Below are 115,343 nucleotides of genomic sequence, written 5' to 3'. Positions count from 1 at the left end.
ATTGATACTGCACCGCCAAAGGGAATTTTTAGTTTTAAATGGAGTTTTATAAAAGCAAATCTACCAACCATAAATCCCATCAAAGGAAATTCAGTTTGTTTTCCAACAGTAAAATGGTTCCACTACGCTTTTTGTAATACAATGACAATGGAACAAACAGAAATTGAATACAATAATTTTGTAGTTCCAGAAAGCAGAAACATACCGCGAAGCAGCATAATGAATGACGGTAAAATTAATTTCAAAAAACCGCATAATCCGTTATTGTTTATTGCGGGCGAGAAAGACAATATCATTCCTTCTTCTCTCAATAAGAAAAACTTTGAAGCATACCAAGACAAGAAGAGTAAAATTGATTTCAAGGAGTTTGCAGGTAGGACACATTATATATGCGGACAGAAAAATTGGGAAGAAGTTGCGTCTTTTATAAACGATTGGATTGCAAGTTTAAAATGAAATTTTAATTTGCTACTGGCGGGAATAAATTGGAATTTCTGCCAACGCAAGACACTCGCCGGTTAAAAAAACAGCATTATTTCCGCGGATAAATGTTGACTTTCCATCGAGTGAATCGGCTTCAGATATAAAATTTAATTTTTCGATCTTTGTGATTTTTGCAGCAAGAAAAACATGATTTGATTTTATACTGTTGTAACGTTCAATAACTTCTTCGGAACAAGTTAATGTTGTGTAAATATTTTTACCGCAAGAATTATTGATCAATGCTTTTAAAAAATAATTTCCTCTTCTTTTAAATGTACCGATGATTGTTGAATCGGCAATTACACTTTTATTCAAAATAAAATCTATTTGCTTGCAATCAAAAAGTTCTGCGTTGTTTTGTTGAATTAACTGCTGTGCGGTCTCTTGATTTCTCTGAACAAATTGATCGTAGGATATATTGTCGTTATTGTGTTGTTTGATACAATTAGTTAGTGTAAGCAATGAAAATATTACATAACTAAGAACGAAAATTTTAGGAATGAATTTTAATGTCTTTTCGGATAACGGTTGAATCAATTTAAGCTTTGCCTTTCTTTTCATATTCCTCTTTGCTTACAACTCTCTTCTCGCAAATTCTGAATTGGTGAACATCAAAATATTTTTTTAGACCATTGGAATATTTTTCAACATTGGGAACGTGAATATATCCGTCTTTTAATTCACCGGTTTTACGGTTCTTGAATTTAATATTAACGTAAAGTTCTTCGGGCATGAATAACTCCAAAAATTGAACAGGCAAAATTATATCTTAAAAATGATTTTTCAAATAATTGATAGAATAAATTTTGAGAAGTAGTGATAGACTTACGATGAATGATCGGTTGTGATTAGCCATTTATCATTAATTTTCTTCCAAATCAAAGTAAAATGGCCGCTAACGGAATCTCTTTTACGTTCCAGTCCCCATTTACCAATCATAAAGGCAGTTGTGGCGTTAATTGCTTCAAGCGTAATAACTTCAAATTTCAAAGTGCCCATTGCTTCTTTATCGGGATAAGTTTTTTTATATCTCTCAAGTGTTGCTTTCCATCCGTAAGTAATTCCACTCTTGCCGATGAACCGCAGATAATCGGATTTCCAGTAACCTTCCATGTACGCATTAATGTTTCCTTCATTCCAATTTATGCGCTGTTTTTCTAGAATTTGTAATATTGCAGAGCGGTTTTTTTCAGAAAGCGGTTGAGCATTAATTATAATCGAAGAGACAAAGAGAACGATTAGAAAAATTATTCTCATGCTGTCCCCTGTAATTTAAATCTTACCCGAAGAATTCCGTTTTCAAAATTTGTTGAAATGATTTTGAATATTCCGATTTCTTTTGTTGATGTTACATGCGGCCCGCTGCATAAACAATTATCATACTCTCCAATACTGATAACGCGAAGATTCTCTCCTGCTTCATCCGGCAAACGTGAAAGATTAAATCTACCCACAGCTTCATCACGACTAATGAAACTTTCTTTGACCGGAAGATCTAATGCAATTTGTTTGTTGATTATTTCTTCAATCGTTTGGATTTCCTGTGCAGTTAAATCACGGTCAAAATGGTAATCACATTTAGATTTTTTCTTTTCGATGTGCGCACTAAATGCCCTTCCTCTTTGAAACATTTTATCCATTGTTCCATTAAGAAGATGTTCTGCGCTGTGCATCCGCGGATGATAATCTTTAGGATTAGTATTATACTCGTTCATTATTCTCTTTCAAACTCTTGCTCATGCCCTTGATCTGGTTAAAAAAAATGAGCATGATCAAGAAAATTTTATTAATCTTTATTCACATCTAATTCTCTTCCAAGTAAATATCTAAACCAGAACTTAACACGTTCACGAGTAGCGTGAGGCATTCCTACACCGTGTCTGAAATTTGGGTAAAGCATCATTTCAAAATCTTTATTTTGTTTCTGTAATTCGGTAATAAATTGAATTGAGTTTTGCATGTGGACGTTATCATCCATCGTGCCGTGTGTAATAAGCATCTTACCTTTAAATTTATCAACATAGCTCAAAACAGAACCGGCTTTATATCCATCGGGATTTTCAGCAGGAGTGTCCATATAACGTTCAGTGTAAACATTGTCATAAAGTTTCCAGTCCATTACGCCATACTCAGCAATTCCATGAGTGAAATAATCAGCATCTTTTGTTAAAGCAAGTGCAGCAACATAACCGCCGTAACTACCGCCAGTAATTCCAATCCTTGTACTATCAATAAAAGATTTTGTCTTCAACCATTTAACGGCTGCGGCATAATCATTCATTTCCCACTTGCCGAGATTACGGTGCATTAATGCAACACCCTTCTTACCAAAATGCCCGCTGCCGCGGTGATCAACAGAAATAGAGATAATACCATTTTGCGCCATATAACTTTGTGATAAACCAAATGCAAACGAGTTTCTAACTGAAGCAGAGTTCGGTCCTCCGTATTCGTTAAATATAACCGCATATTTTTTATTCAGATCAAAATCCGCGGGCAAATACCACATAGCCGGTAAATTGTAACCATCGCCAGATGGAATTGTAAACAGTTCAGCTTTTGCAAGATCATAATCATCATACTGAGTATTCTTTGAATCGTTAATAGTGCGGATTAATTTTCCATCCATCTTGTAAAGTTCTGTTTTGGAAGGAGTAGTAATATTGCTGTAAGAATCTATATAGTATTTTCCTTTGGGGGAAACAGAACAGGTATGCGTTCCCGGGAAAGTTGTTAATTGTTTCAATCCAGTTCCATCCAATCCTACAACACAAAGATATTTATCTGTACTATTTTTCATCGGGCTATGGAAGTAAACTTTTTTATTTGATTCATCAACGAATAAGATATCGTTCACCTGCCAGTCCCCTTGAGTTAATCTCTTAATTAACTTTCCTTTTAGATCATAATAATAAAGGTGATCCCAGCCATCTATATTAGAACGTAATAAGAACCCGCTACCGTTTTCAAAAAAGTAAAGATCTTCAAACCATTCAACCCACTCTTTTTGTTTTTCATTGTAGAGTTCTGTTTTCTTGCCTGTGTTTGTATCAATCCAGTAAAGAATTATGTTGTCTTGTGCGCGATTCATCCATTGAACTGTTAGCTTATTGTCTTTTGTCCACGTAGGCCACGCAATGTACTGGTCTGCTTTCTCATCAAAATCTGCCCATGTAACTTTTCCATCAGCAACGCCTGCCTGTCCGGTAGGCAGGTTTACTATTCCAAACTTTACATAGGGATTCGGATCACCTGCTTTTGGATAGCGCTGTTTTTCGAGATCGCCATGTTGCCCGTCTGAACGAAAGATCGGAAATTCCGGAACAGGATTATCGTCGAATCGCAAGAATGCGATCTTATCACTTTTCGGCGACCACCAGAATGCCAAGTATTGAGTAGCTCGTCCTAAAATTTCTTCCATATAAACCCATGATGCCCAGCCGTTGTAAATCAATCCGCCGCCATCATTAGTTAATTGTATTTCTTTATCGTTCTCAACATCAAATACATAAAGATTATAATTTTTTACATAAGCCACTTTTTTACCATCGGGAGAAAGTTTTGCGACTTTTTCTTCTGCATCATCTTTAGTTAATTGTTTGAATGTATTATCCGGGCGAGAGTAGTAGTAAAGATTGTTTTTTTGATTGATTAGATAATAGTTATAATCTTTTGTCACTCCAAGAGGACGATCCAGTGAAAATCCTTCCGGCAATTGAACACCGCTGTTATCAATGTAGATTTCCGATTTACCGTCTTCAACATTAGTCTTCATCAGCATTGGTCGGGAACCGGATTTTGCCGGATCGGCTTTCATCTCAAGATAATTATTTTCATCAACCCAGCCGAGAGAACCGCCGCGCATCATACCCATTCCACGCATTCCACTGCTTTCATAAACTTGTTTGTAGGTAAGTTTTTTCTTTTGTGCATCTATGTTGGAAAAGTTAAACACAAATCCAACTACTGCAAGAAGTAGAATCAGAATTACCTTTTGATATTTCATTTATTCTCCAAATTCATTTGTGAGACTCTTGACTAAAAATTAAAAAAATAATTTACTCCAACCAATTTAATAAATGTTAAAAAGTGAAAGCCGACAGCTGACTGCCGATAGCTGCTTTACCACGCATATGCTTCCGGTGCTTGATTGCCGGGACCCGGCCAAATCTCATCTAATTTTTTTAGAGTTTCATCGGTTAATTTTAATTCCAACACATTTATGTTTTCTTCTAATTGCTGAATCGTTCTTGGTCCAACTATTGGTGAAGTTACAACCGGATTATTAAGAACCCATGCAAGAGCAACATCAGCCGGTTTTTGTCCGATCTCTTTGCATAAATTTTCATAAGCTTGAATTTGCGGACGAAGTTTCTCGGCTGATTTTTGTAACGGTTCCCCTGTTCTTCTGCCTTCTTTTACTTTTTCAAGTACGCCGCATAAGATTCCGCCGCCCATTGGACTCCATGGAATTAATCCAACGCCAAAATGTTTACAAGCAGGAATAACTTCTAATTCGATATGGCGATTCCGTAAACTGTAGATACTTTGCTCGGAAACAATTCCTAAAAAATTTCTTTGATCTGCAATCATCCGAGCTTCTGCAATATTCCAAGCGGCAAAGTTACTGCTTCCCATATAAGTGATCTTTCCTTCTCGCACAAGTTGTTCCATCGCTTGATAGATTTCCGTCCACGGTGTGTCGCGGTCAATGTGATGCATTTGATAAAGATCAATGTGGTCGGTTTGCAATCGTTTTAAGCTGTCTTCACATGCTTTACGAATATGATACGCAGAAAGTTTTGATTCATTGGACGCCTTACCCATACTACCGTAAACTTTTGTTGCTAGCACAATTTTATTTCGGCGGGATTTATCCTCCGCCAACCACCGCCCGATTATTTTTTCCGTGTTGCCGACTCCGTTTGGATCCCACATTGCACCGTAAACATTTGCAGTATCGAAAAAATTAATTCCCAGTTCCAACGCTTTGTTCATAATACTAAAACTATCATTCTCGTTTGTGTAAGGACCAAAGTTCATTGTGCCAAGACAAATTTTGCTAACCTTTAATCCGGTTCTACCAAGAAATGTGTATTCCATTTTTAATTCCTTTCTTTTTGATTTTCTTTATTTAATCTAATAAAGAATGCGGTGATCGGTCAAATGATATATGGAGATTTATTGAAAAGAAAAAGGAAACAATTCTAAGATGGTGGGTCTGTATTCAAACAAAAATTTTTTTAAGTAAAGGATTTTATCTTTGCTGATGAGCAATAAATCCCCTCAAGTTTTGAAATCTCTGCCGATCAGATAACAAATAATTCAAAACACTTATCTCAACCCAAAAGGTAAATCAAATTAAATAGCATCGCACTGCCTAGTTGCAAAACCATTCCCAACATTCTTCAATAAGCGGCTTTTTAGATATAGCAGCACAAACCGTGCACTGATTGTTTTTGCCGCTACTTTTAATAATTTTTGGTTTAATCTGATTCCCTTCGCTTGAAGTAACAATTAACTTATCAACCTTACCATCCTTTAGCTTTACACAATACATAGTTCCATTTGCACTTTTCAATATTGTGTGAAGTCCGCTCTTCAAATTTTTATCGCTAATTAGTTTGTTATAGCCTTCAATTAAATCATGGCCAGCGTTGATCTGCGTTTTAGCGGTTTGAATTATTAAATCTGAAGATGACTTAATAGAAATTGATTCTGAACTATTGATGGAAACAAACGAGAAAATGGTAAGTGTTAACAGAGCAATCGCCTTTTTCATAGCAATCCTCCTTTTCAGATTAGTATAATTTTCAAGTGATTTTGAAAACTATCATCCGAAATCTGTATAAAATGTAACTTATCTTTCTTCCAAGATCAAGACTTTCTTTTCCCATTTTACTATCCTTCCTCCCGAGTGTTTCCTTTTAGTTTTTTGTTGTCTGCAATAACAATTTAATATTTCTATTGGAGTCTCTCTTTTTTTCTTTTATCAAATTTCAACTAGGTTTGAATATATACAAAGCACTATACTTTATTTTGAAATAACAATTACATAACTTTTATTGTAAAATAATTTCAACCTTGAGCGAAACGTTCTGATGTTCTAAGAACAATTCTCTCTTCCCTCATTTGTGCTTCTCCCAAGGTAAACCTTAATCAAAACATTCAGTTGATATTTTGAAATATTATCAACTAACAAAACAATTCTTATTGTAATGTTTTGTAATTGTGTAAAGGAGAAAGCTATGAAAACACTAAAACAATTTTTGAAGAAATGCTGCGTCGTATTAATCATTTTACAGCTTTACGGATTTGAAAAAAATATTGCTCAGCCAAGAACTGGTGATTGGACTGTCCCTACCGGTTTTGGTCAATTTGTTATTACTGTTGCATGCGGGGGAATGTGTATATCGGATATTATTTACACATGGTCAAACTTCCATTGCGATGGTGTAACATATGTTTCAGGCTCAATACACAGTATGAGAACTGGTGGTTGGGCCATAACAGATAGAATATTCTCGATAGTCACCTCACTTGGAACAAGTCAAACAATGACCATCATTGGTACTTTTAATCAGTCTGGCAACGAAGTTTCAGGTACTTATAGTGCTAATATGTATGGTACAATTTGTTCTGGTGTTTGGGGACCTATTATGTCATCGATTGATAATAAGGAAAATGAAATCCCTACTAATTATTTCTTATTTCAAAATTACCCCAATCCTTTTAATCCAAGTACAGTAATTCAATTTAGTATTCCAGAAGAGGTTTTTGTAAGTCTTCATGTTTATAATACCGTTGGTGAAAAGATTGCTGAATTAGTTAATAAGCAATTATCAGCATCAACGTACTCGGTTAATTTTGATACTTCGGACTTACCGAATGGAGTCTATTTTTACAAAATACAAGCTGGAGATTTCACTCAAACCAAGAAGATGATTTTGTTGAAGTGATTTTTCTTAAATGGTAAATTTAAGAAGCCAGACTAACCTCTGGCTTTTTTTATTCTACTTAGAACCGAAGATTTAAGAGCATCAATAAACTTGTTAAACAACTTACACCAAGATACATCAAAAAATAATATTAGAGAAAAAGGGGAAACAAGTTTGTTGTTTCTTATTTCCCCTTAAAAATATTACCATCCACCAAAACCTGCATGGTCAGGACTCTTATAAAGTAGTCCGTGGTCACCAGTACCTGAATCATTATATACTTCTTGAATGATTGCAAAATCTCCCCAAATAGATGGTCCAATTTCAGTCCCATCAGCATTATACCATACTCCACCAACTAGATTAGCATTAAGAGGAACTGCTATTATCTTTACAAAATCTGACCATTTATATGTTTTACCATCCCAAATATATGTACCTGATTGATGATTTGTTATCCATGCACCTGAACCTCTATAACTGGCAAAACCAAAATGCCGATCTAACAATCCGTCACCGTCGCAATCTTTATTAGAGAGCCATGCTTCATTCCAATTCATTTGTAGGTTAACATCTTTCCACTCTTGACACCAATCAGCATTTCTATAAGAATCACAGTACTTGCCATTAAACATCATCGCCTGATAGTTGTAACCCCATTTGTCATATCCAGTTTTAATTACAGAGCCATCAGAGGCAAGTAATGTACCAGACTGAATAGTAGTACAGTCACCTTTTTTAGCAAGCGATATCTTCTGGTTTACAGGTTGGGTGACATCTTGATTTACATTAGTTGGAGCTGTATCACAACTGAAAACAAAAAAGGATAAAAGCAGTAAAGGGAAAAGAAGAAAAGAAATTCTTTTCATAACAACCTCCATTAAATTTTTAAAATATAATATCAGTAATGGAAAGGTCTAATACTCGGCTGGAGTATACTGTTTTATAAACGGAAACGTTTTACTAAACCGATTAAAAAATAAGGGAATATATTTTTATGGTCAATAAGAAAATGCAACAAAATTGCTCAATAATTAATATCAAAAGACTTTGGGTTATAATTGATTTTGATTGAATGATATTTCTTTGTTAGTTTTTAATAAACATAAAATTGAGGGAGGGATGAAAAAAATATTTCTTCTTTTTTGCTTTATTAATAACTACAGCTTGTTCTACAATCGAAGAAATTCAACGTTCAGTTCTTGTTACCGGATTTGATTTTTCTCAATATGCTGCAAAAAGATTTCTTTTTACGACTGAAACATATAATGGAGAATATGAAGGGATTGGGTTATTAAAAGCATCAATAATTCCGGGTGTTAAGAAATCATTGGGAGCATCATCATCTGACGGTTATTTTATAGTTTATGCCGAAGGCAAATCTTGGCTAGTTGAAAAAGTTAGTCCATCTGATGTTATTGAAGAAATGTATAACATAGCAGTAAAAATGGGCGCAAATGCTGTAATAAAATTTACTGCAGATATTATATATTCACAAAATGGAGTGTTATCAGTTCCAGGTTATCAAGTAACAGGTTTTGCTATAAAAAGAAAATAAGAAAGAGCTAATTGGCAAAATAATTTTGCACAATGTTTTGGTAAAGCCAGAGTAACATCTGGCTTTTTTATTTATAAGTTGAATAGTTAATTAAAAACACCGAAATTAAAATGTATATTATTGGGGCTGTAGCTCAGTTGGGAGAGCGATTCGTTCGCAACGAATAGGTCGAGGGTTCGAATCCCTTCAGCTCCACATTTTTTCATTTTTATTCTTAACCGGTCTTTAATTTAAATTGGAGAATTGTTATGGAACACCTTGATGAATTAAATCCGGATTCCAATACCACAATTAAACCGCCAAGCCCTTTTCAGTATGCATTTGAATCAATGACAAAGGATATGAGATTCGTGGGAATGTTTACAATCATTTACGGCACAATTAATTGTTTAACTATCATCGGTGCGATAATCGGTGTGCCAATGATTTTTATCGGAATACGGATTCGAGAGGCAGCAGATCAATTTTTAATTTTTAAAACTACCAACAACGCTGCTGCGCTTCGTTTGGGTTTTGAATCACAAGGAAAATATTTCCGTATTGTCAAAATCCTAATTATTATACAATTAGTACTCATAGTATTGAGCATTATTGCCGTCATTCTTTTTATGTCGTTCTTTTTAAGTTCTTTAATGCAATATTCTACTTCATCTTAAATCAAGGAAAGAGCAACCGGCTTAATTGAAAACAGATAAAACAATTTTATATAAGTATGCAGTTATACTTGCAATCATTACTGTATTTTATAATCTCATAGAAGGATTGATTTCCGTTTACTTCGGGATGCAGGACGAAACCATTTCTCTTTTTGGTTTTGGTCTAGATTCTTTTGTGGAAGTCATCTCCGGTATCGGCATATGGCACATGCTGATAAGAATAAAAAATAAGGATGAAGAACGGGATGAGTTCGAAAAAACCGCTTTAAGAATTACCGGAACAGCATTCTATATTTTAGTAGCAGGTTTGGTTACAACAGCAATCTTCAATATTTATATCAACCATAAACCCGAAACAACGTTTTGGGGAATTGTGATTTCTCTTATTTCGATAATCACAATGTCTGCATTAATATTTTTCAAAATGAAAGTTGGAAGAGCGCTTAACTCTAAAGCATTAATCGCTGATGCAAATTGCACAAAAACCTGTCTCTATCTTTCAATTATTCTTCTTGCGACAAGTATATGTTATGAGTTAACGGGATTTGGCGGGATTGATTCTGCCGGGGCATTATTAATAGCTTATTTTTCTTTTAAGGAAGGGAGAGAGGTATTTGAAAAAGCTAAGACCGGTAAGAACTGCGAATGCGAAAACAATCATTAAAAAAGTAGCGCAGATTAGAAATCTGCGCTACAGTCACTGAGTTAATCAAAAACTTTTTCTAATTCTTGATATTTGGAATGAACTGCATCAACAGCTACATTAATTGCGTTCTTATCATCGCCTTTTACAATAACTTCATTTAACTTATCAACAGCAGTATTCAATTCCGCCTTGCATTTTTCAAATGCATCTTTTTTAGCATTCATTCGCTCCGATAATTCAGCTTTCATAAGATCTTTCATTTTTGCTTTCAACACTACGGTAGATTTTTGAACTTTCATGTAATCATAATTCGGCATGCTATAATGATAAAGTATATAAAGTTCTTGATGGAATGCATCAACTTCCTTTAAAACCGGTTTTACTATTCTAACAAGAGCTTCATATTGTGAATGAAGTTTCTCGGCAGCATTTAATATCCAGACAGAATCTTTTTTAGCTACTGCGACTTTATACATTTCAACAATAATTCTAAACTTCTTTAACCCATCTTCCCATTTCGATTTCTTATCGCGAAGAATTCCTGATAATTCAGCTTTTCTAATTTTGTCATACCCTTTTTCAACATCAGGAGTAAGTGAAACCAAAAGCTTAATATCTTTCTGAGGCCAGCCGGTGTGCCAAATCTGATAAATAACATCATGGAATTCTGTAAGTTCTTTTACCTCTGAAGTAACTTCGTGATCCTTTTCCTGCTGCGCAAAAGTCGGTAACATAAACGCAATTGCAATAATGATAATTAAATATTTCTTCATTTTTTTTCCCTCTGTTTATTGTTGGTGAATCTTTTATCGTTTGTTATACGGTGGATAGGTTTTTTCACATTTAAAACCAACCAATAAATAAATTATAAAGCACAATATAAATTGAGTCCTTAAAAATCTACTCAAAATAAAAATTATTTTCCTCTTATCTATTTTGAAAAAGTCAGGTGAAATGTTCAGATAGTTCCATTATATTACACGTGTAAGAAGAATGGATAAATTCTATGCGTACATTTATTTTCTTAATGATCATTTGTTTCTCGGTCTATTTCATAACCGGCTGCGATAAGGGAATTGAACCGGAACCGGAAAAAGTAGTAATAGGGCAAACCGGCTTTAGGGGAACGATTACTTTCGTTGGCGCATGGCCTGACAGTGTTAAACAGACAATGCTAGTTGTATTTAAAAATCAGTTAGTAAATGGGCAGGATTTTGGATTACCTAATTTGAGTTTTGTTGTGGGACCTATCCCCAATAATTCGCCAGAATATATATACAGCTCGGACGTCAATAGTTTTTCATCTTTATTTACTATAGCCGCTGGTCAATTTAGTTATGTTGTTGTCGCTCAATCAAAAAAAGAATCTATTTCTCTAGATAGAAAAGATTGGTTCATTGTCGGAGTTTATTGCATTGGAAATGATCAATCAAAACCCGGAACAATGACAATTCAAGATGGCGCAATGACACACGGAATTGATATTAATGTTGATTTTAATAATCCGCCGCCGCAGCCGCCAATGTAGTTTTGGATTTTAGATTTTTTAATTTGAAATTCAAAAAGGAAAAGTGAGAAAAAAATGAAAAAATTTTTAATTGCTATAATATTAATCTCATCCATAGCTAACTTTGCACAGAATTCTTCCTTAAAGGGAAAAATTATTTCAGATAAAAATGAACTGCTTGAAGGTGTAAACATTCTAGTCTCGGGTACTCAATTTGGTGCTGCGTCTTTTAGAGATGGAAGTTTTGAAATTAGAAATCTTCCTTTTGGAGTTTATACACTTGAAGTTTCAATGATAGGTTATGCGAAAAAAAAATTCACCGTTGATTTCAATTCTGATTACAAACCAATAACAATTGTTCTGATTGAAGAAGCGATACAAACCGATCAGATCATTGTAAGTGCCGGTAAGTATGAACAAAGGGTTCAAGACTTAGCTGTTAGCACAACAATTCTTTCTCCCGATTTTATATCCCGTAATAATTTTATAACGTTTGATGATATGTTGCGAAACGTTCCTGGTGTACAATTAAATTTGGAACAGCCAAGCATTCGTGGTTCAAGCGGATATAGTAAAGGCACAGGCGCGCGCGTGTTGGTTGCTGTAAATGGTATCCCGATGTATTCCGGCGACACTGGCGATATTACTTGGGAATTAATTCCGACAGCTGATATTGAACGGATAGAAATTATTAAAGGTCCAGCAAGTTCGCTCTATGGTTCATCTGCAATTGGCGGTGTAATAAATATCATCACAAAATCCTCTGTGAAAAATCCGATCACACATTTTAGCACTTACTTTGGAGTATATGATAATCCAGCATATGATTTCTGGAAGTGGAATAACAGTATGTGTAATTTTTACGGAGTAGAACTCACTCACTCAGGATCTGTTGATAAACTTGGTTATACTTTTTCTTTTAAGAAATTTGATAATATGAGTTATCGCCAAAGTGATTATGCCAAACGTTATCTCGGTTACATAAAATTGAATTACGATTTCAATTCAGAAAATCATTTAACATTTTTTGCCGATTATCTAAATATGATGCGCGGCAATTTTCTTTATTGGAAAGATTCACGCAATGCACTTGTTCCCAAAGACGAAGATAACGGCAACACAGTAGAATCAAACCGTTTATTTACCGGATTAATTTATCATCACAGTTTTAATAAAAAGATATTCGCTGAATTAAAATCGAGCTATTACTATACAAAATTTGACGGACGGGGAATTGAACTTACAACTTCAACAGCAAATTTATTTAGAAATGAGCTGCTCGCAAACATGATTTTATCAAACGAGTTTATTCTTACTTCCGGAGTTGAAGCATCATATTCAAAAATCATTTCCAACATTTTCAAGAATCCGAATTTCTTTGGAGCCGGTGTTTTTTCCCAATTAGAATACAAGGGAATAACAAATTTAATTGCAACTATCGGTCTGCGTTATGATTACATGAAGATGGATTCTGTTAATAATGCAAATGCAATTACACCTAAGATCGGCTTAAACTATAAACTCACAAATGATTTTATACTACGCGGATCGTTAGGAACCGGTTTTCGGGCACCGACTCCGTCTGAGGTTTTTACTACTGCTGCAGTTGGAGGAGGTTTCAATATCAAAGGAAATACTGATCTCACTGCCGAGACAAGTTTATCATTTGAGATCGGTTGTAATTACCAGCCGTATAAAACTTTTTCTATTGATCTCTCTTTGTATCAAACCAATTACAAAAATTATATCGAAGCCAACCTAACCAAAAATGCAGAGATACAATTTATTAATTTGCCCGAAGCGCGGATACAAGGTTTGGAGATTGGTTCTAATTTTTATTTAATCCCCGATCTTGTTTCAATAAATCTTGGTTATAATTTTATGAACGCAAAAAATTTAGCTGATGATAAATATTTGAAATACAGACCGCGCCATACTTTTAATGCTCAAGTTAGGTTTACGCCAAATCCTTTCGACTTCGGAATTAATTTTAGATATGCGAGCAGAGTTGATGAAATTGATGATCTTATTACTCAACCGCCGATCTCTTTAGTTGTTGATGGCGATAAACGCGTTCCAATTTATGTTACTGATATAAGTATTGGATATAATTTTCTTTTCAACACTGTTCCGGCAAAAATATATTTAAATGCCAAAAACATTTTTAATTATAATTACGTTGAGTTCATCGGCAACATTGCACCGATAAGAAATTACTCGCTGAGTTTTGAATTGTTTTTCTAGTTTCTAAATTGTTTTATTAAAATGTTGTGAATAATAACATTGATGGGTTGATTAATAGTTATGTGCCAAGAAATATACAAGTAAATTTTATGATACAGTTTGAAAAATATATATCAAAAAACAAAGATCCTTTTCTAAATTCTCCACCAAGAAATAAACTGCGTTATATCGCTTCAGATATTCATTATTTATCTATGCTATCAGTAAATCCGAAAGGTATTGATCCGATAGAATATATTCTTTATGCAAAAGCAGATTTGATTTCAAAAGATGTGCATGGATCGATTAATGCAATTGGAAATGCTAAACGGGCAGTTCATTTATTGATTGATTCCCTTCTAGAAATTACTGGTTTATCTCATAATTTTTCTTCAAGATCATTTCCTCAAAAATTGGATATTATCGAAAAGTCAGAATTCTTCCCAACAATTTTAATAAAGAGTTTAAATGAAGAAAGAAACATTATCGAACATGAGTATCAAAAAATTAGTTTTGAAGAAGCTCGGAAATTTGTTGCAGTAGCGGAAATGTTGCAATTATTATGTTATCCCATATTAAAAAGATTCATAAATGGTATTCATATTGGTCTAGAAGAAGATGATAGAGATATATTTCTATATTTAGATAATTCGCTTGGAAAACTCGGTGTGCTCTCTTGTGAAAATGCTAAATGTGTTGATTCAGAAATCGGTAAAATTTATTATCACTTTCCTACAGAAGCAAAAAATTCGACTAAAATTATTTCTTATGATTTAAAATTACAGACAGTTGATGAATGGTTACCATATTTCAGCACATTAGTTTACTCTACAAAACATAATCTTATTCCTAGTAATCCTCCATACGATCCTAAATATGAGGAAAACATTATGGAATTTGAAAATAGAGCCATGTTTTCTAGTAGTGATGCTTATACTATTGATGATTCTGAAAAAAATAAAGAATAATATTAAACACACAACACACCGCTTAACACGGACAGCGTTTTTCAGTGTGACATTTGTGTAATTATAAAATAACAATTACAAAATTATGATCGAAATAATTTCATACTGCGGATTGCTCTGTCAAAGCTGTCCGAATAATAATTCACTCTTAGGCAACTGCTAATTATTTCAAACGTCTGATTAAGCGCAAATATTTTTTTCATTTATAACGAGGATAAAATGTCAGAACGTGTTTGTCCGGTCTGGATCGGTTATTTATTATTAAGTCCGATAAGAAAATTATTTCAAAATCCGAATAAGATTCTAAGTCCGTACATTAAGGATGGAATGAAAGTAATGGATGTGGGATGCGCTATGGGTTATTTCAGTTTGGAGCTTGCAAAGTTAGTGGGTGCAAATGGAAAAGTAATTTGCGTTGATATGCAGGAAAAGATGCTCGATGTTTTAAAGAAGCGCGCCGGAAAAGTTAATTTATTGGAAAGGATTGAAACGCGTTTGTGCAATCAAGAATCTCTCGGACTTGATGATCTAAAAGAAAAATTAGATTTTGTTCTTGCTTTTGCAATGGTTCATGAGGTTCCTGATCCAGTTCCTTTTATGAAAGAAGTTTCCGGCACAATAAAAAGAAAAGGTTATTTACTCATTTCTGAACCGGCCGGACATGTATCTGAAGATGATTTTAAGAAGACAATTTCAATTGCCGGACAGAATAATTTAAAAGTAATTGAAAGACCAAAAATTAAAGGAAGCATTAGCGCTTTATTTCAGAAAGAATAATTGGAGAACAAATGGATTGGACAAAAGAATTTCCCGCGTCAATTTTATTGTGTGATAATAATGGAATCGTTACGGAGATGAACGAAAAAGCAGCTTCCACATTTGCCGATGACGGTGGTTATGCTTTGATTGGAAAAAATTTATTTGAATGCCATACCAATGCATCGAATGAAATAATAAAAAAGATAATGAATGAAAAGAAACCAAATGTTTACACAATTGAAAAGAACGGAATCAAAAAATTGATTTATCAATCGCCGTGTTATGAGAATGGCGAGATGAAAGGACTTGTTGAGTTATCACTCGAGATTCCTTTTGATATGCCTCACTTTATCAGATAAAATTTTATTTCTTATCGGGTTGGGATTGTTCTTCATCTTCCTTTTTAATCACTTCTATTGTAAAATTGGCTGCAACACCTGCGAGTGCGCCAACAGCGGCAACTACTGGGGCGAACAAAGTTCCTATAACTCCAACTGTTACTGGAATCTCAATGTAAGTTTTACCCTTATCATCTTTAATAATTATTTTACGTGCATTTCCTTCTTTGATAAGTTCTTCAATCTTTGCAAGAAGTTCTTGCCCTTTAATTTTAAATTCCATTTTCTTTTGTCTCTATCTTTTACATTAATTTAGATGTGCAAGAAGACTAATTTGTTCCGCAAAGATTAAATAAAATTAATTTTGATTGTTAATTATATAATGATGGAGAAAAATTAGGTTAGTGCTTTTGAGAAGTGATTTGTTTTATTGAGACTAAATCAAACTGCTAACTTTATTACATGTGGATATTCAGCGGTTAACAATTTGTTGTTCTTTTTAGAGGAAGATATTCTTTTCTTTTTTTGCTTTTTTGTTTTTCTAACTTCTTTATTTTCTAAATAATAAAGTCTTACTTCCGGGAAAAGTCCTTCATTAATTATTTGTAATTCAAAATGAGGGGCGCTTCTCTCTCTTGGTTGAAATAGATTGATTTGATTTGAGGTTTCTAAAGTTATTGGTAGCATGTGCCTATAAATAAAAATAATTTGTAATCGCTTCTGGTCACAATTAAAATCTATTAAAATAGATTTATTCTTCCTAATACGATTTTATTAAATAAAAAATTTTTTTGTTGATATTGTCCTGCTATTGTTTATGAGTTATATATTCTCCGAGCGTTATTTTTTTTCAATTACAACATCATGTTTAATAAATTCTTCTCCGTTAGCCGGAATGTTAATAATTAATTTCCCCTCCTTAAATTCTGCGCCGGTAACTTTTCCGATTAATTCATAATTCATCACTCCTAACTCATAATTTCTGTTCGCTTTACCTTCGCAGCTAATTATTAGTTTCTTCCCATCTAACTTTTGAGAAATAATCTTCAGTCCTTCGTTCGTTGCACCGATCGGAGTAATTGATGCGGGTAAATAAATTCCAATTGATGGTTTATAATTGATTACTAATTCATTTTTACTCTTTACCTTAAAATTAGTTTTTAACTGATATGCTTGCTCGTGTTTTTCCAATTCATAGTCCAACTTCTTTCCATTTAACACTACGGAATTAATTTCAACACCTAACTCAAAATCCGGATCGAATTCGAATTCAATTTCTTTTTCACTATTCACATTTAATAGCAATTTCATTTCACCATTCTGCACTCTACACTCTGCACTCGCTACAGTATTTCCAAGTTTGATATTGTTCACTTTCAAAAATTTCCAATCAGCCGGTAATTTGGGTGCAAGAGTAATTTTGTTGTTGAGTACATCAACATTGAGTCCAATCAATCCTTGCATTAACGGAAAGACATAACCGCTTACACTGAATCCTTGATCGTGATATGCCTCGCCGAGTTTTGTATTAATGTCGCCCGAAAAAACTTCCGGAACGATTCCAATTCCATAATCGAATGCATGTTGAGCAGTCTTGCGGACAGTTTCTAAACCTTGAAGATTAAAATGTGTATAGAATTGCGCAGCGCCAATAAAATAAGAGGTGAACGGCCATATCGTTCCATAATTATAATTTGTTGGTTCATACATTGATGATTTGTTTGAAAGATTGCGTACTCCCCAATCCGTTACCATATCGCTTTCATTAAATTTTTTGATTGTGCTTACACTTCGTTCGTTGTTCATCAAACCAAAAAGAATTGAAGCAGAAGAATAAATATTTTTATCTCTGATTTGCTTTCCGTCTTCTGCTGCACCAAAACTGTAAAAGCCGAGATCATCAATCCAAAATATTTTTTCTAATGCTTGCTGTGCTTTCGGAAAAAGTTTTGTTGTTTCGCTTTCCATCTCTTTATCACCAACGTACTTTGCCATCAAGTTCACTTCTTTTATCCCTTGCGTCCATAAACTTTGTGTGTAGTTGTCATTAAATATTTTTACGAGTGTTCCGAACTCTAGAACTCCAAGTCCGGCGCCTTTTAGATCCATCAGACCATCTCCGTTGCTGTCTTTGCTTAAACTCCACTTATATGCTTGAACAATTGATTTCCAACTTCTCTTAATGAATTCTATATCACCGGTTTTTCTAAAGTAATCTCCAATCGCAACTAAATACCACGGAGAAGTATCCGCATGATTATATCCGAAATGATAATCATTCCACCAATCAACAAGTCCATCGCTTTGAGAAAGTTCGTGCGCCATTTTTCCCACATCAATTACTTTATCAGTTGGATTCTTTTTTCTGATCGGATAATTTTCTTCTCTTTGCCATTTTTGTGTAAACTCAAGTGCATTGCGCACAGTTGAGTAATCGCCGTAACTGTTCATAGCAAGCGAGTTAATAAATGCGTCCCCGCCGAAGTACCACGCAAATCCCGGGCGACCGCCGCCGCCGCTCAATCCGTATCCGGCAACCAATCCTTTTCCTAAAGTTGCATTATCTACCATTAAATTATTGAGAGCTACTTTTCCATATTCGAAAGCAAGATTTAATTTTTCATCCGGCGTTATCACTTCAACAGTTGAGTGGCGGAGATTTTCATAATACTCATAATTCTTTTTGTACAGTGATTCAATATTGCCAAGAAGATTTTTATAAAGTGCTTTCACTGAATCATATTTTGTCTTAACCGGACTTCCGGCAATTACGATTGGAATAAAATTATTTTTTGCATCGCCGGGTTTAATATCTATTTTGAATTGAATCGGATTATCTGCGAACATATGAGCGGGAGGTGCCGCCATTTGTTGTGCAACGGGTGATCCGCATAAAAACAATCCCCGTTGTTGAGATTCTGAAATTACATATGCATTCATTCCATCATCCCAGTAACTGTATTGTCCGCCAATTCCTGCGGGCCATTGCGGCTGCATCACGGGCATAAATCCGGGAACAACAGTTAACGGAGTAGTTGTGTTAACATCTAATAAAATTATTGCGCCGGGTTTATCGTGCGGGATAAATATAATTTCCTTCACAGTGAATGATTCGTAAACAAATGTGAGTGTTGTTGCTTCCGGAGTTACGGAAATATCGCGCAGAATATCTTTCGCAAGTATCGGCTGTGTAGTTGTTCCAACAAAAAATTGTGTTTCAAAATTTCGCAGAACTTTCCATGGCCAGATCCACATTTCGAATGAACCGTTCTCATAACCCAGCAATGCCGCTTTCTGCCCGATCTTATCCATGTACTGATTTGACTGTGCGGGGCAAGTGATTGTTAGCTTGTTCTGTTTGATTTCAAATTTCTTTATTAATTCGGTTTGTGCAAAATTATTTAGTGTGATAATAAAAGTGATTACTATAAAAAGTTTTAATTGTTTCATTTTTTAGTCACTCATTTGTTATAGATTTATATAGAACACAGATGACGCTGATTAGACGGATTATCGCAGATTTATCAGCGTAAATCTGTTCGATCCGTGTTATCTGCGTTCTATTTTTTATATTTCTCAATAAGTACTCTCGCCATTATTGAATCCCAAATATAATTTGGCGGCGAATTGAGCACTTCGTTATCCGGACTGTAAGATTCCCAATAGTTATGATTCTTTTTCAACTGCGTTGTAACTGCAAGTAACATTTTGTCTGCAAGCTGATTCGCAATTTTGTTGTAACCGTATTTTTTCAACCCGTCAAGGACCATGTAATCCCATAGCAGCCAAACGGGACCGTTCCACTTACAGCAGTAATCAACATAAGGAGTAAACCACGGATCATCAGCCGCAAGAGTTGGAACACCATACTTGCGCCAAAATTTTTTCGGATCGAGTAAATGTTTTACTAGTTGTTCTGCTCTTTCTTTTGGTGCGGCTTCAGCCCAAAGCGCAAGAAATCCAATTATCTCCATTCTGCGTAAATCGCGTGTTAGATATTTGAATGAATGATCTTTCTTGTTGATCGAATAATAAAACTTGCTGCTGTCATCCCACATTTTTTGATTAACAAGTTCTGAAGTTAAGTCGGCAATTTTTCCCCATGCTCGCGATGCGTCTTTCATTCCAAGTTCTTTTGCCATTTGCGAGAGAGAGCGCATTTCTTTTATCATCATAAAAGTTAGATCAACACATTCAAGCTCGTCTGAAATATCTTCCGTGTCAACATCAAGATGTCTTTCTGCGCTCACCTGAAATACCGCATTATACCAATCACGAACGTTTTCTATAATTCCATAAGGTCCCCATTCATACAATCCGTCTTTATCAAGATCGCGATTGTTCATCAACCATTTAATATATTTTTCTCCGCTGGAGTATGCATCCGAAAGAAATCTTTTGTCTTTACTGACTTTGTAAACTTCCCAATTTATCCAACTGAAAAAAGGCGCTGATGTGGTTGACATATCTTTGTTCAACTCTTTGCTGAAGTGGGGATAGTCTTGCAAACCGCGCGGACCGTGGCGGTATGCAATTAATCCGTCTTCTCTTTGCTGTTCTATGTAAACACGCTGAGAATTTTCTGCAGACTTTGGATCGAGATATGTATAAGCAAGCATGCTTAATGATTCATGCAGAACTTGATGTCCGTGTCCCCAACCCCATAGCGGTTGGCGAGAAAAAACATAAAAATTATAATTAGTTTTTTCCGTTGGAGGATAAAAACATCCTCGTGCTAAATTAAATGCGCCGAGATAAACAAGTTTTTCGTCCTGAGTTTTGAAATTGATGCGCGGGATTTGAGAAAATAATTTTACGCTTGCATCAACATATTTTTGAATGGATTCGGTTTTTAGTTTTTCTATCTCATCAACAAGTTTCTGCAAATCTTCTTTTTGATCCTGCCATCCGCGGAAATATCTAATATTTTTTTCTTCGCCCGGTTTCAAAGAAAATTTTCCGTGAAGAGAAATAAAATTTGTCAATCCTTCTTTTTTGTGATTGAGTGAATCGTTCCTCTTCTCTGCATAAAAATCTGTTTTGATCGTAATGTAAAAATCTTCGAGCGATTTATGGTAACCGCCAAAAGAATATGCAGCAAAGTTGGAAGTAAAGTAATCTCGCGTTTCCATTGGGTAAGGTGCATTTTTATAGAGAGAACTTATTAGCCTGTATTTCGATTCATGATGTTCCGTTATATATCCGTTGTGTTGTTTATCGAAATATTTTATAAGAAGCGAATCGTTTCCGAGTTCTAGAACCGGATACAGTTCAATGTTGTGATTTACATTATCAATGTTTTTTATCTGAAGATTTACCAACGCAATTGATGAACTGTAAACAAAAAATGTTTCCTGAACTTTAATTCCTTTGAATGGAGAATATTCCATAATCATCATATCCGGGAACGAGGAAGTAACAACCGGTTTTTCATAGAACTCTCCGGTGTTCATAATAACTACTTGATCAACTTTCCAAACACAATAAAATTTTCCGGCTTGATCACCCGAATAATTTATCGGCAGATGTTCCGAGTAATAATCCATTTTGTAACCTTTATCACCGTACAATCTTGATCGTTCCATTGCCGCCGTATATGTTGTATAGAGAGGATCGTTTTGTTTGGATTTAAAAGTTAGATAAGGATCTGTAATTTTAAGTTGTTGTGCAAATAATGGAAGAGCTAACGACAACACAGTTAATAGTTTTTTCATATACACCTCATTAATAACACACAGACATGCTTACCTCAGGCAAGATTAACAGATCAAACAGATAAATCCGTATCGATCTGTTAAATCAGTTTGGTCTGCGTGCTATTTCGATCTTAATAGTTTTGTTCAAATATTTTGATGAACTCTTTTCAAAATCTACTGCAATTATATAGATAGACTTATTGGAAGAGATAATCTTCCCGTTTTCAACAAACGCAATTTTTCCATCCGGAAGATAAACTTTCATTTCGTTGCTGCTTCCGCTTATTCCTTGAACATCGACTGAGTAAATACTTCCTTTTAGCTTATCAGCTAAAATTCTAAATCCTTTTGAGATTTCATTCGGCTTTGGTTGAGTTACACTCGGTAATACAGAAATTCCTCCGGAATATTTAATTTCTATTTCAGATGATCTATTGAGTATTAAAGACAAATTGATTGCTGAATTATTCGATTGTTGAATCGCTGTTGGGTTTCCATTAACAATTACTTTTTCAATTTTCATTCCTTTTGGTAAGACGGGAATAAATTCAACATGAATGGATTTATTATTGTTAGATGAAAAATTATAAACGATTTTTCCATTCACTCGTTTCATAGCAAAATTTATTAAAGAATTTCCGAGTTTTATTTTATCAACCTTGATTGAATCCCAATCTGACGGTAACCGTGGAGAAAATTTTATTTTATTATTTGCTGCATCAACTTCTAATCCGAGCATACCTTCAATTACCGGTTGAAGAACCATTGTTTCGCTCCATGCTTGATGCGGACAAACTCCACCCGGTTTATATTCAGCGCCGTTTAAAACCTCTTCAACAAACCCGAGCTGCCAATTTTTATAGACAAGCAAGTTGTTCATTATATGAGAATAACCTTGCACATAATTTTCATTCTTGAATTCAGCAAGTGCAGCCCAGCCGGTAAACAAAGGCCAAACACTTCCGGTATGATATCCGCGCGGATTAAAAATGGGACTGTCTTCACGCAAAATTCTTATGCCCCAATCTGAAGAAAAATAATTCTCAGCATAAGCATCCGACACTTGTTTTGCTTTTGCGGAATCAAGCATTTCAAAATATACCGGGACTGCGGAAAGAACTGTTTTTTCTGAATTATATTTTCCGTCTTTCAATTTCGAAAAGTTTAAAAAGTTTTCTTGCGCGTTCCAAAAATCTGTATTAATTATTTTTTTTACGATTTCATATTCATCACTATACATTTTGCTTTCAGTTTTCAGCTCAATTTGTTTTGCCATATAACTTGCTTGCCTAAGAGCTTCCGCCCAGCAAGCGGCAAGATAAACTTCCGTGTGTGCCGTATAAAGTCCGCCGCCTTCAACCCAGCCATGCCCGACATTTGTATTTTCGATTAAATGATCTACGTCTGTATCGGTTGAATAACAAAAATCAATTGCCTTCTTTATATATGTCCAATTCTTCTTGATGAATTCTATATCGCCGGTATGATGCAAATATTTTCCGGCAAGAATTATATAAAGCGGCGTTGCATCAGATGCATCATAATGAATTGCACCCGAAGTTGTTAACTCGTGAAAAATTTTACCCGATAGATCCTGGTATTTATTAAAAAATTCAAGTACTGATTTTACTTTTTCAAAATCGCCGTAATCTAAAAGTGCAAAGCCACTCCAGCATCCGTCGCGGCCGAAATACCAGCCGTAACCGGGTCTTCCGTTAACTTTGTGTCCGCCGTCCCATCCTCGCGCTGTTGTTGAATATCCTGCCACAAGAGATTTTCCAAGTCCCGGAGTATTAACAAAAAATCTGTCCGTACCGATCAATGCCCATTTATATCCTTCGTTAAAATCTTTATCCGGCGTTGTTATCATTAATGAGTTATTCAAAAATTTTTGTGTGTAACTTACAGCATCCTTATAAATTTTTTCCGGTGATATCATATCATAAGTCAAAGGGCTTTCCACTGAAGCATGAACAATGAAATCGGCATAATCTTTTTTCTTTAGATTGATCTCTGCTAATGCACCGACTAATAGCTTGTCTGTTTTAATACCTTTAAATCCCGATACGGATTTTTCAAATCCGCTGTATTGACCTATAATGTAATTCGAAAATTTTTTATTAGAACCGGCTAGTAAAGAAAAATTATTTTTATCTACTAGAGAAAAAGCATTACCGGAAGAGTTAACAGAATAACCGATGCTTCCGGTTGTTCTTTCGGAATAAGGCCACATAAATCGGAAGTTGCTGTAAAATTTAATTACAAGCTTCGCTGATGTTTCACCTTCAAATTCATAATGAACAACAGCCTGCGATTGTTTGGCTGATGCAACAATAATTTCACGAAGAGTTGAGTTGTTAATTTTGTAAATGCGCGAAAAGGATTCAGGTCTTACTTCAATTTTCGGTTGGAAATTTTTTAACCAAACAACCGAATCTTTTTTATCAAACAAAAGCCCCGCTTCATAATCCCTTAATGCCATAAACGGATGCGCCCAAATTTCATCAATGCCGGATTTTTCTTTTCCCATAACAAGAATTTTCTGCCCTGCAACATTCCAATAATTATCGGTCCCTTTTTCTTTTTCCAATTTTATCGAGTTAGAATTTTCATTCCATTTTCTTGATGAATCGAATTTCACCGGATCAGTTTTTCTTTTTAATTCATAAACTGCGGCAGGAGAATAATTCCAATAAAATGTTTTAGCCGGTTCATATTTTAAACTAGCGAAAAGATATTTAAGACAGTTGTTAGTAAATAATTCCAGATGAGCGCGGTTATTATTTTCCAATCCATAATAAGTATATGCCCCTATTGATAAAATCTTTCCTTTACCAACTTTGTGTTCGATAATAAGTTTTGCATCTTCTTTTAAAGTGATGTAGGCCCAATCAACCGCAATAACTTTTCCGCTTTGAGGAATAGAGTTTTCGAAAAATCCAATTTGCCGCGTTCTCAAATCTTTTGTTGGATTGAATATATATGCACCGCCATTTAGTCCATCAAAGATTGGATGTGAGCGATACGAATGCAAACCAAGTCTTCTTCCATAACCATCATCGGTTGCATCTGCATATTTTACAGTCGGATGTTCGGATTCGAATCCAAGAAGATTTAAATACTTCATTGCATCAAGAGTTAAGAAAAGTTTACCACTAGCTCTAACATAACTTTGAAGTGCGGCGACAAACTTCGGACTTGTTTCTTCTTTCGTTAGATCTGTCGAGTCGGGGCGATGGACCCATATAATTGAGAATTGCTGAATTGATAATTGAGAATTAATAATATCATTATAATTAATCGGTTCGACAGAAAAATCTTTTTGGTTATTTAAAAAATTGTATGCTGCTTTTACTTCTGCGTTTTTAACGATTGCATCGTTAATATTTAAGAATCCGATTTTGATTTGTGCAGAAAGGATTACGGCATAAAAGAAAAATAGAGAAAGGAGTTTTGTGCGCATTTACAGTTCCTGAATTATCAAGAAATGACTTAACGCAAATTGGTAAACTTGGAAGGAATTTGCAAAAAATAAAACAGTGGTTGCTTCCCCTTGCGCAGAGGAAACAACTCACTGAGAAAAATTATCTAACTCCAGCAGGAAGATTAGTATGTAAATATCTTGTCAAAAGATTGTACAAATGTAAAGTTGTTCCCTGTCCTTCATAAATGCCGTGTGTTCTATTTGGATAAGCCATCATAGTAAAAGGTTTGTTGTTTTTTACTAATTCATTTATAACTAGTTCGGTTCCTTGGTAATGAACATTATCATCGCCCGTTCCATGAACTATCAATAAATTTCCTTTTAAGTTTTTTGCATAATTAACCGGAGATCCTTCTTCGTACACTTCAGGATTTTCACTAATTAACCCCATATATCTTTCTTGATAAATTGTATCATAAAGTTTTTCATGACCAACAGGCGCAACCGCCATTCCGGTTTTATAAATATCAGGATAGCGGAACATTGCGTTTAATGTAGCCGAACCGCCGCCGCTCCAACCCCATACTCCAATTCGATCTGCATCCATAAAACTATTTTTCTCTAGTAATGATTTAACCGCAGCAGCTTGATCGCCGGAATTCAGAACTCCAATTTTTTTATAGATAGATTTTCTCCATTCGCGTCCGCGTGGCGCCGGTGTTCCTCTATTATCAACACTCATTATTATATAACCTTCCTGTGCAAACATTAAGTGCCACAAGTAACCGCCCCCACCCCAACGGTCAACAACTGTTTGTCCGGCGGGTTCGGTGTAAACATTAAAAAGAACAGGATATTTTTTCGTTGGATCAAAATTATACGGTTTCATCATCCATCCATCAAGAACAACTCCGTTGCCAATATCAATCTTAAAAAATTCGGTTTGTAATCTTTTTAGTGCGGTTATTTTTTCTTTTAACTGTTTGTTCTCAACTAATTTTCTTATCACTTTGTGATCGGGAAGACTTATTAGATTAGTGATTGACGGAGTATCAAAATTTGAATAAGAATGAATTGCATAATTAGCCCCATCCGAAATCTGATAGCTGTTGCTTCCGTTGAATTCATTTGGAGTGATGCGTTCTATCTTTCCTTTACCGTCCATCGAAACGCGAAACAAATAACGTTGTGCGGCATTACCCGGCGATCCCATAAAATAAATCCATCCGTCTTTCTCATCAACACTTTGAACATCTATAACATCATAGTTTCCGGGAGTTAGTAATTTAGTGTTCTTCCCATCCCGTGATATTAAATAGATGTGCCGCCAGCCGTCGCGTTCGCTTACCCAAGTAAATTCTTCTCCGTTCTTTAGCCAATTCAAATCATCGTTAATATCAATCCATGCTGCGTCTGTTTCAGTAAAGATTATTTTTACTTCTCCGGTTTTTGAATTACCGAGCATCACTTCATTTTGATTTTGTTTTCTGTTCAAGTGCTGAAGAACAATTTCATCGGAACTTGCAGCCCAATCCATCCTTGCAATATAATTGTTGCGCGGATCGCCGGGAATTTTCATCCAAACCGTTTCGCCGCCGCTTGCACTTACTACACCAACTTTACAAGCTGAGTTCGTTGTTCCTACTTTGGGATACTGAACAGGTTTTACAAAAGAATAAAGAGAATCAGTATCGTTGATTAAAAGAAAGTCTTTCACTCCGGAAGCATCAAGCTGCCAATAAGCGATTGATTTACTGTCAGGACTCCAGCGAAAACCATCACGAAGATCAAGCTCTTCTTCATACACCCAATCAAATGTTCCGTTAATTATTGTTGTAGAACCGTCGAAAGTTAGCTGAGTAATTTTACCATCGGATAAATTTTCAGCATAAACATTGTGTTCTCTTACATAACCGATTTTTTCCTCATCAGGAGAAAATTTTGCAAACATTAGTGTTGATGGTTTTGCATCGCCGCCAAGTTTGTGAAGTTTATTTGTCTTGAGATCAAGTACCCAATAATCGCCTTTTGTATTCTGCCGCCAAACGCGTGCAGTGTTTGTATAGATCATTAACATATTGCGACTCGGAGACCAAATGTAATTACTAATCCCAAGCGGTTTAGTCTCTCCTTCTGGAATTAACAACTTAGCAGAAACCATTATTTCTTTTTTACCGGATTCGGTTTCATATTTAACAATATCTCTTCCGCCGAGCGTATCTTTAGACGGTTCAAGAGTTGTATAAAATTTCCCATCATCAATCCATCGTGATTGACCAAATAATTCTCCGGAAAAATCTCTGCTGTTAAAAATTCTATCAACCGATAAGAGAGATTTATCTTCGGTTTGTGCAAATAAAGTTTGGCTATATAATAGAACAAGAATTAATAAAAAAAATACTTTCAGCTGTTTCATGGATTCCTCGTTTATTATTAAAAACTTTTCACGCCTGCCTACCGACAGGTAGGTTTGACAATTCACTTTTCATGTAAAAATGTACCCCCGGCAGGAGTCGAACCTGCGCACATGGCTCCGGAGGCCACTGCTCTATCCACTGAGCTACGGGGGCAATTGATTTTTATATTATGATTTGTTATTTATAATTTTGATCATACATTATAAAATAAAAAGAATTTCTTCCTTTATCCGCATATAAAAAAATATATTTTTCCAGGAATAGAATTATTTTTCTATAATAAAATTGATGGAAATAATCTCTGTTTGATTTTTATTATAATTTGCTAATTTATTAGTGGTAATATTCGAAAGGTGTTATTGTGGCGACTACAATGAAGAAAATCGTTAATGATGTGGTTACTGTTCTCAAGAAGTATCCTTCTCCAGAAAAGAAAGGACAAACATTTTGGGATTACCTAAAGTCTCAACTCTATTCTGAAAGCACTTGGGATCAGAAAGATATAAAGGTTATTGAAAAAGAAATTGATAACTGCCTAAGTAAATTGGATAAAAAAGATCTAACCGAAATGTGGAAAAATACAGATAAAGGAACGGAAAAATTTGAAGCTGAGAAAAAAGTTGAAGCGAAAGAAATGAAAGCTGATCTAAGCGATGAGTTATTGGGTCAAGTAATGGATCGTATGGATGATAATTATTCGTCTAAAGACACATATTATTCTCAGCCCGATCCCGTATTATACTCTAATGTGCCGAAGGGAGAGAATGATTTAGACGATGATTCCGAGCCCGAAAATATTAACGAAGAAGAGGTTGAATTAGATGATGACCTTTTGGGAGATGACGAGTTCGATGAAGATGAAGACGTTCCTTTATAAATTAATAGTTCTTTTTCTGTTTTTTAATTTGTGCTTTGCGCAGAACAAAACAGATTCATTAAAGAATCATGAGACCCCTCTAAACTTTTCCAATTATTTTTATAACCAATCATCATACACATTAAACTTTGATAACCTGACTAGCCTAAAATTAAGTTCTGGCTTTTTGAATGATTCGTCTTCGATCTGGATACAAACACGAATGCAATTGGCAAAAATTATAAATCAAGATGAAATACAAAACAATTTGCAAATGAACATCTTAAATCCATTACAAGAAAAGTATTCCGATTTGCAAAGCATGAAAGTATTGAAATATCTTCTTGGCACTGTACAATTAAGCGCCGTTGGGTATTTGGCTTATCTCCATTTGAAGAAGTACGGATTCTTAAAAAAGTAATAAAATTCTAAATTTTAATAGAATAAAAAAAACCGAACTGTTATTCACAGTTCGGGTAATTTTTTGATGACGATTTACATCGGTATAATATTTCGTATTACTTAACTCTTGTGTAATCAATCTGCATATTTTTTATTTCTTTTCCGTCTTGAATCATATACATCACCATTTGCTGATGATCATTATCAATATTCTTCGTTACTGTCTTTGTCGGCTGATCTTTGCCCGTCATTGGATCCACTGTGTTCCCTGTGTAAACAATTTCTTTAGTCTTTTCATCCATCTTCCCTTTCATATACATAACGCCTGTCCCAAAATTATCTACCCATATACTAATATATTCTTTAGTAGCATTGTCATAAGCATCCAATCCCATTCCTTCGAGCGGCATTCCCATCATGTTTCCTTTAAATATTGATTTCATATATCTGCCGCCGAGAATCATTTCGTATGCAGCCGTTCCTTCTGATTTAGATTCTTGGCCGCCCATATATTGTGTAACTGCTGCTTTCCAGTTACCTGTCATCTTTGCAAATTGTTGATGAACCGGTCCCGGAGTCATATACTCCTGCCATTTTTTCATCATCTCTGCTTGATCACCTTGTTGAGCAAAACTAGAAGATGCTGAGAAAAGAATTAATGTTGCCATCATTCCAACCAACAATTTTTTTAGCTTCATTGTACAACCCTTTCTTATTTGTTTAAGATTATAGATGTGAATATAATATTTACCAATTGAGTTGGAAAGAAATAAAAAAAGAAGCATGCATTTTAACCGGCTTTTTTATTATCAGTTCTATCACTTATCAATCGGAAGTATTTTTTCAGGAAACATTTTATCTATAAAGAAAAATGCATCAATTATATCGTTCCATCTAGCTTTGACTTTTCTATATCCAACCGGATAAGCAATATATTCTTTACTTAACCAATTGTTCTTTCTTAGCGATCTCAAATCCGTAAACAAATATTCTTCTTCAGTTTCATGAGCAATTGCTTCATAGCTGCCGGGTTCTGGTTCGTTTATTTTATCCGTGTATTCATAATCTTTCTTCTTAGGATGACCATCAGGAAACACCATTCCCTTCTCGCCCTGAAAAGTGGTGAACGCAATAGTATAAATCTTTTTACCGAAATAATAATCTAAATAATCACCCGCCTGAAGAAACACAGAGCTTCTATTATAGAATGATAAATCGCCAATACTTTTATCACCATCTATTCGTGTTTGTAAAAATGAGTTTCTTTTAAAATGTGCTGTTGAAGCCCAAACAATAATTTTTTTTCCGGGATAAAGTTTTTCTATCAGCCAAAGCATTCTATCTGCCATAAATTTATCACGCATAGTCTGATAAGTTTCATCCCTTTGGTAAATGAGGTTATTCAATTCAACATCAAAATAGAAAGAGCGTAAAAAGTAACTGTATTTCAATTTTTCTAATTGAGAAAATTCTCCAGAAGATTTTTTGTCACTTGTAAGTGAATCCATTAGCGAATAAATAAAAAATTTAACTGTCTGTTCACTCTTCTTAGAGAATTTTTTTGTGAACTGATTTCCTAAATATCCGCCCACACTTTTAGCGCATGTATCTATTTTAGAATAAACGGAATCGGCTGGTTTAAGCCATGGCGCTTTTGCAAATATTGAATCAATCACTCCTATATAATTTTTTGCTGCACTCGGCGGTCTTCCCAAATCAAATCCCGCCATAATAAGCGGTCTTTCCGTTTTCCAGCTTCTTCTAGCATAATCAAAAACTGGATGTACATACTCACTTGCCTCCCAACTGCCGCTCATCATATATTTTTTTGCATCTTTAAGCGGGAATTCAGATCTAAGAGCTTCATTCATATAATAACAATCAATAAATCCGGCTTCCCAGGCAATAACTTCAAACCCCATTTCTTTGTGCAGAAATTTAACAAATCGTGATTTAGCTTGGAGAGTTGCGCCGCCATCGTGTGATATTTCACCTAACACTACAATCTGTGCCTCATCAATTTTTTTCTTCAATGGAAGAAGATCGGTATAATCTTCATCGTTTGGATCTATGCTTTTTATTACAGAAGATGATCTTAAAAGCGATTCCGAAGTTTGCGGATAACAAAAATTTATAATGGAGAAAAAGGCAATCAGCAAAAAAATAATTTTATTCATGACTCCCCCTATTATTGGATGATTATTTTATGAATGGTTTCATTTTGAATCGAAAATATATTCAGCAAAATTCAATGTCAAGGTAATAGAAAAATCACGACATTGCTCAGTTTTGAAGAATTACCAATTAATTTCTTTAAGGATTTAACCACTTACAAATAACAGCTAAAATCGCTAACTTTCATTAGTTAATTTTATTGAAGAGGCATTGTTATGAGTTTACAGAAATATTTTTCCGCTCTGTTATTATTAATCATCATCTCTGCGTGTTCATCGCTAGCACTTAAACCAGCAGATTATTCCTGGCCGATCGAAAATGTTTTAAAAGTTGATGCCAAAGGATTTGTTGAAGAGCAGAGATACTCGTTCACGTTAAAAGTTAAAGCTCTTTTTTATGAAGAGTTTAAGGATTCCACAAATTTTTCCGGAAAAGAAATTAGACTAATCCGCGATAAACTTGGTTTTTATTATATCACAGGGAAAGACTTTAAAAATGTTTACGTGTTTGAACCGGAAGAAAATGGCATGGATCTAGAAAACAAAATCACGGTTACAGAAACAGGATTGGTTTCCCCTGCGTTCAATCAAAAATCTCCTAACATAGAATTGCTTGATAGTCCTAATAAATATTTATTGAATAACAAAGGCATAGTGAGGTAATAAAATGAAACTAAATAAATTTTTCTTTTTGATTTTCCTTCCTGCTGCCTTTGTTCTTAGTCAAAATACATTTGCTCAATCGGATCGTGAAAAAGTAAACAGCTTTGATTCACGATTTAAGCAATACGAAAGCGCTATCAAGAATGCAGCTTCTTTAGATGAATGCAACGTAATCGGTGAGAACATCGCAAAACTAAAAGAGGAATTTGCAAATTCCAAAACATTTCTCGAAAAATCTCTTCAGATAAATTACGATGAAGAATTTTTGAAAATCGAACGTACGCTTGAAGTTCGCAAGAGTGATTTCACTCAGATCGTACAGCTCACAACTGAAGTTGGCTCGCTTAAAGATAAAGTTTCCGAAATCAGCCAGCAGAACGAAGGTTTGATCTTGCAGATAAAACAATTAAATATTAAAACAGCTAAAGATGCGGCAACGATTGCATCGCTTACAAAATTAGTTGCGCAATTGAAATCGAACATTGAACAGCGTGATGAACTTGTGCGCGGTATCGTTGATAGTTTGCTGCAAGAATTTGTTAAAACTCCCGGCACGCTTAACGAAGCCGAAAAACAAGCTGTCTACAAAAAAGTTGATAATGGAAATCTATTCTATAATATAGAACGCACAATCAGCGATAACGTCCAATTCATGAAAGTAACCCAGATGACTGCGGAAGATCTTTCTAAAATGGAAGAACAATACAAAGATTTTAACAAGGTATGGCGCCAAGTAGGACCTAAACTTGCGGAAGTCTATTTGAATCGCCGTGATAAAGCGGCACAAATTGCAAATATTGATGCATTGTTCACCGATTGGAATATCCGCATCAATGATGAAATGTGGGGACAGGTTAATAAACTCTTCCACGATTATAAACTTGCGCTCCTTCCTTTTAAGAGTGGAGATCAATTTGTTAACAGTGTAACTTCTTTTGTTGATGACGAAATAAAAAATTACGGCGTTAAAAGTAAGACTGAATCAGAAAAAACTTTTTTTGCTTTTACAGACAGCGTTTACTTCAAAACTGTTCAACCGATTTGGGTTCCGGTTTTGATTGAAAATAATTTAATGACCAAAGCGAACAAAGATTCTGTCGAAAAAAGAATTTCGACTTGGAAAGAAAAAGTTGCACCCGGATCAAAGTGGAATTGGGTTTATATTCTTGGTGCAATTGTAATTGTTGGTTTAGTTGCGGCTTACTTTACGAAGGGAAAGAAGAAGAAAGTTATTGTTGAAGAAAAGAAGGAAGAACAATCATAGACTTATCCATCTAAGCAAGAATATTAATAAGCCGGCGGTTGCCGGCTTTTATTTATGAAATAATAATACTAAAAAACTTTTTCCGCTCTTCATTTTTATTTTTAAATTCGGCGATTATTCTACATCAATAGATGTTAATCTTTTTCTTCCTTCTCGTTTTTTTCTTTCTTGGTCTCTTTCTTCACCAATGGTATCCCGTTTTTATCAAAGATCAAATCCTTTTTTACCTTGTCCTTAGTTACTTGAACTTCAAAAGTAACATTGTCTTTTGCATCGACAATTTTTGACGACTCGGTGATACTCCATCCTTTGTAGTTCTTTGCAACAAATTCTTCAACACCTTTCGGCAATTCTAATTTTGCAATATCGGTTTCGGTTTCTTTTAAGTTGCCTTTGACATCCACTACAACTGAGACCGCCGTTCCGTTAACCTTAAACTCAGCTTCAAATTCAGTTTTTCCTTCTTTACCCCACTTTATTTCAGTTGCCTTGGGATAAAGTTTTGTGAAGGCGTCTTTTACTTTTGCCGGCACTTTTATTTCTTGTGCTGTTAATGAAATTGTGAATGCAAATAGAACTACTAAAAAGATTCTTGTTTTCATTTCGATCCTCACTTTTGTTTTTAGTGTTATTAATTTCCATTATCATACTGTATAGTTTTTTCTTTGGCTTTTTTAGATGGCTTGCCGAGATGATATGTCACGCCTAAATACATTATTCTCGAATCACGGCTGTTTATTGTATTCTGTTTCATCCAAGATGTATCCAAATTCATTTCTCTGTTGAATGTTTTGAAAATATCAGAAATTGTAAAGACTACGGATAATTTATCATCAAATAAATCTTGGCGTATCCCAAGATTAACTACAAAACTTGGCTTGAATTCTCCTTGCGGTGTTAACCGTGCTGATCTATAATTGGAGTTTATCTGAAGCATTGTTGTTGCTGTCAGATTTGCATTACAACTCATATTACCACTGTAAGTTATCGTCGATTTGTTATTGCTAAATCCAAGATTTGAAGCGTCTATCTTTTCATAAAATGCGTTCCCGCTAAGATTTGTTGTTATAAAATTTCCATAACCGCCTGAAAAAACAACTTCTAAACCGGCAGATTGGTCTGAAGACAAATTTTCTTTTGTCGTTAAAAGTGTTGTATCATTAATTGCTTTCGTAACAGTTGTAATTCCATTATAACGGTTTCTATAAAATAGACTTGGAACTATTGTAAGAAAATCAGTTTGCCACTGAAATCCGAATTCAATTGAATGAATAAATTCGGGCTTTAGGTTTGGATTTCCAGCTCTAATATTTCTTGGGTCCTGGTATTCGGGGAATGGATTAAGATCTTCACCTTCCGGTCTGTTAGCACGCTTACTGTAATTGAGCTGAATTTGCATTAGCTCGTTTAATTTATAACTTAGATGAAGTGTAGGATAAATATTGAAATAATTATTCGTGATTATATTATCTCTTGAAACAAGATTTGCTTTAATAAAAGATTGCTCAGCACGTAATCCGGCTAAAACACCAAGTGGACCAAATGAATTTGAGTAGGTAGTATAAACTGCATGAATATCTTCATTGTATATAAAGTGATTTGTTCTTTCATTGTCGGTAACAAATTTTTGTTTGATAGGATCAAAAGCTTCGCCGTAAAAATCCATATCTCTTTTATTCAACTCGCCGTTATATCCTGCTTCAAAAGTTGCACTCTCACTAATCGGATTCGAATACTCAGCAAGCAGTTGAATTTTATTATCATCCTGTTTAATTAAGGTGTTATCATATTCGTTATAAATGGAAGGAACTCGATAAGTATTTGTGTAATGATTATCCTCAACTTCCGGAGAAAATGAATCGTTTATTTCGAACCTTATTTTATGATCATCTCCGGAAAAGTTGTGCTGAAAATATGCATTAACATCTCCTTCTTTTTCATATTCAGGGTCAACTCTGCTTCTGTCATAATCTGTTGTAACGGTTTGATTTTGATCTCTTAAAATATATGTCGAAATATCATTCCGTGTAAATCCTCTGTAAAAATAATTTCCAGTTATACCAATACTGTTTGATTTGTCTATATTATAATCAAACCCAAGCATTCCTCCTCTTGAAAGAGGTCTCGAATACGATTTACTGTTATTATCATAGAATCCTGAAATATTTGATCCACTGTCATATTGTGTTCTTATGTCTGATGAAATACTGTTTCGATCATCCTGCCGAAGACTCAAACTTCCAAAATAATTTACTTTGCCTGGTTTATAATTTAGAGTTGTATTTCCATTATACCTCTGTTGGTTGCCAATGCTGGCAGTAATGTTTCCATTTAATCCTGTTCCAATTTCTTTTTTCATAACAATATTTATAATTCCAGAAGTGCCATCCGGTTTGTATTTAGCGGACGGGTTTGTAATTACTTCAATCTTTTCGATGGAATTTGCCGGCATCTGCTGCAATACATCTGCCCGTGTTTTACCCATAAGAGGTGATGTCTTTCCATTTATCAGTATCAAAACATTTGTTGATCCTCTTAGACTTACGTTGCCGTCAATATCAACCTGAACAGAAGGAATATTTTGCAATAATTCGGCTGCTGTTCCTGTTTTGCTCATAATATCCATCTGAACATTATAAACTTTGCGGTCAATAGAATTATTCAACATAATTTTGTTGGATGTTACTGAGATTTCATCAAGATTAACTTCGGTTCCGGTTAATAAAATACTACCGGCATTAATTTCATTGTTCTTGGATGTTATTGAAAATCTGGATGTGTTTCTTGTTATATAGCCGACAGAACTAATTCTTAAAAAGTAATTTCCAAACGGTATATCTGGTATTTCGAATTTTCCTTTATTATCTGTCATGGTACCGGTTACAGCGCTGCTGTCTGAAATTTTTATTACGCTGATGCTTGCAAACTCGATTGGTTGATGATTTGTTGAGTCTAAAACTGTTCCGGATAAAACTCCAAAATTCTGTGCATTTGTGTTTTTCCCAAGTATAAAAATGATTACTATAAAAATAAATATTAGCTTACTTTTCATCTACTTCTCCATTAATTGAATTTTTCCTAATCGATATATAAAAACAGATTTTGAAGAAACTTTGAAGAGAAGTTGATACTATTTAGAATACTAAAGATTTATTTCTAGGGATGTAATCTTATTGTGTTTGATTACATCCCAAAATTAGAAATCAAGTTTTGAGATAATTAGAAGACGATTTTGTTAAACATCTTATTTACCAAAAACTAAAATCACAAAGCTATTTGGAATTACACTTGGTCTTGGTGTAGGTCTTTCTGCAGTTGGTGCAGGCGGTGGTCCAAATTGAGCAGTTGGTAAATATACATTATGAGTCTTTGCATCTAAGGCGATTGTTCTTGCACCTTTTTGGGTTATAACATTTTCTACAACAGAAAATTTATTTTCAGATTCTTCCTGAACCACAGTCAAAGTTCCATCTCTGCCATTAGCGCTGAAAGCAAGTTTTAAGGTCGGATCAAATGCGGCACCGTCAGTTCCTTCGCCAATAGGAAGGTCAGCTACAACTTTACCGTCGGACGCACTAAGAACAATCATTTTTTTGTTTTCGCAAACTAAAAACAATCTGTCGTTTTTTTGATCAATTGCCATTCCGGATGCGCTTTCACCCGGTGTAATTGGCCAGCGGTATTTTATCTCTAATTTTTTAGCATCAAATGCAACTACTTCACTTTTATCGTCAAGATTTACATACATCATACCTTTTCCATCGGATGAAGAAAATTCCGGATGACCGCCTAGTGATAAAGTGCCAACAGCTTTGCCGGTAGCGCAATCAATAGCGGTTACCGATGAACTTCCTCTGTTATACGAGAAAACTCTTTTTGAAGTTGGATCATAGATAATAGCATCGGGATTTTTTTCAACTTTTACTTTACTGATTTCTTTCAAAGATTTTAGATCAAAAATAGTTACAGAAGTATCTCTTCCGTTACTGCTGTAACCTCGTCCATTTTCAATATCTAAAGCAACGCCGTGAACTCCGCTTGTGTTTGGGACTTCGCCAACTTTTTTGCCTGCTTCAATATCAATTACATCAACGCGGGTAGAACGAGGGACGTATAAACGTTTTGCGTCGCTATCAACGATAAGATAATCCCATCCGCCTTCTCCGCCGATTTCAATTTTTTTGATGAGATGATAACCGCTGCCTGATTTCTCAACATCCACCTTATTTTGTGCGCTGGAATTAATAACTAAAAGTGCAAGTGCAATTAAAGTTGTTGATATGAAAAACAATTTTAAAGATTTCATGTGGCTCCTTTTGTTAAAATAACATTGATAAATATTTAGTTATTAGTTCTTTCCAATATTTTAAGCATGGTTGGTAAAACAATAAGCAGAAGCGGAATTGCAAGAATAAATCCGCCAATAATTGCAATTGCTAAAGGTTGATGTAATTGCGCCCCGGGTCCTATTCCTAAAGCAAGCGGAAACAAAGCAGCAATTGCTCCAAAAGCAGTCATAAGATTTGGGCGGAGTCTTGACGAAATTGAATATGCAATGGCTTCGTCTTTTTTAATGCCATTTCTTTTCGATTCAACAAATTGCATGTAAGTGAAAATTGAATTCTCGCCGATGATTCCAATAATCATAATTATTCCGGTGTAACTGCCAACATTCAATGGTGTACCGGTTATAAAAAGGGCAAATACGCTGCCGGCAATTCCAAGCGTGGCTATAAAAATAATTGCCAACGAAATTTTGATAGTTCTAAAAAGAAATAAGATCACTGTGAAAACAAGAAGAACTGCAGAGATCAAGATCATTAGAAGTTCTGTAAATGCTTGCTGTTGTTCTGCGTAAGCCCCGCCATAAACAATTTGATAACCAGCAGGCAATACAATCTTTTTCGAAATTTCTTTTCTTATATCTGCAAGTGTACTTCCTAAATCCCGGTTATTTAATCTTGCTGTAACGGCAACCATTGGTTTTAAGTTTTCACGTTCAATCTCTGTAACACCTTTTTTAATTTCGATGTTTGCAAATTCATTTATCGGTTTTATTTTCCCATCATTTAGAAAAAGAAAACTCTTGTTTAAGTCTCGGTCCGTTTTATTATAACCTTTTTCGAACATTCTGATATCGACAAGTTGATTTTTTCCCAGAACTCCGCCAGCAACTATTCCTTCAATCTTTGTCTGCATCTGAAATTGGAAATCGCTAGGAGTTAGATTATACTTCGCAAGTTCATCCACTTTAGGAATTGTTTGAATTTCCGGACCGGCAATTATGATTCCATTGAACACATCGGCTGTGCCATCAACTTTAGATACTATGGAGAAAACTCTATTGGCAATTTCTTTCAGCTTTTCCCGGTCATCACCAAAAATCTTTATTTCAACCGGTTGCACTGAACTCATCAAATCACCAAGCATATCGGTAATAACTTGACCGAAATCAACGCGGAGAGCGGGAAGAACAGCTTCAACTTTTTTTCTTATCTCATCGGAAACTTCTTCAATTGTCTTACTTCTTTTCTTTTTTATTTGAATCAGATAATCGCCACGGCTAGGTTCTGTAATAAAAAATCCCATCTGCGTACCGGTTCTTCTTGAATAGCTTACTACCTCCGGAGTCTTAAGTAAAATATCATCAACAACTTTAAGCATACGGTCTGTTTCTTCTAAAGAAGTTCCAGGAGGACTGTCGAAATCCAGCACGATTGAACCTTCATCCATTTCCGGTAAAAAACCAGATGGTAGGTTTGGAAGGATTAGTAATGCGGAAATAATAAGAACAGCAACAAATATTATAGATATGTAAGGACGGTTTATAAAAAAGTAAACCCAATTTCTTTTCTTAATTTCTTTCTGTTCATTTTTTATGGAATGTGTTTCTTTCGATAACAAAAGATAAATAACCGGTAGCCCTATCCACGTTACAAAAAACGAACACATAAGCGTAATAATCATCGTATCGGTCATAACCTTAAAATATGCGCCCGCAACTCCGCTCATCAAAACAAAAGGAAGAAATATTACAATCGTGCTTAACGACGAACCAACCATTGCCGGTAAAAGATATTTTATTGTTTTGCTTACAAGATTAATACTTTTCTCATCCGGATTTTCTTCATGTGTGCGGTGAATCTGTTCAACAACAACAATCGCATCATCAATTATTAATCCTATAGCCGCTGCAATCGCGCCAATCGTCATTATGTTGAATGTATATCCGAGTGAGTAAAGAACCGTCAGCGTTAAACCCAATGTGAGTGGTATCGTAATTAAGATTACCGAACTCGCCTTAAACGAGCGCAAAAATATTATTGTGATAATGATTGCCAGCAAAAGTCCGAGCCACAATACATCTTTTAAACTTTTGATCGAATCACCTACAAAATCAGCTTGATTGTAATAAGGTTTTAGTTCAACATCTTTTGGAAGGATCTTTTTTAATTCAGTCAATTGAGTATTTACTTTATCAACAACATCAATCAAATTTGCCTTTGGCTGTTTAACTATTGCAATCAAGGGAACATCTCTACCATTAGCGTTTATCCTTACGTAATCTCGTCTCTCCGCTATTTTTATTTCTGCAATGTCCTTAAGAGCAATTTTATTTTTCGAATTATTTATGATAACTGTGTTCTCTAATTCGGTTTTTGTGTTAATTGTAGCATTGGTGAGAGTGAGATACAAACGATTGTAGCTGACTTCGAAACCGCTTGATTCAACAAAATTATACTTGGCTAAAATATCTGCAATGTTCTTAGGAGCGATTCTTAGATTACTTAATTTAATGGGATCGAGAATTATCTGATACTCTTTTACTTTGCCCCCGATTATTGCAATATCAGAAACTCCTTCAACGCGGGAAAGAAACGGTCTGATTGTAAATTCAGCAAGTTGTCGTAATTCAATTTGGCTTTTGTTTTTGCCTTCGAGCGAAAATCCCATTACCGGAAGAATTGATGGATTCATCTTCTCGACTGTGATATTTATTCCTTGAGGAAGATTTTGTTTGATTGCATTAATCTGGGCTTCAACTCTTTGCTTACCAAGATCAACATCACTTCCCCAGTTTAAAAATGCAGATATCTCGCAACTGCCGCGACTAGTTATGCTTCTGATTATTTTTAATTCTTCAACCCTCTTGATTGCATTTTCCACTGGCACGGTGACTGTAACCATCATTTTATCAACCGGCTGCTCTCCATTTTCGGCTATTATTTTTATTTTGGGAAAAGTTATATCCGGAAATAATCCGGTTTTTATTTTCATTAAAGAATAAACTCCACCCAAAAGAATCATCAATAGAATTACAGCAATAGGGCTTTTGTATTTCTCATAAAAATTATTCATAGTGTCATTTTCCTGTTATCACTTTGACCGTATCCGGTAAACCGAAAGCGCCTTCGGAAATAATTCTATCGCTCGGCATTAAACCGCCGCCTATTAACTGAACAGCATTTTCATTTTCAATTCCTTTCACTACGTCAACTTTAACTGCGATGGAATCATTAATCAATTTCATTACCCAAAATTTGGACTGTGTTTCATCTGTCATTAAAGCTGTTTTGGGAATTGTTAAAGTATTGCGAATAATTTTTGTTGAAATCTTTACTGTTACATTTAAATTTTCCGGAAGATTACCAAACTGTTTCAGCTGAATTAAAAATGTTTGTGTCTGCGAAGCTTGATCCACGCTTGGAAGTATTTTGTAAATAATTCCATTCAAAGATTTTCCGTCCGGCAAATTAATAGAACAACTGCTTCCTAATTTTATTTTTGAAACAAATTGGTATGGAATGTTAAGCTCAATTATCAATGAAGATGGGTCTGATACTACTGCAATCTGTTCGCCGTCAGAGACAAAATCACCTGAATTATGATTTTGCTCTGTCAATATACCGCTTGTCTTAGCTTTTACAATTATCAATCCTTTAAATGATTCTTTACCAAGGTTTATATCCATGGTGTGGTCGGCGGAATCACCTGCGCTTATTCGGTCGCCAATCTTCTTGAAAAATTTTACAATGTATCCTTGAAATGTTGCGCGGACCATTTCTTTCTTCTGAAATATGGTATTTGCATTAAACATTAGATTGTCATTTATATTCGTCAGCGAAGGGTTCACTATTTTAACCGGCGCGCCGCTTTTTCCTTCTGAGGTTTTATCATTCTCATTGCTGCATGAATAATAGAACTGGGCAATAAGAACTATGGCAAATAATACAATGGTTCTGCTTTTTAGAAGTATATTCATTTTCATTTTACCAGTTCCAATAATTGTAATTGTTTATCTCAAGCTGATAATTTATTTCTGCTGTGATTTTATTCTTCTGTAATTCAATATAATTTTTCAGAATAGTCAAATATTCTATCATCATCATCGATCCTTGTTCTACCTGCTTTTGAGCTAGTAGAATTACTTGGTCATAATCTTTGATTTGGTCCTGCAGATTATCTAACGATGTTTTAATCGATTTGATTTTCTCGTATCCATTTTGCCTTTGTAAGAAAAGATTTTTTTCAATGTAGTCTCTGTTTTGTTGAATTGTTTTCCCATAAATATCATTTTGCTGGCGCGTAAGAGCTTTTTGATTACCGTCAAATAAAGGTAAAGAGAAATTGACTCCGGCGCTGAGTCCAAATTTTCGCTGAATGTTTTCTAACTCAACAGCGTTTAATCCTGTGTTAAAGAATAAATTTACTTGCGGTTGATATTTTGTTTCAAAGAGTTCTTGCTGGTTTTGCAAAGTCAAACTGTCAATAGAATACTTCATTATAAAATTAGACAGATAAATATGCTTCATTACATCAAGAGTTACATTTTCTAAATAAACTGTGCTGGTATCTTGAAGTCCACAAATAGAGTTTAGTTGCATCAGCCCGCTTTTATAATTACGCCATATCTCATTAAGCTGCATCTGTTGATTTTTATATTCGATTTTAAGAAGCAAATAATCCTGTGCTTTCACAAAACCTTTCTCAACCAATCCGCCGGTTATTCTTAACTGCTCATTGAGATTTGTAGAAATTTCTTTTGTCAAATTATATAACCAGAGATTCTGAATACAGCTTAAATATTGGTCGATAACAATTTTTCTGAGATTATGTTCTTCAATCTTAATGTCATTCAAAGTGCTTTTATCGGATAATTCATTTTTGTTTTTAAGTGCATCTATGAGCTTACCGTTAAAAATATTCTTTTGAACATTTACTTGAGCTGAATATAAACCACCGTTTGTTATTCCAATATCATAACCTATCGCTTGGGGATCCGGATTTGTAGTAATTAAGCCGTTGCTGTTATTAAAGAATGGAGCAAATAAATAATTACCCGTCAAAGATATCTGGAATGCCGAATTCAGCGCTTTGTCCAGTTCGTTCTGAAGTTTGTTTATTGGGATTTGGTTTCTTAATTGATTCAGTGATGTGGCGTTTTCTAATGCTTTGCTAATATAATACTCGAAATTCTTCTGCCCATAAAGAGCCGGAACAATCCAAACAAGAATTAATAAAACATTTTTTTTCATCTTTAATCTTTTGTTTTATTGAAATTCAATACTATTGTGTGTGACCCGTCTATGAATTGATAGGTTATTCCAATTTCATACATATTACAAATCTTTTTAACAATTGCTAATCCTAATCCGAGAGAGTTTTGCGATTTCTCTTCATAGGTAAATCGCTTAAAGTAATTCAACAGATTTTGTTTTGGTTCCTTTCCGCTGTTTTTTATCATTAAAATAGAATCCTTCAATTCTATAAATATTTCACCTTCCAAAATGTTATGCTTAATCGAATTAGAAATTAAATTACTTAGTACTATATCCAATAAATTTTCGTTGAACTCCACTTCATACATCGATTCCAAATTAGTGCGTATTACAATCTCTTTTGAATTAATCGCATCTGTATAGTTATCAATAATTCTTTCTATCCTTCTACCTAAAAGAATTTTTTGTGTTGGGAAAAAATCGGTTGTTTCCAGTTTAGTCAATAAGATCAGAGAACGGTTCAATTTATCAAGTCTATCTGCATTGTTTATTATTGATTGCAGATTGCTTGAAATTTCGGCATCTGTAAATTCCTTCTGTAGTAACAATTCTGCTTTTGCTTTTATCACGGCTACTGGGGTTTGTAATTCGTGACTTAAATCCTCCGAAAATTCTTTCAATGATCGGTATTCTTTTAATGCTTTTTCCGATAATTCAGCCAGAGCATATTTCAGTTCATTAAATTCGTCTATGTTGGAATCCTCCAAAATCATCGAATCATTTTTATGTAATGAAAACATTCCCAAATGTTTTAGATTGTTATAAAACGGCTTGAATATTTTCCTCGCTGTGTATCGGTTAATTAAAGACAGAATCAAAAGAAGTAGGGCAAGAATAATAATAAGGATAATCAGTATAGCCGAAAATAAATCTTCCTTCTCAATTAACGATGTCCGCACTGTTATTCTGTAATTCTTATCATTGACTTTCTTATAGATCGTATATTGTCTGTAGGCTTCATTTTCTTTTTCAGCTTCCAGAAAAATGGTTGTATCCTTAAACACGGATTTGAAATGGTTTTCTTTTACTAATTCTTTTATCTCAATCAATGGTGGATATTCGGCTTTTATTCCTCTCTCAAGTTTTAGAGTTATTTCCTTGCTCGTATCTCTCAATTGCCCGTCTGATCTTTCAGAAATAATCCAATCAACAGAAAAGTAAATGGCAAACAAACCAAGCATAAAAAGTATAGCCGTGTTTAAAATGTAATAAAGCGATATTTTATTAAGTAGTTTCATTTTAGAGTAAACTTATAACCAATTCCATAAACAGATTTCAAATAATCTTTAGCCCCGCTATCCTTCAACTTCTTTCGCAAATTCTTTACATGAGTATATACAAAATCATAACTGTCAAATGCACTTGAGTTATCACCCCACACGTGTTCAACAATCGCCTCTTTATTTAATACTCTTTCTTTATTGCTGATAAAAAATAAAAGTAAATCAAATTCCCTCCGGGTAAATTCTATAGCCGACTCATTTATCAAGACTTCTCGTTTATCAATATCAATCTTCAATTCGTTTAACTGAACAATATTTCCACCGTCAAAATGTTTTCGCCTAATAACCGATTTTATTCTTGCATTAAGTTCAGCCAAATGAAATGGTTTAGTTATATAATCATCCGCTCCTAAGTTCAGTCCATTGATTTTATCTTCTATCGCTTCCTTCGCGGATATGATAATAATTCCGCATTGTTGATTTCTTTCTTTAAGCCTCTTAACTAAATCAATTCCATTCCCATCCGGCAGCATTAAATCTACCAAAGCACAATCATACTCATACAGATTTATTTTTTCGTTAGCTTCTGAATATGAATGGGCTTTATCAATTAAGTATTCTTCTTCTTTTAGATAAGAAGCGATTGTGCTGGCTAAATCTTTTTCGTCTTCGATTAGAATAAGTTTCATATGCTAAATATAGCAATTCAATTCTGAAGAAATTTTGGAGTGCGTAATACTTTCTTTTCTCCCATTTAGGACTTATTTCATGTTGTACAGCCAAGAACTGCAATAGATTGGGGGTGAACCTCATTCAAAACGTTCACAAAAATTTTATTAAGCATTTGTAATTAATCTACGTTTGGGGCGGACAGGTGTCCTTCATAGTTTTCAGTGGGTATTTGCAACCATGGGTTTGAGGTTTTGCTTTTCACGTTTTACATTTAAATAATTTCAAAATAATTTTTTCTCGGTGATTGTTTCTCTGGCAAATGAAACCAATTTCCAATATGGCGGATTATAATTCATTTGCTCAATAAACTTCTTCGCTTTAATCTCAATTTCATTTTTAATCTCTTCGTGTATAGCAACCAACTTTTTATGTCTGAGAGCGGATTCCGGACTCATTCCCTCCGGAACCGGTCCAACTTTACCAAATAGATTAAGGATTATGCTATATAACTTCATTGTTCTTGCTATTGGAAGAAGATACCAATCATAACCAAGCTCTTTTCCCGCTTCAGCTTGTTCAAGAAGACCTTCAATTATTGCATTATCAATATGATCTTTTAAAAGAGTTACGACATCACGCCACTCTGCTACGACAGTTAACTGCGAATCGTATTCCAGATCAGAAGGTTCTTGAGTTACAAAATTTTTAACTCCAAATCCCGCAAGCCATTTTGCAACACCTTTAGATGAAATGCTTGATAATCCCATCCACAGATTTATGCCAAACTTTTTATATGCAAATGAAGCTACTTCTGAACAGAAGAGTTTTGTGCTGTCATTAAAATTCATTTCAAAATCGTAAGCAATATGTTGAGAGGATGCTCGTTCAAATGCAAACTTTGCAGCTTTATGTGGAAGCATTTTATCTTGAAACATTTTGGGATGATCTGCTCTCAACCGTAAAACCATGATACGAAGTTTTTTGTCTTTTAAATAATCATCAATTGAAGCGATCGCTATACCTTTTTCAATATGGGATTCGATTATATAAGTCTTCTCAGTTTTTTCATCAACATAAACCAAAGCAACGTGAGAAAAATTTCCGGGATAATCGTTGCCTCTTGCAATCAATGCCGAAGTTGGTGCACCGCCGCGTGATACTAAAATATCTCCGCTATGAATTACCAATCCGTTAATAATAGTTATTGGTGTGGAAGAGATTTCTTCTTTACCAATTATTAAGGAAGGTATTTTATTTTTATCCGCTTGGAGAAGAAGTTTCTCAACTGCAGCACGCCCGCCATAAATTAATTTGTACAATGTTTGCCGTGTAACTAAATCATTCAAATCCCATTTAATTGATTGTACTTTAACTGTGTTTCTAATTCGTGAAAAAAGATTTATAAAATCGGTCAGATGTTCTTGACATGCACCGACTAAAGCCGCAGTATGAAATATTCCGCTTTCAATCCTTAAAAATTTTGAATCTGTTGGCAATAGAGAAGTTCTTTCGATTGAATCCAATACTGCATTCAAATACTTAAATGAATTGTTTATTTCATTCTTGAGTTGTGCGCAATCTTTTTTCTTCGCTTGCACATAAAAAGATTCGAGCGAGAGCCAAAGTGAATCCCGGTTCCATACAAACTGTTGATTTGCTGCAACTTTGGGAGATTCATTCTTTTCAATTGGAATAAGAAGCAGCAGGTAGATAACTATTATTGCACTGATTGAATAAATAATTTTTCTTTTCACTTTTCACCTTTCACACCCGCCTACCGGCAGGTAGGTTTGACTTTTTCATTTCAAATAAAATCCTTCAGTAAACCATGCACACCAATGTTTATAAGAGAATACCGCTGTTAATCCCATGCTTGTATTTTTTACCGGCAGAACTTTTTCCGTGAATGTGTCCGAGTACTTGAAAAGCGTTCCATAAACTTTGTGATTACCCAAACCATTAACAACTTTGAGTATTGTCTGCAAGCCGAAAACAATCGGATATCTTCCGCACCATAAAGGAACTATTTTTTTGTTTTCCGGATCGGGCCAAAGATCGTTTGCAGTATTTTGAATTTTTTCATTCGTAACTTCTGAAACTAAATCTTTCATAATTATTTTCATATCATTTTCTGTCGCCGTTTTATGCGCAGCTTCATCCATACCGTAAGGTGAATTGTTAAAATCCTCACCATAATGATTTGCATCGTTAGAGATAAGAAAAAATATATCTTCCCCGAGTTTAAGATTATTTGTACGTATGTAGTCCAAAATTATTTTTGAGAGCCGATCTGTTATGACTTCCATTTTTTCATACGGCATTTGTGTTATCATAATTGGTGTGATCTTAATATCTCGATTATAAAATTGAAGAAATGGAACGAGAGCTTCGATTGAATGTTCAATACTTTGAGCTTTGTTGCTTACAATAAAATCTTCCTTTGGAAGTTCTAATTTAATAATCTCTCTTAACGGAGAAATCTCTACGTCTTTGTAGGGTCCTCGCCATTTATCAAATTCATCAAGTATAATAATATTAGATAGCGAACCCATTTCCTTTCGTACTGTCCCATGTGTTACACCAAAGATCACAACTTCTTTTGTCTTGATATTTTTATAGAGCGGATAGTAAACTTTCCCTGCATAGAGATAATCATCATGTACGGAAATGGCGGCAAAAAGATTTTTGGAATGATCTACTGATCCGGCGTGATCTTCCTTTGATAAATAATTCAAAATTGGTTCATCTCTTCTGCACTCCAGCAAAAACCAATATCATCACGGATAGGACGAATTGATTGCGAATTGAGAATGGCAAATTGAGAATTGAGAATTAGAATTATTAAATAAGCATATTTTGTTTTCATTTTAAAATATCCTTTTAATACTAATTCAATCTAAATACTATATTATATATCAGCAAATATATTTCTTTGGAGTAAATATGGAATTCAATCTTTCAAGAATTGCGCTTGGTCTTTGGCGTGTGCGCGAATGGAATTATTCAACTCAACAACTCAATACTTTAATTACCCAATCACTTGAATTGGGAATTACTTCGTTCGATCATGCCGATATTTACGGCGATTATGAATGCGAGATATTGTTCGGAAATGTTCTGAAAGAGAATTCTTCATTGCGGAATAAAATGCAGATGGTTACAAAGTGCGGAATAAAATTAATCTCGCAAAAATTTCCAGAACATAAATTACATTGTTATGATACTTCAAAAGCACATATAATAAAATCAATCGAGAACTCACTTCGAAATTTGTCTACCGATTATATTGATCTACTTCTTATTCACCGTCCGGATCCGTTTATGAATGCAGATGAAACTGCCGAAGCATTCTATAATCTGAAGGACTCCGGAAAAGTATTACACTTTGGGGTTTCTAATTTTTTACCAAATCAATTCAATCTTCTTCAATCACGTTTAGATTTTCCGCTCATCACAAATCAAATTGAAGTTTCAGTTCTAAATACAGAACATTTTGATAACGGCAACATTGATTTTCTTCAAGAGAAAAGAATTTCTCCAATGGTTTGGTCTCCATTTGCTGGAGGAAAAATGTTTGAGGAAAACAGTGAGCAAGCAAATCGGGTTAGAAATGTTTTAAATGAGCTTGCCAACAAATATCAAGTTGGCATTGATGCTATTGCAACTGCATGGTTGTTGGTTCATCCGGTAAATTTTATTATTGTGTTGGGAAGCGGGAAGGTTAATCGAATAAAATCTGCACTAAAAGGATTAGAAATAAAATTAACACCTGAAGAATGGTTTAAAATTTGGGTAGCATCGAAAGGTTATGATGTGCCGTGATCTTCCCAATATCCCCTCCTAATTAGAGAGGGGATTTAATGGGATAGTTAAATTTATTTCATCAAAACAATTTTCTTGCTGAGACTAACATTTTCTCCAATCAGTTTGCAGATATAAATACCCGAAGCAAAACCGCTTGCATCAAAAGTTACACTGTGAACCCCGGCAACTAACTCATGATCTACCAGCATGCTTAGTTCTTGTCCTAATGTATTGTAAATTTTGATTGTATATTTTCCTTGCTTAGGAATTGCAAATTCAATTTTAGTTGTTGGATTAAAAGGATTGGGATAAGCGATCAAAGTAAATTGCGTAGGAATTGTTTCAAGATAATTATCAACCGCATTCGGATTGAAATTTACTTTTGTTAAAATATTAGGGCCTGCAATCCAAAGATTATTATTCTTATCCACAACAAGATCATTTACACAGGTGCCTGGATATGTACTTGTGCTTTGATAATTTGTCCAGCTCGTTCCATCAAATTTATAAAGCCCTTGGTTATCGCTATTCTGTCCACAAAATCCTGTTCCAACCCAAACTTCATTAGTATTTCTAAATGCAATTGAACTAATGTACCCGGTTTTCAAATTGCTGTTTGAAGGTTTGTAATATGTCCAGGTAGAGCCATTAAATTTCGAAAGTCCTCCAGCAATCACATATCCGGTAACAGGATCATAATCTTCGCAACCAAACCAAATATTTCCCGATGCGTCAACGGCAATCGTTCTAACATAATTACCGCATAGTCCACCACTTGTATTTTCTTTTGTATAGGGGGTCCAGCCTGTTCCGTTAAATTTAAAAGCACCAATACTCGTTCCGCACCATATATTTCCGGTATTATCTTTTGCAATGGCTTCAACACTCTTGTAATTATATCCGTCAAAGAAATTGTTATAAGGAGTCCATGTATTTGCACCACTCAATTTCATTACACCAGCATTTTGTGCATTAGCTGAATAGATTCCAGTCCATACATTTCCGGGAGTATCAAAACCGACACAATATGTATAGTTGCTTAGTATACCGCAGTTGGAGGGTAGATATTGTTGACACATGCTTCCGTTAAAATTCACAAGTCCGCTACTGTAAGTACAAACCCAAACTGAATTCGTTCCTGTAGTTGCAATATCCATAACTCGATCATTCGGTATTCCAGAATTGGATGCATCGTAAACAGTCCATGCATTTAGTTGATTGAATTTAACTATTGACCGATTTGTGCCTATCCAAATATTATTTGAAGCATCTACTGACAAACAATAAACTGATGTCAAAGAAGAATTAGAGTTATTGTAATCGTAAGTTGTCCATGTTTGAGCGATCAAATTTGATACTGTAAAAAACAAAATGAATAATTTTAAAAATGTTTTCATAATTCACCTTCTATTTAAAAGTTTAATGATTAGACCGATAATTAATTGTAACAATAAATTTATTTTGTGATAAAAGAATATTCAATCGAAAAAGAGAATAACGAATATTCGTTGATGGCAGAAAAGAATTATGAAACGAAACAGGGAATAATAAATGCATTTACATATCCTCAAATTCTGTTTTCAACTTACCTAAAGAAAAAAAGTTTATCAACATTTTTGGTGTGATGTAGTGCAACTAAGAAATTATCGGCGGATAAATATATCCGTTAATCCGCGGGGAACAAATTTTTGTTTTTTAACTCATTCCAGATCAAGGCGCTTGATCCCAGCACCGCTGAGTTACCATCAGGTAATCCTGATGGGATTAGTTTTACCTTGTTCTTGAAAATATTCAGCATGTATTCTTCCATATAGCGTTTTGTCGGTACAAAAATTAAATCGCCCGCGGCAGCGAGACCGCCAAAAAGAATAATTGCTTCGGGACTTAAATACGCAACGGAATCTGCAAGTTTAAGTCCGAGTATTTTTGCAGTAAAATCAAATGCATCAAGAGCAAGTTTATCTCCGCGGTTCGCAGCATCTGCAATATCTTTTGCTGTAATGTTGTTAAATGGAATTTTACGTAACTCGCTTGGCGTGTTGGTTGTTTCGATTAACTCCTTAACTGTTCTGCAAATTCCGGTAGCAGAAGAATAAGTTTCTAGACATCCTTTTCTTCCGCATCCGCATTCTCTTCCATCAGGATCAACAATTGTATGCCCTATCTCTCCGGCAAATCCGTCTGAGCCATAAACTAATTCTCCGTTAACAACAATGCCACTTCCCAAACCTGTACCGAGTGTGATGACAATAAAATTTTTCATTCCCTTTGCTGCGCCAAAAATCATTTCACCAATTGCTGCGGCATTTGCATCATTTGTTATTGCACATGGAAGCGGAGAATATTTTTTTACAAGATCTATTACGTTTACATTTCCCCAATTTAAATTAGGAGGATATTCAACTGTCCCTTTATAATAATTTCCGTTCGGTGCGCCTATTCCGATTCCCATCAACTCATATTCTTTATCAAATTTTTTAAATGATTTATCAATCTCAATAAATAATCTTTCAAATAATTGATTTGCATTTTGTTCTGCGCGAGTTGGGATTGAAGATTCGTAAATACATTTACCGAAAACATCAACAAAACCAAAAGCGGAATTCGTCCCGCCGATATCAATTCCGATCGCAACTTTTTTTTTCATTTTATGCCGTAACTTTTTGCAAAAGCTGGTTTGTATCCTTTCAGTCCGTAATAGACAACATATAGATAACCAAGAACCGGTATGAAAAATGCGTAATGTATTCCAATATTATCTGCAAAGAATCCTTGAATTACAGGAAGAATAGCTCCGCCAACAATTGCCGTGCAGAGAATTCCCGATGCTTGCCCAGTATGTTTACCTAATCCGTCAATTGCTAAAGTGAAAATTGTAGGAAACATTATTGAATTAAATAATCCAACAACAAGAATAGACCACATCGCAACTCTGCCGAATGTTAACATTGATATAATTACAAGCGTTGCTGCAACGATGGCGTTGAAGACAAGAGCATTTGCCGGTCTAATTTTTCTTATAGCTGCCGATCCGATAAAACGTCCTATCATAGCACCGCCCCAATAAAACGAAACAAATTTCCCCGCATCGGATTCTTTAAGTCCTGCGATAAATGGCTGTCCCATATAATTAACAAGAAAACTTCCAATTGATACTTCAGAGCCCACATAAAGAAAAATTCCTATTGCACCAAGAACTAAATGTTTATATCCCCACGCACTTTGATGAAGATCATGAAAATTTTGTCCGTCACCTCCGCTTGCAGAAATTTCCGATGCTTCAATCTTAGGAAGTTTAATGATTGCAAAAACTGCGGCGATAACAAACAGTACAGCGGCTAAACCTAAATACGGAACTTGAACTGCACTTGCTTCGGTAAGTTGATATGCATTTAAATTTTCTACGCTCATACCTTTTAATTCTTCTGCAGTTTTAACTGCTACCGAAAGAATTATCAAAGAACCAAGGTACGGTGCTATTGTATGTCCAAGTGAATTTACTGCTTGAGAAAGATTTAATCTGCTCGAAGCTGTTTCGGGTTTGCCTAAAATTGCTACATACGGATTAGCTGCAACCTGCAGTAATGTAATGCCCGAAGCTAAAATAAAAAGAGCTCCCAGAAACATAATGTATGATTGATATTCTGCAGCGGGATAAAATAATAAACAACCGATTCCGGCAGTGACTAATCCAATTACAATTCCATTTTTATAACCAATTTTTTCAACAAGCATTCCTGCTGGTATGGAAATAATTGCATACGCGGTAAAGAAACTGAATTGAATCAGCATCACTTGAGTATAATTCAATGTAAACACTTGTTTCAGATGAGGAATTAAAATGTCGTTCAAGCAGGTAATAAATCCCCACATAAAAAAAAGTGAGGTTAAAACCGTTAGAGCAAATGAATAATTCTGCTGCTCGTTTACGGTGTTCGAAGTTATCGCAGAGTTTTTTCCGGACGATGTCATTTATTCTCCTTGTTGAATAAGACCAGTCAAACATATTCGAAAAAATAATTAAAATAAATCTCGAAGGATATAAATCTTGTGTTATGTGTTTAGATAAACGGTAGGGTTTTTCAATATGAGATGCTTGAAAGATCTTATACTTTAATTCTTAATCAGCTTAACAGTTTTTTCCCCAATAAGGCAATAAGAAATAATGATTAATTTTTATTTCGGATGTTGTTGAAGTATAACATCAAATGAATAATTGATTGGTTCAGAATTTTGTAATCCCGGCGCGCCTTGCCTCATTCTGCCGCCACCTCTTTGTCCGCCTCCCCTTTGCCCACCGGGCATTTGATTCCCGCCTCTTTGTGTAACTTCGCTTTCCGGTGCTCTGCCAGTTGCGTTTTCAAATTCGGATTTCCCTGTTTCGAAATACACTATTACTTTGCCTCCCGGTAATGAATTTATCTTCGTCGGATAATTAGAGGAGGCGAGCGGTATTTGTAACTCATAAACAAAATTATTTGCCTTATAACCCAATGCTAATTTTATTCCTTCTGTATTTTCTAGAGATAAAAGATTAAGCGGAAATTTATCTTTGTTAATTATTTCTAATTCTTTTTGTTCGTTCAATAATTGTGTAATAATTTTTTCTGTGTTTTCAGGCGGAATCATTTCTCTATTCATGCCATGGAATTGAGCTACGCCAATTTCTTTATTAGAAAGAGGGAATTTAATTCCGAACTTTTTATCATCGTCTCCATTAGGTGTTAACCAAGTGATAAATCCTGTTCGCAGCATCTGCATTATCTTCGCCCGATCATCAGTAATTAAACTTATATATAAAAATTTGTCATCGTTTTTAAAACCTACGGCAAATTTTTTATCGGGTGTGCTTTCCAAAGTATTCTGCCAATCTGAAATATCTCCGTCAATTTTTATCTCGTTATTTCTCCAATAGCTGGTTGTTTCTTTTACACTGCTACAACCGGCTGCAACAATTACAAACAATAAAATTGAAATAGAAAACCCGATCCTTCTGATATATCTCTTAGAATACATTTTGATCTCCGCTTACTTTTATTAGTGAATCATTTCTGAAATAGATTATTACAAATAGTAGACAACAATAATGAAAAAGTGGTTTAATACTAATAAATGTATCTATCCTATTCCATAGTATAATTTTTATCTGCTTAAAGTTGACTGTGAGTTTGAACGTTGGGTTTTAGCAAAACCCCAACTTTTGTTGGAGTTTCTAGTGCACCCTGCGGGACTCGAACCCGCGACCTGATGATTAAGAGTCATATGCTCTACCAACTGAGCTAAGGGTGCGGGGCAAAAATAAATAAAAATCATCTGTCAGCAAAACTTAAGTGGTTTGTTTATTACGAAGAATTATAAAACTTGTGAAGAGAGAAAATAAAAAGGACTCTCATTATTGTAATGAAAGTCCTTTTATGAAATATTTATCTAAAAAATATTTTTAGTGTTTATTGTTTTCTTCAGCTAGGCGTTGAGCCATTACGCTATGTTTCTTTCCATACAAAAAATAAATCAATAACCCAATAATTAACCAAACAACTAGACGTGCCCAGTTTTGCCATTCCAAAGTTAACATCATACCCAGATTGAAAATAATTCCCAATGGTGCTACAAGCCAAATAACAGGTGCCTTAAATGGGCGATGGCGTGTTGGTTCTTTCTTTCTCATTATCCAAACAGCAAGACAAACTAAAACGAATGCTAACAGTGTTCCAATATTAACCATCTTAGAAATTCCTTCTATTGGAGTAAAAGCAGAAACAAGCGATACAACTAAACCAATTAATATATTTGCTTTCCATGGAGTGCGGAATTTCGGGTGAACTTCTCCAAATGTTTTCTTTGGTAGTAATCCGTCTTTCGAGATTGCATAAAATACACGTGACTGACCAAGAAGCATAACAATACAAACAGATGTGAGTCCGGCAATTGCGGCAACTGAGATAATAAAAACAGCATAGTTCAAACCTTGCGAGCCAAACGCTGCGGCTATCGGTGCAGTAATATCAATATCTTTATAGTTAACCATTCCTGTTAGTACAAGTGCTACAAGAATGTAAAGAATTGTACAAACAATTAGTGAGGTTATAATTCCAAACGGAACATCTTTTTGCGGATTCTTTGCTTCACCTGCGTGCGTAGAGACTGTATCAAAGCCAATGTATGCAAAGAAAATATATGCCGCTCCGGAAACTATACCCAATAGACCAAATGCACCGTGAGTCCCAAATGAATCAGTATAAAATCCGCGTGCAGGAATAAAAGGATCCCAATTAGCAGTGTTTATATAGTTAGCGCCTAAAATAATAATGAACAACACAACAATAACTTTGATTGCAACCATTACATTGTTTGTATTTGATGCATTTTTAATTCCTCTAACAAGAATTGATGTAAGAAGCCAAATAATTAACAACGCCGGAAGATTAACAGCAAAATCAATTCCGAAAATTGTTGGAAAGCTTAGATCAGAAAATCGTGTTAAAAGATTTTCTCCTTTATGTGCTGCCTCAGCAATCATTTCCTTTGCAGTAAAAACATCATTCATTAACCAGATTGGAAATTTTATATTAAAGAGATGTAAAAATTTTGCCAGGTAACCTGACCATCCAACCGCAACGGCAGATGCACCCATGCCATATTCAAGAATTAAATCCCAACCGATAATCCATGCAAACAACTCTCCCACTGTTGCATACGAATATGCGTATGCAGAACCTTCAACAGGCAGGAACGAAGCAAACTCCGCATAACACAATGCAGCAAATGTGCACCCGATACCGGCAACGACAAAAGAAAGAGCCAATGCAGGACCAGCATATTCTTTTGCGCCAACTCCTGTCATAACAAATATTCCTGCGCCTATTATTGCACCTACACCAAGAGAAGTTAAACCCCACTTTCCGAGAACACGCTTGAGTTTGCTTTCCCTCATTTCAATTTCAAAGTGTTCGACAGGTTTTCTCTGCCATAATTGACTACTCATAATGAGATACTCCTATTAATTTGTTTTCCGTATTCTATTTCTCATTTAATAAATTAATTGTGAGGCTTGATCGAATGGCTTTAATAAACAATCCAATAGATTTTCTTTTCCGATTTTCAATAAACTATCCTTTTTACAATATCAGAATTATTTCCCGATGAACTTATTTATAACTGGAATAATTATCAACTAATAAATAAACCGCTACAAAAAGATTTTTTGCTCGATGTAAGTAGATAATTTACTCGTCTTCATCTTGAGTTGAGATTGGTTCGGTTTCATCAGCTATAAAGAGCATTGCGCATTTATCCCCTTTGAACTTTCCTTTTTCTTTGCAGTGTTTATGCCGTTCTTTTATTTTTTCCAAATCAATTTCAGAACCGGAGATACCAAACAGATCAAGCTCTTCGCCGCATTCAGCGCAAAAGACCATCTTACTTTTAATTGATTTCTCTTTATTGTGAACGTACTTCTGTCGTTTCATTTTTTGATTCCATTGGTTCCCAGTCAATTCCTTCACAAGGAAGACTTGTTAAAGTCGGATGTTTATCAAACTTCAGACACAAAACAGCCGTTTTATCAAAATGCTTGCAAGATGAACAAAGCGAGTTGTTAATTATCTCATCGTTCTCTTGGAGAAACATATTATATTTTATCAGCGCAGGGTGAATAATCACTCCGTAAACAGAGAGTATTCCGAACCACCACCAATATTTGTATTCCATCAAACCATATAGTATCCAGAGCACGGGAATTAAAACTGCCGTTCGAATAATTCCCCAGAATATTATTCCGCCCATAAAATTGCTTTCTTATTAAAGGAAATCTAAAGATTGTTGTAAGCAGTGTCAACTTTGGCTAATTACAATGCAGTTCATTTGCCAAATTGATTTTAGCAACTTCTTATTTTAACTTTGATAAGAATAAACAAAAGCATCAACGATTTCAGAAATAAACGGATAAGTCTTTGGATAATCAGAATAAACCGGAACCGCAGACACAGCAGCCAAAACCAGAAATAATTCCGGCGCAAAATCAGCCGCCCCAGCAATCACAAAAGCAGAATCAACCTAAAAAACCTTATAGAAGATATTACAATAACAGAAAAAAATTCCGCCCTTCTTCAGGTGAACCAAACCAACCACCGCCGCAAGTCCAGAATTTCAGCTTTAAGAAGATTTCTATTGTTGTCCCGTTTTTAAATGAAGAAGAATCTCTTAGACCGCTTTACAATGAAATAAAAAAAACACTTCGGGGAATCTCCTCCGATTACGAAATTATTTTTGTTGATGACGGTAGTTCTGATAAATCCTTAAATATGATCAAAGAACTTGCCCGAATTGACAATAAAATTCATTATTTCAGCTTCCGGACTAATTACGGAAAATCTGCCGCACTTCAAGTCGCATTCAAGCATGTTACGGGTGATGCGGTTATTACAATGGATGCCGATCTTCAAGACGATCCGGCTGAAATTCCTAATCTCTTAAAAAAACTTGAAGAAGGTTATGATCTTGTTTCCGGCTGGAAGAAAAAAAGATATGATCCGATAGTTAAAAAATTATCATCCAAATTTTTCAATTATATAACACGGCTATTTACTAAAGTTAAAATTCATGATTTTAATTGCGGATTAAAAGCATACCGAAAACAAGTTGTTCAAAATATTAGTGTATACGGCGAACTTCACCGATACATTCCTGTTCTTGCCAACTGGAAAGGATTTTCTGTTGCGGAAATTATTGTTAAACATCATCCCCGCCGTTATGGTAAAACAAAATTCGGTATATCAAGATTCTTCAAAGGTTTCGTTGATTTAATCACGGTTATTTTTACAACAAGGTACATTAAACGTCCGATGCATCTTTTCGGTTTTGTTGGATTTTTTATCGCCTTAATTGGATTTGGAATTAATATTGTATTAGCATACGAATGGTTCTTTGTTAATCCCCACTCACCTATAGCTAACAGACCGATCTTTTTTCTGGGAATCTTATTAATCATTGTCGGTGTGCAATTCTTTGCAATTGGTTTGTTGGGAGAAATTTTAGTCCATAATTTTCAAGATGAAAAAGAGTACGTGATTAAGGAACAGAAATGATTAGTACTTAAAATTTATTCGTTTTATTCTATGAACTGCTTCTTTATTCTGCCCCCTACATTCTAATTAAAAATTCTTATTTTTAGATCAACATTAGGAATTTATTCACATGAAATATCATTTAGTCTCGGGCGCTTGCGGTTTTGTCGGCAGAAACACGGTTAAACAATTGCTCAAAAGAACAAATGATTCGGTTATTATGGTTGATGACCTGTCTGTCGGAACACATCCATCAACATGGCTTCGTGATAAGACAACAAAAAAAATCAAAGACATAGAAATTTTTGGTAAGGATGAACGGCTTTTTTATTGGAAGATGGATTTTAGAAAATTCTTAAATAATCTTTTAGAAGATCCCAAATGGCTTGAAAGAGAATACGGTTTAAAGATAGATCGTTTTGGTGATGCGTTTCATTTTGCGGCTATCGTTGGCGGCAGAGCAAAGATTGAGGGCGACCCGATGGCTGTAGCGCTTGATCTTTCTATAGATGCGGAATTTTTTAATTGGATTGCAAAAGCAAAACCTGAACGTGTAATGTATCCAAGTTCATCAGCCGCTTATCCAATCAACATGCAGACAGAAAGTGATGCTGTTGCACTGAAAGAAGCAGATATTAATATAGACGGATTCGTACTCGGCATGCCTGATCTAACTTACGGCTGGACAAAAATGACCGGTGAATTTTTAGCAAAGATAGCCGCACGTAATTATGGAATTTCGATTGTTTGTATTCGTCCCTTCAGTGGTTACGGCGAAGATCAGGATTTAACCTATCCCGTTCCGGCAATTGCAGCGCGTGCAGCAAAAAAAGAAAATCCGTTTGTTGTTTGGGGAACCGGTCAGCAAGGAAGAGATTTTGTTCATATTGATGATGTAATGGATTGCATGTTTATTGCGATGGATAAAATCCATGATGGAACTGCGATAAATATCGGCTCGGGTAAGCTTACAACTTTCATTGATCTGATAAAAATCTTCTGCAAGTTTGCTGATTACAATCCAACAATTAAACCCCTTGTTGATAAACCGATGGGAGTACATTCACGTTATTGTGATATGAGTTTTGTTAAAGAAAAATTAGGATGGGAACCGAGAATTTCCTTAGAAGAAGGAATGAAACGTGTTTATGATGTTGCTGTTGCAAACTTGAAAAGTGAAAAATGAAACAAAATTTAATTCTCAATTCGCAATTATCAATTCTAAATTGATGAAAAAAGTTGTTGTCTTCGGCCCGGGTCCGCAATTCAAGGGCGGAATTGCAAATTACACGACGTCGCTTGCAAAGGCACTAAACAAACTCGGCGCCGATGTTCACATCGTCTCATGGACACAGCAATATCCTTCAATAATTCCGCGTGATTTCATTGACCACTCAAGCAAAAAAAATCTTCTCGAAGAGACCAGCATAAAAGTCGAATACATAACTAACTACAATAATCCCTTATCATGGAAAAAAACTGTTGATGCTATTGGTAAGATAAATCCTGATATAGTAATATTTCAGTGGGCAATTGCAATTCAAGGATTGCCAATGGGATGGATTGCAAATAAACTAAAGCAAGTTTGCAAATGCGAAATCATTTTTGATCTTCACGTAGTTGCTCAGAAAGAAGGCAGTGCAATTGATAATGCAATGATCCGGTATGCGCTTTCTAAACCACACACCTTTATCGTACACTCTCTAAAAACATTTGATGAACTAAAGAAAATATTCCCGAACCAAAAATTTGAAATCACCGACAACCGATCACCGATAACTGACAACAAATTTGTTATTAAACTCTATCATCCCGTTTACGATATGTTTATTCCTGATCCTTCTTTCGACAAGGAAAAAATTAAAAAAGAACTTGGATTGCGAAAACATGTTTTTTTGTTTTTTGGATTCATCCGCAAATACAAAGGGTTGCATAACGTAATTCGTTCTTTTGCAAAATTAGCCAAAGAACGTGATGACGTTTCGCTTCTGATTGTCGGAGAATCATTTTGGAATACGCTTGACACAAAAAAATTATCGACAATAATAAAAAAAAATATTTTCGGATTGATAAAGAAAATACTGATCCGTAAAAGCGATGACGGAAGCAATTACCGTCCTCTTGATTTAATTGACGAGCTTGGCATTCGTGAACAGGTTGTTGTTGTAAACCGTTACGTTGGAAATGAAGAAGTGCATAAATATTTTCAAGTGGCGGACTGCAATGTTTTATTTTATCTTGTTGCCACTCCTTCGGGAGTAGAATCAATCGCTTATAATTTTAAATTGCCAAGTATTGCAACAAGAGTCGGACATTTTCCAGAAACGATAAAGCACGGCTACAACGGTTATCTTGCTGAACCGGGAAATATTAAATCAATGTATGAAATGATGAAATTGTTCTTAGAAAAACCAATTCCATGCAAACACGTTGCAGAACAAGCAGCAAATATGAGCTGGGATAATTATGCAAGTACAATTTTAAAATAAACTTTGCGTTCTCTGCGCCTGCCTGCCGCAGGCAGGTTAAAAGCCTTAAACGCAAAGATCGCAGAGTATTCGCAGAGATAGCTAAGAAAAACTATTGGAGAATAAATGGCGAAGCAGCAAAAAAAATTTACACCGGCACAAACCAAATCTAACGAGAACGGTTTTTCATTTGATAAGTACATTCCGAAAAAATATCAAACACCTGCGTTATTACTCTTGATCTTACTCTTAATCTTAATCTTCTTCTCGCCTGTAATGTTTGGAAATAAAACCACATCTTCCGGCGATCTTATACAGGTAAAAAGTTTGAGAGAATACGCTACAAAAGACCGCGACGGATTTTCTCTTTGGAATCCTTACATATTTTGCGGAATGCCAGCAGTTGCAACTTCAATGTCGCTGCGCTGGTTTGATCTAACCGCTTCGGTCTATTCATACACTACAAGAGTTTATTCGTCTTTCTTCCGCGATTACAATGCAATTTATACTTTCAGTTTTGTTATTCTGGCATTTACGTCGTTCATGTTTATGAGAAGATTCGGCGCAAGCCGGAGCGTAAGTTTTCTTGTTGCAGTTGCAACGGCATTTAGCACCGGGATACTTCTCTTCTTTTATATAGGACATATTACAAAGCTGATGAGTCTTGCTCTTTTCCCATTTATTTTAATGATGCTTTTTAAATTTCAGAAGGAGATAAAACTGCTTGATGTTTTACTTTTTGTTTTCGGATTGCATATTCTCGTTCTGGGTGCTCATGTCCAAATCGTTTTTTACTTTGCATTTACTACAATGATTTATTTCATTTATTTTTTCATTCGTTCATTTGTTATAAAAGATAAATTTTTGCAGAAGCAGTTATTAAAATCTCTCGGCGTTACCGCCGCCGCCGGATTAATTGCTTTGCTCATGTCATTCGATACTTATTCTCAGCTTTATGAATACAAACCTTATTCAACACGCGGAACAAAAAGTTTGACTGAAGAACAAAATCCGGGTACACCGATACAAAGCGAGTCATACGAATATGCAACCAGTTATTCGTTCTCGCCCGGCGAAGTTTTAACCTTCATCGTTCCCTCCTTTTACGGTTACGGTAATTCTACTTACAACGGACCTCTTTCTCAAAATCAAGATGCACCGGTAAATACATATTTTGGACAGATGAGAAGTGTAGACGTGCCGATGTATATGGGTGTAATAATATTTGCGTTAGGGCTTTTTACTCTCTTCGTCCGATGGAAAGAACCGGTCATTCAATTTTTCGGTATAATCGTTCTGCTTTTTTTACTTATCTCATTCGGAAATAATTTTCCTGTAATATATAATTTGATGTATCACTACTTCCCTGCATTCAACAACTTTCGCGCACCTTCGATGATTCTTACAGTTCTTCAAATCACATTTCCCATTCTGGCGGGTTTTGGTGTAATGAAAATTATTTCTCTCCGTGAAGAGAAAAATCCTAAGCTCGAAAAAGTTTTAAGGAATGCAGCCATATTTTTTGCAGGATTATTTCTTTTATCAATCATTCTCGGTGAGAGTTTAGGAAGTTGGTTTACTCAACGCATTAACGATCATGCCGCATTACTTGGTCAGTCACAACAATCTCAAATGTTTACAGCACTTACTGAATATATGTCGGATATGTTTAAGACCGATTTGATAATTGCGCTCGCTCTTCTCGCTCTTACTGCCGGCATAAGTTATGCTTATGTAACTTCTAAACTAAATAAAGAACTATTTGTTTTTGGACTCGCTGTAATGATTTTATTTGATCTTTTCAGAATTGGAAATCGCGGCGCAAATTATGTTGAAGTAGAACAAATAAAGGAATTGTTCCGCGAGCCGGAATATATTTCTGTGATAAAAAAACAAAATGAAAAAAATCCGTTTAGAATTTTGAACCTGAAACGCTCTGGGATGGGCACTGCGAGCAGCAATGCAAATTACAATGTTTACTTTCTGCAGGAGGATTTATCGGGCTACTCTGCTATAAAACCGCGCAGCTATCAAGATATTATGGATGTAGTAACACCTGCTAATTTTACATTATGGCGAATGCTCGGTGTAAAATACATTGTAACCGATAAACCATTTCCGTTCCCGTACTTTACAACTATTGCTATGTCACAAGATTCAACAACATTTGTTAATCGAAACGACATGTCGCTTTCACGTGTTTACTTTGTTGACAGTGTTGCTCAGAAATCTTCTTCCGAAATATTGAATGCAATAAAAGAAAATTCGTTCAATCCAAAAAAGGTTGCTTTTGTTAACTCTATGGATTTCAAATTTGATAAAGGAGATTCCACAAACACTGCCATAATATCCGAATACAAAGATGAACGGATTACCGCAGAAACAAAATCGCAAGGAAATTGCTTTTTGTTTTTTGGTACGACTTATTTGCCTGGATGGAAAGCTTTTATTGATAAGGCGAAAACAACTATTCATAAAACAAATCATGGATTTATGGGAATTGTTGTGCCGAAAGGGGAACATAAAGTTGAATTTATCTATGAGCCTAAAAATTTTGTTTTAGGAAAATATTTATCGTTGATTCTTAATTTGGTAATGTTCGGTGGATTGGTCTTCACATTTTTCTTATCAAGAAAAAAGAACGCCTCGGAAAAATTATAAATGCTTGAACGACTTAAAAGTACAGTCCGTGATACATTTGTTTATAGTCTAAGTAATATTGCGCCGAAAATAGTCGGTGTAATTTTACTTCCGTTGTTCACGGCTAAATTAACTATAAGTGAATTCGGCAACTGGGATTTGATTGACAACTCAATTCAGATACTCGCCGGAGTTGCAATTCTCGGTCAGGCAAGTTCAATAATTTTTTTAAATAACAGCAAAGAATACAAAGGGCAGAAGGAATCGGCGCTTTTTACCTTGTCTGCATTTGTTTTTTCCGTCTGTGTTATTCTTGTTTTGATTACCGAACTATTAATATCAAATCATTCTTCCTTTTTTGAGCATTCGCAATTCAAATCCATTTACATCCGTTTAATTGCTTACATAGTACTTCTCCGTGTAATGAACGATTTGTTCCTTGCTAAAGTCCGCGCCGACGAGGAGGCAGGTTATTACTCTATTGTCAGCATTGCTAAAACTTTATTGATGACGTGCATAACAATTTACTTTGTAGCATTTGCCAATCTTGGAATAGAAGGAATTTTGTACGCAACTTTAACGGCAGAATTATTTACTGTGCTTGTTCTTTTATTAAGAATAATTCCAAAGATGAAATTCGATTTTAATAATCAAATTTTTGTTACTGCGTTAAAATTCGGATTGCCTTTAATATTCAGTGCGTTGGGTTTTATGCTGCTTAATCAAAGCGACCGATTTATAATAAAACTTTTACTCGGTGCAAAATCTGTAGCGATATACGGTTTAGGTTATCGCGTTGCCGGCGTACTCAATATGTTTTTAATTTTACCATTCAGTTTGGGGTTATTGCCATTAGCATATAAATATTACGGAATGCCGGATGATAACCGCTTCTTCACAAAATTAATGACCTACTCGACTTTCTTTTTTGTCTGGGGATTTATTCTTCTTTCATTATTCAGCAAAGAGATTGTCGGTATGTTTGCCCCTCAAGGCGAATATCGTTCAGCTTTTATAGTAATCCCGATCATTCTTCTTTCTTATGTCCTAAGCGGAATGCGTTTAACCGCTTCTATAGGAATGTTTTTAACAAAAAACACAAAGCATATTGCGTGGATTACAACCGCCGCCGCTGCCTTAAATATTATTTTAAATTTTATTTTTATACCTAAATACGGAATTATTGCCGCCGCTGTGAATACTTTAATTTCATTCACGATTTTTTATTTCATAACTCAGATCTTTTCGAATAAATATTTAAAGATTCCGTATGAAAATTCCAAGCTGCTTGTGATGATTCTAATTGGAATTATACTTTCATCGCCTATTTATTTTTTACCTCAAATGAATTTTGTTCTAACTTTCTTAATTAAAATAATTATTACTATTTCATTTCCGTTTATTCTTTTCTTCTTCCGCTTTTATGAAAAACGGGAATTGGATATACTTTTAAGTCCCGTTAAAATGATAGACTTTGTTAAAGGAATAATTCGCGGATCTGATAAAGCGCCCGAAGATTCAGAGAATATAACTCACTAATGAAAAAAGTTTTGATCATATCATACTATTGGCCACCTGCAGGCGGTATTGCTGTTCACCGCTGCTTAAAGTTTACAAAATATTTACGCGAGTTCGGTTGGGAACCGGTTATCTGTACTGCAGAGAATCCCGAATATCCTGTTTTAGATGAAGGAAATTTTAAGGACATACCGAACAGTGTTAAAATTTTAAAAACTAAAATTTGGGAACCGTATAATTTATTTAAATTCATCACGGGCAAGAAAAAGGAAGAGCGGATTCACAATGTTTTTATTGAAGAAGAAAAACCAAGTATCGGACATAAACTTGGCATCTGGATTCGCGGAAATATTTTTATTCCTGATGCCCGAAAGTTTTGGATTCGTCCCTCGGTAAAATTTTTATCTAAATATTTAAAAGATAATCCTGTTGATGTTTTATTCACCAACGGTCCGCCTCAATCTACTCACATGATCGCGTACGAGATAAAGAGAAATTTAAAAATTCCATGGCATGCAGATTTTCAAGATCCTTGGACACAAGTGGATTATTTCCCCCAGCTTATGTTGAATCCGATATCAAAAAAAATTCATGAAGCAAAAGAACAACTTGTCTTTCGGTGGGCGGATAAAGTTACGATCTGCAGCGACACTTGGAAAAACGATCTTGAATCAATCGGTGCAAAAGATGTTGGCGTAATTGTTTGGGGTTATGATGAAGATGATTTTCAAAACATAAATGTTCCGCTTTCAAAAAAATTTACCTTGAGTCATTTCGGAAGTTTGGGTCCCGACCGCAATGCAAAAACTTTGTGGAAAGCACTTTCTATTATTGCAAATGAGAATAAACAATTTGCGAACAATCTTGAGATTGAGCTAGTCGGATTTGTCGGTCATGCAATCGTTGATGAAATTAAATCACTTGGGCTAACTGGAAATCTTAATCTATCAGATCATATTTCAAGAAAGGAAACTCTTGAAAGTATGCACCAATCGCAAATATTGTTACTTATTCTAAACGATATGCCTAATGTTAATGGGAGGCTCCCCGGAAAACTTTTTGAGTATCTTGCTTCACGCAGACCAATACTTGTTGTCGGCCCGGAAGAAAGCGATGCTTCAAAGATTGTTCACGGTGTTAATGCCGGCTATACTTGTGATTTCAATGATCTTGAAAAAACAATTAGAACAGTAAAAGATTTATACGAAAAATTTAGACAAGACAATTTGCCATCGAACAAAACAGATATTTCTCAATACTCAAATAGAAATTTAACTAAGAAGCTGGCAGGTTATTTAGATCTAATAACAAAACATTAAAATGTCACTCTGAGCAAAGCGAAGAGTCTCGGATTCTTCAGTCGTCCGGCGACTGCCGGACTCTTTCAGAATGACACAACTATAAATATGAATAAAAAAATAAAAGTACTTTGCTTTACGGATTTTGCTGTCGGGCGCGATGTGGAAATGATGCTGCCTATCAGATACTTTGCAGAAAGATTTTTGAACTGCGAATTTCATCACGCACTCAATATAGATATTTATCAAATCTACCGCCTTAAACCGGATATAATTTTACAAGCAAACACTATCGGTAGTAATCTCTATTTTCAAATTTCAAAGATCGCTCATAAACAAAATATTCCTTTGTTTGCGCTTATCTCCGAAGGAAATTTTAGAACCGACGGTAGTTTTAATTATTGGGGATTCAACCGCGATAAAAAATTCTATCAAGATTTTGTTTGCTGTTGGAGTGAACGCACGGCTGAGTTCCTAAGGAAAGAAGTCCCAGAAGCAAAAGATAAAATTGTTGTAACCGGCGGTGTAGGATTCGATCGTTATACAATTTATAAGTTCATGCAGAAAGAAGATTTCCTCCGCAAGTACAGCAGTACTCAATTCAAAAAAGTAATTGGTTATGCGGGATGGGCATTCGGTAAGTTGGATCACAAACGCGGACGAGATGAATTGCTTGTTTGGGCAAAAGGTGATGAGAGTAAATTAAAGTGGATTGAAGATCAGCGGAAAAAAGTAAAAAATATTTTAGAACAAGCAATAATTAATAATCCTTCAACTCTATTCATATTAAAACAACATCCACAAGAAAATGCACCCGAAAGAACTGAACCGGTAAAAAATGAAATGAGCGAACTTGCTCATTACAAAAATGTGGTTTACTTGTGCGAAGAGGAATCAATTCATGATCTGATTAGTGTTTCAGATATTTGGACTTGCTTCGAATCTACAACGGCACTTGAAAGTTGGCTGATGGAAAAACAAACAATTTTTATTAATCCCGAAGTAGAATTCAACCGCGATCCGCTTTACAAAGGTTCGGTTATTGTTCAAGATTATAATTCATTTCAAAAATTAATTGATGAATTTTATTCGACCGGAAGGATTGAAAGTTTTTATAGTGCTGAGAAAGATTCAATGCGTAATAAATTGATCAAAGATATTATTGGTTATGGCGATGGAATGAATCACATACGTGCTTCATATTATTTCCAACAAACAATAAATAATTCTCAATTCGCAATTATCAATTATCAATTGCATTTCTGGCATTGGCTCGTTTATATTTTAATAAGAATTGCGGGCCCGCTCTACAACCGAGCTATTTATTCAAAACTGTGGAAATTTAAAAAGCATCTCTGGGTTTTTGAAAATTACAAGATGGAAAAGCTCCACAGGCTTTACGAGAAATACATTCCGTTTTTTGATCGGTTTTATAAAGAGAATAATATAGCCGAAAGATTTAACGGCCGATCTCTTTTCAATGACCCTCTTTCTTTATAATTAACCAGTTGTTGCTAAATATTTTCACAGCAAACAGAATGATAATTTTCCTAAATTTGTTATTAGTTAAACACGAGGATTTATGGACGGTAAAACTATTCTTATAACAGGTGGAACCGGTTCTTTCGGTAAGAAGTTTATTGAGACTGTTCTTAAACGCTACAATCCGAAAAAAATAATTATTTACAGCAGAGATGAACTGAAGCAATTTGAAATGCAGCAAGATCCGAAATTTAAAAAAGACAGTGTGCTAATGCGTTATTTTATCGGCGATGTTCGCGAAGCAAAGAGATTAACGCGTGCAATGGAAGAGGTAGATATAGTTGTTCATGCAGCTGCACTCAAACAAGTTCCAGCAGCAGAGTACAATCCGTTTGAGGCGGTAAAGACAAATATCATCGGCGGACAAAATGTAATTGATGCTTGCTTTGAAAGCGGAGTTAAAAAAGTTATTGCCCTTAGCACTGATAAAGCCGCCGCACCAATAAATCTTTATGGTGCAACTAAATTGACATCCGATAAACTTTTTACTGCTGCTAACAATTATAAAGGCAAACACGATATAAAATTTTCCGTGGTCCGTTATGGAAATGTTATGGGAAGCCGCGGTTCTGTTATTCCATTTTTCATTGAGAAGAAAAGTTCAGGTGTTCTCCCGATTACTGATAAAAGAATGACGCGTTTTAATATTACACTTCAGGAAGGTGTAGATTTTGTATCGCAATGCTTCGATAAAATGTGGGGCGGAGAACTATTTGTTCCGAAAATTCCTTCCTTCAATATTTTAGATTTAGCTAGGGCAATCGCACCCGATTGTAAAATCCAGGAAGTGGGAATTCGTCCCGGCGAAAAGATACACGAAGAAATGATAACTGAGGCGGATGCTCTAAACACAATAGAATTTGAAAAGTATTTTGTTATTCTTCCTTCCGTCCAACTTGGCGATAATGAACAGTTAAAACTTTGGAATACTGAAAAATTCCGGATTGCAAGCAGTGGTAAAGCCGGAAAGTTTTGCGAATACGGTTTCAAATATAACAGCGGAACAAACGAATGGTTTCTTTCAGTCTCAGAATTGCAACAACTTATCAAAACAAATGTGATCGGTGAGCAATAATAGTTATCTGTTGTCGGTTATCAGTTATCGGTGAGTAATGATAAATAAGATTAAATCATTTGAGGATTTAGAAATTTGGAAGTTTTCGCATTCTCTAGTTCTAGAAATTTATAAGGTTGTTAAATCATTTCCTAAGTCAGAAGATTATATTCTACACAACAAATTATTAGATCTGCTCAATCCATCCCGACAAATATTACTAAAGGGATGGGAAGATTTTCTAAAAAAGAATTTTTACAATTCTTAATCATCTCTCGAGGCTCAGTGGAAGGAACAAAATACCATTTAATACTTGCCAAAGATTTGGGCTACTTAGAAGAGAATATATTCAAAGAACTTAAAAATAATTACTCCATATTGGGTAAAAAGATAAATTCATTAATATCATCAATAAAATCAAAATGAAAAAACCGACAACCGATAACCAACAACCGATCACAAAACACTTCTCCTACGGGCAGCAATCAATTGATGATTTCGATGTTCAAGCAGTTGTAGAAACTCTCAAATCCGATTGGCTTACTCAAGGACCAACAATTCAGAAGTTCGAGCAAGCGCTAAATAATAGGTTCGGGGGAAAATTTGCTTCTGTAGTTTCGAACGGAACTGCCGGACTCCATTTAATCGCTTTAGGATTGGGTTGGAAAAAAGATGATGTTGTAATCACTTCACCAATTACATTTTTAGCAAGTGCAAATTGTGCTGTATACGTTGGTGCCACGCCCGATTTCGTTGACATAGATGAATCCTCATACACACTTGACCCGAATGAACTTGAATGGAAGCTTAAACAATACTCAACACAAAACAGAAAAGTAAAAGCAGTTGTTGCCGTTGATTATGCCGGCCATCCATGCGATTGGAGCGCATTAAAAACATTACAAGAAAAATATGAATTCCAACTTGTTAATGATTATTGCCACGCTCTCGGCGCTGAATACAAAGATGAAATTCAGTACGCACCAAAATATGCTGACGCTGTTAATCTTAGTTTTCATCCGGTAAAACATATTACTACAGGCGAAGGCGGAGCCGTTCTAACTAATAACGAATCGCTTGATAATAAAATAAAAACTCTCCGCACTCACGGAATGACGAAAGATGAATCTGTTCTCGAAAAGAATGACGGACCATGGTATTATGAAATGCATGAACCCGGATTTAACTACCGCATCACTGATTTTCAATGTGCACTTGGAATAAGCCAATTAAGAAAGTTAGAGCTTAATATCGGAAGGCGGAGAGAAATTGCCGAATACTATGATAAGATTTTCGGAAAGGATGATCGTTTTATTATCCCAAAAGTTTCCGAATTTGCAAAACACGCGTATCATCTTTATCCTCTTCAGATAAATTTTAACGAGTTAAAAATTTCCAAGAAGAATTATTTTTTAAAATTGAAAGAGAAAAACATCAATTGCCAGGTGCATTATGTTCCTGTACATCTTCAACCATTTTATCGAAAGAACTTTGGATTCAACGCCCATGATTTTCCTGTCGCAGAGAAATTTTATGAACGTGAGCTATCTATACCGATGTATCCCGCTCTAACAGAAGAAGATCTTGAATATATTTCAAATACAATTATCGAAACACTTGATAAGATAAAATGAAGATCTCCATTATTACCGAAGGATTTTCAAAAACCGGATATGGACACATCACCAGGTGTCTTTCACTCTATCAAGCTTTTGAAAAGAAATATATTCTTCCTACACTTTATATCAATGGCGATGATAATGTAAGATCGCTCCTCCCGAATACAAATTATAAGATTATAGACTGGGCTGCACATCCGACAAAATTAATCGGTGAAATAAAGAACAGTGATATTGTTATTATAGATTCTTATCTGGTAGGAAAAGATTTTTACGAAAATATTTCAAAGCATGCTAAAGTATCACTGTTTATAGATGACAATATCCGTATAGATTACTCGGACGGAATTATTTTGAATGGAACTATAAACGCGGAAACTTTTCCATATAAGAAAAAACCCGGCAAGGAATTCTTGCTGGGTACAAAATATATTCCTCTCAGAAAAGAATTTTGGAATGCAGTAAACAGAAAATTCAATAAGGAACTCTCTTCTATACTAATAACATTTGGTGCAACAGACAGCCAGAATCTAACATGTTCAGTATTAAAATCGCTGCATGAAAACTTTCCAGCCATAAAAAAGAAAGTTGTAGTCGGAAGCGGCTTTATAAACAAAGATGAAATTGAAAAACTTCGTGATATCAATACAGAATTATTTTATTCACCCTCGGCTTTGCTTATGCGAGAGCTGATGCTGTTTTCCGATATTGCTATTACTGCGGCAGGACAAACGCTTTACGAACTTGCTGCCACTGGTACGCCTTCAATTGCAATTGCTGTAGCAGAAAATCAAAAAAACAATATTCTTGAATGGAAAAGAAAAGGATTTTTATTAAATACGATTTATCATAACGACGTAAACTTTATAAGAAGAATTATTGAACAATTTCAAACTTTACAATCAATTTCCGTCCGCAAAAAATTAAGCGGTATTGGTGTGAATAATGTTGATGGTCAAGGTTCGATTCGTGTGGTCAATTATCTTATAGACAAAGTTTGTAATTCATATGGATTCTATTTACGAAGCGCGGCTGAAGTTGATTCGCAAAAAGTATTCGATTTATCCAATGATCCCGCTGTTAGGAGTCAATCTATTACCTCTGATACTATTGAGTTGGGTGATCATAAAAAATGGTTTTCCGAGAAAATAAAGAAAGAAGATTATATATTTCTGTTAGCTTTTGATAAGAAAAACAATTTTATGGGACAAGTACGGTTTGATATTAAAAAAGTTGATGCGGTAGTAAGCATCAGCATTGTAAATGAATTTAGAGGAAAGGGTTTTTCGAAAAATATTTTGAAAGAAGCGTGCACTAAAATATTTTCCGAGAAGGACATTTCAACTATTACTGCTTATATCCTCCCGGATAATATTGCTTCAATTAATGGATTTAAATCTGCCGGTTTTATAAAGAGTGATGAATCTATAATTAATGAAAAACGATTTTTAAAATTTATTCTAAACAAAAAATGAATTTCAAAATCGGAAATTTTAATACTGCTGAAGAGAACAAAGTATTTATTGTTGCAGAACTCTCTGCCAATCATAATCACAGTTATGATAATGCAGTTCAATCTATAAAAGCAATTAAAGATTGCGGTGCCGATGCCGTTAAAGTTCAAACTTACACAGCAGACACTCTAACAATAGATAGCGACAAAGATTATTTCAAGATCGAACAAGGCACAATTTGGGACGGTGCGACTTTATATCAGCTTTACCAAACTGCATATACACCTTGGGAGTGGCAGCCGAAATTAAAACAACTTGCCGAAGAACTCGGACTAACATTCTTCTCAACACCATTCGATAAAAGCTCCGTGGATTTTCTAGAGAAGATGAATGTGCCCGCATACAAAATCGCATCATTTGAAATTGTAGATATTCCTTTGATCGAATATGCCGCATCGAAAGGAAAACCAATAATTATTTCTACCGGTATTGCAACAGAAGAAGAAATTAAAGACGCAGTTGAAGCGTGTCGCCGTGTGGGCAATGATCAAATCGCTTTGTTAAAATGTACATCAGAATATCCCGCTCAGATTGAAGATGCAAATCTAAAAATGATTCCGCTTCTTGCATCAAAATTTAATGTGGTCGCGGGTTTATCAGATCACACACTAAGCACAACCGTTCCAATTGCTGCCGCTGCTATGGGTGCAAGAATAATTGAAAAACATTTTATATTAGATAAGAAAATAGGTGGACCGGATTCTTCGTTTTCTATAGAACCTGCTGAATTCAAAAAAATGGTTGATGAAATAAGGCAAGTAGAAAAAGCTTTGGGCAATGTTAGTTTTGAGTTATCGGATAAAATAAAAAAGAGCAGAACATTTGCCCGTTCCCTTTTTGCTGTAACAAATATTGCCGCCGGTGAAGTGTTTACGGAAAATAATATCCGATCTATCCGTCCCTCTAACGGACTTGCCCCAAAATATTTAAAAGATATTCTTGGCAAAAAAGCTTCTGCAAATATTGAAAAAGGAACGCCATTAAACTGGGATTTAATTGCTAGATAGAAAAGAAAATATTAGCATAGTGGCAATTGTTCAAGCGAGATTTGGTTCAACACGCTTTCGCGGAAAAATATTTAAAAATTTGGTTGACCAACCCATGCTCAAACACGTTGTTAACAGACTTTCTTATTCAAAATATATTAACAAGATTGTTGTTGCTACAACAACTGAAACGGAGGACGATCAAGTTGAAGCATATTGCAAACTGAATACTATCCCTTGTTACCGCGGAAGTTCTAATGATGTTTTATCTCGGTACTTTGAAACCGCAAAAATTTTCCGCGCTAATACTATTATAAGAATTACAGCGGATTGCCCCTTGATTGATCCGGAGATAATTGATCGGATGGTAGAGACGTTTAACAAATTAAATGAACTGAAGTATTTCGATTATCTCAGCAATACAATTCACCGCACATTTCCACGCGGATTAGATGTAGAAATATTTTCTTTCAATGCACTTCGGAAAGCTTTCTATCATGCATCAAAAGAATATGAACGGGAACATGTAACCCCGTTTATTTATGAACATTCAAAATTATTCAGAATTAAAAATTATCCGAATCCAAAAGATTATTCATTTCACAGATGGACCGTTGACACAGAAGAAGATTTTAAATTAGTTGAAGAAATTTATAAAGCATTATATCATTCAAAGAAAATATTTCTTTTCAATGATGTTCTAAAATTATTTGATGAGAGACCAGACCTAATTTCCATAAATCAGAATATCAAACAGAAAAAGATGGGAGATAAACATGAAGATCACACGCCGTGATTTTGTAAAAACCGGGGCTATAGCAGGAAGCGGCTTGTTGCTAAATCAATTATCTCCAACAAACATTTTCTCCGGTTCAAAATTATCTAATGGTCCAATAGTTGTTTCCACGTGGTCGCCCAATTTGAAATCGAACGCGCGGGCAATGGAAGTATTACTGCAAGGAAAAAGTTCTTTAGATGCTGTTGAAGAAGGAATTAAAATTACCGAAGCCGACCCGAACGATTCTTCGGTTGGATACGGCGGATTACCGGATGCAGACGGCAAAGTAACTTTGGACGCTTCGATCATGGATTGGAAAGGAAATGCAGGCTCGGTAGCTTTTATCGAAAACATAATGCATCCGATTTCTGTTGCACGGCTCGTAATGGAAAGAACTAAACACGTTATGCTAGCAGGCGACGGCGCAAAAAAATTCGCTCTTCAAAACGGGTTCAAAGAAGAAAATCTTTTAACTGAAAATGCAAAGAATGCCTGGTTAAAATGGAAAGAGAACCAAATTAAAAAAGATAATCATGATACGATCGGCATGCTGGCAATAGATAAAATGAATAACCTTAGCGGCGGTGTTTCTACAAGCGGGTTGGCTTTTAAATTACACGGAAGAGTTGGCGATTCGCCAATAATCGGCGCAGCTTTATTTGCTGATAATGAAATTGGTGGAGCTGTTTCGACAGGCAACGGCGAGTATGTTATGAGAACGCTCGGTAGTTTTTTAATCGTTGAAAAAATGCGAGAAGGTTTATCCCCACAGAAAGCTTGCCGGTTTGCTATTAACCGTCTTTATAAATCACTAAAAGATTTTACAGATATCAACATTAGTTATTTGGCAATTTCAAAAAGCGGAGAAGTCGGGGCTTACTCATTAAAGGGCGGGTTTACTTACTGCTTCACATCACCAACAGAAAACAAAGCCGTTACAAGTGATTACTTAATGAAATGATAAGTGACTGTTAAAGAAATTTTAACTTGCTTGAAGTTTCTCAGCACGATCTGCAAGTTTTAATTTTTCTACAAGTTCATGCAGATCGCCTTCAATAATTTCCGAAAGGTTGTAGAGAGTTAGTCCAATTCTGTGATCGGTAACTCTATTTTGCGGAAAGTTGTAAGTTCTAATTTTATCGCTTCTGTCTCCGCGCTTTACAATCAACTTGCGTGCAGCAGCAATTTCGCTATTCTGTTCTGATAATTTCTTATCGTATAATCTTGCTTTCAAAACTTTCATTGCTTTCTGGCGGTTCTTCAATTGCGAACGCTCATCCTGGCATTGAACAACAAGTCCGGTTGGAATATGTGTTATGCGAATTGCGGTTTCAACTTTATTAACGTTCTGTCCACCGGCACCGCCACTTCTAAAAACATCAATTCTAATATCATTAGGATCAACATTCACTTCAACATCTTCAACTTCGGGAAGTACAACCACAGAAGCGGCAGATGTATGGACTCTTCCGTTTGCTTCGGTTGCCGGAACACGCTGGACACGGTGAACACCGCTCTCAAACTTCAAGTCTGCAAAAACACTTGAACCGGTTAAACTAAAAATTATTTCTTTAATTCCGCCGATGCCTGTATCGCTCGAATCAATGATCTCTTTTTTCCATCCGCGGACTTCGGCGTAACGGGAATACATTCTATACAGATCGGCGGCAAACAATCCGGCTTCATCTCCGCCTGTCCCGGCGCGTATTTCCATAATTACATCTTTATCATCGTCGGGGTCCTTCGGCACAAGAAGAAATTTTATTCTCTCTTCCATCGCATCGCGTTTCATTCTTAGATCACTAAGTTCACCCTGTGCCATTTCCGTAAGCTCTTTATCATCATTGCTCTCAATAATTTCTTGATTACCATTTATATTTTTAACCAGGCTGTCGTATTCGTTGAAAGTTTCAACGAGATCTATAAGACTGCTTCTCTCTCTGCTGAGTGAAATAAGTTTAGATTGATCGGATAGATTGCGCGGATCGGATAAATCCTCATTAATCTTATCATACTTCTCTTTTATAGATTTAAGTTTTTCGTAGATTTCCATTTTTCCTCTTATTAATCCCAACTTTGTCGGGAAAAAATGCGGGCAAAATATAATCAAGTTTAGAGTGAGATTCTAAGATGACTTTGGGGAATAAGCCGAAAAGCTTTAAGCAAGTTTTCTTAACAGAGAAAGGTATTCGATTTGTTCTTCAACTGGCGAAATTATTTTTTTTCTCATAATTCTCAATTCGCTATTCTCAATTCTCAATAACTCATCCAGTGCTTCAAACATATTTACCAATGGAAATCCGTTGTCTCTGAGATAGTGAATTAATTTCAATGTGCGGAATCCATCGAACCAAATTTGTTTCTGTTTTTGTTTTTGTTCATCGGATTTGGAATTCTTTAGAATCTTATTCCAACTATCTTCGAAAGAATTTTGTACAAGAAAATCATAAAGCGACTTATGAATTGCTGCAGTAGATTTCAAATAATGTTCAGCATCAAAAATTTCTTTTGAGTTGTAAATTTTCAACCATGACTTCAAAACATCGAACGACTTTGGATCATATAAAAGATATTCTTTATGAGTGCCAGCAAAAAATCTATTTACTCTTTGTCCGGTTCCAAACGGTACGCGCCATGAACCGCGGCTTGATGGATAAACTTTTGCAGTACTAATCTTTTTGATCTTTGTGATCTTAGCTAGTTTTTCCATAAAATAAAAATCTTCTGCAGCTTTCTTTTTATTCATTCCACCAACCTTTATATAACTTTCATAATCGCAGATCATTGTCGAACCGATCGTTGGAAAAGCAAATGGTGAATTCGCATATTGTAAACCTAGAACATAATAGCGGAGAAAAATTTCGTAGCAGATTATAGCAAGTTGTTCGCTCTCGTTTTCCGGAAGCATGTGCTCATACTGAACATAGGCAGCGTGGATGTTCGGTTGCTTGAATGTTTGAATGATTGATTCAAGATAATTATTTGAAACTGTGCAGTCTGCATCAAGACAGATCAAAATATTTTTACCGGAATTCGAATAATTAAATTGTGTGAGTGCAAGGTCCATTCCTATTTTTCTTGCCAAACCAACACCGCCGTCTTTTTCGGGCAGCTCTAATCCGCTGCTTGATGCATTTACCAGGCCAATATTTATTCCGGGATTATTTTTTTTTAAACTAATTTTTCTTATATGTTCTATGCTCTTCCGGTTATCTATTTTTACTTCTTCGTTGGAATATTTCAGATTATTAATAACAAAAACAAACAGATTCATTTCTAAATATTTTTTATCGTTGTCTAATAATGAAGCCAATAACCGTTTAATGTTTTCACTTTCTTGAATTGCCGGAATGACAATTATGTTATTAAATTTCTTCTCGGCTGGTAATTCGAGTGACCAGTTCTTCAATCCATATTTATCCAAATATTTAGAAACGGTAATTGGTTGTTGATGGGTTGTGATTGAATTGCTCATGTTATTTGTTTACGAAAAATATTGAGAAATGATCTGCTCTGCTTCTCCGTAACTAGGTCCTTCAATCCAATGAATAATTGTTCCCTCGCGCTCCATTTTTCTAAACCATGTCATTTGCCGCTTAGCAAAACTGTGGATCGCGCTATTCAATTTTTGATGCATATCATTATAATTCAATTCACCGCTCAAATATTTTCCGATGAATTTATATTCAAGTCCGAATAAGTCAAGCCGTTCAAAAGAAATTCCATCATCAATTAATTTTTTAACTTCTTCGATCATTCCATTCTGCAAACGATGTTTAAGACGCACAGTTATTCTTTTCTTGATTTCTTCCCTATCAAGCCGAATCCCGATCGTAAAAGAATTAATGTTAGATTTATTTAACAACTCTTTATCATTCTCTTTTTCGGCAATCATAATTGCCCGTATTAGCCTTTCTTTAACAAGAAGGTCTGTTGTGTTGTGCAATGACGGATTAACCTTTTTCAATCTTTCTCTTAAATCTGCTATTTCATATTCATCAAATTCTTTATAACGCGCTTCATCAAAATCAATTTTGTTTAATTCGTATCCGTTTAAGATAGAATGTAAGTACAATCCGGTGCCTCCGACAAGAAAAGGAATCTTTCCGCGGGAGGTTACATCGCTAAATGATTCATAAAAAAATTTATTAAAAAGGAAAAGATTGAATTCTTCTTTCGGCTCTATCACATCAATCAAATGATGCGGGATAATTATTCCATCAATATTATAATCACTAATATCTTTTCCGGTACCAATATCCATCCCTATATAAACTTGTCTAGAATCGGCGGAAATAATTTCTCCATTAAAACGATTTGCTAATTGTGCGGCAAGGTGAGTTTTACCAACTGCTGTGGGACCAAGAATAGTTATCAGATTGTAATTCATTGATATTTGTCATTCCAAATTCTTGACCGTTCCATTCATCACAATGACAGATTAGATTGCAGATGCTATTGGTAAAGTTATAATAAATGTAGCGCCGTTCCCTATTGAACTTTCAACATCAATAGTTCCGTTATGTGCTTCAACTACTTTTCTTGTGATCGAAAGTCCTAGCCCGGTTCCTTCTTTTTTCCCATGCGTCATAAACGGTTCAAATATTTTTTCTTTGAATCCTTCGGGAATACCGCGTCCTGAATCCTTAAAATATATTTTCGCTTTTTTATCTTCGCGTTTAGTAGAGACATGAACAATACCGCCATCCGGCATGGCATCACATGCATTTTTAACAATGTGAGTATAACATTGAAAAAATTCTTTCTGATCAAGTTTAACTGTAACATCTTTGTCGGTCTCGGTTACAATTTTGCAGTTCCGGCTTTCAACATTTTGTTCAACTCGCGAGGCATAATCTGCAAGAGTATTATTCAAGCTTACGTTAATTGTACGTAGAATAGTCTTACCTTCCGAATAACTGGAAGTTGATTGAACTAAGTCGGCAACTTGTCCAAGTTGTTCAAGCAGCATATCAATTATTTGCGTTGTATCTGCCGGTAGTTGTTTACTGCGTAAATGTTCTGCATATCTTTTACTAACAAGAATAGGTTTTTTAATATCTTGAATTAAAAAGTTTGCCATTTTACCAAGTGATTGAACTCTTTCTGTCTGTAATAATTTTTCAACAAGTTCTGCATTCTGAAGAGCAATTGCGGAATGAATTGAAAGCGCCGCTAAAAATTCTTCGTCGCGTTTATTGAATTCGCCTTTAGAACTGTTGAGCAATTGAAGAACTCCAATGATCTGGCTTTTATTATTCTTAATTGGAAAGCAAATCATGTTTCTTGTTGTGTAACCGCTTGCACGATCTATGTCACCTCTAAACCGAAAGTCTTTTTGAACATCTTTTATATTAACTGTCTCTCCGCTCTTAGCAACAAATCCGGCAAGTCCATCTCCTATCTTTAGGCGGATCTCGCGCATCTCATCGCCCATCGTAATCAAAGACCAGAGTTCATTCTTTTCTTTATCAACCAAATAAAGTGTTCCGCGGTCCGCTCCTGTTAGATCTGTTGCAACATCAATTATGTTTTTTAATACTTCATCCACACGGATATTTGAGTTAACCAACTCTGCTGCTTTGATAATCATTTGAAGTTCATCGGTATTCATAACTTGTTCAATTTGAACTTCTGAATTTTTGTTTACTAATTGTTTAGTTTTTTGATGAACGGGTTCTGAGCTTGTTTCAGTAATTTTTTCAGCTTCGGAAGTATCTTTCATTGTTTCTTTATCAATTACTTCTGGAAAAAAATCTAAATTGCCATTAGTAAAATTCACTTTTTCTGCTGATTCTCTTTTATGAGCGGATAAATCTTTTGATGGAATAATTTCTTCATCAAAAGTTTTCTTTTTTGTTTCAGGTTCTTCATTAACTCCTAGAGATGATAGAAATGCTTCATCGGTTTCTTCGATCTGTGGTTGATCTTTTTTCTTCTCAGGTTCATAGAAAGTTTCATGAGTGCCGCTAAGAATGCGGAATAATGCATCGTTCAAACCATCGTCGGATTTTTTTGTTTCTTCGGGTTTCAATGGAAGATCGGGTAATTCAAATTCAGCTTTTGGAATTCCGTCTTCGTTCAAAGATGAGCTTTCATCAAAGAATAGAGTCTTCGGCGCGGAATCTTCTTCCGGTATTTCATCTTTTACTATTGAGTTTATATTTTCATCACTGGGGGTGTTAAGATGATCTATGCTTAAATGAGAAATTTCTTCGGCTGATTGTTCTTCAAAATGTTTTGATTCTTTGATAGGGATAAAATTATCTTTAAGCGGCGGTGCCCACGTTGGTTCTTCTATTTCCTGAACTTGCCTGGTTTGAATGTTTCCAGTCCTAGCCGATATTTCTTCTTCATCAATTTCGGCAACCGGTTCTCTAAGGTTTATTAAAATTTCGTCGTCTTGCTGTATTAACAGATCAACTTCTTCGCGTGTTAATGAAATTATGTAAGAATCTCTAAGGGCAACCGCTGTTGAAGTGCGCGATGTTTCTTCAAAAAATTCTTCATGGCCGAAGAAATCATTTTCCGAAAATAAGTATGACTTGGTTTTTCCTAACAGACGTTTCTTAAGAACATTTATCTCACCGCTTATAACTAAATAAATTATCTCTGCAATATCACCTTCGCGGTAGAGAATTTCACCTTCGCCAATTGTAATTAATTGACCTCTAACATTTCTTAGGTCAATCTTAGAAATGTCTGCATTTTTAAGTAATTTGTTCCGGCTTAAAGTTATTAATAATTGATTTTCCATATCACCGACAAATATTGAGGTAATTTTTAATGCAAAATGCAGAAATTAAACGAGCTATAAAACACCTTTCCAAACATGATAATACTCTTTCAACAATAATAAAAAACATCGGTATTATCAATTTAATGCCTCACAAGAAATACTTCAATGCATTGCTAGATGCTATTATAGGTCAGCAATTATCAATGTATGCCGCTGACAAGATAGCTTTTCGATTTATGAATTTATTCAACAACAACCCTTTGCCTGAACAAATCCTTAAAGCAGAAGATGCTTCATTGCGAGCGGTCGGATTATCTAATGCCAAAGTAAAATATGTAAAAGACCTTTCTGAAAAAATACTATCGTGTGAAATTAATCTTAAAGGATTCTCTAAAAAATCAGACGAAGAAATAATTTTGGAATTAACAAAAGTAAAAGGAATTGGTGTTTGGACCTCACACATGTTTTTGATTTTCACGTTGGGGCGGTTAAATGTGCTTCCCTATTCCGATCTTGGTATTCGTAAAGCGGTAATGTTAAATTACAATTTGAAAAAACTACCGGATGAAAAGAAGATTAAATCAATTTCAAAAAAGAATAATTGGAATCCGTATTGTTCCATTGTTAGCGTTTATCTTTGGAGAAGCTTAGACATTAATTTACTCCAACGTGATGAATAACCAGAATCCTTACCGGAATAAAGACATCAAATAAATGAATGAATTAAAACTAATAGAGCAAGCACAGCGGGGAGACAGAAAATCTTTAGCAGAGCTTGTAAAAATTTACGAACAGACTGTATATAATTTCTCTTTTAAGATTTGCAGAAATAAAGATAAAGCCGAGCACACTATGCAAGAAACTTTTTTAAGCATGGTGAAAAATTTAAATCAGTTCAGCGGACAGTCGAAATTATCCACTTGGCTTTACAGAGTTGTAAGCAATCATTGTTTAATGCTTGCGCGGTCAGAAAGCAAATACGCTTATGCATCATTTGAAGATGAGGATGCTGACATTGATGAGAAAAATATCGCTGATTGGAAAGTAACTCCGGATAAGGTAACAGAAAACAATGAACTAAAGGAACATCTTGATAAAGCAATTGAAAAACTTCCGGCAGATTACAGAATTGTTTTTATGCTGAGAGATGTTGAGGGTTTTTCAACAGAAGAAACTGCAAAGATGGTAGAACTTTCCGTACCGGCTGTTAAATCAAGACTACACCGAGCAAGATCTTTTTTAAGGAATGAATTAAACGGAATGTTTAATTATGAATAAGAACAAACCAAACTGTAAAGATGTAATGATGCACATTTGCGATAATCTTGGCGAACAGCTTGATTCCCCGAATTGTCTTATGATAAAAAAACATCTTGACGAATGTGAGAATTGTAACCATTACTTCAAATCTGTTGAAACCACAATTGAGTTCTACAAAAAATATAACGTTAACCTTCCCAAAGAAGCGCACAACAGGTTGATGGAGTGTTTAGGGTTGAAGGAATAATAAAAATCACAAAATTCATCCTTCAATTAAATTCTCAATGATTTTATACTTTTTGTATTCTCCCTCACCGAAATGCACTTTTGACATCTGTCCAAGTTGAACAAAAAACCAAATTTTTCTTTCTAATTCCTATTATTTCTCAATAATTGTTTTTTTCCCCTATCTACGAAACTTTTCGTATGATTCGATCGTCTCAAGGGTTAGAAAACAAAAAAGGTTTAATAATGGCAAAGTGGCAAATACCAAAACCAACTGATTCCGAACTTGAAATTTTGCAGATCTTATGGCGGAACGGAGCTTCAACAGTTAAAGCGGTTAATGAAAAGTTAAATGAAAAAAAAGAAACCGGCTACACAACAACTTTGAAAATGCTTCAGATAATGTTTGAAAAGAATCTTGTTGAACGAGATGAGAACGAAAGAAGTCATGTTTATAAAGCTGTGATAGATCAAGCCGATATTCAAAAAGTTTTACTTGATAAACTTCTCGAGACTGCATTCAGCGGTTCGGCGGCAAATCTTGTTATGCAAGCTCTTGGAAATTCTCAACCGTCAAAAGCAGAATTGAAAAAAATAAAAGAGTTGTTAAACCAAATTGAAAAGGATCAGAGATGAACTTTATTTATAACTTCATACCCGAAGAAATAATAAAGGCAATCGGCTGGACAATCTTTCACTCATTATGGCAAGGAGCAATGATTGCTGTTTTACTTAGCGGCGTTTTTTTAATAACCGGAAAGAAGAGTGCGCAGCTTCGTTATAATTTTTCTTTCGCTGCTTTGGTTTTGATCTTCCTCTTTTCGCTTGCAACTTTTACTCAAGTTTATGATCCATCCGGTAAAACTGTTTCTTCGGATTTTGGGATTATCTCCGGCGGTGCAATTTCATCTCAAGTATCTACTGAGGTTACTTCTACAGGTGCATCCGGCACAAACCTAAGTTTTGTAAAAGTGATAGAATATTATTTTTCACAAAATGTTTCTGTAATTGTTACTCTCTGACTATTGGGATTTCTTCTTTTTTCAATGCGTTTTATCGGCGGAGTACTTTATGTACAAAGATTAAGAACGGTCGGGATAAAACCTTTAGATGATTTTTGGGTATATAGATTAAGAGAACTTTCAAACAATATCGGTATAAAACAATTAGTTGGGATTTATGAATCATCAAAGGTAAAAGCGCCTGTCGCAATGGGATATTTGAAGCCGGTGATTTTACTTCCGTTAGGAATGTTAACCGGTTTACCGCAAGAGCAAGTTGAAGCAATAATCATTCATGAGCTTGCTCATATAAAACGCTATGACTTTATACTTAATTTTATTCAGACTTTGATCGAGACAATTTTCTTTTACCATCCGGTTGTATGGTGGATTACATCAACAATCAACAGCGAAAGAGAAAATTGCTGCGATGATCTTACTTTGAAATTATGCGGCGGTTCTTTGGTTTACTTCAAAGCTCTATACAATTTGCAGCAGATTTGTTCTGAAGAAAATGAATTAGCGCTTGCTGCAATAGGGAAGAAAAATCAATTATTTAGGAGAATAAATAGAATGACAACAAAAAACAAAAATACATCGTATGGCGTTAAGTTCACCGCATTCGCTGTTTTGCTTTTATTAATGACAGTAGTATCAATTTATTCTTCCTCCTCGGCAAAAGAGAATCCACGCGGATTAACAACTGCTTCTTTTATAAATCCGGTTACATCATTAAGTGATAATGCCTCTTTCAAGAGTCCGGTTGGTAATATCAACTATATTCCTGATACAACATCATTAAAAAAAGGGACCCGTACTTTAAAATTTTATGATGATGTTAACGGTGAGGAGAAAAAATTCAAAGCAAAACTAAACAACGGTAAGCTCGAGGAATTATTTATAGATGGCGAGAAAGTGCCGGAAAAAGATCTGAATAAATATGAAAATAAAATAACGGAACGCCTTAACGAGTATGATTCAGCTATGGAAGAGTTCCGCGGTAATATGAATAAACACAAAGAGGAAATGAAACAGTTCAAGGAAAAGATGAAAAAATTCAAAGGTAGTTATGGTTATAATTATGATTTCGATTTTGACATTCCGCCCATGCCCCCGATAGCATTTGATACAACCGAATGGAAAGATATTATGAAGGATGTTCAAAAAAATCTTCGCGAGAATTTCGCGATGCATTCATTTAAAATTCCACCGATTCATATTCCAAGAATTGATATTCCGTCTATAACAATTCCTCCAATGCATTTTGAAGGATTGGATAGCTTAAAATTTGATAATGAAGCATTTAAGGAATCTATGAAGGAATTGAAAGAAAACATGAAGAATTTCAAATTTGATAACGAAGTATTTAAGGAATCCATGAAAGAGTTGAAAAAAAACATGAAAGACTTCAAATTTGATTCGGAAAAATTCAACGAGGAAATGAAAAAGAGCGGTCCTAATAGCGAAGCTTTTAAGAAAAGCATAAAAGAGCTTAATGCAAACATGGGAAAGCTAAAGGAAAAAATGAAGATCTTGAAAGAGTTTATTAATGATGCTAAAGATGAACTCGTTAAAGATAATTTACTTAATGAGGGAGATGATCTTGATGATTTTATTCTTTCAAAAGACGAAATGAAAATAAATGGAAAGAAAGCTTCGCCGGAGTTGCACAAAAAATATCTTGAAATTTATAAGAAACATTATGGAAAAGAATTGAAAGATGATGAAAAATTTATGATTAATGATTAGTCCAACTTCAGAAGTCCGATTTCTTAAAAAAATCGGGCTTCTTTTAATTATTTAAGCCCACCAAAGTTTCTTTTATTAAATCTTCAATTGAGATATTCGGATTACGATCTGTAATTGCTCTTACTGCTCTTTCAGCAACTTTCTGATTATAGCCAAGATTAACCAATGCAGTTATAGCGTCGTAGCGAATCGTTGAGGTCCCCGCTTTAGAATCTTCGCTGCTGTCTGAAACCGAATCTGCTTTATCTCTCAATTCAACCATTAATCTTTCTGCGGTTTTTCTTCCTATACCAGGAATAGAAATTAGTCTGGAAATATTTCCTGCTCTTAATGCATCTTTCAAATCTTCAATTTGAATTCCGGATAAAATACTTTGTGCTGATTTAGGTCCTATTCCGCTAACGCTTATCAGCAATTCAAACATTTCTTTTTCTGCAAGAGAATAGAACCCATACAGATCCATCGCTGATTCCCGTACACTTAAATAAGTGTAGAGAGAAACTTCTACCTTGTCTGCAATTTTTTCAAATGTGCTGATTGAAATGTTAACAAGATAGCCAACACCGTTCACATCAATTAAAAGTTTTGTTGGTTTCTTTGAAATTATTTTACCGCGTAAGTAACCGATCATATAATAATTAGTAGTTAGTATTGATGAAAGAAAAACCGCAAACCCTAATTAGAAAATTGTTTAGTGAAAACTAAAGTTTGCGGTTGTTAAAGGCAAGATTAGAAACGATACGCAATTCCTATCTTTATATTGTCCAATCCATAATTCCAAGAACTGCCGTCTTCAGTATTTTCTGTTCTACTAAGACTAGTAGATTGATTTTCAGAATTATATTTCCAATAGTCCCAACTATAAGTGCCATTTAAATTAAATTCTGCAAGCATGGAAATTTTCTCTGTTATATTACATTCCACACCAATAACTCCCTGTATACCTAAACCAAAGGAAGACGACGTTGCTTCATAAAATGATTTAACATAACTGTTCTGGGTTGAAGGAATTGTTTCATCGTTATCTACGGCATGATTTCTAGAATAACTAATCAAAGGGCCAATACCTAAGTACAAATTTATTTCCTTCGCAATATTAGATATCCACATGTAATTAACAGCTAGGTTATAATTTTGAGAACTATTTGCTTGATTGTCCTTAAACTTTTGTTCTTCGCTAATAGGATTATTTGGATTGTTATCAAAAGAATTTTGAATATTATCCCTGTCCTCGGAAGTACCATTAAAACGAAGATCAATTTTAAATCTTATTCCAGATGAAGGACAAAATAAATTTAGATAAGATAGAGAATACCCATTAATCAAATGAAACTGCAACTGACTTTTGTAACTCACCGAATCGTTTTGTGCGAAAAGAGAAAAATTAGTAGTAAGAATTGCTAATAATAAGAGTAATAACTTTGATGGCTTCATGTTTTCCTCGATATTTAGTTAGTATTAATTTAGAGGAATTTTTCCAGTGCAACTTCGGTCAAGTTTATCTTAACAGCAAGAAGAAATTTTATTCTCCAATAACTCTATCCGGATTTTCTATAATAAACTCTTTCCAGTTTTTGCTTCCCTTTGCGAATGAATTTACTTTGAACGCATGACAGATAGCAACTGCAAGCGCGTCGCTTTCATCAAATTTCATTTTTATTTTACGGATTGCAAGAAGTTTTTTTATCATATACTGCACTTGTTCTTTTGATGAAGCTCCGTTTCCCACAACTGATTTTTTAATTTCACGCGGGGAATATTCTTTCATCGGAATGCCATTATGAACCGCCGCCAGCATTGAAACACAGCGGGCATAACCAATCTTTAATGCCGATTGAACATTCTTACCATAGAATGCTGTTTCAAGTGCAAACTCATCCGGGCGGAATTGTTTAATTAATTTATCCAATTCATTATAAATTATTTTAAGACGGGGAGACATTTCTTTAGTGGTTGGAATTTTTATAATTCCCGCTGAGACATATTTCAGTTCGTTACTCTCAAAATCTATAATACCATAGCCAGTGAAAATTGTACCTGGGTCAACGCCGAGTATTCTCATTTAGTTATCCTGAGCGAAGCGAGGGATCTCAAGCTCTTCTTTATGGAGATTCCTCATCAAACTCGCAGCCGCTCGTTTGTTCGGAATGACCTAAGGTCATTCTATAAAATCAGCATTTGTAAAAACATTTTGAAGATCATCGCTTTCTTCAATTGCCTCGATCAATTTCATTAACTTTTCAGCATCGTCTCCTTTAACTGGAGTTAAATTCTTTGCGGTCCAATGCAGCGCGGCATTTTCTATGGTTAACTTTTTATCAATCAAAATCTTTCTAACATGCTCAAATTTTTCGAGAGCAGTTGTTACTTCAAAAAAATCTTCCTCCGTACTAAGATCGTCTGCTCCGGCATCAAGAATTATTTCCATCATTTCATCTTCTGATTTGCTATCGCGCTTGATTGTTATAATTCCCTTTCTCTCAAACATCCACGCAACAGATCCGGTCTCGCCCAGATTACCGTTTCCTCTACTAAAGATGTGACGAATCTCCGCAACGGTTCTATTTTTATTATCTGTTGCAACTTCCACAATAATAGCTACACCGCCGGGTCCATATCCTTCATAGATTAATTCAGAGATTTGTGAACCTTCAAGTTCACCGGTGGCTTTTTTTATTGCACGTTCAATATTATCTGCGGGCATGTTGGCGGCTTTTGCATTATCAATTGCAAGACGTAATCTGGGGTTTCCGTCCGGATCTCCTCCGCCCTGTCTTGCTGCAATAGTAATTTCTCTAATTAATCTTGTAAATATTTTTCCTCGTTTTGCATCTAGAGCGCCTTTCTTTCTTTTAATTGTTGCCCATTTAGAATGGCCTGACATAAAATTATCCGTCTATTATTAGTTACTATTTTTCTGCAAAATTAATTTCTTTAACATGAATATCTTTCAGACGAATTTGCGGATAAGTTTTTCCGTCCTTTTGAACTGATTCTATCGTATATACAATATCAACCAAATTCTTTTCTTTATCAATATGAGTAGCGAACGCACCAAGGTTGAATCCAATTGCATCGAAAACTTTGTCGTTCCCGTTCTGTTTCAAACTTGTTACTATATGATTCGATCCGACTATTCTTGGCTGATAAACCAGACTAACATTTTCGCTTAAAAATACCGGACGCATATTACCTGGTCCAAAAGGTGCAAACTGATCCAAGACTCTAAGAAATTTAGGAGATATTTCGGAAAAAGAAAGTTTAGCATCAATATTAATTTCGTGAATAATATTTTCTGAAGTCATGCTTTGTCTTAACACTGCATTAAATCTTAGTTTGAACTCATCAAGCTTTTCTAATTCAACGGCAAGACCGGCTGCTGCTTCATGCCCTCCGAATTGTAACAACAGATCATCGCAATTCTGAAGTGCTTCATAAATATTAAATCCCGGAACGCTTCTCGCAGAACCTTTTGCAACGCCGTCAATTGTTGTTAACATAACTGCCGGGCGATGAAATTTTTCAACAAGGCGTGAAGCAACAATTCCGATTACACCCGGGTGCCAATCTTCATAATGCAAAACAATTCCCAGGTTAGCATCAAAATCTATCTCGGAATCAACAAGCTGCATTGCATGAGAGAAAGTCATTTCATCAATTTTGCGTCGTTCAATATTTTCATCTTCCAGAACTTGTGCAAGCTCCAAAGCTTTTTTAGGACTATCGGTTGTAAAAAGATCTACTGCACGGATCGCATCGCCCAATCTTCCTACAGCATTAATACGTGGTGCAATAGTGAAAACAATTTGTCCCGCGCTCAAATTTCCCGGTTCCATTCTAGCACCTTTTATCAATGCCAATATTCCCGGTCGCGGATTTGTGTTTATTAGATCAATCCCTTCTTTAACAAGAATTCTGTTTTCATCTATCAACGGAACAATATCTGCGGCACCGGCAAGAGCAACAAGATCAAGATATTTTAACGCCAAGTCTTTCTTGCCGATTCTTTCGCCCACAGCAACTGCGAGTTTAAATGCAACGCCTGCACCAGATAAATGTTTGAAAGGATATGTGCACCCGGGTTTGATAGGGTCGAGTACGGCGTATGCATCCGGTAAAATATCTTTCGGCTTATGATGATCGCAAACGATTGTTTCTATGCCGAGTTTTTTTGCGTGGGCAATTTCTTCAACGGCGGTTATTCCGCAATCAACAGTGATAAGAAGATTTATTCCGCGCTCTTTTAAAATATCTATGCTGGTAATTGAAACGCCATATCCTTCGGTGATGCGGTTAGGAATATATGTTTCAACCTTCGCGCCGAGTTCTTTTAGGAATAAATACATCAATGCAGCAGAGCATGTTCCGTCAACATCGTAATCTCCGTAAACACAAATTTTTTCGTTTGTAGTTAGAGCTTTAATAACGCGTTGCGTGGCTTCCTGCATTCCATTCATTAAAAAAGGATCGCGAAGAGATTCAAGCGAAGGACGGAAAAAAGTTTTTGCTTCGAAGAAATTTGTTATGCCGCGCAGCAGCAGCAGATGAGCAATTATACTTGAGACATTTAGACTATCTGAAAGAGCAAGAGCGGATTTATCATCCGACGCTTCTTTCACCTTCCAGCTTTTTGTTTGCATGGCGTCTTCCGTGAAGGAGAACACCAAATGATTCGTGTCTATAAGCCGAATTCTGTTCCCGGTAAAGCCGGGCAGCAGTCATTTATCTTGTCCCGAAATTACTTTCGGGATCCAGCGGTCTACCCGAAGGAGTTCAAGGCGAACAACCTTGTCCCGAGAAAAACTCGGGAAACCTTCTGCTTGACCTTGCACCAAGTGGGGTTTGCCCTGCCTTCAATATTACTATTGAAGCGGTAGGCTCTTACCCTGCCTTTTCACCTTTACCTGCCGAAGGTGGGCGTAACCCGCCATCAACAGGAAGTATTTTTTCTGTGGCACTTTCCGTGTACCGAATAAATCAGCACCCCGGGAGTTACCCGGCACTTCGTTCTGCGGAGTTCGGACTTTCCTCCCCCGAAAATAATCGGGGGCAACTGCTCAACACGAATCATTAACTGTTCTTCTACTTCTTTTATTTATTAATAAATTATTTTTTCACTTGAGATAAATATAACAAAAAAGAGATGAGTAAGCATTAGCAAAAGAGAGGGGGAATTATTACTTAGCCAAAAATGATTAAATAATTAGAACGATATATTTCACTCTGTCATCTGCAAATCAATTGGCAATAAATTGGCTACTCCTTGACGAGCAAATGTATCAAAAACCAGTACGGACATAGTATCAACAGGGTAACCATCGGAACCTATATATGCTGTTCTGTAAGGTAAAAATATTTCTGATTGCTCTTCTGTTGTAGAATTTCTAATCATTAAATATCCATCAAACTTGAGATAGTTTAATCCAGATGTACTATCATATTGTACAATGTTTGTTTTCTTAAAGTACGTGCCGGATTCAATCTTATTATAAACTAGATTCCCTCTTGAAATTTCGAGTATGTATCCATTCACATAAGTCCCAGAATTGATAACGGCCAACAAGAATCTTCTAAGCGAACTTTGGTATGCAGATTTTCTGTTTTGTTCCCATTGTTTTATCTGGTTATCATTTTCGGGATCAAGGTCAGAAAATTTTGGATAAAATTCATAAAAGATAGACCCCTCCTTTTGTTCGTTATACTGAAAATGGATCAATTCACATTCAATTTTAAAACCGAGTGCTTTGTTTATAACCATTATTGGTTTTGAACATTTTGCCTCGATATACAGATCATTTCTCTTTGTGAAAACAATGTCTTCAATATTTTCAATAGCACACTCTTTACTAAAATCAGTTAGCCCAAGAAAATATTTCTTAAAGATTTCCCGGTAATCTTTTTGTTCTTTTAGATAAGCGGCGTATTCGTCCGATTGTTCGACAATGTCAATCGCGTGCATTTCGATAGGTTTACTTTTAAGTAAGAAATTTCGTTGAGTATTTGTTTCGGGCTTAATCTCTATTATTTGAAGAAAAGGTTCATATCCAATCTGGGAAATTACTAGCGTGTATTTACCTGGAGAAACTTTGTTGATTTTGTAATTACCGTTTTTATCTGTTAAAGTACCGATTGTTGTTTGAGATAAATAAACACTAACAACTGCCAACGGTTCATTTGTTTTGGCGTCTGTAACTTTTCCTTCTATTGAATAAAAACTTTGCGAAAAAGATTTTGTGGTAAATAATAAAGTTATTATAAAAATTGTGAAAATAATTTTTGTGAGTGCCATAAACCACCCCGCTGATAATCTATTGTAAGCTAACGCTCTAAGTTAAGTAAATCGATGCAAAAAAATATACACGACTAAAGACGAATAGTCTTAGTTGCTCATCAAATTGGTAATAAATCTCAAATTCTTTGATGATGAGTTTGATAGAATGATCTTCCCGATTGCAGTTAAAGGAACAGCTAAAAACATTCCTACAATTCCCCAGATGTAGCCCCAAAGTAATAACGATAGTAAAATTACCAACGGATTAAGTCCCAATCGATCACCGAAAATTTTAGGTTCAATAATATTTCCGATTATGTTCTGTGCAACAATTAATACTGCCGCTACTACTGCGGCATACCCGAATGATTCATATTGAACAAGCGCCATAAGTGTAGGCATAATCACCGCAAAGACAGAACCAACATTAGGGATGAAGTTAAGCAGAATGGCAAATGCCGCCCATATAATAAAGAACTCAATTTTGAACAACCACAAAATAATTCCTACTAATAAACCGACTGATAAACTTATCAAGAATTTTGTAACAATATATCTTTGTACTTGTTCGGTAATGTCCTTAAATGTTTTCTGGAGTTTTAATTCGCGTTGAATTGTAAGTGTTTCAATCGCTTCTTCTCTTGTGCTTTCGGGATTTTTTTCTTTAGATGACTTAAGTTCTTTCTTCATTTGTTTGAGCGATGATTTTACTTCCCGTTCAACGTAACGCATTCTTATCGCTTCAAAAATTTTATTGTGACCGGTATTAATAAATATAAAAAAGAAAAGAATCAGTAGAATGGATGCGGCAATTGTCAGAGTTGAAGAAAAAACTCCACTTGCCAAAACACCAATATCTACCGATTGAATAATCTTCGATATATCGAAATGTGTTAACAGTCTGTTCTTTAAGCCAAGTGAATTTGCCGAGGTGCTTATAATATGATTAAGCTTCGCTTCGTACATCGGCAGTTTTACGCTGAAGGAAACAAACCTATCAACAATACCTTTCGATATACCGTAAAACATAGATACGGTTAAAAAGAGATCAATAAAAATTACAATGGGTATAGGTATTTTTTTAGACTCGATGAAATTATTCAGCGGCTCGAAAAAGAAAAACATGATATATGCAATTACAAGCGGAATAAAAATGTGCTGTAATTCTTTAAGGACAAAAAAGATTATAAACAATCCCAGAATAGTTATAAAAAATTTAACTGTCGGGTCGTTTAAGGGTTTTTTCATTTCTAAAATGTTATTATTTAGTTAAATAAAAATACCAAAAAATGAATTTATATAACGTTTATTTTTGGTAAATTCGTTTTACGCTTCCTGACCTCTTATTAAGGAGATAGATTAATGTTTGAACGTCTTTCTATTAGTAAAGATAAATTGTTTATTCTCGTTTTTGTGTTGTTTACGCTCCCTCTTTTTACACAATGTCTAAGCAGCAATATCACCTCACAAAATCTTAAAGAGGGAAATATAGTTACACATCCTTCTTGGAGTGTTAGCGCAACTATTTATGAAGTGAATGTAAGGCAATACACACCGGAAGGAACTTTCAAAGCGTTTTCTTCGAGCTTGCCTAAATTAAAAGAAATGGGTACGGGAATTCTTTGGTTTATGCCGATCAATCCGATCGGTCTATTAAATAGAAAGGGGTCTTTAGGAAGCTACTATTCTGTTCAAGATTATACAGCGGTCAATCCGGAGTTTGGCACTCTTGAAGATTTTAAATCTGTGGTTAAACAAGCTCATGATCTCGGAATGCATGTTATAATTGATTGGGTTGCAAATCATACGGCATGGGATAATGTTTGGACGAAAACTCATCCCGATTTTTTTTCTAAAGACCGAAACGGAAAATTTTTCCCTCCCGTAGCAGATTGGACTGATGTTATTGATCTAAACTATGATAATAAAGATTTGTGGAATTACATGCGTGATGCTATGAAGTTCTGGATCGAAGAGTGCGGCATAGACGGATTCCGATGTGATGTTGCAGAAATGGTTCCGCTTGAATTTTGGAAGTGGGTTCGCCCTCAGCTTGATGCTATAAAACCCGTCTTCATGTTGGCTGAAGGAAATTTACCCGAACTTCATCAAGCTTTTGATATGACATACAATTGGCAGTTAAAAGATTTGTTCGTTGATTGTGCCAAGGGGAATAAATCCGCAAACGATTTTTATGAATATTTTATGAAAGAAAAAAGTGAATATCCGACATATTCTTACCGGATGGTTTTTACTTCTAACCATGATGAAAACTCATGGCATGGTACTGACCGGGAAAGATTTGGAGACGCTGCAGAAACATTTGCCGTTCTTACCTGTCTTGTCCCCGGAATGCCTCTTGTTTATAGCGGGCAGGAAGCAGGTTTGAATAAACGTCTTAATTTTTTTGAAAAAGATTTAATAAATTGGGATGACAGTGTAATGCGTAATTATTACACGTTACTTTTTAATGCAAAAAAAGAAAATAAAGCTTTATGGAACGGCGCTGAGGGCAGCGAGCTGCAAAAGCTATCTGTTAATGACGGAAATGTTTTTGCATTTATAAGAGAACAGGATAACAGCAAAGTAATTTCAATATTTAATCTGTCTAAAGAGAAGAAACAAGTTACAATAACAAGTTCAAAACTTGAGGGCACTTATAAAAATCTTTTTACAAATAGTTCTGAATTACTAAATAATCAATATCAATTAACTCTTGAGCCATGGGGTTATCGGGTATTTATTAAATAAATGGTCGCGGAAAAATAATTTTTAAAAAATGTTTTGAACGATGGGCCACAAAGAAAAAATAGCATCTTCAAATAGGACGGTATATTATTTGATATTAACCGCAGGGTTGTTTATGTCGCTCGCGGTTATCTACGGTTTATTTATCGGTCTAAGAATAAATTTTATTTACACATCTCTTCTTGATTCTTCGCTGGAAATAAAAAGCAATGTTGCTAAAGCTCGTTCCGAATTTTTGAAAGAGTCCGGAGTCCAAACGCCAGCAACTTTTAGACTAGCAATGGAATATCTTGATGTCGCAGAACTTAATGCGAGATCTTTGCTTGAAGAAAAAGAACGTTTCAATATAATCTCAATCCCGATTGATAAGGTTGCACTTTCCGAGGAAGTACAAAAATTACAAGCACTATTGCTTAATTATCGCGGACTATCAAGTCAAGTTGCATCGAAAGATTCTACACAATCAAAAGTTAATATTCATCAAGAGTGGGAATCTCTTTATTCTAATGTGGAAGTCCAAAGCAACAAAGTTGAAAAAGAAGTAAGAAATGTTCTTGGTTCCTTTGTGAAAGTCTTCCGTATAACCCAATTTGGTCTTGCCTCCTTAAGTTTGATCCTTTGTTTAGTTACTATAATAATTATTTATAGGTCGGAAAGACAACGTAACCTTTACACAAAAAAACTGGAGGGTGCAAGTCTTGACCTTCAAAAAAAATCACATCGAACAACAAAAGTTCAAGAAGCTCTAAATGAAAGTCAGCGAAAATTAAATACTCTTGTCCAAAACCTGCCCGGAATGGTTTACCGCTGCAAATTAGGACAAGTATGGGAATTAGATTATGTAAGTCCAAAATGTTTTCAAATTACGGGCTATAAAGAAGAAGAGTTGATCGGAAATAAAATAATTTCCTACTATGATGAACTTATTCACAAAGAAGACCGCAAAAAAGTGATTGAACAAATTCATAAAGCGGTTGAAGAGAAAAAACCATATCAACTTGTTTATAGAATTAATACCGCAGTCGGTTACGAAAAATGGGTTTGGGAACAGGGCGTTGGTATTTTCTCCGATTTAGAAGATGAACTTTTGGCCCTTGAAGGATTCATAACAGATATAACGGAACAGAAAACAGTTGAAGAACAACTTTCACTTCAGAGCAATGCTCTTGAAGCAGCGGCGAATGGAATTGTTATTTGCGATAAAGACGGAACGATAATCTGGGCTAATACTGCCTTCACTAGTTTAACCGGTTATTCGGTAAATGAAGTCCTCGGCAAAAAAACAAGCATCTTCAAATCCGGTGTTCATGATGATAATTATTATGCATATATGTGGGGTAAGATAAACGTTGGCGAAACATGGCGAGGTGAAATTGTAAATAAAAGAAAGGACGGAACCAATTATTGGGAAGAAATGCAAATAACCCCAATTAAAAATCCCAGAGGAGAAATAACAAATTTTATTGCAATCAAGCAGGATATAACAGAGCGTAAAAAAGCAGATGAATCCTTAAAAGAAAGTGAACTCAGATTTAGAGGACTATATGAAAATGCTACAATAGGAATTTATCGTTCTACACCTAAAGGTAAGATCTTACTTGCAAATCCAACGCTTATTAAAATTGCCGGTTATGATTCTATGGATGAATTTATGAATCTTAATGCAAAGAATACTTATGCAGATCCTGTAACACGAGAAATTTTTAAAAACGAGATCGAAAAGAACGGAAAAATTTTCGGTTTTGAATCCAAGTGGAGAAAGAAAGACGGAACTGTAATTTATATTCGCGAGAGCGCTCGAGCTGTTAAAGATAACGACGGACGCGATCTTTATTATGAAGGAACAATAGAAGATATTACCAACAAAAAACTTACCGAAGAAGCGTTGATAGAAGCAAAAGAGCACGCAGAACAATCAGATCGTCTTAAATCTGAATTTCTAGCTCAGATGTCTCACGAAATTCGAACACCTCTTAATGTTATCTTAAGTTTTACCGGAATGATGAAAGACGAACTTCAAGATAAGGTTGATGAAGAGCTTGCAAAGGGTTTCGACGTTATTAATGAAGAAGGCAAAAGAATAATGCGTACGGTTGAATTAATCTTGAATATGTCCGAGCTTCAAACCGGATCATATTCCTACCGCGCAAAACATTTTGATCTTCTTCATGATATTATTCAGAAACAGTTCAAGAATTTCCAACCGATTGCTGAAAAGAAAAAAATAGTTTTCAATATCAATAATCCCGGTGTAAATACAATAATTGAGGCGGATGAATATTCTACCAATCAAATTTTTCATCATCTAATTGATAATGCTCTTAAATACACTCATAAAGGTAAAGTTGAAATAACAATCGACCGCAACCCGCGAAACAATTTATATGTTGATGTTGCCGATACCGGAATAGGAATTGCAGAAGAATATCTTCCAATGCTTTTTACACCATTCTCTCGAGAAGAACAAGGATATACAAGAAATTTTGAAGGGAATGGACTTGGTCTTGCCCTTGCAAAAAAATATTGTGAGCTTAATGGGGCGGAGATTAAAGTATCAAGCATTAAAGGAAAAGGGACAACATTCAGAGTAACCTTCCCAAATCACGAATAAACTTTAACTTTTTAGATTAGGAATAGTATGAAATCAAATACTGCTATTATTCTATTATTGTTTTTATTTTCAACAATTACATTTGCTCAGGATGATTTAGAATCAACAGCACTTTTGAAAGTCGGGAATAATATGCCGACTTTTACAACTCAATCACTTTCCGGTAAAACATTTTTATCTGATGAGCTGAAAGGAAAAGTTGTACTTATTAACTTTTGGGCAACGTGGTGTCCGCCATGTAAAGCTGAACTTCCTCTTCTACAGAAAAATATTTATGAAAAAATAAATAACAAAAACTTCGTTGTCCTTGCGATATCAAGGGGCGAGGCAACCGATACAGTTAAAAAGTTTATTAACAAGTTTAATTATACTTTTCCGGTATATCTGGATAAGGAGACAAAAGTTTATAAATTATTCGCAAGCAAATACATTCCTAGAAATTTTGTAATCGGTAAAGACGGAAAAGTAAAAATGGCAACAGTTGGATTTAACAAAAAAGAATTTGAAAAGATGATTCGGCTTATTGAAAAGGAGTTGAAGAATTAAGTTATACCCTGCGGGCACATATAGTGCCCGCGCATTATTAATAAATATTTTTTATTTTTGCACCGATCTTAAAAACGACCCAAAACTTTTTACTTCTTCAAGCCGGCATGACCAGACAAGTTCATCATTCCAAACCGTAATATCGGGACAACCATCGCACATACTTTGTCTACCGTCTTGCATAAAATCTACCGGCTGAATAAAAATGATTGACTGAAGAAATGTTCGTTTCAATAAACGCAATGGATTTTTCAGCATTTCTTTTGCCGCTTTGCGTACTCCTTTATCAAATGGCCAAAGTAAAAGCAGTGCCGCTCTTCCCATTTTCGAGTTTGACGTAGAAACATAAGAGAGATATTTTCCGGTAATGAGGTGATAAGTTGCCATCATAAGTTCTATGAACTTCGGGCCAAGATAACCATATATTTTTTTCTGCGTTCCAATTCTCTCGGTTAATAACCATTTAAATGAATCTACTTTTTCTGTTCCGTTTAAGTATGCACATGGGGCAAAATTCGGAAGATGCTCTCGAACTTTTACGAGCATATCAGTGGAAAGAATATCTACTCTGCGATTTTTTTCTGTATGATAAGCTATGCTTTGCCAATCTACTTTCTGTCCGCCGGCGTACCAATCGAACGGCATTGTTGGAACAATATATCTAAACGCAATAAATACCATTGTGTTAACTATATCAATATTTTTGTGAGCCCAGTCAATCAATCCGGGTATGTACTGCATAGTGTCTTCATAAACGGTTGAATTAAATGAGCAAGCAATTCCTCCAACATCGGCTAGCATTTTAGCATATTGAAAACGCAGTTCATTCAACTCGATTTCATTCATGCCTTTCCATTTTCCCCCGCGCCCTTGTTTGCTATCAACATGAAAAGTAAATCCAAATACCCCCGCTCTTTTTAACTCAACAAGAAAATTTTTATCTAGTGCGTGACCGTTTGTATTAATGATCGGTTTTAAGCCGCGTGATTTTATATCGCGAACGATTTCGATAATTTGCGGATGAAGGAGCGGATCTCCTCCGGCAATTGAAATACAGTCTGAATTTCGTTTCTGCTGAAAAATATCCAGCTCGTGTTTGACTTGTTCGAACGTTTTGTGCCCATCTTTCTGATTTTCCCTGTAACATCCATCGCATGCAAGATTGCACATTGAGGTTGGCTCGAGCCAAGAAATTGCGTTGTCAGATAAGTTCCAAGGAAACCGATAAAGTTTTAGATGATCAATTAATTTAGCGGACATGTTTCACCCTCGTTAATAATGAATGACAATTAAAACTTCTAGAGGAATTTATATTAAACTATTATACAGACGAAATTTATTAGATAACCTTAACGATGGTGAAGTTTACGTATGAATTTAATAAAAAGAGTTGCTAAAGCGATAATAATTTTTTCATTTTAATTACTCATTATAACCGACCATTAACGATGATCCGAAACTTGTATCTTTTCTTTCGATCTTTTTAATTCCCGCACTGAAAAACCAATCTTTCATCTCTGATTCTGTATAAGTGTCTCCTTTCTCTGTTCCAACAAGCATGTTCAATGCAAAGAATGCGCCGCCCGCCGGCTCTGTTCTTTCCTCATTCATAATCCAATCTTTAATTACAATTTGACCGTTAGTGTTTAGCGAGTTATAACATTTTTTTATCAGCATTTTGTTTTCTTCAAAACTGTTTATGTGAACTATTGCTGAAAGAAGAATCAAGTCATAACCTTTCCCGAAATTATCAGTATGGTAATCTCCTTCAAATAGTTCGATCTTATCGTTCAGCTTTTCATCATCAACATATTTTTTTGTAATTGGAATAATATGCGGCTGATCGAAAACAACAGCGTGCATCTTTGGATTTTGTTTTATAAACTCCATTGAAAATGCTGCCGATCCTCCTCCTATATCAAGCATGCGGTTTACGTTTGAAAGTGTGAGCATCAAAGAAATAATTTTTGCCTCTTTAACTCCACGATAATGCATTGCCGCAATAAAAGCTTCAGACCAATTTATTTTACTGTTTGATTTTTTACGTTCTGCAACTGATGTCCCCGCTTTTACAGATTCAGTTAATGAACTCCACGTATCCCACAAACCAAGTGAATGAAAAAGTCCGCCCATAAATTCCGGTTTGCCTTTTACTAAATAATTAGATGCATTCTCACAGTTGTAAAATTTTCCATGAACTTTGCGTAAGAATCCCAATGCAACAAGTGCATTCATCAAACGATCAGTTGCACGTTCTTCTGCAATGATCTTCACTGCAACTTCTTTTGAGGACAACATATGTTTATCAAGTACGGTAAAAAGATCCAGCTCAACTGCAGTCAAAAGAATTCTGCTCTGCTGAAATGAATTTGCAAGCGAGCGGATTTCTTCCGGTTTTAAGTAATTGTTTTGTGCGTTCATTTAATATTTATCTTTTATGAAAAAAATATTCTTCTTTTAAAATTCTATTATAAAATAAACAGAATTGTTGCAGCTTGAAAGGAAGATGTAATTAAAGTTTTCCGTCGCGGTAAAGCATCTGAGTTTTGATTCGAAGCAGTTGGCGTTCAATTATTAGATCTGCAAAACGTTCCGGTATAGTTGTTCGATCCTTTGAGTGAAGTATTTTGCTAACTTTTGTTTCGCTCACGTCAATCATATACATACTGTTAAGAAATCGCTCATAATCTTTAGACATTAATTCGCTTACTTTCTTTATCAAATGTTCGCGGATGCCTACGAGATCATTAACTGCGAGTAAAGATTCTTTCGCTAAAGAAAAATCTTTGTGGAGTTTTTCAACAAGCGATGGGTATAATTCGTTTTCGTTCATAAACCACGTAGAGACGCAGAGCCCTGCGTCTCTACTGTTAAATTGTTTAATACTTATACTTCAACCACTTTACAACTTCAGACCATTTTGGTTTTTTACCAGTTCGTAAAATTCCAATTCGATAAATTTTTCCTGCAACGGGGAAAATAGCCATGAATGTTAAAATATTAATAAGTATTGCCAATCCAAGATGCCAAATCGGAACACCAACCAAAGTCATCCTTGCAGGCATTACTATAATAGATGCAAACGGAAACAAAGAAGCTATTTCTGCTATCGGTCTGTTCGGATTTTCCATCATAGACATAGCGATGAAAAACGGAATCATAATTAACATCAGAATCGGCATCGCTCCGCTTGCCGCATCCTGAGCGTTATCAAAAATGGCTCCAAGCATTGCATATAGGCCTATAAATGTTAAAAGCCCGATGAAAAAGTTTATCAGCATATAAATAATTACAGTAGAACTAATGCTGAAAACAAACTCTTTAGGAAGCATAAAAATTGAAGTAGACATAACAAGAATTATAGGAGAAAGCCAAATAGCCATCTGTATAACTCCGGTAAGAGATGCACCAAGTATTTTGCCTGTCATCAATTCTGTAGGACTAACTGAAGAGAGAATGACTTCGACAATTCTATTTCCTTTCTCTTCTATTACCGATTGCATTGTCATCTGGCCGATCATAATCATGCTTATATATAATAAGAAGGTGAAAAGATATGCGAGCACAAGGTTTCCGTATCCTTCTTCTTTTATCCCCTCTTCTTTAGATACTTTGAATCCTGTGAAGTCTACATTGATTCTTGCAAAATCAAGATCGTCTTTTGAAAGTGATTTGTTATTAAAGTAAAAATTAATCAAAGTGTTGTTTATGGACCCGCCAAGATCTCTGAACAAAGTTATGTTTTGAGAACTCTTTGAGTAGTACTCAACTTTTTTATCTTTCATTGCTGAGACGGGGATATAAACAATTCCACCGATCTTTTCATCAAGCAACATTTGCTTTTTCCCGTCAAGATAATTCTTTACTTCATCTCGGGACATTGTCAAATAGTTAAAAATATAATTGCCGCTTTTAACCAAATTTGTTGACGACATTTCATTCTGAAAAGCGCTGGTCATACTGGAAGTTTCAGAAATGATATCAATTTTCAAATTTTTCGTTTCGCTTGTATAAAGAAGCGCTTGGATACCGAGTATTAAAATCATAAACCCGGGAACAAGAAGAGTCATAAAAATAAATGCTTTTGAAAATAATTTTTCGCGAAGCTCTCTTTTAACCACTGCTAATACTCTATAGTTAAACATTGCGCGCCTCCTTCCTGCCTTCAGCAAGCAAGCCAGTTGTTCCGTTATCTTCGTGACCGGCAAGCTCAATAAATATTTCTTGCAATGAAATATCGTTTGCATCAAACTTTTTGACTGTTACGTTTCTATCTAAAAGCATTCTTAATAACTGCTGAGCTTGATTTGCATCTTTCAATTTAATACCGGTTGTATTACCGTAATCAGAAATGTTATCAACTATAGGATTAGATTTTAAGAACGAAATATCTCCATCGTAGGTTAAGCTTACATTTTTCTGTGAGTACTTTGATTTAATTTCTTTCATCGAACCTTTAAGAATAATTTTTCCGTGATCTATCATTACAATATGATCGCACATTTTCTCGGCAAAATCCATTAAGTGCGTTGAAAAGATTATTACTTTTCCTTTTTGTTTCATTTCAATTATAATTTCTCTTAATAGATTTGTATTGATGGGATCGAGTCCGGAGTATGGTTCATCAAGAATTATGAATTCGGGATCGTGCAGGATGGTGGTAAGAAATTGAATTTTTTGCTGATTCCCTTTTGAGAGATCTTCCATTTTTGAAAGACGGCGATCATACAATTCAAAGCGCTTCAAATATTCTTCAGCTTTCTTTTGTACTTCTCTTCCCGATTTCCCTTTCAACTCGGCAAAATAAAGAAGAGTTTCAAGAACTTTCATTTTTTTGTATAGCCCACGTTCTTCAGGCAAGTAACCAACTTGGTTTTTAAACTCCTGCCCAACTTTAACACCGCGCAAAACAACTTCGCCATTATCGGGTAGATATATTCCCATCATCATTCTAATAGTTGTTGTTTTGCCCGCTCCGTTTCTTCCTATAAGTCCGAAGATCGAACCTTCAGGAACTTCGAACGAGGCATTATCAACTGCAACTACCTTATCGAAAGTCTTAGTTAGATTTTTTACTTCCAGTGCGTACATTAATTCCCCTTGTTTGTTAGATTTTTGTTGAGCAAATATAGAATAAGATTAAGAGAAAGAGCAAGAATTCGATTAATTATTAATCCTTCTTTTATTGTTCAATTTAGACGACGAATAAAATGAATTGTTTTGTTAATTACGGTGTGTAGAAAAAAATTAAAATTATTCTAAATTTTTTTTCCATTGATTTATTTGCTTCTTAACTTCCTTTGGCGAAGTACTTCCTTTAGATTTTTTGTTCTTAACGCTTGCATGCGCTGTGAGAAGTTTGAAAATGTCCTTTTCAAATTTCGGTGAGACTTTTTTGTATTCGGCGATTGAGAGTTGATTTAACTTTTTATTTTGATCTACACATGCACCAACAATCTTTCCTACTATATTATGTGCTTTTCTGAAAGGAACATTTTTACGAACAAGATAATCAACTAAGTCCGTTGAAAGAATCAGATCACCATTGAGTTCTTTTTCAAAACGGTTTTTATTGAACCGCGTATGTTTTAATAATTCAGAAGTAAGATGCAGACAATCTTTAGTCGTGTCTACTGCTTCAAAGAGATGAACTTTATCTTCCTGCATATCGCGGTTATATGCAAGCGGTAATGCTTTCATTATCGTAAGCAGTCCGAACAATGAACCATAAACTCTACCAACTTTTCCGCGTATCAGTTCAGCAATGTCGGGATTTTTTTTCTGAGGCATTAAACTACTGCCCGTTGAAAATGAATCATCAAATACTGCAAACGAAAATTCTTGCGAGTTCCACAGTACAAGTTCTTCGCTCAAACGACTGAGGTGCATCATTGTAATCGAACATGAACTGATAAGTTCTATCATTACATCGCGGCTGCTGACAGCATCGAGAGAATTTTCTACGACTCCATTCATACCAAGAAGTTTTGCTGAATATTCCCGATCGATCGGCAAGGTTGTTCCGGCAAGCGCGGCAGCGCCTAGTGGTGATTTGTTAGCGCGCTTCATACAATCATTCAATCTTTCTATATCGCGTCCAAGCATTGAAACATACGCAAGTAAATGATGAGCGAACAAAATGGGTTGTGCGCGCTGTAAATGTGTATAGCCGGGCATTATTATGCTTTTATTTTGTTCGGCTTTTTTTAGAAAAGTTCTTTGAAGAGCTTGTGTAAGTTTAATTAGTTGAGCAATTTCTTCCCGCATATATAATTGTTCATCCAGAGCTACTTGATCATTTCGGCTTCTGGCGGTGTGAAGTTTTTTCCCTGTCTCTCCTATTTTTCCTACAAGCCGATCTTCAATTAGAGAATGTATATCTTCATTCCACCAATTAAATTTTATTTTGCCTGAAGAAATTTCTCTTCGTATTTTTTCTAAAGCTTTTAAAATTAATTTACCTTCGCTCACTAAAATTATTTTTTGCTTCATAAGCATTTTGACGTGTGCTTTGCTTCCGTCAATATCTTCATTGAAAAGTTTTCCGTCAATATTAATTGATGAAGAAAATTTTAGCGCAACCTCCGAAAGTGATTTTTTAAATCTGCTATCCCAAAGTGCCATTTATTTATGCCGGTTGATTATTTTCTGCTTCAGCTTTTTGCATTACGCGATTAATTGTTTTGTAAGGCAATCCGTAAATCTTAATAAATCCTTCCGATGCTTTATGATCGAATTGATCCGCCGCTGTGTATGTTGCCAATTCCGGATCGTATAACGAATACGGAGAAGTTCTACCCGAAACAATAATGTTTCCTTTGTAAAGTTTCAACTTTACCATACCGGTTACTTTTTCTTGAGTCTTATCAACAAACGCCTGAATAGCTTCGCGAAGCGGAGAGAACCACAAGCCGTTGTAAATCAAATTTGAATACTCTTGTGCGATCAAGGTTTTATAATGTGCAACAAATTTTTCAAGTGTAATTCTTTCCAATTCTTTATGTGCATTGTGAAGAATTATTCCGGCCGGGGCTTCATAAACTTCGCGCGATTTAATTCCAACCAACCTGTTTTCAATCATATCAATTCTTCCAACAGCATTTCGTCCGCCGATTTTATTTAACTCTCTAACAAGAGAAACACTATCCATTTCTTTTCCATTCACACTAACCGGAATTCCTTTTTCAAATTCTATAATTACATATTCAGGTTGATCCGGTGCATTTTCCGGAGAAACTGTATGTTGAAATGCATCTTCCGGTGGTTCGACCATCGGATCTTCAAGAATGCCGCACTCTATTGCAGTTCCCCAAATATTTTCATCTATCGAATATGGACTATCTTTCGTTGCGGCAACAGGAATGTTGTTGACTTTTGCATAATCAATTTCCTCTTCGCGGCTTTTAAATTCCCAAGTTCTCAACGGCGCTATGCTGATTAAATCCGGAGCCAAAGCACCAACTGCAACTTCAAAACGAACTTGATCATTCCCTTTTCCTGTACAACCGTGTGCAACCATATTCGCTCCTTCTTTACGCGCAACTTCCACAAGAGTTTTTGCAAGCAAAGGTCTTCCCAACGAACAAGCCATAGGATAAGCTTCCTCATACATTGCACCTGCCCTTAATGCCGGGAATGCATATTCCTCCAAAAATTCTTTTGTTAAATCTACTATATAGGATTTTGTTGCGCCGGAATTATATGCTTTTTCTTCGAGACCGATTAATTCTTTTGTCTGTCCAAGATTTCCGGTAAATGTAATTATCTCTGCATCGTAATTATCTTTAAGCCATTTAACCATTACGGATGTATCTAATCCGCCGGAATACGCAACAACAATTTTATTCTTGCTCATTACTTTATTCCTAATATTATTTTTATTTGCTCAATTATCTTTTTGATTTTTTTTACTGATTGCGGAATCACAATAATCGTATCATCACCGGCGATAGTGCCGAGAATTTCCAGATCACTTTTCCGATCAAGAAATACAGCAACACCCTGTGCGCGTCCAGGATATGTTTTTACAATAACTATATTTTCATTTCCTTTTACAAAAAGAATCTCTTCTGCAATTCTATTTTGAAGAGTGTTCTCATCTCCAGCAGTGCTGAGTTTATAAACCAATCCGTTTGTTGTTGGAATTCGCACAACACCAAGTTCATTTAAGTCACGGGAAAGAGTTGCCTGTGTTGCTTTGATCCCTTTTTGTTTTAGCACTTTCACAAGTTGTGTTTGATTGAAAATTTCTTGTGAAGTAATTAATGACTTAATCAACGCGTGCCGTTTCTGAATTTCTTCTAATTTTTTAGTCATGATTTTTCTCCCTTTTTATAATCATTGTCATTCCGATCCCGACCTGTCGGGAGAGGAATCCCATATTCAAAATTGTTTAGTTTCTTCATCCGGCTTAAGTCGGCTTCAGAATGACAAAAAAAATTATTCGCCCACTATCTCTGTTCCTACTCCTTCTTTAGTAAATATTTCCAACAGCAAAGCATGAGGAATTCTTCCATCAACTATATGAACTTTTTGAACTCCTTTATCAATCGCATCAAGAGCAGATTCAACTTTCGGAATCATTCCGCCTTTTATTATTTCATCCTTGATAAATCTTTCAGCATCCTCTTTAGTAAGATGTGGCATCAAATCATCATTCGCTTTTACTCCTTCAACGTCGGTCATATAAACAAGCTTTGCCGCTTCAAGTGCACCTGCAATGGAACCGGCAGCAATATCTGCGTTCACATTATATACGGTTCCGCCTTCATCAACACCTATTGGCGCAATTACAGGTAAATATCCGTCTCTCAATAAATTTTTTATTAAAGTAGTATTCACATCTATTACTTCACCGACTAATCCTAAATCATCTTGTTCATATTTTTTTACCGAGATCAATCCCGCATCAATCCCGCTTATACCTACTGCCCGACCGCCGTGAATATTTATACGCCGAACAATATCTTTATTGATAGATCCCGCAAGAACCATTTGAACAACATCGCGTGTTTCTTCATTTGTATAGCGTTGACCGTTCACAAATTTTGTCTCAATATTAAGTTTTTGTGAAAGCGCTGTAATTTCTTTTCCTCCGCCGTGAACTACAACTACATCAATTCCAATTTTGCGAAGCAGAGTAACATCTTGTGCTACCATAGATTTAAGCTGTTCCTCTTCCATAACGGCACCGCCGTATTTTATAACAAAAGTTTTCCGTTCGAATTGCTGAATGTACGGAAGCGCTTCAATCAAAACATCTTCTTTTCTAAAAACAGGATTCGTCACGTGCGGTAGCTCCCGTTAATTTTTACATACTCTTCGGATAAATCACACGTCCAAACAGTGGAAGTTCCGCTTCCCATATTTAATTTAATCTTTAGATTTATGTTTCTTGATTGTAACGTCTTGTTAGCTTCGGCGATTGGAAGTGTAACAAAATAATTTTTTGTAAGAATAGGAACATCATTGATTATGATCTCAAACTTATCTGGATTGAATTCAATTCCGGAATATCCGACGGCCGCAATAATTCTTCCCCAGTTTGCATCTTCTCCGTGAATAGCAGTTTTAACGAGTGGAGAAAGGGCAATTATTCGTGCAGCTTTCGTTGCATCTTCGTCACTTAATGCACCCTCAACAGTTATCTCAATCAATTTTGTAGCGCCTTCGCCGTCAATTACAATATCTATAGATAATTTTTTTAGTACTTCATATAAGTGTTCTTCAAAAATTTTGTACGAATCTTTTTGAGTCTCAATTGAAACACCGGACGCACCATTCGCAAGCGCAATAACCATATCGTTTGTGCTTGTGTCTCCATCAACAACTATTCTATTAAAAGTTTTATCCGCTACAGTTTTTAATAGACTTTGAAAAATGTTCTTTTCAATTGCTGCATCTGTTGTAATAAACGCAAGCATTGTCGCCATGTTAGGGTGAATCATTCCGGATCCTTTTGCTATTCCGCCAATGCTTACTTCTTTTCCATCTATTATAAATGTTGATGAAGTTGATTTTGCAAAAGTATCCGTTGTCAAAATTGCTTCGGCTGTGCTTATGTACTCGCTTTTATCAACTTGTTTTGAAATCTGATGAATGCCGTTAATTATTTTCACGATTGGAAGCGGTTCTCCAATAACACCGGTTGATGAAACAAAAATTTCTTTTGGACTAACACCAAGTATTTTCGCCGTTTCATTTGCCATTGTAACAGCATCTTGGTAACCGCGTTCTCCAGTACATGCATTTGCGTTCCCGCTGTTAATTATTATTGCTTTAAAAGTTTCGCTTTCTGTTAGATGCTTTTTAGAAATAAGCACCGGCGCCGCTTGAACTTTATTAAGTGTAAACACGGCTGCTGCAGTAGCAGGAAGATCTGAAACAATTAACGCTAGATCTTTTCTAGATTTTTTTATTCCGCAATGGATTCCTGCTGAGCGAAATCCTTTGGGCGTGGTTATTCCCTCATTTATTTTATCTGCAACGATTGCTTCTTGCTGCATCTTAGTAATCCCTCTGTTTGTTGAAAACCGAACATGATGTTCATGTTTTGAATTGCTTGTCCCGCGGCGCCTTTCACTAGATTATCAATAGTAGAAAAAAGAACCAGCGTGCCGTTCTCATAAATTCTAAATCCGATATCACAAAAATTTGTGTTAACCACATTTTTCATTTCCGGTATCTCCGTTCCTATAAACCGTATAAACGGAGTTGATGAATAATTATGCTTAAACGCATTTATCACTTCTTTTTCGGTTATGCTGCTTTTCAATGAGACGTGTATTGTTGTATATATTCCGCGAGTAACGGGAAGAAGATGCGGAACAAAGGAAAAATTTGTTTCAACACCGCTAAAATATTCCAAGTATAGTTTTATCTCCGGAATGTGCTGGTGATTTCCGACTTTGTATGCCCGCACACTTTCATTCACTTCGCTGAATATCATATTTGCGGTAACGGATTTACCGGCACCGGATGTTCCGCTGTAAGAAGTAATTCCAATATTCTTTGATTCAATTAAATTTTCTTTTAACAATGGAAGAAGTGCCAATAGAATGCTGGTTGGGTAACAGCCGGGATTTGCAACCAGTTTTGCGTTTGATACCGCTTCTTCATTCCACTCGCTTAAACCATATACAGCGCTGCTTAAAAGCTCTGTCTCCGTGTGTTCGTGATTATAATATTTTGTATAAACTACAGCATCCTTTAATCTAAAATCTCCGCCGATATCTATCACTTTGGTATTTGCATTAACCGCTTCTTTAACAACTTGCATTGACTGTCCCGAAGGCATAGCAACAAACAGCAGATCTACTTCTTCAAGTTCTTCCTTTTTGAATTGCTCAACTTGAAGTGAGATCATTCCGCGTAAAGATGGATAAGTTTCTTCTATTAAACTTCCGGCGGAAGAATTACCGAATAGTTTTGTAATAATTACTTCGTCGTGATTAAGAAGAAGTTTTATTAATTCAGCGCCGGAATAACCTGCTGCACCTACTATGCCGATATTTATCATTTTACAAATCTTTATTAATTGGGGTATAATTATACAAGATTATGCATAATTATGCAATAATAAAATGTTGTTTTCAGTCGGTTAAGTTAATAAATTAGTTCTCATTTTATCGTTAAAGCAGATTTGGATTATGATCAAGAATAAGATGAAATAAAAAACCCGGCTCAATTGAAACCGGGTCTATTAAAAAAATATTTGGGATTGCATTATTCAATTTTCTTTGCCGGTATTTCTCTTCCATTCTGTGAAAGAAATAAGCTTGCAATTTTCCCATCTTCTTTTACAAACTGGATCTGTGCGTCAACTACTTTCATATAAAATTTGTTGTCTGCAGATGGAAATATTTCAATTTGCGGCTGACCCGATGCCTGGGCAAAAATCTGTTCACCCTTAACGGAAATAGTCAGAATAAAATTTGGAGCGAGCTGATATTTACCCACATACTTCATCAACGCTTCCGGTGATATTTTTACTTCTTTTTGTTCTTCTATCTCAACGCCCAAATCTTTTAATACTTTCACTGCATTGGTATTTCTTGAATCTAATTTTAAAGATTTTTTATAATTCACAATAGCTTCTTCTTTTTTTCCTTTTTTTAGAAGAGCTTCGGCGTAACTGTCATAAGCATTTGAAGATTTCGGAAATTCATCAACAGTTAACTTGAACACCGCAATCGCTTCATCAAGTTTGTTCTCATTCATCAAGTAATAACCAAGCTGGTTCATCTCCGTTGGCTTGAGTACAAAAGCATCTTTTTCTTCTTTCATTTGTTTGAATTGACTTACAGCAGTTTCAATACCGTCTTCTTTAATTACATCATAAAGGTGTTCGGCAAGCGATTGAGCCGGCATCTTTGCTTCATTGCCATTAAGTATATCAATTATTTTTTCAGTCATTTCATTTAGCGGCGCTCCGCCTGCGTTACTAAACAAAATAACAACTTGTCCTTTCTTCGGAATAAAATAATTGATTGTATTAAATCCGTTGATTCCTCCTCCATGCGCAATAACATCAAATTCTTCGCCGCCTATTTTCTTTTTGAACAACGACCACCCAAATCCATACTTACCGCCAAATGCATCTATTCTTGGTTTAAATATTTCATCCATAAATTTCTTCGGAAGAAGTTTTTCTGTCTGAAGCGCTTTATCCCAACTTAAAAGATCTTCTACAGTAGAGTAAATAGAGCCCGCCGCATAAGGCAATGACATATCCAGAAATTCAGCATTCTTGTAGCCTGTAAATGTCTTTTCATAACCAGCCGCACGCTTTAGTAAAATCGGTTCCGCTAAGTCATATCCGGAATTTTTCATCCCAAGCGGTATGAAAATATTTTCTTTAAGATTTTCTTCATAAGTCTTTCCCGTAATTTTTTCTATTATGGCTCCAAGTATAAAATAGCCTGAGTTGCTGTAAACAAATTGTTTTCCAGGTTCAAACTCAAGATCACCGCTGCATTGTTCTTTAACGAAATCATCCGGCTTGTAAAATTTTCTGCTTACCTTTTCTAAAAAATCTTCTTTATTGGTATAGCTAGGAATTCCCGACGAATGTGTTAGCAGCATTTCAATTGTTATTTTATCACCGGCGTCTTTGCGGTAGTAAGGTAAATAATCCGTCAGCTTGCCATCGAGTTTGATCTTTCCTTTTTCAACAAGCTGCATTATCAACATTGAGGTGAATTGTTTTGTGATTGAACCGAGCCGGTGTTTTGTATCCGGTGAGTTCGGAATATTCCATTCCATATTTGCAAAGCCGTAACCTTTTTTGAAAACAACTTCAAAGTTTTCTGCAACAAGGGCGCTGCCGTTGAAAAAATGATATTCATTATATTTTGAAATTAACTGATCAATTTTTTCTGATTTGGATTGTCCCAGAAGAAATGATTGAGAGAAACCGGACAGAATAAGCAAAATTATTATCGTTAATTTTTTCATCTTCTTTTCCCTTTATGATTGATGCTCATTTAGATACTTGACATACCTCTAAAGTTACACAGACTAACAAAGATTTATGAACGAAAAATAAAATAAGCCGCACCAATTAGACACAAACCGGCCCAGATATAATTCATCTTAAACGGCTGACGCATATAGAACACTGCAAATGGAACAAATAAGGAAAGAGTAATTACCTCTTGCAGAATTTTTAATTGGGAAAGATTTAGTTCAGAGTAACCTATTCTATTTGCCGGTACTTGTAGCAGATATTCGAACAGTGCAATTCCCCAGCTTATAATTGCGGCAATGTACCATTTTTTATCAGACAAGTTTTTTAAGTGACCATACCATGCAAAAGTCATGAACATGTTGGAAAGAATAAGTAAAAAAGAAGTGCGGACAATCACCGGAAGATTTTGAACACAATTTATCATAAAAGAATCTTACTGAATTTTAGTTGTGAATTTATTGCGGAACAAAATAAAAAAATAACGAGAAAAAATTTTGTAAATAGTTTCCCGTTGAGTTGAATTAGAGAATAAATTGTTTCTGTAAAAACGCAATATATGGCGTCTCTACAGTTAAACAAATATAATTTCAAAACCCTCTGTTGCCGGCATCTCTTCCGTCGTCAATATTTCTATCGCGTCTATCTTTGTAATCGTTGAACATATACGAAATGCCTATTCCGATTGCCCGGCTGTTAAGCATTTCGTAAGAACTTCTTGTATAATAATTACCGCCAAGTGTTTCGTTGCTGCCTCGTTGAGCATTAAGAAGATCATTCACGGTAATGTAAATTCTTAATTTACGATCCATCATTGTCTTACTGAAATAGAGCGATAAATATTTCATTTCGCTTCTAACCCCGCGCCGGTTTTCTATTCTCGGCACATAGTACAATGAAACGTTGGCGTCAATATCAAACCATAACTTTAAACCCAGATAGGTGTTGAGCGTGTAGCTTTTATCGGTTAATGATAAGTCTTCCGTTAAATATTGCCCCGATTGTTTTGAATATCTGTAATTGAAAGAAATGTACCACGAACTTATAAAATCAGGCAGATGAAAAGGCATCATCGGAGAATTATTATACGGCATTGTAAATGAAAATCCGTAAGTGTCTTGATTGTTAAGATTAATAAAACTTGAAATCAGTACGCTGTCATTTTCGGTTGTCGTTGCGTATGTAATATTTCCGGTCGTATATGTATAGAACACACTTATATACTGGGATAGGTTTACCGCAAATGAATTTACATAGTTCGGTTTTATTTTAGGATTACCGGCAGAGAAAGAGTTCGGTCCTTGGTATTGACGGAAGGGATTTACGTAGTAGACCTGCGGATATGTTACTCTTCTGAAAGCATTGAACCCAAGTTGAAACATATCGCTAAGTTTATATGAGATATTAAGATTTGGGAAGAAGCTCAAAAAGTTTTCTGTAAAATCTATATTCTGAGTAATTTGATTTCCTTCGGTAGAAAGATTTTCGGCTCTCAATCCGAACTTAATATCAAAATCTCCAAGTTTATGTGCATAGGTTAAGTAGAGTGCATGAATACTCTCGTTATATTTGAAAAGATTGCTTAACTGCAAGCTGTCTCTCCAAGTACCTATTAGATATGAAAAATCCAGAACGTTGTAATCGTTATTTCTGGTTCTGTAAGTAAAACTATAGCCGGCTTCCAATTTATTTTGATCGATCGGCAAAACGTAATCGGTTTTAAGAATTAGAGTTTTGGCAGTTACGCCCGTGTTGCTGTTCTGCAGCTGCGGTCTGCCGATTCTATTACTGTAATCTAAATTCATTTTTGCATTTGTCGGGTTTGTGTAAAGAGTATACATCGCATCCAAGGTTAATTCATTTCCTTTGGTTTCAAATTTTTTCTTGTAAAATCCGTAAAAGGAAAGATTGTTGTTTGCTCCTTCGTTGTTGTTTATTCTGTTGTAGCTGTATTGAAAAATATTGTTCGAATTATTTACAAAAGAATTTCCGGTATTATCTGAATTGTATTTGTATCCGTTATAATTTATAAAGAATGTAACTGAATTGTTTGCATCAAAATCATAATCAAAGCCGAATTTAAAATACCCGCCGTAGTAATTGTTCTTTCCTTCACCGGAAGTTTTTTGATAATACATGCTCGGGCTGCTGTAAACATATCTTTCGGATTCATTTAAGTTATTGCTTGTAAAATAGCTTCCGTAAGCTTGTCCAAATAAATTTAGTTTATCTGCTTTGTAGTTAAAGTAGCTTCCGCCAAAAGAATTTTTATTAGAAGAGGAACTTAAGCTGAACATTCCGCTGAAATTACTAAATGCTTCTTTCTTGGTGATGAGATTTAAAATATATGTTCCGCCTTCAGCACTTTCCTTTGCGCCCGGTGCAAGTATAACTTCCACTTGATCAATCATTGTGGCAGGCAGTTGAGCTAACATTTCAACAGGCATACTGTATTCATGTCCGTCCATTTGGATTTTTAAACCTTGCCCGCGCACAGTAATTTTATTTGTTGCCGGGTCAACTTCCACAAGTCCGGAATTTTTTAGTGCTTCCGTAACAGAACCTGAGTTGCCGGGAAGACGATCCATGTTTATCACTTGTTTATCCGCATGAAATTCAATCATCGGCTTCATGGATTTAACAACCATCTCAGGCATTTCAATTGCGGTCGGCATCAACCGTATCAATCCAATTCTAGGTGATTTGTCAAGATCAACGGAATCTATTATTTGAGTTTGATATCCTACCATAGAAAATTTTGCGCGGACTTTACTTTCCGGAATGCTCTCAATTGTGAAATTGCCTTTTTCGTCTGCTGCAATTCCTTTAAGTTCTTTACCGGAGGATTTGGAAAAAATAACAACCGAAGTGCCTGTAAGAGGTTTGCTCGTCATCAGATCTACTACAGAACCGATCAGCTTAAAATTTTCTGATGATTGTTGAGCGAATAAAAAATTAGATAATATAAAGGAAAGCAAAAAGATTGCGGATTTGAGCTTCACGTTCGCCCCCATGAATTATTTTTAAGGATTTCATTTATTTAAAACAACTATGTAATCAGCAGCGTACCATCCTTTCAAGTAAAAAAAACTTAAATTATTACATATACATGCGATTTTTACGATTCAATAATCAATCTTTTACAAATAAATTGCAATCTATTAATTCTGCTTATTGTGAATGTATTCCAAAATATCTCCGGGCTGGCACTCTAGAACTTTACAGATTGCTTCGAGAGTGGAGAAGCGTATAGCACGCGCCTTTTCTGTTTTGAGCACGGAAAGATTCGACATGGTCAAACCAACTTTTTCGGCTAGTTCTGTTAGAGACATTTTTCTTTTCGCTATTATTTTGTTTATCTGAGACGACCGAGCTGGCCGTCTCTACATTTATTTTTTGATTCTCGTTAAGATTTTAGGATCTATCAATTCGCGAATTGCATCGTTTGCAATCCACTTCGCTGATTTGGAATTGAGCGCTTGAATCTCTTTTGCAAGTTTGAGGGATTCTTTGTTTAAGAATTTACTTCGTTTACCGATTTGCCGTAAAGACCAGTTAACAGCTTTCTTCACAAAATTTCTTTCATCAATAGAATATTTTTTGATAAGCGGAAAAAACCGTAGAAAATCTTTATCGTCCCTTTTCTTATCGTGAACAGCAACATAACACATTAAAGAAAATCCCGCACGGCGGATAAACTCTTCCTTCCTTTCGCACCATTCAAAAATTTTTTCGAATGCATACGGAGTTTTTCTAAAAAGATTACTGCACGTACCGTCGCAGATATCCCACGAGCTGAAATCTTTTACCCATTTATTCATCTGAGATCTTGTAACAAGTTTCGGATCGTCTATCATTGATGCAATGTGCCGTGCTTCGTGATAATCGCTTTCCCACAGCTCAAGAGCAAGCTCGTGATTTTTGCCGATCTTCTTTGCAAACGCACGCATGAACGGAACATTCAGCCCAAATGCTTTTTCAACATTTATTCCGTAACGAGCCATTCCCTCAAGGTTGCGCGGATTGTAATGTTTTTTTAGTTCTGAAATTATTTGACCGGTTGTCATATCAAATCCAATTTATGAAAATAGTCTACTAAATACATCGTATGGAACGGGTGGGAATAGATCAAAAGAAATTAGCTTTTCTTTAGCCAGCGAAAGCGTGCTCAAAATATTTCCAGCTTCGTTTTCTCAGAACATATGAGAACTAAAATTACGAAGTAATCAAATGCGGCGTTTTAATAATACCTCATATTTTTTTAATTGCTAATAGTAATTGTCGAACCGCCGCCACCGCCAAAACGGGGATTTACAAAATTATTAAAGATAGAGCCGAATGAGTACGATATTCCGAAAAATGCATAATAATTATAACTTGTCTCAAGTTGCCTTCTTCTTAGTAAAACTTCCTCAAGGGATGCGCCTGCAAGCGGTAATGTTATCTGTTTACCAACTTTATTATAATTGATGTAAAAGTCGAGAGAAAACCCTTTAAACAATCTTAGACTTGCAGAGCTGTAAATTCTATAACCAAAATTGGTAAAATCATCTAAATAGTTTTGTATCTCACCTCCAAGGCTAAGACTTCCCCACGGTTCAATCAGCGATAGTGACCCGTCAAGTGAATGTTGCCATAAGTTCTCTTTTTTCTTGAAATAGAATGTCTCGTCAACGTATTTGTTAAAAGTATTATAAATTTTATAATAAATTCTTAGCTGGTGTACGTTCGATTCTGAATATGGAAAAATATTATACTCGATTCCGGGTGCAAATGAAAAACTAAAATCAATGTTATCATAAGTTGAGGTATATCCATTACCCCAAATTCCCCATGACCAATTACTATTTATAGCTTTAATAAGCGACGCATTCGCATATTGGCTTCGTGTAATGTTCGTTATTTTTTCGGTTCCGGTTGAAGTTTCATATAAATAATTACTTTCACTATAATCATTAGATAGAGAAAAATTAAGTTTTAGTTCTTCAGTTGTTCTGTTTGCAGAGATCGAGCTATAAATATATTTGTAGTTGTAATTTTTTTCACCGCTAAAATTTCCGTTGGTGCTTAACTTAAAAACCCAATAGTCCCAGTCATCTTTTGGCTGTTCCACCTTGCTGCTTTTAGAAAATGAAATATTCATTTGATCTGCAACAGGTGATTTAGAAATGTATCGGATCAATCCAAGCTTAAGCGCTTTTACCATTTTTATTCTTGATTGATCATCCGAATCGCCTTTATTCGTAGTGTACTTTACCGTATCGTTCATATTAGCAAATTTATTCTGTCCAATAAAAAGTAAAGTGTAATCACTTCCTCCAGATCCAGTGCTTTGTGAAGTGTAAAGAACATGAATATCCGCGTCTTTCCGATCACGCACGTAATTAACAATTGGTATTTGCTCTTTGATAAAGTTAATGTCGCAATAATTGCAATCAATAAAAACGTTGGGAGCGCCTTCTTTAGTTAATGATCGGTCTTCCTGCGAATATGATGTTGATGCGTAGAGAAATAGAAATGTTAATAAAAGAGATGCAACTTTAGAAACCATCTTAACCCCTAAGGTTAGTGGATGAATGATAAAGACAATTAAGTGTTTCTAAGACTGTAAACGTTATTCAGTAGAAATTATTGTATTCAACTATTAAATAGACGTTTATTAAACAATATTGTTACCGTATCAAACCATTTTTTTTAATAACGCTATTTGGCCGGAGTGATATGCGTTATGTTGAACCAACCCGATTATAAATCCTTCAAAAGAAAAACCCGTTCCAAGTGTAGCGTTTCGTTCTCCACCAACAATTTCATCAAGTTTATCTTCCGGAAATTTTTTGATTACAGCAATCAATTTATTTGTATCTGCAAATAGTTTTTGTTTTACTGCTTGCCAATATTCTTCGGTTTTATACTTAGGAGTTGGCCAGTCCCCCATTGTGGGTAAAGAAGGTTGGCCCCCGTTAAATCGTTTTAAGATTTCTTCTGTCCACGAATTAAGATGCGATGTTAGTTCAA

100 protein-coding genes, 3 tRNA genes and 1 other RNA gene (2 of these 104 cut by a window edge) are annotated in these 115,343 nt (G+C 35.3%); 38 read left to right on the top strand and 66 right to left on the bottom strand.

Annotation, left to right across the window (positions count from 1 at the left end; genetic code table 11):
- Window positions 1–456: the 3' portion of an alpha/beta hydrolase gene (locus NTZ27_11070; protein MCX6175282.1), read on the top strand. Its footprint begins 327 nt before the window's first position; 456 of the gene's 783 nt are visible here — the last part of the coding sequence; the start codon falls outside the window, past its left edge; it ends in the stop codon at window positions 454–456.
- A gap of 12 nt (window positions 457–468) precedes the next feature.
- Here the strand turns inward: NTZ27_11070 and NTZ27_11065 are convergent, their stop codons facing one another.
- The 7 genes from NTZ27_11065 to NTZ27_11035 form a co-directional block, all read right to left on the bottom strand.
- A complete protein-coding gene (locus NTZ27_11065; GenBank protein MCX6175281.1) occupies window positions 469–1,044 on the bottom strand; it encodes a hypothetical protein in 576 nt (191 codons plus the stop codon).
- A complete protein-coding gene (locus NTZ27_11060; GenBank protein ID MCX6175280.1) occupies window positions 1,022–1,216 on the bottom strand; it encodes a hypothetical protein in 195 nt (64 codons plus the stop codon). The genes NTZ27_11065 and NTZ27_11060 overlap by 23 nt, the downstream gene beginning before the upstream one ends.
- A 92-nt stretch (window positions 1,217–1,308) precedes the next feature.
- The gene (locus tag NTZ27_11055; protein MCX6175279.1) at window positions 1,309–1,740 is read right to left on the bottom strand and encodes a nuclear transport factor 2 family protein; all 432 of its coding nucleotides are present in this window, start codon (window positions 1,738–1,740) and stop codon (window positions 1,309–1,311) included.
- Window positions 1,737–2,198: a hypothetical protein gene (locus NTZ27_11050; GenBank protein ID MCX6175278.1), complete on the bottom strand. Its 462-nt coding sequence runs from the start codon at window positions 2,196–2,198 to the stop codon at window positions 1,737–1,739. Before NTZ27_11050 ends, NTZ27_11055 begins: the two co-directional genes overlap by 4 nt.
- Before the next feature lie 71 nt (window positions 2,199–2,269).
- Window positions 2,270–4,489 carry a S9 family peptidase gene (locus NTZ27_11045; GenBank protein ID MCX6175277.1) on the bottom strand — a complete coding sequence of 740 codons (2,220 nt, stop codon included), beginning with the start codon at window positions 4,487–4,489 and terminating at the stop codon, window positions 2,270–2,272.
- A gap of 116 nt (window positions 4,490–4,605) precedes the next feature.
- Window positions 4,606–5,586, bottom strand: coding sequence for an aldo/keto reductase (locus NTZ27_11040; GenBank protein ID MCX6175276.1), 981 nt, complete (start codon window positions 5,584–5,586; stop codon window positions 4,606–4,608).
- 277 nt (window positions 5,587–5,863) lie between these two features.
- Window positions 5,864–6,265: a hypothetical protein gene (locus NTZ27_11035; protein ID MCX6175275.1), complete on the bottom strand. Its 402-nt coding sequence runs from the start codon at window positions 6,263–6,265 to the stop codon at window positions 5,864–5,866.
- A 466-nt stretch (window positions 6,266–6,731) separates the two neighbouring features.
- On the opposite strand from NTZ27_11035, the gene NTZ27_11030 reads away from it, so the two are divergent.
- Window positions 6,732–7,442, top strand: a complete 711-nt coding sequence (locus NTZ27_11030; GenBank protein ID MCX6175274.1) for a T9SS type A sorting domain-containing protein — start codon at window positions 6,732–6,734, stop codon at window positions 7,440–7,442.
- Between the two features lie 182 nt (window positions 7,443–7,624).
- Here the strand turns inward: NTZ27_11030 and NTZ27_11025 are convergent, their stop codons facing one another.
- A complete protein-coding gene (locus tag NTZ27_11025; protein MCX6175273.1) occupies window positions 7,625–8,290 on the bottom strand; it encodes a hypothetical protein in 666 nt (221 codons plus the stop codon).
- A gap of 461 nt (window positions 8,291–8,751) precedes the next feature.
- On the opposite strand from NTZ27_11025, the gene NTZ27_11020 reads away from it, so the two are divergent.
- The 4 genes from NTZ27_11020 to NTZ27_11005 all read left to right on the top strand — a co-directional run bounded on the left by NTZ27_11020 (window position 8,752) and on the right by NTZ27_11005 (window position 10,299).
- Window positions 8,752–8,979: a hypothetical protein gene (locus NTZ27_11020; protein ID MCX6175272.1), complete on the top strand. Its 228-nt coding sequence runs from the start codon at window positions 8,752–8,754 to the stop codon at window positions 8,977–8,979.
- 122 nt (window positions 8,980–9,101) lie between these two features.
- Window positions 9,102–9,174: transfer RNA gene (locus tag NTZ27_11015), tRNA-Ala, on the top strand.
- A 53-nt stretch (window positions 9,175–9,227) separates the two neighbouring features.
- Entirely contained in the window at window positions 9,228–9,635 is a 408-nt protein-coding gene (locus tag NTZ27_11010; GenBank protein MCX6175271.1) for a DUF5362 domain-containing protein, read from the top strand.
- A gap of 25 nt (window positions 9,636–9,660) precedes the next feature.
- Entirely contained in the window at window positions 9,661–10,299 is a 639-nt protein-coding gene (locus NTZ27_11005; GenBank protein ID MCX6175270.1) for a cation transporter, read from the top strand.
- 41 nt (window positions 10,300–10,340) lie between these two features.
- Here the strand turns inward: NTZ27_11005 and NTZ27_11000 are convergent, their stop codons facing one another.
- A complete protein-coding gene (locus NTZ27_11000) occupies window positions 10,341–11,054 on the bottom strand; it encodes a hypothetical protein (GenBank protein MCX6175269.1) in 714 nt (237 codons plus the stop codon).
- 233 nt (window positions 11,055–11,287) lie between these two features.
- On the opposite strand from NTZ27_11000, the gene NTZ27_10995 reads away from it, so the two are divergent.
- The 5 genes from NTZ27_10995 (at window position 11,288) to NTZ27_10975 (ending at window position 16,097) form a co-directional block, all read left to right on the top strand.
- Window positions 11,288–11,809 carry a hypothetical protein gene (locus tag NTZ27_10995; protein ID MCX6175268.1) on the top strand — a complete coding sequence of 174 codons (522 nt, stop codon included), beginning with the start codon at window positions 11,288–11,290 and terminating at the stop codon, window positions 11,807–11,809.
- A gap of 54 nt (window positions 11,810–11,863) precedes the next feature.
- A complete protein-coding gene (locus NTZ27_10990; protein MCX6175267.1) occupies window positions 11,864–14,032 on the top strand; it encodes a TonB-dependent receptor in 2,169 nt (722 codons plus the stop codon).
- 26 nt (window positions 14,033–14,058) lie between these two features.
- The gene (locus NTZ27_10985; GenBank protein MCX6175266.1) at window positions 14,059–14,979 is read left to right on the top strand and encodes a hypothetical protein; all 921 of its coding nucleotides are present in this window, start codon (window positions 14,059–14,061) and stop codon (window positions 14,977–14,979) included.
- Between the two features lie 219 nt (window positions 14,980–15,198).
- Entirely contained in the window at window positions 15,199–15,756 is a 558-nt protein-coding gene (locus NTZ27_10980; GenBank protein MCX6175265.1) for a class I SAM-dependent methyltransferase, read from the top strand.
- Between the two features lie 11 nt (window positions 15,757–15,767).
- Entirely contained in the window at window positions 15,768–16,097 is a 330-nt protein-coding gene (locus NTZ27_10975; protein MCX6175264.1) for a hypothetical protein, read from the top strand.
- Window positions 16,098–16,101: 4 nt separating this feature from the next.
- On the opposite strand, the gene NTZ27_10970 is transcribed toward NTZ27_10975, so the two are convergent.
- The 6 genes from NTZ27_10970 to NTZ27_10945 all read right to left on the bottom strand — a co-directional run bounded on the left by NTZ27_10970 (window position 16,102) and on the right by NTZ27_10945 (window position 27,766).
- The gene (locus NTZ27_10970; protein MCX6175263.1) at window positions 16,102–16,359 is read right to left on the bottom strand and encodes a DUF4342 domain-containing protein; all 258 of its coding nucleotides are present in this window, start codon (window positions 16,357–16,359) and stop codon (window positions 16,102–16,104) included.
- A 557-nt stretch (window positions 16,360–16,916) separates the two neighbouring features.
- On the bottom strand, window positions 16,917–19,526 hold the full coding sequence (locus NTZ27_10965; GenBank protein MCX6175262.1) for a GH116 family glycosyl hydrolase: 2,610 nt from the start codon (window positions 19,524–19,526) through the stop codon (window positions 16,917–16,919).
- 110 nt (window positions 19,527–19,636) lie between these two features.
- On the bottom strand, window positions 19,637–21,790 hold the full coding sequence (locus tag NTZ27_10960; GenBank protein MCX6175261.1) for a trehalase family glycosidase: 2,154 nt from the start codon (window positions 21,788–21,790) through the stop codon (window positions 19,637–19,639).
- 85 nt (window positions 21,791–21,875) lie between these two features.
- The gene (locus tag NTZ27_10955; GenBank protein ID MCX6175260.1) at window positions 21,876–25,235 is read right to left on the bottom strand and encodes a GH116 family glycosyl hydrolase; all 3,360 of its coding nucleotides are present in this window, start codon (window positions 25,233–25,235) and stop codon (window positions 21,876–21,878) included.
- A gap of 121 nt (window positions 25,236–25,356) precedes the next feature.
- Window positions 25,357–27,612, bottom strand: a complete 2,256-nt coding sequence (locus tag NTZ27_10950) for a S9 family peptidase (GenBank protein MCX6175259.1) — start codon at window positions 27,610–27,612, stop codon at window positions 25,357–25,359.
- A gap of 82 nt (window positions 27,613–27,694) precedes the next feature.
- Window positions 27,695–27,766: transfer RNA gene (locus NTZ27_10945), tRNA-Arg, on the bottom strand.
- Between the two features lie 220 nt (window positions 27,767–27,986).
- On the opposite strand from NTZ27_10945, the gene NTZ27_10940 reads away from it, so the two are divergent.
- A complete protein-coding gene (locus NTZ27_10940; protein MCX6175258.1) occupies window positions 27,987–28,490 on the top strand; it encodes a hypothetical protein in 504 nt (167 codons plus the stop codon).
- 497 nt (window positions 28,491–28,987) lie between these two features.
- Here NTZ27_10940 and NTZ27_10935 read toward each other — a convergent pair whose 3' ends face one another.
- Window positions 28,988–29,569: a DUF1579 domain-containing protein gene (locus tag NTZ27_10935; protein ID MCX6175257.1), complete on the bottom strand. Its 582-nt coding sequence runs from the start codon at window positions 29,567–29,569 to the stop codon at window positions 28,988–28,990.
- Window positions 29,570–29,689: 120 nt separating this feature from the next.
- Window positions 29,690–31,048 (bottom strand): erythromycin esterase family protein, encoded by a 1,359-nt coding sequence (locus NTZ27_10930; protein ID MCX6175256.1) that lies wholly within the window; start codon window positions 31,046–31,048, stop codon window positions 29,690–29,692.
- A gap of 213 nt (window positions 31,049–31,261) precedes the next feature.
- Here NTZ27_10930 and NTZ27_10925 point away from each other — a divergent pair, with 213 nt between their 5' ends.
- Both NTZ27_10925 and NTZ27_10920 read left to right on the top strand, forming a co-directional pair.
- On the top strand, window positions 31,262–31,708 hold the full coding sequence (locus NTZ27_10925) for a hypothetical protein (protein ID MCX6175255.1): 447 nt from the start codon (window positions 31,262–31,264) through the stop codon (window positions 31,706–31,708).
- A gap of 4 nt (window positions 31,709–31,712) precedes the next feature.
- A complete protein-coding gene (locus tag NTZ27_10920) occupies window positions 31,713–32,972 on the top strand; it encodes a hypothetical protein (protein MCX6175254.1) in 1,260 nt (419 codons plus the stop codon).
- A 134-nt stretch (window positions 32,973–33,106) separates the two neighbouring features.
- Here NTZ27_10920 and NTZ27_10915 read toward each other — a convergent pair whose 3' ends face one another.
- From NTZ27_10915 to NTZ27_10865, 11 genes are all read right to left on the bottom strand, one after another.
- Window positions 33,107–33,574 carry a hypothetical protein gene (locus tag NTZ27_10915; protein ID MCX6175253.1) on the bottom strand — a complete coding sequence of 156 codons (468 nt, stop codon included), beginning with the start codon at window positions 33,572–33,574 and terminating at the stop codon, window positions 33,107–33,109.
- Window positions 33,575–33,603: 29 nt separating this feature from the next.
- Window positions 33,604–36,024 (bottom strand): TonB-dependent receptor, encoded by a 2,421-nt coding sequence (locus NTZ27_10910; protein ID MCX6175252.1) that lies wholly within the window; start codon window positions 36,022–36,024, stop codon window positions 33,604–33,606.
- Between the two features lie 192 nt (window positions 36,025–36,216).
- Entirely contained in the window at window positions 36,217–37,278 is a 1,062-nt protein-coding gene (locus NTZ27_10905; GenBank protein MCX6175251.1) for a YncE family protein, read from the bottom strand.
- A gap of 35 nt (window positions 37,279–37,313) precedes the next feature.
- Entirely contained in the window at window positions 37,314–40,331 is a 3,018-nt protein-coding gene (locus tag NTZ27_10900) for an efflux RND transporter permease subunit (GenBank protein ID MCX6175250.1), read from the bottom strand.
- 4 nt (window positions 40,332–40,335) lie between these two features.
- Entirely contained in the window at window positions 40,336–41,241 is a 906-nt protein-coding gene (locus NTZ27_10895) for an HlyD family efflux transporter periplasmic adaptor subunit (GenBank protein MCX6175249.1), read from the bottom strand.
- A 1-nt stretch (window position 41,242) separates the two neighbouring features.
- Window positions 41,243–42,508: a TolC family protein gene (locus NTZ27_10890; protein MCX6175248.1), complete on the bottom strand. Its 1,266-nt coding sequence runs from the start codon at window positions 42,506–42,508 to the stop codon at window positions 41,243–41,245.
- A 2-nt stretch (window positions 42,509–42,510) separates the two neighbouring features.
- The gene (locus NTZ27_10885; GenBank protein ID MCX6175247.1) at window positions 42,511–43,770 is read right to left on the bottom strand and encodes a HAMP domain-containing sensor histidine kinase; all 1,260 of its coding nucleotides are present in this window, start codon (window positions 43,768–43,770) and stop codon (window positions 42,511–42,513) included.
- Window positions 43,767–44,444, bottom strand: a complete 678-nt coding sequence (locus NTZ27_10880) for a response regulator transcription factor (GenBank protein ID MCX6175246.1) — start codon at window positions 44,442–44,444, stop codon at window positions 43,767–43,769. Before NTZ27_10880 ends, NTZ27_10885 begins: the two co-directional genes overlap by 4 nt.
- 264 nt (window positions 44,445–44,708) lie before the next feature.
- Window positions 44,709–46,181, bottom strand: coding sequence for a YiiX/YebB-like N1pC/P60 family cysteine hydrolase (locus tag NTZ27_10875; protein MCX6175245.1), 1,473 nt, complete (start codon window positions 46,179–46,181; stop codon window positions 44,709–44,711).
- Window positions 46,182–46,226: 45 nt separating this feature from the next.
- On the bottom strand, window positions 46,227–47,162 hold the full coding sequence (gene amrB / locus NTZ27_10870; protein ID MCX6175244.1) for an AmmeMemoRadiSam system protein B: 936 nt from the start codon (window positions 47,160–47,162) through the stop codon (window positions 46,227–46,229).
- Complete coding sequence (locus tag NTZ27_10865; protein ID MCX6175243.1) at window positions 47,159–47,293, bottom strand: hypothetical protein; 135 nt, start codon at window positions 47,291–47,293, stop codon at window positions 47,159–47,161. The genes amrB and NTZ27_10865 overlap by 4 nt, the downstream gene beginning before the upstream one ends.
- A 77-nt stretch (window positions 47,294–47,370) precedes the next feature.
- On the opposite strand from NTZ27_10865, the gene NTZ27_10860 reads away from it, so the two are divergent.
- On the top strand, window positions 47,371–48,249 hold the full coding sequence (locus NTZ27_10860; GenBank protein ID MCX6175242.1) for an aldo/keto reductase: 879 nt from the start codon (window positions 47,371–47,373) through the stop codon (window positions 48,247–48,249).
- Window positions 48,250–48,302: 53 nt separating this feature from the next.
- Here NTZ27_10860 and NTZ27_10855 read toward each other — a convergent pair whose 3' ends face one another.
- From NTZ27_10855 to NTZ27_10820, 8 genes are all read right to left on the bottom strand, one after another.
- A complete protein-coding gene (locus tag NTZ27_10855) occupies window positions 48,303–49,628 on the bottom strand; it encodes a T9SS type A sorting domain-containing protein (protein MCX6175241.1) in 1,326 nt (441 codons plus the stop codon).
- A gap of 269 nt (window positions 49,629–49,897) precedes the next feature.
- Window positions 49,898–50,878: an ROK family protein gene (locus tag NTZ27_10850; protein ID MCX6175240.1), complete on the bottom strand. Its 981-nt coding sequence runs from the start codon at window positions 50,876–50,878 to the stop codon at window positions 49,898–49,900.
- Window positions 50,875–52,203 (bottom strand): sugar MFS transporter, encoded by a 1,329-nt coding sequence (locus tag NTZ27_10845; protein MCX6175239.1) that lies wholly within the window; start codon window positions 52,201–52,203, stop codon window positions 50,875–50,877. The genes NTZ27_10850 and NTZ27_10845 overlap by 4 nt, the downstream gene beginning before the upstream one ends.
- Window positions 52,204–52,407: 204 nt before the next feature.
- Complete coding sequence (locus tag NTZ27_10840) at window positions 52,408–53,247, bottom strand: hypothetical protein (GenBank protein ID MCX6175238.1); 840 nt, start codon at window positions 53,245–53,247, stop codon at window positions 52,408–52,410.
- A gap of 200 nt (window positions 53,248–53,447) precedes the next feature.
- Window positions 53,448–53,520: transfer RNA gene (locus NTZ27_10835), tRNA-Lys, on the bottom strand.
- A 151-nt stretch (window positions 53,521–53,671) separates the two neighbouring features.
- Window positions 53,672–55,216: an amino acid permease gene (locus NTZ27_10830; GenBank protein MCX6175237.1), complete on the bottom strand. Its 1,545-nt coding sequence runs from the start codon at window positions 55,214–55,216 to the stop codon at window positions 53,672–53,674.
- Window positions 55,217–55,457: 241 nt separating this feature from the next.
- Window positions 55,458–55,700, bottom strand: a complete 243-nt coding sequence (locus NTZ27_10825) for a hypothetical protein (protein ID MCX6175236.1) — start codon at window positions 55,698–55,700, stop codon at window positions 55,458–55,460.
- Window positions 55,672–56,016: a hypothetical protein gene (locus NTZ27_10820; protein ID MCX6175235.1), complete on the bottom strand. Its 345-nt coding sequence runs from the start codon at window positions 56,014–56,016 to the stop codon at window positions 55,672–55,674. The genes NTZ27_10825 and NTZ27_10820 overlap by 29 nt, the downstream gene beginning before the upstream one ends.
- Window positions 56,017–56,183: 167 nt before the next feature.
- On the opposite strand from NTZ27_10820, the gene NTZ27_10815 reads away from it, so the two are divergent.
- The 14 genes from NTZ27_10815 to NTZ27_10750 all read left to right on the top strand — a co-directional run bounded on the left by NTZ27_10815 (window position 56,184) and on the right by NTZ27_10750 (window position 73,674).
- On the top strand, window positions 56,184–57,317 hold the full coding sequence (locus tag NTZ27_10815; protein MCX6175234.1) for a glycosyltransferase: 1,134 nt from the start codon (window positions 56,184–56,186) through the stop codon (window positions 57,315–57,317).
- A gap of 109 nt (window positions 57,318–57,426) precedes the next feature.
- Window positions 57,427–58,482, top strand: coding sequence for an NAD-dependent epimerase/dehydratase family protein (locus NTZ27_10810; protein ID MCX6175233.1), 1,056 nt, complete (start codon window positions 57,427–57,429; stop codon window positions 58,480–58,482).
- On the top strand, window positions 58,472–59,785 hold the full coding sequence (locus tag NTZ27_10805) for a glycosyltransferase (GenBank protein MCX6175232.1): 1,314 nt from the start codon (window positions 58,472–58,474) through the stop codon (window positions 59,783–59,785). Before NTZ27_10810 ends, NTZ27_10805 begins: the two co-directional genes overlap by 11 nt.
- A gap of 105 nt (window positions 59,786–59,890) precedes the next feature.
- Complete coding sequence (locus NTZ27_10800; GenBank protein MCX6175231.1) at window positions 59,891–62,425, top strand: YfhO family protein; 2,535 nt, start codon at window positions 59,891–59,893, stop codon at window positions 62,423–62,425.
- Entirely contained in the window at window positions 62,426–63,943 is a 1,518-nt protein-coding gene (locus NTZ27_10795) for an oligosaccharide flippase family protein (protein MCX6175230.1), read from the top strand.
- Window positions 63,943–65,241 carry a hypothetical protein gene (locus NTZ27_10790; GenBank protein ID MCX6175229.1) on the top strand — a complete coding sequence of 433 codons (1,299 nt, stop codon included), beginning with the start codon at window positions 63,943–63,945 and terminating at the stop codon, window positions 65,239–65,241. Before NTZ27_10795 ends, NTZ27_10790 begins: the two co-directional genes overlap by 1 nt.
- A gap of 87 nt (window positions 65,242–65,328) precedes the next feature.
- A complete protein-coding gene (locus NTZ27_10785; GenBank protein MCX6175228.1) occupies window positions 65,329–66,720 on the top strand; it encodes a hypothetical protein in 1,392 nt (463 codons plus the stop codon).
- An 82-nt stretch (window positions 66,721–66,802) separates the two neighbouring features.
- On the top strand, window positions 66,803–67,837 hold the full coding sequence (gene pseB, locus NTZ27_10780; GenBank protein MCX6175227.1) for a UDP-N-acetylglucosamine 4,6-dehydratase (inverting): 1,035 nt from the start codon (window positions 66,803–66,805) through the stop codon (window positions 67,835–67,837).
- A 165-nt stretch (window positions 67,838–68,002) separates the two neighbouring features.
- The gene (locus NTZ27_10775; protein MCX6175226.1) at window positions 68,003–68,242 is read left to right on the top strand and encodes a four helix bundle protein; all 240 of its coding nucleotides are present in this window, start codon (window positions 68,003–68,005) and stop codon (window positions 68,240–68,242) included.
- Window positions 68,239–69,450, top strand: coding sequence for a UDP-4-amino-4,6-dideoxy-N-acetyl-beta-L-altrosamine transaminase (gene pseC, locus NTZ27_10770; protein MCX6175225.1), 1,212 nt, complete (start codon window positions 68,239–68,241; stop codon window positions 69,448–69,450). The genes NTZ27_10775 and pseC overlap by 4 nt, the downstream gene beginning before the upstream one ends.
- Complete coding sequence (locus tag NTZ27_10765; GenBank protein ID MCX6175224.1) at window positions 69,447–70,910, top strand: bifunctional UDP-2,4-diacetamido-2,4,6-trideoxy-beta-L-altropyranose hydrolase/GNAT family N-acetyltransferase; 1,464 nt, start codon at window positions 69,447–69,449, stop codon at window positions 70,908–70,910. Before pseC ends, NTZ27_10765 begins: the two co-directional genes overlap by 4 nt.
- Window positions 70,907–71,956 carry a pseudaminic acid synthase gene (pseI, locus tag NTZ27_10760; protein ID MCX6175223.1) on the top strand — a complete coding sequence of 350 codons (1,050 nt, stop codon included), beginning with the start codon at window positions 70,907–70,909 and terminating at the stop codon, window positions 71,954–71,956. Before NTZ27_10765 ends, pseI begins: the two co-directional genes overlap by 4 nt.
- On the top strand, window positions 71,946–72,731 hold the full coding sequence (locus tag NTZ27_10755; protein ID MCX6175222.1) for a glycosyltransferase family protein: 786 nt from the start codon (window positions 71,946–71,948) through the stop codon (window positions 72,729–72,731). The genes pseI and NTZ27_10755 overlap by 11 nt, the downstream gene beginning before the upstream one ends.
- The gene (locus tag NTZ27_10750) at window positions 72,712–73,674 is read left to right on the top strand and encodes a N(4)-(beta-N-acetylglucosaminyl)-L-asparaginase (protein MCX6175221.1); all 963 of its coding nucleotides are present in this window, start codon (window positions 72,712–72,714) and stop codon (window positions 73,672–73,674) included. The genes NTZ27_10755 and NTZ27_10750 overlap by 20 nt, the downstream gene beginning before the upstream one ends.
- Before the next feature lie 21 nt (window positions 73,675–73,695).
- Here NTZ27_10750 and prfA read toward each other — a convergent pair whose 3' ends face one another.
- The 4 genes from prfA to NTZ27_10730 form a co-directional block, all read right to left on the bottom strand.
- Window positions 73,696–74,766, bottom strand: coding sequence for a peptide chain release factor 1 (gene prfA / locus NTZ27_10745; GenBank protein MCX6175220.1), 1,071 nt, complete (start codon window positions 74,764–74,766; stop codon window positions 73,696–73,698).
- Window positions 74,767–74,871: 105 nt separating this feature from the next.
- Window positions 74,872–76,188 carry a glycosyltransferase gene (locus NTZ27_10740; protein ID MCX6175219.1) on the bottom strand — a complete coding sequence of 439 codons (1,317 nt, stop codon included), beginning with the start codon at window positions 76,186–76,188 and terminating at the stop codon, window positions 74,872–74,874.
- 9 nt (window positions 76,189–76,197) lie between these two features.
- Window positions 76,198–77,103 (bottom strand): tRNA (adenosine(37)-N6)-dimethylallyltransferase MiaA, encoded by a 906-nt coding sequence (gene miaA / locus NTZ27_10735; GenBank protein MCX6175218.1) that lies wholly within the window; start codon window positions 77,101–77,103, stop codon window positions 76,198–76,200.
- 51 nt (window positions 77,104–77,154) lie between these two features.
- Window positions 77,155–79,470, bottom strand: a complete 2,316-nt coding sequence (locus tag NTZ27_10730) for an ATP-binding protein (GenBank protein ID MCX6175217.1) — start codon at window positions 79,468–79,470, stop codon at window positions 77,155–77,157.
- Between the two features lie 29 nt (window positions 79,471–79,499).
- Here NTZ27_10730 and NTZ27_10725 point away from each other — a divergent pair, with 29 nt between their 5' ends.
- From NTZ27_10725 to NTZ27_10700, 6 genes are all read left to right on the top strand, one after another.
- A complete protein-coding gene (locus NTZ27_10725; protein MCX6175216.1) occupies window positions 79,500–80,132 on the top strand; it encodes a hypothetical protein in 633 nt (210 codons plus the stop codon).
- Between the two features lie 34 nt (window positions 80,133–80,166).
- The gene (locus tag NTZ27_10720; GenBank protein ID MCX6175215.1) at window positions 80,167–80,730 is read left to right on the top strand and encodes a sigma-70 family RNA polymerase sigma factor; all 564 of its coding nucleotides are present in this window, start codon (window positions 80,167–80,169) and stop codon (window positions 80,728–80,730) included.
- On the top strand, window positions 80,723–80,959 hold the full coding sequence (locus NTZ27_10715; protein ID MCX6175214.1) for a hypothetical protein: 237 nt from the start codon (window positions 80,723–80,725) through the stop codon (window positions 80,957–80,959). The genes NTZ27_10720 and NTZ27_10715 overlap by 8 nt, the downstream gene beginning before the upstream one ends.
- A gap of 224 nt (window positions 80,960–81,183) precedes the next feature.
- Window positions 81,184–81,573: a BlaI/MecI/CopY family transcriptional regulator gene (locus NTZ27_10710; protein MCX6175213.1), complete on the top strand. Its 390-nt coding sequence runs from the start codon at window positions 81,184–81,186 to the stop codon at window positions 81,571–81,573.
- The gene (locus tag NTZ27_10705) at window positions 81,570–81,959 is read left to right on the top strand and encodes a hypothetical protein (GenBank protein ID MCX6175212.1); all 390 of its coding nucleotides are present in this window, start codon (window positions 81,570–81,572) and stop codon (window positions 81,957–81,959) included. The genes NTZ27_10710 and NTZ27_10705 overlap by 4 nt, the downstream gene beginning before the upstream one ends.
- Window positions 81,960–81,983: 24 nt before the next feature.
- Window positions 81,984–83,687, top strand: a complete 1,704-nt coding sequence (locus NTZ27_10700) for a M56 family metallopeptidase (GenBank protein ID MCX6175211.1) — start codon at window positions 81,984–81,986, stop codon at window positions 83,685–83,687.
- A 43-nt stretch (window positions 83,688–83,730) separates the two neighbouring features.
- Here NTZ27_10700 and ruvA read toward each other — a convergent pair whose 3' ends face one another.
- The 8 genes from ruvA to NTZ27_10660 form a co-directional block, all read right to left on the bottom strand.
- The gene (ruvA, locus tag NTZ27_10695; protein MCX6175210.1) at window positions 83,731–84,318 is read right to left on the bottom strand and encodes a Holliday junction branch migration protein RuvA; all 588 of its coding nucleotides are present in this window, start codon (window positions 84,316–84,318) and stop codon (window positions 83,731–83,733) included.
- Between the two features lie 98 nt (window positions 84,319–84,416).
- Entirely contained in the window at window positions 84,417–85,121 is a 705-nt protein-coding gene (locus NTZ27_10690) for an outer membrane beta-barrel protein (protein ID MCX6175209.1), read from the bottom strand.
- A gap of 88 nt (window positions 85,122–85,209) precedes the next feature.
- On the bottom strand, window positions 85,210–85,749 hold the full coding sequence (gene ruvC, locus NTZ27_10685; GenBank protein MCX6175208.1) for a crossover junction endodeoxyribonuclease RuvC: 540 nt from the start codon (window positions 85,747–85,749) through the stop codon (window positions 85,210–85,212).
- 96 nt (window positions 85,750–85,845) lie between these two features.
- Entirely contained in the window at window positions 85,846–86,571 is a 726-nt protein-coding gene (locus NTZ27_10680; GenBank protein ID MCX6175207.1) for a YebC/PmpR family DNA-binding transcriptional regulator, read from the bottom strand.
- Window positions 86,572–86,596: 25 nt separating this feature from the next.
- Window positions 86,597–88,327: a single-stranded-DNA-specific exonuclease RecJ gene (gene recJ / locus NTZ27_10675; GenBank protein ID MCX6175206.1), complete on the bottom strand. Its 1,731-nt coding sequence runs from the start codon at window positions 88,325–88,327 to the stop codon at window positions 86,597–86,599.
- A gap of 25 nt (window positions 88,328–88,352) precedes the next feature.
- An RNA gene (rnpB, locus tag NTZ27_10670) (RNase P RNA component class A) lies at window positions 88,353–88,756 on the bottom strand.
- A 149-nt stretch (window positions 88,757–88,905) separates the two neighbouring features.
- Complete coding sequence (locus tag NTZ27_10665; GenBank protein ID MCX6175205.1) at window positions 88,906–89,976, bottom strand: carboxypeptidase-like regulatory domain-containing protein; 1,071 nt, start codon at window positions 89,974–89,976, stop codon at window positions 88,906–88,908.
- A gap of 90 nt (window positions 89,977–90,066) precedes the next feature.
- A complete protein-coding gene (locus NTZ27_10660; GenBank protein ID MCX6175204.1) occupies window positions 90,067–91,206 on the bottom strand; it encodes an AI-2E family transporter in 1,140 nt (379 codons plus the stop codon).
- 114 nt (window positions 91,207–91,320) lie between these two features.
- Here NTZ27_10660 and NTZ27_10655 point away from each other — a divergent pair, with 114 nt between their 5' ends.
- The 3 genes from NTZ27_10655 to NTZ27_10645 all read left to right on the top strand — a co-directional run bounded on the left by NTZ27_10655 (window position 91,321) and on the right by NTZ27_10645 (window position 95,863).
- Window positions 91,321–92,709, top strand: coding sequence for an alpha-amylase family glycosyl hydrolase (locus NTZ27_10655; protein MCX6175203.1), 1,389 nt, complete (start codon window positions 91,321–91,323; stop codon window positions 92,707–92,709).
- Between the two features lie 112 nt (window positions 92,710–92,821).
- Window positions 92,822–95,317 carry a PAS domain-containing sensor histidine kinase gene (locus NTZ27_10650; GenBank protein MCX6175202.1) on the top strand — a complete coding sequence of 832 codons (2,496 nt, stop codon included), beginning with the start codon at window positions 92,822–92,824 and terminating at the stop codon, window positions 95,315–95,317.
- Window positions 95,318–95,344: 27 nt separating this feature from the next.
- Window positions 95,345–95,863 carry a TlpA family protein disulfide reductase gene (locus NTZ27_10645; protein ID MCX6175201.1) on the top strand — a complete coding sequence of 173 codons (519 nt, stop codon included), beginning with the start codon at window positions 95,345–95,347 and terminating at the stop codon, window positions 95,861–95,863.
- A 51-nt stretch (window positions 95,864–95,914) separates the two neighbouring features.
- Here NTZ27_10645 and NTZ27_10640 read toward each other — a convergent pair whose 3' ends face one another.
- From NTZ27_10640 to NTZ27_10555, 18 genes are all read right to left on the bottom strand, one after another.
- Window positions 95,915–97,123, bottom strand: coding sequence for a radical SAM protein (locus NTZ27_10640; GenBank protein MCX6175200.1), 1,209 nt, complete (start codon window positions 97,121–97,123; stop codon window positions 95,915–95,917).
- A gap of 162 nt (window positions 97,124–97,285) precedes the next feature.
- Window positions 97,286–98,284 carry a methyltransferase gene (locus tag NTZ27_10635; GenBank protein ID MCX6175199.1) on the bottom strand — a complete coding sequence of 333 codons (999 nt, stop codon included), beginning with the start codon at window positions 98,282–98,284 and terminating at the stop codon, window positions 97,286–97,288.
- 91 nt (window positions 98,285–98,375) lie between these two features.
- Window positions 98,376–98,696, bottom strand: a complete 321-nt coding sequence (locus tag NTZ27_10630) for a hypothetical protein (protein MCX6175198.1) — start codon at window positions 98,694–98,696, stop codon at window positions 98,376–98,378.
- Between the two features lie 46 nt (window positions 98,697–98,742).
- Window positions 98,743–100,008: an ABC transporter permease gene (locus NTZ27_10625; protein ID MCX6175197.1), complete on the bottom strand. Its 1,266-nt coding sequence runs from the start codon at window positions 100,006–100,008 to the stop codon at window positions 98,743–98,745.
- Window positions 100,001–100,954, bottom strand: coding sequence for an ATP-binding cassette domain-containing protein (locus NTZ27_10620; protein MCX6175196.1), 954 nt, complete (start codon window positions 100,952–100,954; stop codon window positions 100,001–100,003). The genes NTZ27_10625 and NTZ27_10620 overlap by 8 nt, the downstream gene beginning before the upstream one ends.
- A 162-nt stretch (window positions 100,955–101,116) precedes the next feature.
- Window positions 101,117–102,487 (bottom strand): argininosuccinate lyase, encoded by a 1,371-nt coding sequence (gene argH, locus NTZ27_10615; protein ID MCX6175195.1) that lies wholly within the window; start codon window positions 102,485–102,487, stop codon window positions 101,117–101,119.
- A gap of 4 nt (window positions 102,488–102,491) precedes the next feature.
- Window positions 102,492–103,718 carry an argininosuccinate synthase gene (locus NTZ27_10610; GenBank protein ID MCX6175194.1) on the bottom strand — a complete coding sequence of 409 codons (1,227 nt, stop codon included), beginning with the start codon at window positions 103,716–103,718 and terminating at the stop codon, window positions 102,492–102,494.
- Window positions 103,718–104,179, bottom strand: a complete 462-nt coding sequence (gene argR / locus NTZ27_10605) for an arginine repressor (protein MCX6175193.1) — start codon at window positions 104,177–104,179, stop codon at window positions 103,718–103,720. Before argR ends, NTZ27_10610 begins: the two co-directional genes overlap by 1 nt.
- Before the next feature lie 123 nt (window positions 104,180–104,302).
- Window positions 104,303–105,151 carry an acetylglutamate kinase gene (gene argB, locus NTZ27_10600; protein ID MCX6175192.1) on the bottom strand — a complete coding sequence of 283 codons (849 nt, stop codon included), beginning with the start codon at window positions 105,149–105,151 and terminating at the stop codon, window positions 104,303–104,305.
- On the bottom strand, window positions 105,148–106,368 hold the full coding sequence (gene argJ / locus NTZ27_10595; GenBank protein ID MCX6175191.1) for a bifunctional glutamate N-acetyltransferase/amino-acid acetyltransferase ArgJ: 1,221 nt from the start codon (window positions 106,366–106,368) through the stop codon (window positions 105,148–105,150). Before argJ ends, argB begins: the two co-directional genes overlap by 4 nt.
- The gene (argC, locus tag NTZ27_10590) at window positions 106,335–107,381 is read right to left on the bottom strand and encodes an N-acetyl-gamma-glutamyl-phosphate reductase (GenBank protein ID MCX6175190.1); all 1,047 of its coding nucleotides are present in this window, start codon (window positions 107,379–107,381) and stop codon (window positions 106,335–106,337) included. Before argC ends, argJ begins: the two co-directional genes overlap by 34 nt.
- Window positions 107,382–107,587: 206 nt before the next feature.
- The gene (locus NTZ27_10585) at window positions 107,588–109,318 is read right to left on the bottom strand and encodes a serine hydrolase (protein ID MCX6175189.1); all 1,731 of its coding nucleotides are present in this window, start codon (window positions 109,316–109,318) and stop codon (window positions 107,588–107,590) included.
- A gap of 74 nt (window positions 109,319–109,392) precedes the next feature.
- Window positions 109,393–109,755, bottom strand: a complete 363-nt coding sequence (locus NTZ27_10580) for a DMT family protein (protein MCX6175188.1) — start codon at window positions 109,753–109,755, stop codon at window positions 109,393–109,395.
- A 163-nt stretch (window positions 109,756–109,918) separates the two neighbouring features.
- Complete coding sequence (locus tag NTZ27_10575; protein MCX6175187.1) at window positions 109,919–112,330, bottom strand: outer membrane beta-barrel family protein; 2,412 nt, start codon at window positions 112,328–112,330, stop codon at window positions 109,919–109,921.
- Window positions 112,331–112,489: 159 nt separating this feature from the next.
- Window positions 112,490–112,675, bottom strand: a complete 186-nt coding sequence (locus NTZ27_10570; protein ID MCX6175186.1) for a helix-turn-helix transcriptional regulator — start codon at window positions 112,673–112,675, stop codon at window positions 112,490–112,492.
- A 42-nt stretch (window positions 112,676–112,717) separates the two neighbouring features.
- Window positions 112,718–113,395, bottom strand: a complete 678-nt coding sequence (locus NTZ27_10565; protein ID MCX6175185.1) for a DNA alkylation repair protein — start codon at window positions 113,393–113,395, stop codon at window positions 112,718–112,720.
- Between the two features lie 194 nt (window positions 113,396–113,589).
- Window positions 113,590–114,879 carry a hypothetical protein gene (locus NTZ27_10560; GenBank protein MCX6175184.1) on the bottom strand — a complete coding sequence of 430 codons (1,290 nt, stop codon included), beginning with the start codon at window positions 114,877–114,879 and terminating at the stop codon, window positions 113,590–113,592.
- Between the two features lie 129 nt (window positions 114,880–115,008).
- A protein-coding gene (locus tag NTZ27_10555) for a DinB family protein (GenBank protein ID MCX6175183.1) crosses the window boundary here: on the bottom strand, window positions 115,009–115,343 show its 3' portion. 145 nt of this gene lie beyond the right edge of the window; only the last 335 of its 480 coding nucleotides appear in the window; its start codon lies beyond the right edge, outside the window; its stop codon occupies window positions 115,009–115,011.

The organism is Ignavibacteriales bacterium, from assembly GCA_026390775.1.
In the GTDB taxonomy this organism is placed as follows: domain Bacteria; phylum Bacteroidota; class Ignavibacteria; order Ignavibacteriales; family Melioribacteraceae; genus Fen-1258.
The sequence above is the reverse complement of the archived record's forward strand: the minus strand, read 5'-3'. Positions and strand labels throughout refer to the sequence as shown.

Bases quoted from the DNA above. Each gene is read 5' to 3' on its own strand.
- NTZ27_11065 (MCX6175281.1), bottom strand. From the start codon at position 1,044: ATGAAAAGAAAGGCAAAGCTTAAATTGATTCAACCGTTATCCGAAAAG.
- NTZ27_11060 (MCX6175280.1), bottom strand. From the start codon at position 1,216: ATGCCCGAAGAACTTTACGTTAATATTAAATTCAAGAACCGTAAAACC.
- NTZ27_11055 (MCX6175279.1), bottom strand. From the start codon at position 1,740: ATGAGAATAATTTTTCTAATCGTTCTCTTTGTCTCTTCGATTATAATT.
- NTZ27_11050 (MCX6175278.1), bottom strand. From the start codon at position 2,198: ATGAACGAGTATAATACTAATCCTAAAGATTATCATCCGCGGATGCAC.
- NTZ27_11045 (MCX6175277.1), bottom strand. From the start codon at position 4,489: ATGAAATATCAAAAGGTAATTCTGATTCTACTTCTTGCAGTAGTTGGA.
- NTZ27_11040 (MCX6175276.1), bottom strand. From the start codon at position 5,586: ATGGAATACACATTTCTTGGTAGAACCGGATTAAAGGTTAGCAAAATT.
- NTZ27_11035 (MCX6175275.1), bottom strand. From the start codon at position 6,265: ATGAAAAAGGCGATTGCTCTGTTAACACTTACCATTTTCTCGTTTGTT.
- NTZ27_11030 (MCX6175274.1), top strand. From the start codon at position 6,732: ATGAAAACACTAAAACAATTTTTGAAGAAATGCTGCGTCGTATTAATC.
- NTZ27_11025 (MCX6175273.1), bottom strand. From the start codon at position 8,290: ATGAAAAGAATTTCTTTTCTTCTTTTCCCTTTACTGCTTTTATCCTTT.
- NTZ27_11010 (MCX6175271.1), top strand. From the start codon at position 9,228: ATGGAACACCTTGATGAATTAAATCCGGATTCCAATACCACAATTAAA.
- NTZ27_11000 (MCX6175269.1), bottom strand. From the start codon at position 11,054: ATGAAGAAATATTTAATTATCATTATTGCAATTGCGTTTATGTTACCG.
- NTZ27_10995 (MCX6175268.1), top strand. From the start codon at position 11,288: ATGCGTACATTTATTTTCTTAATGATCATTTGTTTCTCGGTCTATTTC.
- NTZ27_10990 (MCX6175267.1), top strand. From the start codon at position 11,864: ATGAAAAAATTTTTAATTGCTATAATATTAATCTCATCCATAGCTAAC.
- NTZ27_10980 (MCX6175265.1), top strand. From the start codon at position 15,199: ATGTCAGAACGTGTTTGTCCGGTCTGGATCGGTTATTTATTATTAAGT.
- NTZ27_10975 (MCX6175264.1), top strand. From the start codon at position 15,768: ATGGATTGGACAAAAGAATTTCCCGCGTCAATTTTATTGTGTGATAAT.
- NTZ27_10970 (MCX6175263.1), bottom strand. From the start codon at position 16,359: ATGGAATTTAAAATTAAAGGGCAAGAACTTCTTGCAAAGATTGAAGAA.
- NTZ27_10965 (MCX6175262.1), bottom strand. From the start codon at position 19,526: ATGAAACAATTAAAACTTTTTATAGTAATCACTTTTATTATCACACTA.
- NTZ27_10960 (MCX6175261.1), bottom strand. From the start codon at position 21,790: ATGAAAAAACTATTAACTGTGTTGTCGTTAGCTCTTCCATTATTTGCA.
- NTZ27_10955 (MCX6175260.1), bottom strand. From the start codon at position 25,235: ATGCGCACAAAACTCCTTTCTCTATTTTTCTTTTATGCCGTAATCCTT.
- NTZ27_10950 (MCX6175259.1), bottom strand. From the start codon at position 27,612: ATGAAACAGCTGAAAGTATTTTTTTTATTAATTCTTGTTCTATTATAT.
- NTZ27_10940 (MCX6175258.1), top strand. From the start codon at position 27,987: ATGAAGAAAATCGTTAATGATGTGGTTACTGTTCTCAAGAAGTATCCT.
- NTZ27_10935 (MCX6175257.1), bottom strand. From the start codon at position 29,569: ATGAAGCTAAAAAAATTGTTGGTTGGAATGATGGCAACATTAATTCTT.
- NTZ27_10930 (MCX6175256.1), bottom strand. From the start codon at position 31,048: ATGAATAAAATTATTTTTTTGCTGATTGCCTTTTTCTCCATTATAAAT.
- NTZ27_10925 (MCX6175255.1), top strand. From the start codon at position 31,262: ATGAGTTTACAGAAATATTTTTCCGCTCTGTTATTATTAATCATCATC.
- NTZ27_10920 (MCX6175254.1), top strand. From the start codon at position 31,713: ATGAAACTAAATAAATTTTTCTTTTTGATTTTCCTTCCTGCTGCCTTT.
- NTZ27_10915 (MCX6175253.1), bottom strand. From the start codon at position 33,574: ATGAAAACAAGAATCTTTTTAGTAGTTCTATTTGCATTCACAATTTCA.
- NTZ27_10910 (MCX6175252.1), bottom strand. From the start codon at position 36,024: ATGAAAAGTAAGCTAATATTTATTTTTATAGTAATCATTTTTATACTT.
- NTZ27_10905 (MCX6175251.1), bottom strand. From the start codon at position 37,278: ATGAAATCTTTAAAATTGTTTTTCATATCAACAACTTTAATTGCACTT.
- NTZ27_10900 (MCX6175250.1), bottom strand. From the start codon at position 40,331: ATGAATAATTTTTATGAGAAATACAAAAGCCCTATTGCTGTAATTCTA.
- NTZ27_10895 (MCX6175249.1), bottom strand. From the start codon at position 41,241: ATGAAAATGAATATACTTCTAAAAAGCAGAACCATTGTATTATTTGCC.
- NTZ27_10890 (MCX6175248.1), bottom strand. From the start codon at position 42,508: ATGAAAAAAAATGTTTTATTAATTCTTGTTTGGATTGTTCCGGCTCTT.
- NTZ27_10885 (MCX6175247.1), bottom strand. From the start codon at position 43,770: ATGAAACTACTTAATAAAATATCGCTTTATTACATTTTAAACACGGCT.
- NTZ27_10880 (MCX6175246.1), bottom strand. From the start codon at position 44,444: ATGAAACTTATTCTAATCGAAGACGAAAAAGATTTAGCCAGCACAATC.
- NTZ27_10865 (MCX6175243.1), bottom strand. From the start codon at position 47,293: ATGAAAACAAAATATGCTTATTTAATAATTCTAATTCTCAATTCTCAA.
- NTZ27_10860 (MCX6175242.1), top strand. From the start codon at position 47,371: ATGGAATTCAATCTTTCAAGAATTGCGCTTGGTCTTTGGCGTGTGCGC.
- NTZ27_10855 (MCX6175241.1), bottom strand. From the start codon at position 49,628: ATGAAAACATTTTTAAAATTATTCATTTTGTTTTTTACAGTATCAAAT.
- NTZ27_10850 (MCX6175240.1), bottom strand. From the start codon at position 50,878: ATGAAAAAAAAAGTTGCGATCGGAATTGATATCGGCGGGACGAATTCC.
- NTZ27_10845 (MCX6175239.1), bottom strand. From the start codon at position 52,203: ATGACATCGTCCGGAAAAAACTCTGCGATAACTTCGAACACCGTAAAC.
- NTZ27_10840 (MCX6175238.1), bottom strand. From the start codon at position 53,247: ATGTATTCTAAGAGATATATCAGAAGGATCGGGTTTTCTATTTCAATT.
- NTZ27_10830 (MCX6175237.1), bottom strand. From the start codon at position 55,216: ATGAGTAGTCAATTATGGCAGAGAAAACCTGTCGAACACTTTGAAATT.
- NTZ27_10825 (MCX6175236.1), bottom strand. From the start codon at position 55,700: ATGAAACGACAGAAGTACGTTCACAATAAAGAGAAATCAATTAAAAGT.
- NTZ27_10820 (MCX6175235.1), bottom strand. From the start codon at position 56,016: ATGGGCGGAATAATATTCTGGGGAATTATTCGAACGGCAGTTTTAATT.
- NTZ27_10810 (MCX6175233.1), top strand. From the start codon at position 57,427: ATGAAATATCATTTAGTCTCGGGCGCTTGCGGTTTTGTCGGCAGAAAC.
- NTZ27_10800 (MCX6175231.1), top strand. From the start codon at position 59,891: ATGGCGAAGCAGCAAAAAAAATTTACACCGGCACAAACCAAATCTAAC.
- NTZ27_10795 (MCX6175230.1), top strand. From the start codon at position 62,426: ATGCTTGAACGACTTAAAAGTACAGTCCGTGATACATTTGTTTATAGT.
- NTZ27_10790 (MCX6175229.1), top strand. From the start codon at position 63,943: ATGAAAAAAGTTTTGATCATATCATACTATTGGCCACCTGCAGGCGGT.
- NTZ27_10785 (MCX6175228.1), top strand. From the start codon at position 65,329: ATGAATAAAAAAATAAAAGTACTTTGCTTTACGGATTTTGCTGTCGGG.
- pseB (MCX6175227.1), top strand. From the start codon at position 66,803: ATGGACGGTAAAACTATTCTTATAACAGGTGGAACCGGTTCTTTCGGT.
- pseC (MCX6175225.1), top strand. From the start codon at position 68,239: ATGAAAAAACCGACAACCGATAACCAACAACCGATCACAAAACACTTC.
- NTZ27_10765 (MCX6175224.1), top strand. From the start codon at position 69,447: ATGAAGATCTCCATTATTACCGAAGGATTTTCAAAAACCGGATATGGA.
- pseI (MCX6175223.1), top strand. From the start codon at position 70,907: ATGAATTTCAAAATCGGAAATTTTAATACTGCTGAAGAGAACAAAGTA.
- NTZ27_10750 (MCX6175221.1), top strand. From the start codon at position 72,712: ATGAAGATCACACGCCGTGATTTTGTAAAAACCGGGGCTATAGCAGGA.
- prfA (MCX6175220.1), bottom strand. From the start codon at position 74,766: ATGGAAATCTACGAAAAACTTAAATCTATAAAAGAGAAGTATGATAAG.
- NTZ27_10740 (MCX6175219.1), bottom strand. From the start codon at position 76,188: ATGAGCAATTCAATCACAACCCATCAACAACCAATTACCGTTTCTAAA.
- miaA (MCX6175218.1), bottom strand. From the start codon at position 77,103: ATGAATTACAATCTGATAACTATTCTTGGTCCCACAGCAGTTGGTAAA.
- NTZ27_10730 (MCX6175217.1), bottom strand. From the start codon at position 79,470: ATGGAAAATCAATTATTAATAACTTTAAGCCGGAACAAATTACTTAAA.
- NTZ27_10725 (MCX6175216.1), top strand. From the start codon at position 79,500: ATGCAAAATGCAGAAATTAAACGAGCTATAAAACACCTTTCCAAACAT.
- NTZ27_10720 (MCX6175215.1), top strand. From the start codon at position 80,167: ATGAATGAATTAAAACTAATAGAGCAAGCACAGCGGGGAGACAGAAAA.
- NTZ27_10715 (MCX6175214.1), top strand. From the start codon at position 80,723: ATGAATAAGAACAAACCAAACTGTAAAGATGTAATGATGCACATTTGC.
- NTZ27_10710 (MCX6175213.1), top strand. From the start codon at position 81,184: ATGGCAAAGTGGCAAATACCAAAACCAACTGATTCCGAACTTGAAATT.
- NTZ27_10705 (MCX6175212.1), top strand. From the start codon at position 81,570: ATGAACTTTATTTATAACTTCATACCCGAAGAAATAATAAAGGCAATC.
- NTZ27_10700 (MCX6175211.1), top strand. From the start codon at position 81,984: ATGCGTTTTATCGGCGGAGTACTTTATGTACAAAGATTAAGAACGGTC.
- ruvA (MCX6175210.1), bottom strand. From the start codon at position 84,318: ATGATCGGTTACTTACGCGGTAAAATAATTTCAAAGAAACCAACAAAA.
- NTZ27_10690 (MCX6175209.1), bottom strand. From the start codon at position 85,121: ATGAAGCCATCAAAGTTATTACTCTTATTATTAGCAATTCTTACTACT.
- ruvC (MCX6175208.1), bottom strand. From the start codon at position 85,749: ATGAGAATACTCGGCGTTGACCCAGGTACAATTTTCACTGGCTATGGT.
- NTZ27_10680 (MCX6175207.1), bottom strand. From the start codon at position 86,571: ATGTCAGGCCATTCTAAATGGGCAACAATTAAAAGAAAGAAAGGCGCT.
- recJ (MCX6175206.1), bottom strand. From the start codon at position 88,327: ATGCAAACAAAAAGCTGGAAGGTGAAAGAAGCGTCGGATGATAAATCC.
- NTZ27_10665 (MCX6175205.1), bottom strand. From the start codon at position 89,976: ATGGCACTCACAAAAATTATTTTCACAATTTTTATAATAACTTTATTA.
- NTZ27_10660 (MCX6175204.1), bottom strand. From the start codon at position 91,206: ATGAAAAAACCCTTAAACGACCCGACAGTTAAATTTTTTATAACTATT.
- NTZ27_10655 (MCX6175203.1), top strand. From the start codon at position 91,321: ATGTTTGAACGTCTTTCTATTAGTAAAGATAAATTGTTTATTCTCGTT.
- NTZ27_10650 (MCX6175202.1), top strand. From the start codon at position 92,822: ATGTCGCTCGCGGTTATCTACGGTTTATTTATCGGTCTAAGAATAAAT.
- NTZ27_10645 (MCX6175201.1), top strand. From the start codon at position 95,345: ATGAAATCAAATACTGCTATTATTCTATTATTGTTTTTATTTTCAACA.
- NTZ27_10640 (MCX6175200.1), bottom strand. From the start codon at position 97,123: ATGTCCGCTAAATTAATTGATCATCTAAAACTTTATCGGTTTCCTTGG.
- NTZ27_10635 (MCX6175199.1), bottom strand. From the start codon at position 98,284: ATGAACGCACAAAACAATTACTTAAAACCGGAAGAAATCCGCTCGCTT.
- NTZ27_10630 (MCX6175198.1), bottom strand. From the start codon at position 98,696: ATGAACGAAAACGAATTATACCCATCGCTTGTTGAAAAACTCCACAAA.
- NTZ27_10625 (MCX6175197.1), bottom strand. From the start codon at position 100,008: ATGTTTAACTATAGAGTATTAGCAGTGGTTAAAAGAGAGCTTCGCGAA.
- NTZ27_10620 (MCX6175196.1), bottom strand. From the start codon at position 100,954: ATGTACGCACTGGAAGTAAAAAATCTAACTAAGACTTTCGATAAGGTA.
- argH (MCX6175195.1), bottom strand. From the start codon at position 102,487: ATGGCACTTTGGGATAGCAGATTTAAAAAATCACTTTCGGAGGTTGCG.
- NTZ27_10610 (MCX6175194.1), bottom strand. From the start codon at position 103,718: ATGAGCAAGAATAAAATTGTTGTTGCGTATTCCGGCGGATTAGATACA.
- argR (MCX6175193.1), bottom strand. From the start codon at position 104,179: ATGACTAAAAAATTAGAAGAAATTCAGAAACGGCACGCGTTGATTAAG.
- argJ (MCX6175191.1), bottom strand. From the start codon at position 106,368: ATGCAGCAAGAAGCAATCGTTGCAGATAAAATAAATGAGGGAATAACC.
- argC (MCX6175190.1), bottom strand. From the start codon at position 107,381: ATGATAAATATCGGCATAGTAGGTGCAGCAGGTTATTCCGGCGCTGAA.
- NTZ27_10585 (MCX6175189.1), bottom strand. From the start codon at position 109,318: ATGAAAAAATTAACGATAATAATTTTGCTTATTCTGTCCGGTTTCTCT.
- NTZ27_10580 (MCX6175188.1), bottom strand. From the start codon at position 109,755: ATGATAAATTGTGTTCAAAATCTTCCGGTGATTGTCCGCACTTCTTTT.
- NTZ27_10565 (MCX6175185.1), bottom strand. From the start codon at position 113,395: ATGACAACCGGTCAAATAATTTCAGAACTAAAAAAACATTACAATCCG.
- NTZ27_10560 (MCX6175184.1), bottom strand. From the start codon at position 114,879: ATGGTTTCTAAAGTTGCATCTCTTTTATTAACATTTCTATTTCTCTAC.